82 protein-coding genes, 2 tRNA genes, 1 pseudogene and 2 riboswitches (1 of these 87 running past the window's edge) are annotated in these 115,343 nt (G+C 30.7%); of the genes and pseudogenes, 32 read left to right on the top strand and 53 right to left on the bottom strand.

The window, feature by feature from the left end; translation table 11 throughout:
- From CW731_RS13260 to CW731_RS13235, 6 genes and pseudogenes are all read left to right on the top strand, one after another.
- Positions 1-1,687: the 3' portion of a phosphoenolpyruvate carboxylase gene (locus CW731_RS13260; protein ID WP_100947173.1), read on the top strand. 893 nt of this gene lie to the left of the window's left edge; 1,687 of the gene's 2,580 nt are visible here — the last part of the coding sequence; the start codon falls outside the window, past its left edge; it ends in the stop codon at positions 1,685-1,687.
- A gap of 91 nt (positions 1,688-1,778) precedes the next feature.
- A pseudogene (locus CW731_RS13255) lies at positions 1,779-1,967 on the top strand (magnesium chelatase domain-containing protein); the annotation flags it as partial.
- A 540-nt stretch (positions 1,968-2,507) separates the two neighbouring features.
- Positions 2,508-2,795 carry a hypothetical protein gene (locus CW731_RS13250; protein ID WP_100947172.1) on the top strand — a complete coding sequence of 96 codons (288 nt, stop codon included), beginning with the start codon at positions 2,508-2,510 and terminating at the stop codon, positions 2,793-2,795.
- 72 nt (positions 2,796-2,867) lie between these two features.
- Complete coding sequence (locus CW731_RS13245) at positions 2,868-3,686, top strand: GLPGLI family protein (RefSeq protein WP_100947171.1); 819 nt, start codon at positions 2,868-2,870, stop codon at positions 3,684-3,686.
- A gap of 229 nt (positions 3,687-3,915) precedes the next feature.
- On the top strand, positions 3,916-6,390 hold the full coding sequence (locus CW731_RS13240) for a hypothetical protein (RefSeq protein WP_157812234.1): 2,475 nt from the start codon (positions 3,916-3,918) through the stop codon (positions 6,388-6,390).
- A gap of 217 nt (positions 6,391-6,607) precedes the next feature.
- Positions 6,608-8,143, top strand: a complete 1,536-nt coding sequence (locus tag CW731_RS13235; protein WP_100947169.1) for a YifB family Mg chelatase-like AAA ATPase — start codon at positions 6,608-6,610, stop codon at positions 8,141-8,143.
- A gap of 77 nt (positions 8,144-8,220) precedes the next feature.
- On the opposite strand, the gene CW731_RS13230 is transcribed toward CW731_RS13235, so the two are convergent.
- The 5 genes from CW731_RS13230 to CW731_RS13210 form a co-directional block, all read right to left on the bottom strand.
- Positions 8,221-10,059 (bottom strand): DUF3472 domain-containing protein, encoded by a 1,839-nt coding sequence (locus CW731_RS13230; protein WP_157812233.1) that lies wholly within the window; start codon positions 10,057-10,059, stop codon positions 8,221-8,223.
- Positions 10,060-10,067: 8 nt separating this feature from the next.
- Entirely contained in the window at positions 10,068-13,355 is a 3,288-nt protein-coding gene (locus CW731_RS13225; RefSeq protein WP_198519821.1) for a VCBS repeat-containing protein, read from the bottom strand.
- Between the two features lie 253 nt (positions 13,356-13,608).
- Complete coding sequence (locus CW731_RS13220) at positions 13,609-15,264, bottom strand: RagB/SusD family nutrient uptake outer membrane protein (RefSeq protein ID WP_100947167.1); 1,656 nt, start codon at positions 15,262-15,264, stop codon at positions 13,609-13,611.
- A 19-nt stretch (positions 15,265-15,283) separates the two neighbouring features.
- Positions 15,284-18,205 (bottom strand): SusC/RagA family TonB-linked outer membrane protein, encoded by a 2,922-nt coding sequence (locus tag CW731_RS13215; RefSeq protein WP_100947166.1) that lies wholly within the window; start codon positions 18,203-18,205, stop codon positions 15,284-15,286.
- Between the two features lie 27 nt (positions 18,206-18,232).
- Entirely contained in the window at positions 18,233-19,603 is a 1,371-nt protein-coding gene (locus tag CW731_RS13210) for a Gfo/Idh/MocA family protein (protein WP_100947165.1), read from the bottom strand.
- Between the two features lie 199 nt (positions 19,604-19,802).
- Between CW731_RS13210 and CW731_RS13205 the strand changes: the two genes are divergently transcribed.
- Complete coding sequence (locus CW731_RS13205) at positions 19,803-23,909, top strand: ATP-binding protein (RefSeq protein WP_100947164.1); 4,107 nt, start codon at positions 19,803-19,805, stop codon at positions 23,907-23,909.
- 49 nt (positions 23,910-23,958) lie between these two features.
- Here the strand turns inward: CW731_RS13205 and CW731_RS13200 are convergent, their stop codons facing one another.
- From CW731_RS13200 to CW731_RS13185, 4 genes are all read right to left on the bottom strand, one after another.
- Positions 23,959-24,627, bottom strand: a complete 669-nt coding sequence (locus CW731_RS13200) for a LytTR family DNA-binding domain-containing protein (protein WP_100947163.1) — start codon at positions 24,625-24,627, stop codon at positions 23,959-23,961.
- Positions 24,628-24,760: 133 nt separating this feature from the next.
- Entirely contained in the window at positions 24,761-25,429 is a 669-nt protein-coding gene (locus CW731_RS13195; RefSeq protein WP_100947162.1) for a LytTR family DNA-binding domain-containing protein, read from the bottom strand.
- 3 nt (positions 25,430-25,432) lie between these two features.
- Entirely contained in the window at positions 25,433-28,456 is a 3,024-nt protein-coding gene (locus CW731_RS13190; RefSeq protein ID WP_157812232.1) for a sensor histidine kinase, read from the bottom strand.
- Positions 28,457-28,651: 195 nt separating this feature from the next.
- The gene (locus CW731_RS13185; protein ID WP_100947715.1) at positions 28,652-31,966 is read right to left on the bottom strand and encodes a glycoside hydrolase family 2 TIM barrel-domain containing protein; all 3,315 of its coding nucleotides are present in this window, start codon (positions 31,964-31,966) and stop codon (positions 28,652-28,654) included.
- A 470-nt stretch (positions 31,967-32,436) separates the two neighbouring features.
- Here CW731_RS13185 and CW731_RS13180 point away from each other — a divergent pair, with 470 nt between their 5' ends.
- Together CW731_RS13180 and CW731_RS13175 are read left to right on the top strand one after the other, a co-directional pair.
- On the top strand, positions 32,437-34,134 hold the full coding sequence (locus CW731_RS13180) for a GMC oxidoreductase (RefSeq protein ID WP_100947160.1): 1,698 nt from the start codon (positions 32,437-32,439) through the stop codon (positions 34,132-34,134).
- A gap of 2 nt (positions 34,135-34,136) precedes the next feature.
- Positions 34,137-34,679, top strand: coding sequence for a gluconate 2-dehydrogenase subunit 3 family protein (locus tag CW731_RS13175; RefSeq protein WP_100947159.1), 543 nt, complete (start codon positions 34,137-34,139; stop codon positions 34,677-34,679).
- A 131-nt stretch (positions 34,680-34,810) separates the two neighbouring features.
- Here the strand turns inward: CW731_RS13175 and CW731_RS13170 are convergent.
- The 24 genes from CW731_RS13170 to CW731_RS13055 form a co-directional block, all read right to left on the bottom strand.
- Positions 34,811-34,884: transfer RNA gene (locus tag CW731_RS13170), tRNA-Asp, on the bottom strand.
- Between the two features lie 191 nt (positions 34,885-35,075).
- Positions 35,076-35,149: transfer RNA gene (locus CW731_RS13165), tRNA-Asp, on the bottom strand.
- 64 nt (positions 35,150-35,213) lie between these two features.
- A complete protein-coding gene (locus CW731_RS13160; RefSeq protein ID WP_100947158.1) occupies positions 35,214-36,134 on the bottom strand; it encodes a DUF58 domain-containing protein in 921 nt (306 codons plus the stop codon).
- Position 36,135: 1 nt separating this feature from the next.
- Entirely contained in the window at positions 36,136-38,694 is a 2,559-nt protein-coding gene (locus CW731_RS13155; RefSeq protein WP_100947157.1) for a M1 family aminopeptidase, read from the bottom strand.
- A gap of 140 nt (positions 38,695-38,834) precedes the next feature.
- A complete protein-coding gene (gene trxA, locus CW731_RS13150) occupies positions 38,835-39,152 on the bottom strand; it encodes a thioredoxin (protein ID WP_087521973.1) in 318 nt (105 codons plus the stop codon).
- Between the two features lie 233 nt (positions 39,153-39,385).
- Positions 39,386-40,342, bottom strand: coding sequence for a methylenetetrahydrofolate reductase [NAD(P)H] (gene metF / locus CW731_RS13145; RefSeq protein WP_100947156.1), 957 nt, complete (start codon positions 40,340-40,342; stop codon positions 39,386-39,388).
- A gap of 198 nt (positions 40,343-40,540) precedes the next feature.
- Positions 40,541-43,216 (bottom strand): methionine synthase, encoded by a 2,676-nt coding sequence (gene metH, locus CW731_RS13140; RefSeq protein ID WP_100947155.1) that lies wholly within the window; start codon positions 43,214-43,216, stop codon positions 40,541-40,543.
- A gap of 16 nt (positions 43,217-43,232) precedes the next feature.
- Positions 43,233-44,246 (bottom strand): homocysteine S-methyltransferase family protein, encoded by a 1,014-nt coding sequence (locus CW731_RS13135; RefSeq protein WP_100947154.1) that lies wholly within the window; start codon positions 44,244-44,246, stop codon positions 43,233-43,235.
- 47 nt (positions 44,247-44,293) lie between these two features.
- Positions 44,294-44,401: riboswitch (SAM riboswitch) on the bottom strand.
- A 198-nt stretch (positions 44,402-44,599) separates the two neighbouring features.
- Complete coding sequence (gene cysM / locus CW731_RS13130; protein WP_100947153.1) at positions 44,600-45,493, bottom strand: cysteine synthase CysM; 894 nt, start codon at positions 45,491-45,493, stop codon at positions 44,600-44,602.
- Positions 45,494-45,495: 2 nt separating this feature from the next.
- Positions 45,496-46,251, bottom strand: a complete 756-nt coding sequence (gene epsC / locus CW731_RS13125) for a serine O-acetyltransferase EpsC (RefSeq protein ID WP_100947152.1) — start codon at positions 46,249-46,251, stop codon at positions 45,496-45,498.
- A 2-nt stretch (positions 46,252-46,253) separates the two neighbouring features.
- Complete coding sequence (locus CW731_RS13120; protein ID WP_100947151.1) at positions 46,254-46,586, bottom strand: 2Fe-2S iron-sulfur cluster-binding protein; 333 nt, start codon at positions 46,584-46,586, stop codon at positions 46,254-46,256.
- 191 nt (positions 46,587-46,777) lie between these two features.
- On the bottom strand, positions 46,778-47,833 hold the full coding sequence (locus CW731_RS13115; RefSeq protein WP_100947714.1) for an NAD(P)/FAD-dependent oxidoreductase: 1,056 nt from the start codon (positions 47,831-47,833) through the stop codon (positions 46,778-46,780).
- 64 nt (positions 47,834-47,897) lie between these two features.
- Positions 47,898-48,473 (bottom strand): bifunctional precorrin-2 dehydrogenase/sirohydrochlorin ferrochelatase, encoded by a 576-nt coding sequence (locus CW731_RS13110; protein ID WP_100947150.1) that lies wholly within the window; start codon positions 48,471-48,473, stop codon positions 47,898-47,900.
- Between the two features lie 4 nt (positions 48,474-48,477).
- On the bottom strand, positions 48,478-49,245 hold the full coding sequence (gene cobA / locus CW731_RS13105; protein ID WP_198519891.1) for a uroporphyrinogen-III C-methyltransferase: 768 nt from the start codon (positions 49,243-49,245) through the stop codon (positions 48,478-48,480).
- Complete coding sequence (locus CW731_RS13100; RefSeq protein WP_100947149.1) at positions 49,238-51,343, bottom strand: HEPN domain-containing protein; 2,106 nt, start codon at positions 51,341-51,343, stop codon at positions 49,238-49,240. The genes cobA and CW731_RS13100 overlap by 8 nt, the downstream gene beginning before the upstream one ends.
- A gap of 38 nt (positions 51,344-51,381) precedes the next feature.
- On the bottom strand, positions 51,382-51,729 hold the full coding sequence (locus tag CW731_RS13095) for a 4Fe-4S dicluster domain-containing protein (protein WP_100947148.1): 348 nt from the start codon (positions 51,727-51,729) through the stop codon (positions 51,382-51,384).
- A gap of 11 nt (positions 51,730-51,740) precedes the next feature.
- On the bottom strand, positions 51,741-52,988 hold the full coding sequence (locus CW731_RS13090; RefSeq protein WP_100947147.1) for a sulfate adenylyltransferase subunit 1: 1,248 nt from the start codon (positions 52,986-52,988) through the stop codon (positions 51,741-51,743).
- A 194-nt stretch (positions 52,989-53,182) separates the two neighbouring features.
- Positions 53,183-54,088, bottom strand: a complete 906-nt coding sequence (cysD, locus tag CW731_RS13085; RefSeq protein ID WP_198519820.1) for a sulfate adenylyltransferase subunit CysD — start codon at positions 54,086-54,088, stop codon at positions 53,183-53,185.
- Between the two features lie 11 nt (positions 54,089-54,099).
- Positions 54,100-54,708: a phosphoadenosine phosphosulfate reductase family protein gene (locus CW731_RS13080; RefSeq protein WP_100947712.1), complete on the bottom strand. Its 609-nt coding sequence runs from the start codon at positions 54,706-54,708 to the stop codon at positions 54,100-54,102.
- A gap of 5 nt (positions 54,709-54,713) precedes the next feature.
- Positions 54,714-54,977, bottom strand: coding sequence for a DUF2061 domain-containing protein (locus CW731_RS13075; RefSeq protein ID WP_100947145.1), 264 nt, complete (start codon positions 54,975-54,977; stop codon positions 54,714-54,716).
- A 239-nt stretch (positions 54,978-55,216) separates the two neighbouring features.
- Positions 55,217-55,630 (bottom strand): Rrf2 family transcriptional regulator, encoded by a 414-nt coding sequence (locus tag CW731_RS13070; protein ID WP_100947144.1) that lies wholly within the window; start codon positions 55,628-55,630, stop codon positions 55,217-55,219.
- Between the two features lie 29 nt (positions 55,631-55,659).
- Positions 55,660-56,826 carry an O-succinylhomoserine sulfhydrylase gene (locus CW731_RS13065; RefSeq protein WP_100947143.1) on the bottom strand — a complete coding sequence of 389 codons (1,167 nt, stop codon included), beginning with the start codon at positions 56,824-56,826 and terminating at the stop codon, positions 55,660-55,662.
- 175 nt (positions 56,827-57,001) lie between these two features.
- Positions 57,002-60,403 (bottom strand): bifunctional aspartate kinase/homoserine dehydrogenase I, encoded by a 3,402-nt coding sequence (thrA, locus tag CW731_RS13060; RefSeq protein ID WP_100947142.1) that lies wholly within the window; start codon positions 60,401-60,403, stop codon positions 57,002-57,004.
- A gap of 57 nt (positions 60,404-60,460) precedes the next feature.
- Positions 60,461-61,735, bottom strand: coding sequence for an O-acetylhomoserine aminocarboxypropyltransferase/cysteine synthase family protein (locus tag CW731_RS13055; RefSeq protein WP_100947141.1), 1,275 nt, complete (start codon positions 61,733-61,735; stop codon positions 60,461-60,463).
- Positions 61,736-61,861: 126 nt separating this feature from the next.
- Positions 61,862-61,986: riboswitch (SAM riboswitch) on the bottom strand.
- Between the two features lie 467 nt (positions 61,987-62,453).
- Between CW731_RS13055 and metK the strand changes: the two genes are divergently transcribed.
- The 7 genes from metK (at position 62,454) to CW731_RS13015 (ending at position 70,289) form a co-directional block, all read left to right on the top strand.
- Entirely contained in the window at positions 62,454-63,710 is a 1,257-nt protein-coding gene (gene metK / locus CW731_RS13050) for a methionine adenosyltransferase (RefSeq protein WP_100947140.1), read from the top strand.
- Between the two features lie 235 nt (positions 63,711-63,945).
- Positions 63,946-66,420 carry a zinc-dependent metalloprotease gene (locus CW731_RS13045; RefSeq protein WP_100947139.1) on the top strand — a complete coding sequence of 825 codons (2,475 nt, stop codon included), beginning with the start codon at positions 63,946-63,948 and terminating at the stop codon, positions 66,418-66,420.
- A gap of 682 nt (positions 66,421-67,102) precedes the next feature.
- Entirely contained in the window at positions 67,103-67,582 is a 480-nt protein-coding gene (locus CW731_RS13035; protein ID WP_100947137.1) for a hypothetical protein, read from the top strand.
- A gap of 130 nt (positions 67,583-67,712) precedes the next feature.
- Positions 67,713-68,228, top strand: a complete 516-nt coding sequence (locus CW731_RS13030) for an RNA polymerase sigma factor (protein WP_100947136.1) — start codon at positions 67,713-67,715, stop codon at positions 68,226-68,228.
- Positions 68,209-68,637 (top strand): hypothetical protein, encoded by a 429-nt coding sequence (locus tag CW731_RS13025; protein ID WP_100947135.1) that lies wholly within the window; start codon positions 68,209-68,211, stop codon positions 68,635-68,637. Before CW731_RS13030 ends, CW731_RS13025 begins: the two co-directional genes overlap by 20 nt.
- Positions 68,638-68,685: 48 nt before the next feature.
- The gene (locus CW731_RS13020; RefSeq protein ID WP_100947134.1) at positions 68,686-69,174 is read left to right on the top strand and encodes a hypothetical protein; all 489 of its coding nucleotides are present in this window, start codon (positions 68,686-68,688) and stop codon (positions 69,172-69,174) included.
- 161 nt (positions 69,175-69,335) lie between these two features.
- Positions 69,336-70,289: a tRNA-dihydrouridine synthase gene (locus CW731_RS13015; protein ID WP_100947133.1), complete on the top strand. Its 954-nt coding sequence runs from the start codon at positions 69,336-69,338 to the stop codon at positions 70,287-70,289.
- 17 nt (positions 70,290-70,306) lie between these two features.
- Here the strand turns inward: CW731_RS13015 and CW731_RS13010 are convergent, their stop codons facing one another.
- Complete coding sequence (locus tag CW731_RS13010) at positions 70,307-71,953, bottom strand: mechanosensitive ion channel family protein (protein WP_100947132.1); 1,647 nt, start codon at positions 71,951-71,953, stop codon at positions 70,307-70,309.
- A 333-nt stretch (positions 71,954-72,286) separates the two neighbouring features.
- Here CW731_RS13010 and CW731_RS13005 point away from each other — a divergent pair, with 333 nt between their 5' ends.
- Complete coding sequence (locus CW731_RS13005) at positions 72,287-72,748, top strand: hypothetical protein (RefSeq protein WP_100947131.1); 462 nt, start codon at positions 72,287-72,289, stop codon at positions 72,746-72,748.
- Between the two features lie 194 nt (positions 72,749-72,942).
- Here the strand turns inward: CW731_RS13005 and CW731_RS13000 are convergent, their stop codons facing one another.
- The 4 genes from CW731_RS13000 to CW731_RS12985 form a co-directional block, all read right to left on the bottom strand.
- Positions 72,943-73,458, bottom strand: coding sequence for a gamma carbonic anhydrase family protein (locus CW731_RS13000; RefSeq protein ID WP_100947130.1), 516 nt, complete (start codon positions 73,456-73,458; stop codon positions 72,943-72,945).
- Positions 73,459-73,526: 68 nt separating this feature from the next.
- On the bottom strand, positions 73,527-74,378 hold the full coding sequence (locus tag CW731_RS12995; RefSeq protein ID WP_100947129.1) for a glucosaminidase domain-containing protein: 852 nt from the start codon (positions 74,376-74,378) through the stop codon (positions 73,527-73,529).
- Positions 74,375-75,316 (bottom strand): 1-aminocyclopropane-1-carboxylate deaminase/D-cysteine desulfhydrase, encoded by a 942-nt coding sequence (locus CW731_RS12990; RefSeq protein ID WP_100947128.1) that lies wholly within the window; start codon positions 75,314-75,316, stop codon positions 74,375-74,377. Before CW731_RS12990 ends, CW731_RS12995 begins: the two co-directional genes overlap by 4 nt.
- 90 nt (positions 75,317-75,406) lie before the next feature.
- Positions 75,407-77,326: an ABC-F family ATP-binding cassette domain-containing protein gene (locus CW731_RS12985; RefSeq protein WP_100947127.1), complete on the bottom strand. Its 1,920-nt coding sequence runs from the start codon at positions 77,324-77,326 to the stop codon at positions 75,407-75,409.
- Between the two features lie 53 nt (positions 77,327-77,379).
- Here CW731_RS12985 and CW731_RS15905 point away from each other — a divergent pair, with 53 nt between their 5' ends.
- Positions 77,380-77,754, top strand: coding sequence for a DUF983 domain-containing protein (locus tag CW731_RS15905; protein WP_100947126.1), 375 nt, complete (start codon positions 77,380-77,382; stop codon positions 77,752-77,754).
- Here CW731_RS15905 and CW731_RS12975 read toward each other — a convergent pair.
- The 9 genes from CW731_RS12975 to CW731_RS12935 all read right to left on the bottom strand — a co-directional run bounded on the left by CW731_RS12975 (position 77,747) and on the right by CW731_RS12935 (position 91,842).
- Positions 77,747-78,799 (bottom strand): FAD-binding oxidoreductase, encoded by a 1,053-nt coding sequence (locus CW731_RS12975; RefSeq protein ID WP_100947125.1) that lies wholly within the window; start codon positions 78,797-78,799, stop codon positions 77,747-77,749. The genes CW731_RS15905 and CW731_RS12975 overlap by 8 nt on opposite strands.
- A gap of 211 nt (positions 78,800-79,010) precedes the next feature.
- Positions 79,011-79,865 (bottom strand): gliding motility protein GldN, encoded by an 855-nt coding sequence (gene gldN, locus CW731_RS12970; RefSeq protein WP_100947124.1) that lies wholly within the window; start codon positions 79,863-79,865, stop codon positions 79,011-79,013.
- Positions 79,866-79,880: 15 nt separating this feature from the next.
- On the bottom strand, positions 79,881-81,413 hold the full coding sequence (gldM, locus tag CW731_RS12965) for a gliding motility protein GldM (protein ID WP_100947123.1): 1,533 nt from the start codon (positions 81,411-81,413) through the stop codon (positions 79,881-79,883).
- A gap of 46 nt (positions 81,414-81,459) precedes the next feature.
- On the bottom strand, positions 81,460-82,104 hold the full coding sequence (gldL, locus tag CW731_RS12960; RefSeq protein WP_100947122.1) for a gliding motility protein GldL: 645 nt from the start codon (positions 82,102-82,104) through the stop codon (positions 81,460-81,462).
- A 38-nt stretch (positions 82,105-82,142) separates the two neighbouring features.
- A complete protein-coding gene (gene gldK / locus CW731_RS12955) occupies positions 82,143-83,516 on the bottom strand; it encodes a gliding motility lipoprotein GldK (protein WP_100947711.1) in 1,374 nt (457 codons plus the stop codon).
- A gap of 105 nt (positions 83,517-83,621) precedes the next feature.
- Positions 83,622-84,782, bottom strand: coding sequence for a formimidoylglutamase (locus CW731_RS12950; RefSeq protein ID WP_100947121.1), 1,161 nt, complete (start codon positions 84,780-84,782; stop codon positions 83,622-83,624).
- A gap of 38 nt (positions 84,783-84,820) precedes the next feature.
- Positions 84,821-87,340 carry a type I DNA topoisomerase gene (gene topA / locus CW731_RS12945; protein WP_100947120.1) on the bottom strand — a complete coding sequence of 840 codons (2,520 nt, stop codon included), beginning with the start codon at positions 87,338-87,340 and terminating at the stop codon, positions 84,821-84,823.
- A 750-nt stretch (positions 87,341-88,090) separates the two neighbouring features.
- The gene (locus tag CW731_RS12940) at positions 88,091-89,917 is read right to left on the bottom strand and encodes a T9SS type A sorting domain-containing protein (protein WP_100947119.1); all 1,827 of its coding nucleotides are present in this window, start codon (positions 89,915-89,917) and stop codon (positions 88,091-88,093) included.
- 86 nt (positions 89,918-90,003) lie between these two features.
- Positions 90,004-91,842, bottom strand: coding sequence for a hypothetical protein (locus CW731_RS12935; RefSeq protein WP_100947118.1), 1,839 nt, complete (start codon positions 91,840-91,842; stop codon positions 90,004-90,006).
- A gap of 357 nt (positions 91,843-92,199) precedes the next feature.
- Between CW731_RS12935 and miaB the strand changes: the two genes are divergently transcribed.
- The 8 genes from miaB (at position 92,200) to CW731_RS12895 (ending at position 101,525) form a co-directional block, all read left to right on the top strand.
- Complete coding sequence (miaB, locus tag CW731_RS12930) at positions 92,200-93,654, top strand: tRNA (N6-isopentenyl adenosine(37)-C2)-methylthiotransferase MiaB (RefSeq protein ID WP_100947117.1); 1,455 nt, start codon at positions 92,200-92,202, stop codon at positions 93,652-93,654.
- Between the two features lie 203 nt (positions 93,655-93,857).
- Entirely contained in the window at positions 93,858-95,081 is a 1,224-nt protein-coding gene (locus CW731_RS12925) for a sigma 54-interacting transcriptional regulator (protein ID WP_100947116.1), read from the top strand.
- 4 nt (positions 95,082-95,085) lie between these two features.
- On the top strand, positions 95,086-95,592 hold the full coding sequence (locus tag CW731_RS12920; protein WP_100947115.1) for an LptE family protein: 507 nt from the start codon (positions 95,086-95,088) through the stop codon (positions 95,590-95,592).
- Positions 95,593-95,612: 20 nt separating this feature from the next.
- A complete protein-coding gene (locus tag CW731_RS12915; protein WP_100947710.1) occupies positions 95,613-96,377 on the top strand; it encodes a hypothetical protein in 765 nt (254 codons plus the stop codon).
- Entirely contained in the window at positions 96,374-96,703 is a 330-nt protein-coding gene (gene secG, locus CW731_RS12910) for a preprotein translocase subunit SecG (RefSeq protein WP_100947114.1), read from the top strand. Before CW731_RS12915 ends, secG begins: the two co-directional genes overlap by 4 nt.
- A 178-nt stretch (positions 96,704-96,881) precedes the next feature.
- The gene (gene groES, locus CW731_RS12905) at positions 96,882-97,157 is read left to right on the top strand and encodes a co-chaperone GroES (protein WP_100947113.1); all 276 of its coding nucleotides are present in this window, start codon (positions 96,882-96,884) and stop codon (positions 97,155-97,157) included.
- Positions 97,158-97,228: 71 nt separating this feature from the next.
- Positions 97,229-98,860, top strand: coding sequence for a chaperonin GroEL (gene groL, locus CW731_RS12900; RefSeq protein WP_100947112.1), 1,632 nt, complete (start codon positions 97,229-97,231; stop codon positions 98,858-98,860).
- Positions 98,861-99,560: 700 nt separating this feature from the next.
- Positions 99,561-101,525 carry a hypothetical protein gene (locus tag CW731_RS12895; protein ID WP_157812231.1) on the top strand — a complete coding sequence of 655 codons (1,965 nt, stop codon included), beginning with the start codon at positions 99,561-99,563 and terminating at the stop codon, positions 101,523-101,525.
- A gap of 111 nt (positions 101,526-101,636) precedes the next feature.
- On the opposite strand, the gene CW731_RS12890 is transcribed toward CW731_RS12895, so the two are convergent.
- Both CW731_RS12890 and CW731_RS12885 read right to left on the bottom strand, forming a co-directional pair.
- Positions 101,637-103,184, bottom strand: a complete 1,548-nt coding sequence (locus CW731_RS12890) for a glycine--tRNA ligase (RefSeq protein WP_100947110.1) — start codon at positions 103,182-103,184, stop codon at positions 101,637-101,639.
- A gap of 44 nt (positions 103,185-103,228) precedes the next feature.
- Positions 103,229-103,792 carry a class I SAM-dependent methyltransferase gene (locus tag CW731_RS12885; protein ID WP_100947109.1) on the bottom strand — a complete coding sequence of 188 codons (564 nt, stop codon included), beginning with the start codon at positions 103,790-103,792 and terminating at the stop codon, positions 103,229-103,231.
- Positions 103,793-103,959: 167 nt separating this feature from the next.
- On the opposite strand from CW731_RS12885, the gene CW731_RS12880 reads away from it, so the two are divergent.
- Both CW731_RS12880 and CW731_RS12875 read left to right on the top strand, forming a co-directional pair.
- Complete coding sequence (locus CW731_RS12880) at positions 103,960-104,529, top strand: ComF family protein (protein WP_232734675.1); 570 nt, start codon at positions 103,960-103,962, stop codon at positions 104,527-104,529.
- Between the two features lie 56 nt (positions 104,530-104,585).
- Positions 104,586-106,208, top strand: a complete 1,623-nt coding sequence (locus CW731_RS12875) for an Ig-like domain-containing protein (protein ID WP_100947107.1) — start codon at positions 104,586-104,588, stop codon at positions 106,206-106,208.
- A gap of 387 nt (positions 106,209-106,595) precedes the next feature.
- Here CW731_RS12875 and CW731_RS15695 read toward each other — a convergent pair whose 3' ends face one another.
- A complete protein-coding gene (locus tag CW731_RS15695; RefSeq protein WP_198519819.1) occupies positions 106,596-106,763 on the bottom strand; it encodes a hypothetical protein in 168 nt (55 codons plus the stop codon).
- 3 nt (positions 106,764-106,766) lie between these two features.
- The gene (locus CW731_RS12870) at positions 106,767-107,333 is read right to left on the bottom strand and encodes an RNA polymerase sigma factor (protein ID WP_232734674.1); all 567 of its coding nucleotides are present in this window, start codon (positions 107,331-107,333) and stop codon (positions 106,767-106,769) included.
- Positions 107,334-107,535: 202 nt separating this feature from the next.
- Here CW731_RS12870 and CW731_RS12865 point away from each other — a divergent pair, with 202 nt between their 5' ends.
- The 3 genes from CW731_RS12865 (at position 107,536) to CW731_RS12855 (ending at position 110,787) form a co-directional block, all read left to right on the top strand.
- On the top strand, positions 107,536-108,399 hold the full coding sequence (locus CW731_RS12865) for an RNA polymerase sigma factor RpoD/SigA (RefSeq protein ID WP_036827110.1): 864 nt from the start codon (positions 107,536-107,538) through the stop codon (positions 108,397-108,399).
- A gap of 381 nt (positions 108,400-108,780) precedes the next feature.
- Entirely contained in the window at positions 108,781-109,437 is a 657-nt protein-coding gene (gene rpe, locus CW731_RS12860; protein ID WP_100947106.1) for a ribulose-phosphate 3-epimerase, read from the top strand.
- On the top strand, positions 109,438-110,787 hold the full coding sequence (locus tag CW731_RS12855; protein ID WP_100947105.1) for an exonuclease domain-containing protein: 1,350 nt from the start codon (positions 109,438-109,440) through the stop codon (positions 110,785-110,787).
- Here CW731_RS12855 and CW731_RS12850 read toward each other — a convergent pair.
- Positions 110,784-111,497 carry a LytTR family DNA-binding domain-containing protein gene (locus CW731_RS12850; protein WP_100947104.1) on the bottom strand — a complete coding sequence of 238 codons (714 nt, stop codon included), beginning with the start codon at positions 111,495-111,497 and terminating at the stop codon, positions 110,784-110,786. The genes CW731_RS12855 and CW731_RS12850 overlap by 4 nt on opposite strands.
- Positions 111,498-111,500: 3 nt before the next feature.
- Positions 111,501-112,547 (bottom strand): sensor histidine kinase, encoded by a 1,047-nt coding sequence (locus CW731_RS12845; RefSeq protein ID WP_100947103.1) that lies wholly within the window; start codon positions 112,545-112,547, stop codon positions 111,501-111,503.
- 202 nt (positions 112,548-112,749) lie between these two features.
- On the opposite strand from CW731_RS12845, the gene CW731_RS12840 reads away from it, so the two are divergent.
- Entirely contained in the window at positions 112,750-115,152 is a 2,403-nt protein-coding gene (locus CW731_RS12840; RefSeq protein WP_100947102.1) for an outer membrane beta-barrel family protein, read from the top strand.
- Positions 115,153-115,343: the final 191 nt, after the last annotated feature.

Genomic DNA, 115,343 nt, shown 5'->3' with positions numbered 1-115,343 from the left:
ACTTTACAAACACGTTGTTAGAAGTTATAGTAAAGTCAACTTTTCTCAAAAAATATTATTAGAAGAACTCTCTAATGCTAGACAGATTGTAGCAGATAAACACCAATCTTTGTTTATCGAAGAGTTAGATGATTTTATAAATAAAGTAAGAATTTTCGGTTTTCACTTTGCAACATTAGATATTAGACAAGACAGTAGAGTGCATCACCAAGCATTTACACAAATTGTAAAAGACTTGCATACTATTGGTGACAGTACTTTTCCTAAAAATTACGAACATTTATCTGAAGAAGAACAAATAGAAATTTTAGCGGCCGCAAAAGGAAGCATCGATCCTAAAACCTTAACAGACGACACTTCTGTAAGCACCATAGAATCTATGTATGCTTTGAAACAGATTCAGAAAAGAAACGGAGAACGTGGTGCAAACCGTTACATTATTAGCAACAACCAAACGGCGTTAAATGTAATGGAAACTTTTGCGATGTTGAATCTATGTGGCTTTGAAAATGGGTTACCGGTAGATGTAATTCCGCTTTTTGAAACTGTAGAAGATTTGCAGAATGCAGAAGAAGTAATGAGAACCTTGTATTCAAATAGAACGTACAGATATCATTTAGAAAAAAGAAAAAACAAACAAACCATTATGCTAGGTTTCTCTGACGGGACAAAAGATGGTGGCTATTTAATGGCAAACTGGGGAATTTTTAAAGCAAAAGAGGCGCTTACAGAAGTTTCTAGAGAATTTGATATTGAAGTTATTTTCTTTGACGGACGTGGTGGACCACCTGCTCGTGGAGGTGGAAAAACACACCAATTTTATGCTTCTTTAGGACCTACAATTGAAGACAAAGAAATTCAATTAACTGTGCAAGGACAAACCATTAGCTCTAACTTCGGAACACAAAATTCTGCTCAATATAATTTAGAACAATTATTAAGTTCTGGTATTAAGAATGATATTTTCACAAAAGATCAATTAAATGATGACAATAGAAAATTGATTGAAGATATGGCTGAAACAAGCTATAAAACTTATGTTGATTTTAAAAATCATCCGCAGTTTTTACCGTATTTAGAAAAAATGAGTACGTTAAAATATTATGCTAAAACAAATATTGGTAGCAGACCAAGTAAGCGTTCTAGTTCTGCTACGTTAGATTTTTCTGCCTTAAGAGCCATCCCTTTTGTAGGAAGTTGGAGCCAATTAAAACAAAACGTTCCTGGTTTCTTTGGTGTAGGAACTGCACTTAAAAAATATGAAGATGCTGGTCGGTTTGATGAAATTGTAGAATTTTACAACGCTTCAGATTTCTTTAAAACGCTGCTAGAAAATAGTATGATGAGTTTGACCAAATCTTTCTTTGAATTGACTGCATACATGGCAGATGATGCTGAGTTTGGTGAATTTTGGAAACTGATTTTCGAAGAATACAAAACGACTAAGAGATTACTTTTAAAACTTACAGGACATAAAGTATTAATGGAAAACTTCCCTATTGGAAAAGCTTCCATTGAAATTAGAGAGCAAATTGTCTTACCTCTTTTAACCATTCAGCAATTTGCTTTAAAACAAATTCAAGAATTACAATCTTCAGACGAAAATGCAGCTAAGATTGAAGTTTATGAAAAAATGGTGATGCGTTCTTTATTCGGTAATATTAATGCAAGTAGAAACTCTGCTTAAAAATAGCTAAAAATATTTTATCCATAAAAAGCAACCAACATTTGGTTGCTTTTTTTATATTTTAATTTTCTTTACCTTTAAAGAAAAAAAAATGCTTGTAAAAGTTTATGGTTCAGCCGTTTTCGGTATTGAAGCAACAACCATTACCGTAGAAGTAAATATTGACAAAGGAATTGGCTATCATCTAGTAGGTTTGCCAGACAACGCAGTACGAGAAAGTTCTTATAGAATTTCTGCTGCTTTAAATAATAATTCCTACAAACTTCTTGGAAAAAAATTAAACTAGACAAAAGCACCTTATCTAATTTTGAAAAAGGTAAAACTGTAATATTAAGACTGAAGATTTGACTAAGATCTTTCTTGTTAAAAATAGCTGAAAACTATTTTTTTTTAAAAAAATTTTTAAAATAAGTTAGGGGGGGAGCAAATATTTTTATACATTTGAGTGCTATCCTATTACAAAATGAAAAAGAAAAAGTGAGTATAAAAATGCTTTCTTTTTCAAAAAAACATATTTATATTATCATTTACAGAAAGTTAAAATGATAATAAATTAAAAAAAACTCAAATTTTGAGTATGTCTTGTTATGTAAAAAAAACAAAACCTCTGCCTGAAAATTTAAGAGACAAAAATATTTCACATAATTGTTTAACTTAAACCTATTGCCTATGTAAATATACAATAACAAGAAGAGATCGTATTGCAAAAGTAAAGCTTTTTCTACAAGTTTCCTAAGAGTTGTCAACTTGTTTATTCACATACAATTCTTAAAAAAATTATAAAACAACTAACCTTTAAAAGGTTATAAATTTAAAAATTATGAAAAAAATTTTAATAGTATTTTTAATGTTTTTTGCTTTATCAAGTTTCGCAATTGATTCAGTAAACAAAAATAAAAACGAGCAAAGTGAGTTTGAATTAACAAAAAATGAATTCGAATTAACGAATACTGCAGATTTTGTAATTGTCGTATGTTCTGTTACTATTAGGAATACTGAGACAGGTGAAACAAGAAAAGTTTATGCTTATGGATATGATAGAAACTCATGTGCATCAAATGCATACGGGAACGCACACAAACTTGTGAAACAATTGAATGACGAATAATGAATTAATAAAAAATAATAATGGAGATTAATTTTTAATCTCCATTATTATTGAAATAAATCTACAAAAAAAATGCTGAAAAAAATCTTAGTTCTAACGTTTTCCTTAATTATTTATAGTACTTATTCTCAAAAAAAAACAATTAATGTTTATCAATTAGAATATCAGAGAAAATTAACTTTTGAAGATACCCCGACAAACCCCTTTATTTCTTCTTTTGAGTACATTAAATTTATAGAGTTAAATAAATCTATTTATAAAAAAATCAAGAAAAACAGAAACTCTAACATTTTAAAAAAAGATAAAAAACAAGGTACTGTTGTTGATTTTTATCCAACAGGAAAAAATATAAGTACAGTTTTTAAAAATTATAAAAAAAATGAATTTTACTCTAAACATGAAGTCGCATACAAATATTTTGTTGTTAAAGATAAATTAGATGTTTTTGACTGGAGTGTTTTGAATAATACAAAAGAAATATTAGGTTATAATTGTCAATTAGCTACCATGGATTATAGGGGAAGAAAATATGAAGCATGGTTTACAACAGACTTACCTGTTGGAGGCCCTTGGAAATATGATGGTCTACCAGGTATGATTTTAGAGATTAAATCAAAAGATAATTTTATAGCTTTTAAAGCTACCAGAATAAAGAATGCTGCAATAGAGTTAGACAATCTAAAGAATCCATTTAAACTTAAAAAAGCTATTACTTGGACTGAATTTAAAGCTTTGTATAAGAGAAAAGCTATGGAACTTATTAATTACAGACCGGATGAAAGTTTTATTGGGGTTGAATCTTCTAGAGGTGGTATTGAACTTTATATTAATAAAGATGACGAAGAATACAACAATGCATTAAAAAAATTACCTAAAACGCGTAAAAATTAATTAAGATATATAAGTGTTGAAAAAAATTAAAATTAGCATAATTAGATATAGTTTTATTTACTTATTTATTTTTTTTGTTATAAAATCAAATTATTCTCAGACATTACAAGGAAATATTAGTGATTCTAATGGAAATTACTTAACAGCAAAAATTCTTATTAAAAAATCTGATGGATCCGGTGTCGTCAATGAATTTATTTTAGTCCAAAACGGGAGATTTTCTTACGATTTGAAAAAAACATATTATGAAAAAGGTTTTTTTTTAGATGTTACTGCTACAGGATATAATTCACATATAGAATTAGTTAAACCATCTGAACTAAAAAAAACAATGAACTTCAATTTTATATTAAAAAAAGAAAAAATTGAAATCCTTGAAGAAATTATTATTAAAGGGAATAAAAGACCTCTTTCTATAAAAAAAGATACCGTAGTTTATAATGTTGAATCCTTTAAAGACGGTACAGAAAAAAAAGTAGAAGATTTATTAAAAAAACTTCCTGGTATTAGAGTAAATGAAGATACTGGTATCATAAAATATAAGGGTATTACTATTGAAACAGTTACTATTGAAGGAGATGATTTATTTGATTATAATTATACAATAGGTACAAAAAATATAAATATAGATTTAGTAAAGGAAATTGAAGCAATTGAAAATTATTCTGAAAATAAATTACTAAAGGGTATTGAAAAAAGCAACAAAGTTGCAATTAATTTAAAACTTAAAAATAATAAAACAGATTTATCTTTAAGTACAGACATTGGCATTGGTAATTATTCAGATTCAGATAATGTGCCAATAGATTTATCTATTAATTCTTTAGCAATAAATAAAATACAAAAATCATTTATTGTTTCAACTTACAACAATGTTGGTAAAAACACTTCTCCTTTTAACTACTTAGACAGTCAGATTAGTCTAGAAAAGATAAAAGAAGAAAAATTTTTAATAGAAAAAATAATTCCAGAATTATATTTACCAAAAGTTACAATAAATAATCTTTCAAACATTAATAATCAAATTTTTGGAAATTTAAATAGCATATTAAATATTTCAGATAAAACAAAAGTTAAATTAAATTTCTATTATTTATCTGATAATAATAAAAATAACCAAATTTCTGAAAGCAGAATTACTATTAATAATTCTGCTTTCAGTACTCTTGACGATATTCATGTCGAAAAAAAACCTTTACAATATCGTGGCGATTTTGAGTTAACGTTTAATACGTCTAAATCCTCATTATTAGAATACAAAATGAGTATAAGAGACGAGTATATTAATACTGAAACAACTATTTTTTCAAATCAAAACAATGATTTCTTATCCTCTCTGCAATCAAATAGTACTTTTCTAAAACAAGAGCTTTTGTACACAAAAAAAAAATCTGATAGAAAAGCTATTCAACTGGAAGCTATTGTAGCAACAAACAATTTAAATCAAACTTTTGTCATCAAGCCGTCAATTTTTGATAATACTAAGTTTAATCAAGACATTCAAGACAATAACTCTAAGAAACTAAACTCTTCTTTTAAAGCACTTTTTTTAGGTAGAACTATAAAAAATAATAAATATAGATTCTCTTTAGGTTATAACTATAATAAAGATTTATTTTATTCGGATTTATCAAGTATACAAAAGACTCAAGTATTGTTAGTACCTAACAGCAAAAACGCGTTAGATTATATTAACTCTGAAATTTATAACAAAGGTTCCTATAACTGGAGTATTGGAAAGTTTACTATATCTCCAAAATATTCTTTGAGATATTTAAATTTAAAACTTAAACAGGATAATATACATAATACTTCAAATTTTTTACTCTTTGAACCATCCCTTAATATAATCTATGAGATAGACAGAACTTCTTCTTTTGGTTTTGTTTCCAATTTTTATAATATCTCAACACCTTTGAGGTTTTTATATAGTAATCAAGTTTTGATAGACAATAGAGTGTTAAGAAGTAATAAACCAAAACTATCATTACAAAAGATTAAATCATTTAGTTTATCATTCTCAAAGAATGACCTTTTTAATCAATTTGAGATGTACTTAGGAGCCAATTATAGTATTAATAACGGAAATTTTTTTAGCAACTTATTTATAAATGAGAATTCATCAAGAGTTAGTATTTTTTTTCTACCTGAAAGTGTAGGAGATATTGCTTTTAACTTTAGTCTTTCAAAATTGATTTACCCACTAAAAACTACCTTTAGGATAAACTCCAATTATTCAATCGTTAATTTTAAAAACGTAGTAAATAATTCTGAATTAAGAAATAATAAAAGTAATTTTTCAGTTAACAGTATTTTTTTAAAAACATCTTTCAACCTACCTGTTAATATAGAAAATAAAACAACATATACCTTTCAGGAAACTAAAAGTATAAACACATTTAGTAATAAATCTATAGAAAATAATTTGAAACTGATTTTAAAACCTTTTAAAGGTTTTTCTGCTTCAATTACCCATAATTATATTATTCCTTCTTTTAAAAATAGTTCTAATAATTATTCTTTTTTAAGCTCTAAAATACGATATACTCCGAAAAAAAAAAGTTGGCAGTTGGAACTATCTGGAGTTAATCTATTAAATGAAAAATCATTTAGTAAAGAGAGTGCTACTGATATTTCTAATAACTCTCTTAGTGTAGATTTAATTGAAAGGTATATACTATTAAATTTTTCATACTCTTTTTAACCTCCATAAACTTAAAAATGTTACTTCAATAAGGATTGTATATCAATTAAATATATAAGAATGGTAAGTATGTTATTTCTTTTTGACTAATTCATATTCTGATATCAAAAAATGGATACTTTTAAATATCATTACGAGATTCTAAACTAGAAAATCAGATAATTTACAAACTATCTATTATCAATTTTTTCTCTACCTTTATCCAAAAGAAAAAAAAATGCTCGTAAAAGTTTATGGTTCAGCCGTTTTCGGTATTGAAGCAACAACCATTACCGTAGAAGTAAATATTGACAAAGGAATTGGCTACCATCTAGTAGGTTTGCCAGACAACGCAGTACGAGAAAGTTCTTATAGAATTTCTGCTGCTTTAAATAATAATTCCTACAAACTTCCTGGTAAGAAAATTATTATAAATATGGCGCCAGCTGATATTAGAAAAGAGGGTGCTGCTTATGATTTAACTTTAGCTGTTGGTATTCTTGCTGCTTCTAGTCAAATAAAATCCGAAACCATACACGAGTATATTATTATGGGTGAACTTTCTTTAGACGGAAGTTTACAACCAATAAGAGGTGCTTTACCAATAGCTATAAAAGCGAGAGAAGAAGGATTTAAGTATTTAATTCTTCCGAAGGCAAATGCAAAAGAAGCAGCTATTGTAGACAATGTCGAAATTTTAGGTGTAGACAATATTTTAGAAGTCATCAATCATTTTAATGGTGATAAAAAAATTGAACCCACTTTGGTTGATACAAGAGCAGAGTTTTATAAAAACATCGATTTCCTAGAATTCGATTTTTCTGATGTAAAAGGTCAAGAATCTATAAAACGTTGTATGGAAATTGCTGCTGCTGGCGGACATAATATTATTTTAATTGGGCCACCAGGATCTGGAAAAACCATGTTAGCAAAAAGATTACCATCTATTTTACCCCCCATGACTTTGCATGAAGCATTAGAAACCACAAAGATTCATTCTGTGGTTGGTAAAACTAAAAATGAAGGTTTATTATATCAACGTCCTTTTAGAAGTCCACATCACACAATTTCTAATGTTGCACTTGTTGGTGGCGGACAATACCCAAGACCTGGCGAAATCTCGTTGTCTCATAATGGTGTTTTATTTTTAGACGAATTACCAGAGTTTAAAAGAGATGTATTAGAAGTAATGCGTCAGCCTTTAGAAGATAGAGACGTTACAATTTCTAGGGCAAAATTTACGGTTACGTATCCTTGTAGTTTTATGTTGGTAGCGAGCATGAACCCGAGTCCGAGTGGATTTTTTAATGACCCAAACTCTCCAATGACTTCGTCTCCACAAGAAATGCAGCGCTATTTAAGTAAAATTTCGGGTCCTTTATTAGACAGAATTGATATTCATATTGAAGTAACTCCTGTACCTTTCGAAAAATTATCCGAAGAAAGAAAAGGAGAATCTTCTGTAGATATTAGAAAACGCGTTACAGCTTCTCGAGAAATACAATCAGAAAGATTTACGGAGTTTGAAAATGTGCATTACAATGCTCAAATGAATGTAAAACAGATTCGTAAATTTTGCAAACTATCCGAAGAAAGTAAACTACTTTTAAAAACCGCTATGGAGAAACTAAATCTGTCTGCCAGAGCTTATGACCGAATTTTGAAAGTCTCTAGAACGATTGCAGATTTAGCAGCTGTTGCAGATATTTCTCCAGATCATATTGCAGAAGCAATACAGTATAGGAGTTTAGATAGAGATGGCTGGTTGGGGTAAAATAAAAAAAGGAATAAAATCTAGAACTGCTTAAAGACTTTATTCCTATTTGCTTAATTCAAATAAAACAAAACTTACTATTTATACCCTTTAATTTCCCCTAAAGAAGCGAATCTATCTCCATCATGCGCCGAATTCATTGTAATTTTAATATATCTTGTTGTTTGTGATGAACCAAAATCTATATTTTGATCGTCTGATGATTGTGCTAAATTAAAACTACCTAATGAAGTCCAGTTTATATTATCTGCACTAACACTTACAGTTATATTACTTACTGATCTTGAAGTATTACTTCTTTGGTTAAATTGTAAACCAGCTATTTCTTTACTTGCTCCCATATCAATAGTTAAATGATGAGGATATGCAGCAGCACCACAGTCTCCATTCCAACAAGAATGCCAATAGGTTTCTTTATCTCCATCTAAAATATCTGAAGCTAAGCCATTACCTGCTCCACTTTCTCCTACCGCTTCCTCTGAACTAAAATCTACAATAGACCAATTTGTTCTATCAAGTAAAACTGCGTTTACAGGTGGCGTTGCAACTGGTAAAGCTGAAAAATCGATATTTGGTGCTGTTCCACTAGAAGCTCTTGTAAACATTGTTCCTGCTTGAACATCATTATTAAAAAACCCACAATTCTTTAAAAAGAATTTATTTCCATTTGAACCACCAGAAAAGTCTAAACGATCTCCTGCTGCTGCAGTAGCATCTACACTAAAGCTTGCGGTAGTAATTTCAGACCAAGTGTTATCTGTTGTGTATGCCCACTGATTCCCGTACTCTCCTTGTCTTGTTTTATACCCTGTACTTGGATTAAAATTTTCTAAGAAAGAATGAGGTCTTTTTAAATAAGTGTTTGTTTTGGGTCTTCTTAATGACGCTATTAATTCCCATTCATTTGTTTCAGGGTTAAAGAAATATCCTGTATAATCTGTAGATCCGGAAACTGATGCAGAAGGTTCACCTTTTAATAATAGCTTATAAGTAACACCTGCTTCCCACCCTATATTTTTAAAACTTTGTATTCCTGAACCTTCATTTCCAAAATCTTGCACGGTTACTCCTACTCCATGACCCAAGCTTGTTACTTTATAATCATCTGGAATTTGGTTTGGATCATCTGTAGTAAATGCACTCCAAATTGAAAATAAAACACGTCTTTCTGAATCTGAATTTACTTGCAAACCAAAATACCCTTGCGCATGTCCGTTTACCATAAAGAAAGAACCTAACTTATCTTGTCCAACAGGAACCGTAACTTCATTATAAAAATACTGTATATTTTTATCTGAAGGAACATTATAGCTTAAATGAACAGAAGGTCCTCTTCTACCAAAATGTTGATTGCTTTTTGGATTAAAATTTATTGTAGTACTAACGGCTGAACCTCCTAAAAGAAGATCATTAATATCTCCAATATAGTTTCCTGACTTAGAAAGTCCTTTAATTTCGATATAATTATATCCTGCAGGTACTGTAAAAGAACCAACATCAACAGTTCCATAATCTGTAGTTGAAAGTATAATTTCTTTATTAACACCACCTATAGTAACACTTATTTTTGAGGCTCCGTCTGGTGATTTTGCATTGAAACCAACTTCTAAAGTTCCGGCTCCTGTATTAACATATGTACGAATAATATCATTTGTTGAAGACCAATTGTGAACACCATCAACAGTAATTACGGAAGCATCTTGTGCCAAATCTCCAATTACCCAACTATTAGAGCCAATAGGCACTGTTTTTGAAAACGTTAAACTAGTTTCTGGGTCTGTATTTCCTGAATCTAAAGGTTCATCAACAGAATTACCGCTTTTAGAACATGAAGAGTATAAGAAAACCGTTAACACTATTGGTACAAAAAATAATATTTTTTTGTTAATTCTGAAGTCTTTTTTTATAAGTTTCATTGCTACTTTTATTTAATTTCATGATACATCTGGTGGTTGCCATTGTTATTAATTACTACAACACCTGTACCTTTATTTGTTTCTACTTTTTTTAATTCTCTAACATCTTTGTCTGCAAAAAAACCAGTTTTAGCATTTTGAATAAACTTAAACACACCTTGTTTTTCACCTTTTAAGAAAACGCCAATTCCACTGTCTGCTCGCGTAGTTTCAATTTCAGATAGGTAATTATTTCCTGCCATTAAAAGATCTTTAATCCCATCTCCATCAAAATCATCATAAAGAATACTATTTATAGGCGCTTTTTGTACTTCTATAGGAAATGCCTTAAAATTAAATTTCCCTGAGCCTTCATTTATAAAAATTCCTGATTGAAATTCTGTAACCTCGTAATGCAGCGATTCAGAAAAATTAGCTCCTATTACCCCGCCAATATCTTTATTGGCAAACTCATTGTACGTTTTTATTTTTTCTTTTAAGTAAGGCATCTGTTGTGTCGTACACCCTTTACCTCTTACTGGCACTTGTTTATTATTGTAATATTTAGCCAGCATAATATCTTCTGTTCCATTATTATCAAAATCATGAGTATATACATGAAATGGTTCTTCTTTAGAAGCATGGTATTTATAGTTTAAACCTAAGTTACCAGCAATAATATCTTTGTCTCCATCACCATCTATATCTTCAATTACAATCATATTCCACCAACCTTTGGTTGACGATAAAGTATCATAGGAAGTATTTTTAGATAATTTTCCATCTTCATTTACAAATACTTCAATTCCCATCCATTCTCCGGTTACAATTAAATCGAGATCTTCATCATTATCAATATCTGCCCACTGTGCATCTGTAACCATTCCAATATTTGCAAGCTCTGGAGAAAGTTTGGTCGTTTTATTTTTAAAAGCACCTTTTTCATTTATCATAAGATATGAATTAGGAGCATATGGATACTTGTCTGGAATTACTCTACTTCCAATAAACAGATCTACATCGCCATCATTATCATAATCGGAAGCTCGTACAACTGCACCAGCAGTTTTTATAGATGGAATTTTAGAGGTATTTCTTTTGAATTTAAAGTTTCCGTTATTGATATATAATCGATCTTCTAAAAGGTCTGAACCTTCTGGAAATTCATAACTCCCACTAACTACATACAAATCTTTATCTCCATCATTGTCAGCATCAAAAAAGCAAGCAGCAACATCTTCATATTTACTGTCTTTTTTAAAATCTGAAATGGTAATTGCTGTATAACCTCCGCTTTTTTTAGCAATTAGTAATTGTGCTTCTTGTTGATGAGCGCCTCCAATAAAAAGATCATCTAAACCATCATTATTAAGATCTGCTTTTGCCACCGATGGTCCTGTTTGAGATAACTTATGAGGTAACAATACTTGTTTGTCAAAATCGTTAAACGGAATTTCTGTGTGAGAAAAATTAAAAGATTCTTCTGAAAATATTTTTTTTGATGTTGTTTTTACTGTTTCATCAACTTCTGTACTTTCGGCATAATTAATTATTAACGTTTGATTCGCTTCTACATTCTCTAAAACTTGCGTTTTACCATTAAACCAAGTAACTTCTAATTTAGGAATCGTTGTATTTTCTCCTAACCCAAAACTTAAAGTATTAGACATGGAAGAAAGATAGCCTCTAGAATTTATGAGTTCTCTTGTAATTATTTCTCCATTGTTTTGAAATAATTGAACTTTTGTTCCTACACCAAATTTATTTTTATCTGTCCCTTTAAACTTAATTCTTAAATAGTTTTTATTGCTTGTTTCTCTTGTATTATTTTTTAAAATTGTTGCCTCCTCATCTAAATTATTGGTAACAATATCTAAATCGCCGTCATTATCTAAATCTACATAAACGGCTCCGTTAGAAAACGTTGGTGCTTCATTAGCCCAATCTTCTGTAACATCACTAAATTGTCCTTTTTGGTTATTCTTAAAAAAATAGTTCGTTAATTTTTGTTGCGGCAACTGCTGCGTAAATTTGTAGAAATCCTCTTCGCTAAGTTTCTCTTTATTTTCTTTTATATATGCATCTATTTCTTTGTTAGTATCTCTATCTACAACATCTCTGTAAACTCCATTTGTAACATAAATATCGTTATAACCATCTAGATCGAAATCTGCAAATAGCGTAGACCAACTCCAATCTGTACTTGCTACACCAGACATATTCGAAACTTCGCTATACGTATTATTACCATTATTTATTTGCAATACATTGTGCATATATTGATGATGATAATCTGTGTCTACCATTTCTTGAAAACGGTCTACAGACATCATAGACATAGTCGTTTTTGATCTAATGTAATCTTCCGGACTCATATCTAAAACCATTAAATCTGTTAGTCCGTCATTATTAACATCTGCAATGTCACTACCCATACTATAATAAGACATATGCTTAAATAAAGCGTTTCTACTTTCCGTAAAAGTGCCATCACCATTATTTAAATATGCAAAATCTGGTGTAATAAAATCGTTGGAAACATATACATCTTGCCAACCATCATTATTAAGGTCACCAACTTGTGCGTTTAATCCGAAGCCAATATCTGGTGCAATACCAGCTTTTATAGATACATCTGTAAAATGGCCTTTCCCATCATTTTGATACAATTTATCACTCCCCCTTAAGTTTTTAGTTTGTTGGCTTGTTTCAATTTTTTCTAAGTCGATAATTTTTCCCGTTAAACTAAAATCTGAAGGCGCATTTGCAATGTACACGTCTAAATCTCCATCTTTATCGTAGTCGAAAAAAGTAGAACTAATAGATTTATTGGTATCTGCTAACCCATATTCTGTTGCTTGTTCAGTAAAAGTAAGATCACCGTTATTTATGTATAGCATGTTGGCTAATTTTTCATCTCCTTTGTACCAACCTGCACGATTGATATAAATATCTAAAAAACCATCATTATTAACATCAGCTACAGAAACACCTACATCAAAACCTGGTCTTTTTACAATACCAGCTTTTAACGTAATGTCTTCAAATTTAAAATTGCCTTTGTTTAAGAATAATTTATTATGATATATATTTGAAGTGAAAAATAAATCTTCTAAACCATCATTATTAAAATCGGCAGCTGCAACACCACCTCCTATATAAATGTATTGATATTTATAATAATGTAATCTTTCTGATTCTAATATGTCGTTTCTAAAAGTTACACCCGTTATCTCTACGGGTACTTTTGTAAAAAGTTGATTACTATCTAAAGATTCAATATTCTTACCACAAGAAAATAAAAGGATGAATAACATTAATGCTGCAAAAAACCTAAAATTAAACATAACTTATTTAAATGTATTTAGTGTGAAAAATATTCTATTAAGATAAAAAACAAGTGAACAAAATTCATTCACTTGTTTTATAAAAAATAATTAACTCAAATTAAATTTGGTTTTATTCTGAAATGATTTACTTACTATAAATACCTCTTTTATAAATCACAACAATACCCAAACGTAAAAAATATAATTGTTTACAAAAAGAATAGCTTCTTTTTATTAATTTCTAATCATTCTGAATTAAACTTGGCTGGATTAATATCTGTTGTTCTGGAATAAATTCTATAATAACATTATTAGTAGCTTCTATTTCAAAAAACGGATTTGAGTTATTTAAGTGCGTACCAGGATATTTTCTGTTCATCGTATTCCCGTTTCTATACACATCAAATTTTCTATGTCCTTCAAACGCTAATTCTAATCTACGCTCTTCTAAAACAACATCTAAAACATCTTTACCATTTAAATTTGTTAATGTATAACTTGGTACCTGAGCTCTAGTTCTAAGCACATTCAACTCATTTAAAGCAAGTTGACCTGCATTATTCTTTGCCAATGCTTCTGCTTTATTAAGGTACATTTCTGCTAACCTAGATACTGTTGGAGACCAAAGATGTAAGTCTTCTTCTTGGTATGATGCTTTTAGAATAAAGAACTTAGGGTATCCATTACGCTTGTCCATATCAAAATCGAAAACAACATCTTGTCTTCCGCTTGCATCATTAAAATAATACTGCGTTTTTCCATTTACTGTTTCAGATTCTAACGTGTAAGTATTACCACCCTCTTCTAATGTAGTTGTTGCACCAGTAGTTGTTGTACGTCTAAATTTATACTTATAATTACTATCATCTACCCAATATACTGCCGGAATTTTTTGACCATTTCCATCTAATAAATATTGTGGTTCTATAAAACTTTTTCTTAAATCTCCGGGGTTTTTATCTATTAATTCTAGATACGTTTGAGATGCATACATTTCTCCCCAACCTACGCCATCTATATTTGCGTAAAAAGAACCAATTGTATACCAATCTTCTGTACCAGGAATGTCAATATCTTTTGTTAAAGTAATAGAGAAAATAGCTTCATCATTAGTGCTTGGCGCAAGTCTATTCATTTTTGAAAACCTATTGCTATCAAGCAAAGAATATTCGCCAGAGTTAATTACTTTATCTGCGTATTCAATAGCTTTGGCATTATCTTCCATATACAAATATACTCTAGATAATAATGCTTGTGCAGCTTCTTTTGAAGCAAATGACGGACCTCTATTGATGCTCATTAAAGCCTCTGCTTTTAGCAAATCTTTAATTACTTGCTCATATACTTCTCCTACGGTATTTCTATCTGGTAAATCTGTAATACTGGTTGTTAACTTTAATGGAATAGATAAGTTAGAAATACCTTGGTTGTAAGGTTTTCCAAAGACATTACCCATTTGAAAATAAACCAAAGCTCTAATGTAATAATTTTCACCTATTACTTGATCTGATTCTAAAGAAACACCTTCTTTTACACCTTCAATTACTTTGGTTGCACCTACAGTTGCTTTGTAAGATTTTGACCAGAACCTATCGCTTCTTGAGTTGTTTGGGGTTCTTTGGTAATTGTAAAAGAAAAATAAAGCATCGGTAGTACCTCCACTTATCATCACATTATCTCCAGAATATTCAGATATTCTGTGTAAATCATCAGACCATCCATCATACCCTTTGTCTCCTTTTAAAAACACATAGTTACCTAGTGTTGCTGCTTGAGCAGAACCAGGATCTGCAAACAATTCTTCTGCTGATATTTTGTTAAAAGGACTTCTATCTAAATCACACGAAGTAAATACAGCCGTGATTGTTAGTAGTGTTATGTATACTATTTTTTTCATGTTTAAGTTTTTTATTTAATTAAAACGTAATGTTAAGACCTAGTGCATATCTTCTAGGAATTGGGTAACCTAAACTTACAGAACCATTAGCACCACCAATAGTAGGATCTACTCCTGTGAAGTTGGTAAATGTAACTAAGTTATCTCCTGTTATATAGAAATTCATTCCGCTTAAGCCTAAACTTCCCAATACAGATTCTGACACATCATACGAAAACCTTACATTGTTAAGTCTTAAATAACTTCCGTCTTCTAAATAACGAGTAGATGTTTGATTACCACCTGGATACCCACCTACTACTGCTTTAGGATGTGTAGCAATATCACCTGGTTGTTGCCATCTAGATGATCCTTCTGGAAGTTTCATTTGATTAAATTGTAAATAGAAACCATCTGAATCAAACAAATTTCTTGAAGAATTATATAATTCTGAACCGTACGAATAACTCCAATTGGAACTTAATGTGAAGTTTTTATATCTAAAAGCTGTATTAAAACCACCTGTAAAATCTGCATTAGAAGTTCCAGAGATTTGATTAGTAGCATCATTATAAACATTTGTTGTAGTTCTCTCTCCTGTAGTAGCATCTACTACTTCGTATGAAGGCTCTCCGGTTGCAGGGTCTACTCCTAACCATTTTCTCATATAAAATGTACCTAACTCTTCACCTTCTCTAATAATAGTCGATCCTCCAATAATGTCTGTGCCTTCTGATAGTTTGTCCACTGTATTATCATTAAAACTCATATTAAGACCAGCACTAATACCAAAGTCTTTCTTGTTTACAATATCTGCAGCTAAAGAAAACTCTACCCCTTTGTTTGTAATAGACCCAATGTTTTGGTATCTTCCTCCAAAACCTGTTTGATCTGATAGTTTTCTAAAATAAAGTAATCCTGAATTTTCTTTGTTATAATAATCTACTGTTACATCTAAAACATTAAAAAGTCTAGTATCTATACCTATGTTGGTTTCAATAGATTTTTCCCAAGTTAAATTTTCGGTTGCTAATTGAAAAGGTTTTGCCGCTATAATACCTGCGTACTGAAATCTAACATCGTATAAATCTAAAAATCCAAATCCACCAGGTTGGTTACCAACGGCACCGTAACTAGCTCTTAATTTCAATTTATTAATTTGATCTATATTAAAGAAATCTTCTTTGTGAACATTCCATCCTGCTGCTATTGAGTAAAATTCACCATAACGATAGTCTTTAGCAAAAGCTGAAGCACCATCTACCCTTAAAGATCCTTTTACAAAATACAACCCATCATAATCATAATCTGCAGAGAACAAGAAAGATTGTTGTGCAGACTCATTTTCATTACCAACGACTGCTGCTGGCTTAATACCAACATCTTGTACTTGACCATTTACAAGTATATTTTCTGATCTTGCAGATATATTTTTAGAACTAGAATCATTATACTCATATGCCAATAAAGCATTTACAGTATGTTTTTCTCCATAAGAATTAGAGAATTTTAACATTTGATTTGTAAATCTGCTTAATCCTCTATAAGTATAATCACTTAAAGCCCCATTACTTGTTCTACCTCCATTAGATCTTGGGTCTGAATAACTAAATGATTCGTACGTGCCATATCTAAAATTATTCGTAGAAATATAAGTTAAGTTAGAGGTAATTTTATAATCAAAATCGAAACTTGCAAATAAGTCAAAAGATTCAGAATTACTGTAATTCCATTGTTGATCGAAAAAGTAGTTTCTCTTATCTCTTCCTAACCAATCATCTCCTTGTGCTGTATTTGCATTTACTACAGAACCATCTTTATTAAAAGGTAAATCCCAAGGCATATTTGTATACGCTTCATATAATGGCGCTTCTCTAGTGTTATCTCTATTATCGAAAACAAAATTAATTTTTGGTTTAATAGTTAACTTATCATTTATATTATAATCTAGGTTAGTTCTAAAAGTATATCTATTTAATTTATTCCCTTTAACAGTACCATCTTCTTCATAATACCCTGTAGATATAAATAGATTATGAGTCTCTGTTGCAGCTGTAAATGTTAATGAAGCATCTTTTACAAAAGCATCTTTTGTAGCTCCGTCTACCCAATCATAATCTCTACTAAGAAGATCTTCGTTAAACCAGCTAGATGTATTTCCTAGTTCTGTATGGTAATCATATAATTCTCTAGAGTTCATCAATTCAAATCCTCCTGGGTTAAATTGATTTACTGCCGTTTTAATAGAAACTTTTATTTGAGGTTTCGCTCCAATTTTCCCTCGTTTTGTAGTGACAATAATTACACCATTTGCACCTCTATTACCATATAAAGATGTTGCAGAAGCATCTTTTAATACAGAAATACTTGCTACATCATTAGGGTTTAATTTAGGGTCTGAATTCCCCACAATTACACCATCAATTACCCAAAGTGGTGAGTTTGTAGAGTTAATAGAAGATCTACCTCTAATAAGAATATTAGGCGATGATCCAGGAGAACCTCCACTAGGTAAAACTTGAACACCTGTTACCTTTCCTTGTAACATTGTAGCTACTTCTGGTGTAGTAACATCTGCTAGTTTATCTGAATCTATACTAACCACAGATGACGTTATTGTTTCTTTCTTTTGTGTACCATAAGCTACAACAACAATTTCCTCTAATTGACTAGAGCTTTCTTGTAACGATACTTTTATCTTTTTTTCATTTGAAATAGTTACCTCTTTAGGCATATAACCTAATGAAGAAATCACAACAATACTTCCCGAATTTGATTTGATCGTTACGACACCATCGAAATCTGTAGACCATCCTTTTGTTGTTTCTTTGACAATAACACTTGCCCCTGGTATTGGCGCTCCTGCACCATCTACCACTGTTACAACAATAGATTTTTCTTGAGCGAATAGTATCGCCGAAAAGAAAAGCATTGTTATAAAAATTGATATACTTTTTTTCATATAAAATTGGTTTTAGTTGATTTTTGATTAAAAATTGTTTTTCATCCAGTTATAAGGTTTTCTCTTAATCCATGTTCCTCTTGTAAAATCTGGAAAATCTTGTGGCTCTCCATTATTTTCTATTGACAGTTCAGATAACGGAGTTACTGCACTCCAAGCCGCAGCATCATATGCATCCATTGGAGGAGCAACATTTTCTTTTGCAGACTCTATAAAAGCATTTAGCACAAAGAAGTCGATACCTCCATGTCCTGCTTCTGTTGCAGATTCACCATATTTTTTCCATAAAGGATGATCATATTTCTCTAACCATGCATCCATACCATCCCAAACATGAGCTTGTGTTTTTCCTTCAATATGTATTCTCTGTGTATGATAATCGAATTCTGAAACTCCTTGACTTCCTTGTACTTCAAAACCTAAAGAGTAAGGCCTTGGTGAGTTTACATCATGTGTTACAATAATTGTTTCTCCGTTAGCCGTTTCTATGGTAGAGGTTATAATATCTCCTTGTTTCCATTTTAACTTTGCATTCGGGTGGTTTTCACCACCAACTTCCTTAATATATTTATTTAAACCAACCGCTTTTGTAGCATGCGATGTTAAAGACACCAAACGATTTCCTCTATTAATATCTGCCATAACCGCAACCGGCCCTAAACCATGAGTTGGGTATACATCTGCATTTCTTAAAAGTGAATGTTGTGTTCTCCAGGCGGCTTCAGAATTCCCTTTCTCACCAAACTCTGCTCCTTTACCATATGCGCTTTTTCCATCGTTAAATTTAACACCCCTTAAATCGTGTCTATAACCACATCTAAAGTGTAATAAATCTCCAAAAACGTTTTGCTTCACCATATTAAGCACCGCTAAAACATCTCTTCGATAATTAACGTTCTCTAAAATCATTAAATGTGAACCTGTTTCTTCGTGCGTGTTTACCAGATCCCAACATTCTTCTAATGTGTTTGCAGCAGAAACCTCTAAACCAGTATATTTACCTGCTTTCATAGAATCTACCGCCATTTTTGTATGCCACAACCATGGTGTTGCTATAATTACAGCATCAATTTCTTTTAATTCTAAAAGTTTTCTATAATCATAATCATTTTTACCAAAAACTTTTGGAGCTTTATGACCTGCTTTTTTTATTTTATCTAAAGCGAGGTCTATTCGCTTCTGATCTAAGTCGCAAATTGCAGTAACCTCTACATCTTTTCTTTGTAAAGCATTGTTTAAATGATTTGTTCCTCTTAATCCAACTCCAATAAAAGCTATTTTTAACTTCCCTTTATTTAAATTGAAGTCTGCCCCAAATGACAAATTAGGTAGTATGGAGAATCCTGCAGTAGCTGCAGCTGTTTTTTTTACAAAAGACCTTCTAGATTTTGATTTCATATATATATTATTGTATTTTAACTTTACAAATATGTTTTTTTTAATTGCATAACACCTATCTAGTTTCAGCCAAAAAAGGGCTTAATTGTAGTCAAAATAAACGTTTTGACTGATTAGTATCCTTTTATGAACAATATGAATCCCAATAATTTATAGTAGTTTAAAAAAAAAGTGATAAAATAAATAATACCTTTATACTATGTTTTATACTATAATCTTCAGTAAAATGGTTTTTAAAAAGAGGTGCTTTTTCTTTTTGGCTTTGTGTGTAATTGGCTTAGTTTTTAGCACCAATGCACAAAGTAATTTGAATATAAAACACCTTAGTCCATTACACAAGAACAAACAAATTGATATCAAACAAATTGCTCATGATTCTATAGGAAACATCTGGATGTCTAGTGGTTATGGTATCTTAAAGTACAATGGTTATTCTTATAATTTTATCGACATAAAGGAGGTTTTCGTAAACGCCATTCCTAATGATCAAATAAAACAGATTACTTCTGATAACAAAAATAATATTTGGATAAAATCTACCAAGGGGCTTTTAACGAAATATGATTCAAAAAGAGGTGTTTTTAATTCTATAGATCCCTTTATAAAAGAGCCTGTAGAAATTATAAAACCTATAAAAAAAGGGCTTTTGTTAGCAACAACTTCAGGTAAAATATATACGTATTCTAATAATAAAGCGAAGTATATCTGTACTATTCCAAACATAGCTAGTACAGAAAACCGCATTGCAAGTATAGATGCTTATATGGAAACAGAGTTTTTTATAAGCACACAAAAAGGTAAAGTCTACAACTATTCTTTAACAACAGAAAAAATACAAGAAATTGTTGCTGACTTTTCAAACTATCCAGGAGTTACCATTTTACAGGTAGATAATAATGATAAATTATGGATGGGAACTGAGGCTCATGGTTTATTTGTTTATGATATAAAACAAAAAAAACTGATACAAGACTCTTTCCTAAAAGGTAAAACTGAAGGAATTAAAAAGGAATTTTTTATTAGTTTTTATTATGATTCAAATGGTTTTGTTTGGTCTGGAACTGATGGTGGTGGTATCTATAAAATAAATAGTAAAACAGGGCAAATTGTAATCTATAAAAATAAGTTTCCGAATCTATTTTCAATTAGTAGTAATACAATAATTAATATTAGTAAAGATTTACAACAAAATATTTGGTTAGTTACCAATCATGGTAATGCTAATGTAATTCCAAAACCAAACAACAATATTAATTACCATAAAGGTTCTATAGCTGGCACACCAGTTAGAGTTTTAAGTATTTATAAGAGTACTAAAGAAACCTTATGGATTGGTACAGATGGTAATGGTTTAACTAGAATTGAAAAAAATAAAAAACCAAAAGAATATTTTAATAATATTGATAATAATTTTTACATTCAATCTATAACTGAAGACGATGACACTAATATTTGGTTAGGAACTTATAGAAATGGACTTTGGAAATTTGATTCTAAAACTGAAAAATTCTCTAAAATTACCGTTACAAATAAGTTAAATCAAGCAGCAAAAGATGTAAGAACAACATTTAAAGATTCTAAAGGAAGAATATGGGTAGGCTCTACAGTATCTCTAAATGTCTATTCTAAAAATGAAAAATTATTAGCTAGTTTTAATTATAATAAAGCAACTCTTAATGGTATTATTGTTGAAAGTATTATTGAAGATCAATCTAAAAACATATGGATTGGTCAACAAAATGGAGGTCTTTTTAAATTTAATGAAGATTTTAAGAACATAGAAAAATCTACATTTACACATTATTCTGAAGATCATAAAAATGCAGCTCCACGGATAATAGATATGTGTTTGGGAAAAGAGAATGAAATTTGGTTTATCAATCAAGATTTTGATTTAAATTTATTCAATTCAAAGACAGCAACTTTTCATAAATTTAAGCATTTGTTTCCGAACAAAAAACATAGTTTTACCGCTATAATTGCACAAGATTCAACTAATTTATGGTTAAGTTCTTATCAAGGAGTTCATCATTTTAATGTTGAAAAAAAAGAAATTACTTCTTATTACTCATCTGAAGGTTTTTTAGAAGAACCTTACATTATAAGAAGTAGCTTTAAAGATAAAGATGGACAAATTTATTTTGGAAGCGTAAAAGGGATTAACTTCTTTGACCCAACAAAAATAACAAAAACACATATTGAGGCACATTTGTTTATAACTAGTATAGATATATTAAATAAACCTGCAAAAGAAATTATTCCGGAGCAAATTAATTCTGCAATTTTTAATATCGATAAATTACATTTAAAATACAATCAATCTTCTTTTACTTTTAAATTTGCTGCAATTGGTAATGTTATAAATCCGAATTATAATTACTCTTACAGATTAAAAGGTTTTGAAAAAGAATGGAAATCTACCTATTCTGAAGGTTCTGCAACGTACACAAACATACCTTCTGGAGACTATGTTTTCGAAATTAAAGCGAACGAAATCAATCAACCTTTAAATATTTTAAAGAAGCAAATAAACCTTACAATATCTCCACCAATCTGGCAAAATTCTTATGCATATCTATTCTACTTATTAATTCTATTTATTTTAATATTTACCTTTTCTAAATGGTTTATAATAAGAAGAAAACTACTCATAAATAAAATTAGTAGAAGAAAAGAAAAAGAACTTCATAAAGAAAGAATAAATTTCTTTACAAAAATGTCTCATGAAATTCAGACTCCTATAACCCTTATTATTGGCCCTATAGATGACATGTTAAAAAGAGCAGAACGCAATGGAAACTTACTTCTTAAAGAGCGTTTAAATATAATATCTAACAACGCTAGTAGATTATCTAGAATTGCTAGAGATTTAACACTTGTTAGAAATAGAGATTTAAATAGATTGCAATTATCTGTAACTCAAAATAATTTAAAAGAAAATATACATAAAATCTGTCTGTCTTTTAAAGAATTAGCAAGAATAAAAAACATAGATTTTACTGTTAATTGTCCTAACAATATAGAAAACACTTGGTATGATAAGGATAAAATAGAACATATCTTATATAATATAATTGGTAACGCTTTTAAATACACACCTAAAGAAGGTAATATTCAATTAACAGTTAAGCCACTTAATAAAAAGGAAGTTTTAAAAATTTCTATCTCAGATTCTGGTGTAGGGATTCCGAAAGAAGAGCTTGAAGATATTTTTAAATTATTTTATAGATCTACCAATAAAAACGAGGCAAAAGGAACAGGAATAGGACTGGCGCTTACCAAAGAATTAATTAATTTACACAAAGGGAAAATTAAGGTTGATAGCTCAAGGGCTGAGGGAACAACGTTTACTATTAAATTACCCGTTTCTGAATCTTTTTATACCGATGATGAAAAAATTACTTCAAGTAGAAATGAGGTTCAGAAGAAAGTTTCGATAGATTCAATTACTTTAAAAGAAGCAACTGTAACAAACGATTTTAATACTACAAAAAAAACAGTTTTAATAGTTGAAGACAATTTTGAACTTCAAAAATTTCTTCAAGACTTATTATTAGAGCAATATAATGTTATACTCGCAGAGAATGGAAAAGAAGGCTATTACTTAGCGAAAAACAACCTCCCAGATTTAATAATTAGTGATGTAATGATGCCTGAAATGGATGGTATAGAAATGTGTGACATGCTTTCTAAAGACAATTTAACAAAGCACATTCCTATTATTTTACTTACTGCTAAAAACTCTACTCAAGCAAAAATTACGGGCTTAAAAACAGGTGCAATAGAGTATATAAACAAGCCTTTTAATTCTAATGAATTGTTACTGAAGACTCATAATATTATAGCAGCAAAAGAGTCAATTATTTCTAAATACAGAAAAGAGTTAATTAATAACCCTAAAATTAAAATAGAAAAATCGCAAGATGAACTCTTTTTAGAAAGTTTAAATAAAATAGTAAATGAACGCTTAAGTGATTCTAATTTTAAAGTAGATGAATTGGCAGACAAGTTAAATATGAGTCATTCTAGTTTGTATCGAAAATGTTCTTCTCTCACTGGTTTAAGTCTTATAGACTATATTCGCCAAACTCGTTTAAATAAAGCCGCCGTTCTATTAGCAAAATATGGGTATAATATTTCTGAGGTCGCTTATTTAGTTGGATTTAATAATCCTAAATATTTTTCAAAAAGCTTTAAATCGCAATTTAATTCTACGCCAAAAGGATTCAAAAACAAAGCGAATACTTCAAAAGATATGATGGCTTACCTAAAAGAAAACAACGTTGATATTATGGACTTTGAATGATTATTCAAAAATAGAATAATTTATATCTTTAAAAATGAACCTTGTTTTTTTAAGCCAATTCTTGGTAAACCTTTTCTAAGTACTTTTGAGAAATGGGAATTTTGTTTTTATCAATTCGAACTCCTTTAGAGTTAAATGCTGTAACGTAATTTTTGTTTACAACATAAGAACGATGTACTTGTAAAAAGGAGGAAGAGTTTACTTGTGTTAAAAATTCTTGTACACTAGAACGTATTAATTTTACAGACTCTTTTAAATATAGTGTTAGGTATTGATCTTCCTTTTTTGCAAACCAAATATCTTCTACTCTTATTTTTTCAAACCTATCTCTAACCTTAATTGTAATTTCTTTTTTTTCAGCAACAACACAAAGAGCTAACTCTAAAGCTATAAACAACTGTTTTATATTAAACGGTTTTACCAAATAACTAACTGGTTTAGTTTTAATTGCTTTTGTAATAGTTTTAGGGTCGCTAAAAGCTGTTAAATAAATAATAGGGATATCTAATTGATTTCCTAACCAAATACCAGTTTTATTACCTGCTACTCTAATATCTAAAAAGACAATATCTGGTTTAACCTCTTTAATTTCTAACAAAGCAAGTTCTGCATTTATTTGGGTGCCGCAAATATTATAATCTAATGTTTCTAGAGTTTCTTTTAATAATTGTTGAATAATAATTTCATCTTCTAGAATATATATTTTTACGGGTTCCATTTAAAAATTTCGAAGTTTGTATGTTCGAAATTAGTAAGATTAACTTATAAAATAAAAAAAAAGTCGTGAAATGAGCTGTTTTTGTCGTGAATGGATTATTTTATAGAATAAGCATACATTTATTATAATAAAATTAAGAAATTTCATCAAAAACATCTTTAAGGTATGTTTTTGATAAAGGAATTTTATGAGTATTTATTGTTATTTCTTTACTATTAAATGCAGAAACATGGTTTTTATTAACGGCGTAAGATCGATGTACTTGTATAAAATAACTAGAGTTAACCTGTTCTAAAAAATCTTTAATGCTTGCCCGAATTAATCTTTTAGATCCTACTAAGTTTAGCGCCAAGTAGTGATCTTCTTTTTTAACAAATAAGATATCTTCCTCTAAAATTTTAATATTTGTATCTCTGTCTTTAATTATAATCTGTGCCGTTTTTTTAATTTTACTAATTGCCAACTCTACTGCAATAAATAATTCATTATTATTAAACGGTTTTACTAAATAGCTGGCAGGCTTTGTTTTAATTGCTTTTTTTATAGTTTCTACATCATTAAAAGCAGTTAAATATATAAACGGAATTTCTAATTGATTCCCCAACCAAATACCCGTTTGTAATCCTTCTACTCTAATATCTAAAATAGCAATATCGGGTTGTAATTCTTCTATCTCTCTTAATGCAGTTTCTGCATTGGTTGCCATTCCACAAATTTTATATTCTAGTATTTCTAAAGTTTCCTTTAACAACTCTTGTGTTATTATCTCATCTTCTAAAATGTAAATTCTTATACTGTTCATGTATTAAAAATGCAACGTTAGTTTAAAGCCTTTAACCTCTTCAATATTCATATTTCCTTTTAGTTGTGTGTTCATCATGCCTATAATTCTCATTCCCATAGATTCTTTTTTTTCTTCATCTTTAGTAAAATTACCATTGTCAAAATACTCAAACGTATACTTATCTCCATTCTTCTTAAAATTGACATGAATCTGTGGTTTCTTTATTTTAGTAAAGGCATGCTTGTTAGAATTGTTAATCAATTCATTTAATAAAAGTGCAAACGGGGTTGCTTTATCCATATTTAAAACAACATCCTCTATATTTAAAGTGTAAGTTACTTCAATAGGAAATAAAGTTTTATAGTACGTTATAATATTTTCAACATTATTTTTAACAGAAATACTATTTTGATTATCAGAATTATACAACACATTATGAATACCTGCAATAGATTCTATTCTACCTTGACTATCTTGTAACTTTAATTTTAACTCTTCATTAGTACTATGCACCATTTGCAAACCTAATAAACCAGAAACAATTTGAAGGTTATTTTTAATTCGATGATGAATTTCTAACATCATAGCACTTTTTATTCTAGCCTCGTTTAGCGCAATTTCATTTTTCGAAAATAGCTTTTGTTTTAGTCTGTATTGATAAAATACATAAACAACAATGCCTAGAGCAACTATTATAAATAGCAACATAAAGCCCCATCTTTTGTAAAAAACTACTTCAGATACAACTTTTAACTCAAGTCTTTCTCCTATTTTACTTTTAGACGCACTTAAAGCTTCTATTTGCAAAGTATATGCTCCTGCTGCTAAATTTGCAAATAGAATTTCATTTCCAGAAAAGCTTGTAAACCACTCAAGGTTATTTTCTTCATCTAACAAACGATATCGATATCGAATCTCTTTAGCATCTATTTCTCCATACACAGAGACTGTTGCAGAAAAACGTTGGTACAAAGAAGGTAATGTTATTTTCTTTACATTTTTTAAAAAACTAGGTGAAGAATGCACTTTCCATCTATTTTCTTCAACATCAAAAAATGAAATTGAAGTGAATTTAGGTTGTACCTCTATACTCGTTTCTACTAAATTTTCTGGGTCAAAGAAGCTAAGCCCTTTATAACTTCCCATTAAAATATTTCCTTTAGCATCTTTGTAAGTACTAAATCTATTGCCTTCTAGTTCATAAACACCTTCTTGTCTGGTAAATCGAACTACTTTTTTTGTTGATGGATTTACGGAAACGATACCTGCATACGTATTTAGCCATAAATTGTTGTTGTTATCTGCAACCATACCAACAATAGAGGCATTTAATTCATCTTCATAAAAAAGATTTAATTTTTTATTTTTAAGGTCATATTTATAAATTTTCCCGAGTTTTGTAGAAACTAAAACCCCGTATTCCTCCTCATAGGTTATAGAAAGTAAGTTGTCTGACTTTTCATTTTCGAATTCATACGTATTAAAAGTACCGTTTTCATATTCAAAAACTCCATCAGAGGTTGTTGCAAATATTTTCCTACCGTCTGTCGCAAATTCCTTTATCACTATTGCATCTGTGTTTGCAATTTTCGTGTACGTTTTCCCTTTAATACTATATTTAAAAACTTTTCCTCTTTGATCGGCTGTAAAAATGGTATCTTTTAATTTAATTATTTCTTCACCAATAATTTTTGTACTTCGCTCTTTAATTACGTTATAATCGGAGTCTAAGGTGTATAAATTATGGGAATCATTAATAATAATCGTATTGTCTTTCTCCACATAAATATCTCTAGAAAAGTTAATTGCTATTTCTTTATGGTCTAATAAAAACTGAATCTTCTTTTCAGTATTCTTTTTAACATCAATAATATAAACACCTTCACTGTCTGTGGCTACAATATATTTAGACCCTTTCAGGTTTTTAACTGTACGGATACTTCTTCCTTTTAAAAATGTTTTGATTTTACTTTTATTAAAGGAGTAAGATTCTAATCTATTTCCGTTTAAAACGATTAAATCTTTACCAAACTCTTTGTAGCTTTTTTTAGAAAAATTCTTGATTTTAACTTTAGTGATCAATTCAGTTTCAAAATTATTAAAACTATAGAATTTAAAAAACTCATAATCTCCCACCACATCTTCTAGAAATGCTTTTTTATAATCTTTATCAAAGTTTAAGAATTTATTTATTTCATAATTAGCACTTGTATTGGGTATTTCTACAAACTTATTCTCTTGTTTTTCATATTTAAATACATTTTTATAAGCATCGAAGTAATAATAAAATGACTCCTTTACTTTAAAAACATTATGAATTCTATTTGGAAAAAAATGAGTTCCCTGTTTATCTATAAAATCATTTTTAGTAATTTTTTGAGTGATTTTTCCATCTTTATCTAAAAAACATCCTTCTTTTTCAAATAACAACTTTACAATTGAAAATTCGTCTGTTGTTCTTACCTGTGCCAAAAAAGGTTCAGCAATTGGTGTCTCAAAAGAAATGGAATCTATAAATTTTAAACTTAATCCTTGAAGTTCTGCACTGTAAAATTTATCTTTCGAAGTAAGAATCAACCTCGTTTTATCGTTTACATAATATTCTTCTGAAATTATATATTTTTCATTTAGCGTATTGTATTCTTCAACAATATCAATTGTTAATGTTTCTGTATTTATAAAAAAAAGTGCTGCTCTTGCAACTTTATAGTACAGTTTTAGATACAAGCCATTCTTCTTATGCCTAAAAAAATGTCCTTCTTTTATTTTTTTGTTGAAGGTATCCGGAATTTTCAATGTAAAAAAGTTAGCACCATCAAAACGCTGAATAATCACTTCTTTTTCTCCAATCACATGCTCACTCGAAAGTTTATTTTCTCCTAAAATCCAAAGCCAATCATTTGTATCATAAATAGAGTAATACGGATTAGATATTAAGTACCCTTCTCTAGATGAAAATGTATTTTTACTAGATAACATTGTATTTTCCTGCTGAGACCAAAGTGCTAAGTGAGAAAATAAAAATATAAAAAGGAGTTTCTTCAAAATTTAATTTTAAGAGATCGAAAGTAATCAAATGTAAAAAAACTATTTTAGTTTCAGTTACCGAATTCAAATATAAATATTCTATAAAATATATCAACAAAAAAGCACCTCATAAGAGATGCTTTTTATATTAATACTTACTTAAAGTATATAATATACTCGTTTTATTTCTAAGAATAGTAGCTGTAAATGGTATTATTTACCGCTATAAACCTTACTCTTTTTTATAAAATTGTCTTGTGTATTGTTTTCAAAAGGAATTAAAAAGAAACTATAATTATGCTTCTTATTTCCTTTAACTAAATACTTATCTTGTGGTTTAGAATACCAACTATCATCACCTGCAACACCACGTTGCTCTAAATCTATATTTAATTGAACCAAATTTTGTTCTTTAATATCTATGGTGTGTTTAGAGGAATTTATTTCTGGAATACCGTCTATTTGGTACGCTTTATCAACTTTAGAATTACCTCCATAAGACAATCCTGCTGTGGTATCAAAATCTTCATTTGGCATGTGTAAAGCACTAATACCTAAACCTTTTTTAATATCGCTTGCAACCACTAATAAACCAGCATTATTTGCATTTGCCAAGGCTACCCAACGAACGGCTGTTTTATAGCCGTTTTCTTGGGGTCTAATATAAGGCACATATTGGTTTTTTACTTTCGAATTGTAAACATCTACAAACGCGGCACTATTTCTGTCTTGGTAATTCTCCCAAGGACCTCTACCTAAAAAAGTCATGTTATCATACTCTTTTAAAAGTTGCATACGCATACCTATCTTTGGTATGTCTGCTACGTATTCTGTTGCATTTAAAGTATTATCTATTTTAACAACACCATCTCCGTAAATTGTGTAATTCGAAATAAATGTTGTTTTTACACCTGGTAATTCATAAACTACATTTAAAAATACACTTCCGTTTTCTAATGTTGAAGCCTCTAATTTTAATACTTTAGAGAACAAGGATGCTTTTTTCCATTCAATATTTTTCACGTGCATTTGGTTCCCAAAATCATTATCTGTAACAGCTCTCCAAAAGTTTGGTTTTGGTCCTTTGCCTTCTTTTAACAACTCTTTTCCTTTGTATTTATACGTTGTTATTCTTCCTTCTTCTTTATTAAAATACAAGTCGATATTGCTGTTAGAGACCTGAATTCCGTTTCCTTTTTTATCAATATTTAATGTTGTTGAATTTTTAATTTCTAAAACACTTTTTTTATACTTTCTGGTTAAGTTAAATTGCTCATGCGCTACTTCATAACCTTTTGGTAAAACACCCCATACATCTTTTGTTAAAGCACTTATTTCAAGAAAATACTCTGTATTTTCTTTGTATTCTACATCACTTAAATCTACTCTTACCAATTTACCAATGTGCGGTACTACGTCTATCGAATTGATTTTTATTGTTTTTAAAACCTTTCCATCCCCTTTAATTTCTGCAACAAAATCGAAGGCATTTAAATTCGTAAAATCATATAAGTTTTCTATAAAAACTCTTAACTGATCTTTTCTTGTATATCCGCTGTTTTTAAAATTGATAAATTCATGCGCCTTTTTAACTTCATATAAAGCAGGTTGAGGCGTTCTGTCTGGAAATACAATTCCGTTGTTTAAAAAAGAATTATCTGTTGGCATATTCTCACCGTAATCACCACCAAAAGCATAATACTTTTCGCCTTTGCTATTTGTTTTCCAAATAGATTGATCTACCCAATCCCAAATAAAACCTCCTTGTAAATTATCATATTGTTCGATAATGTCCCAATAATCCTGAAAATTACCAGTACTATTCCCCATTGCATGTGCATATTCACTTGGTATAAACGGACGGTCTGTTTTATGTTTTCCGATGTACTCGAAAGTTGCTGGAGACGGATATTGAGGTACAAGAATATCTGTATTCCAATCCATGTCTAAAATACTTCCATCTTCATCTTTATACGGACGCTCATATTGCACAGGTCTTTTTGAAGCATCATGTGCTTTTATCGCTTTATAACCAGCATAGAAATTAATACCGTTACCAGCTTCATTTCCCATAGACCAAATAATAACCGAAGCATGGTTCTTATCACGCTGTACCATTCTTACCATTCTATCTACATGAGAATTTTCCCAGTTTGCTTTTTTTGCTAAAGAATAATCACCATAATACATACCATGAGATTCTATATTCGCTTCATCTACAACATAAATTCCGTATTCATCACACAGCTCATAAAATCTTCTTTGTTGCGGATAATGGCTTAAACGAACTGCATTAATGTTATTCTCTTTCCAAAGTTGAATGTCTCTTAAAATTTGAGATTCTGGCACTACATGACCAGTTTCTGGGTTGTGTTCTTGCGTATTTACACCTTTTAAAGTAATTCTCTGACCATTTACTAAAAGCAATCCATTTTTAATTTCTACAGATCTAAAGCCTATTTTTTGCGGAATTACCTCTAATGTTTTGCCTCTTTTGTCTTTTAATTCAACCAGTAACGTGTACAAATTTGGGTGTTCTGCACTCCATTGTTTTGCATTCGGAATCAACCCCTTAAAGTTAACAACTGCTTTTTTATTGTTTAAAGCCGCTACTTTTACTTCTTTAGAAAGTACAACTTCACTCTTATCATTTAAAATTTTATAATGAACACTAACTTTCTGTTTTTTTGAAGTATGATTTTCTAAAGATACCGTTGCTTCAAAAACACCTGTTTCATAAGCATTGTCTAAAACCGACTTCACATCAATATCTTGAATACGAGTTTTAGGTTGCGCATACACATAAACACTACGTTCAATTCCGCTAATTCTCCAGAAATCTTGACATTCTAAATACGAACCATCCGTCCATCTAAAAATTTGTATTGCAATCGTATTTTTACCTGGTTTAATTGCTTCGGTTACATTAAATTCTGCAGGCAATTTACTTCCTTGAGAGTACCCAATATATGTACCATTTACCCAAACAAATCCACCAGATTTCATTGCACCTATATGTAAAAACATTTCTTTATCGCCCCAACTAGATGCAACATTAAAAGTTCTTCTATATGAACCAACCGGGTTGTAGTTATTAGGAACATCTCCAGGAGTTTTAGGATATATACGGTCTACAAATTCGATATCGTCTGCTATCGGTGCTTTATAATCTGCAAATTCATATTGATGATTTACATAAATAGGAACTCCAAAACCTTCAACTTCCCAATTAGAAGGTACCTTTATCGTTTCCCAATCTGCAACATTTTCATCTGGGTTCATAAATGTTATCGGTCTGTCTTTTGGGTCTTTTACCCATTTAAAATTCCAATCACCATCTAAACGCTGCGTATATGTTTCTGTATTTGATAATGCATTTTTTTCTGAAGTAAAAGAGGTAAAAGAACTGTGAGTATCTAATTTATTTTCTGAAACAATTTTCTCATTTTCTATGTACTTTTTGTAATCTTTAATTGGATCTAATTTTTGCCCCAAAATACTATTTCCAAATAATAGTAACATTGCCATGAAAAAGAAGCCTTTTAAATTCAAACATTTTAATGTGTTTTGGCTAATAATTAGTCCTTTTTTTAATATAATTCCCATATGCTATCTGCTGTATAAATTATTGCATTTATTGTTTCCATAGCAATTCTAAAGAAAAAAAATGTATAAATAACTAAAAAACGAATTATTCCACTATTCTGACGGAATTGTACCCTCTTCGACTACTTATCTTTGACGCTGTATTAAATTACAGCTTCCTTTACGAAAAAGGAAAAACTATTTTATGCTTGTTCAATGGTTCTAAAGCGAATGATATTCGAATCATCTTAGACCAAGAAACAGAAATTATAATTGATCAATTATTTAAGTTTGTTGCAAAAGCAAATTACAATTTTTAATGATGTTTTTTTTATTTCTAGGGATAAAAAAAGAGCCTATTTAAGTGCATAAAATGAAGTAGCCAAACTTTAGCTTAAAAACAAAGTAAGAATATGAGTAACAATAAAGATAGTTTTGATGCGATTGTAATAGGAACCGGCATTTCTGGTGGATGGGCAGCAAAAGAACTTTGTGAAGCAGGTTTAAAAACCTTGGTCTTAGAAAGAGGAAGAAATATAGAACATATAAAAGATTATAAAACTGCCAATAAAGAAACTTGGGAATTAGAATTTAGAGGCAAACCTTCTAATGAAGATTTTAAAAAACAAGGTAAACAGTCTAGAACAGGTTTTGTTACGAACCAAGCCTACAAACATTGGTTTGTAAACGATTTAAAACATCCGTATAACGAAACCAAAAGATTCGATTGGGTTCGAGGCTATCACGTTGGTGGACGCTCTCTAACTTGGGGAAGACAAACATTACGATTAAGCGATTTAGATTTTACCGCAAATAAAAAAGAAAACATCGCAGTAGATTGGCCTATTCGATATAAAGACATCGAACCATGGTACACACATGTAGAAAAATTTATTGGTGTAAGCGGAGAGTCTTTAAACTTACCACAATTACCAGATGGTCACTTTACGCCGCCAATGCTGCTGAATTGTGTGGAAAAAGAATTTAAAAATAAAATTGGTGAAATTTACGAGAATAGGTATTTAACCATGGGAAGATTTGCCAATATTACTGGCAAAAATATTTATAAAAACAGACATACTTGCGTACATAGAAATAAGTGCATGAGAGGTTGTCCTTTAGGCGGCTATTTTAGCAGCAACGCCTCTACATTACCAGCGGCTAATGAAACAGGGAATATGACATTAAGACCAAATTCCATTGCTTATGAAATTATATACGATGACGCTAAAAAGCAAGCAACCGGAGTTAAAATTATTGATACCATAACGAAAGAGAAACAAATTTTTTATGCAAAAATAATTTTCTGTTGTGCTTCTACAATTGCATCCACAAGTATTTTAATGCAATCTAAATCAGGTCGTTTTCCTAACGGATTAGGGAATGATTCTGGTGAATTAGGTCATAATTTAATGGATCATCATTTTAGAGTTGGCGCTTCGGCAATTTACAATGGTTTTAAAGACATCAATTTTGAAAATAACAGACCTACTAGTTTTCATATCGTCCGTTTTCAGAATTTAGGCGATAAAAAATCAGAAAAAAAATATACAAGAGGATACTCTTTTCAAGGATCTGCCAGCAGAAAAGATTGGCAACACAATATTAAAGAACTTAGTTTTGGTTTAGATTTAAAAGAAAAACTAAAGCAACAAGGTCCTTGGCGAATTGGCATTACCGGTTTTGGAGAATGTTTACCGTATCACGAAAATAAAATGGAGTTAGATTACAACAAGAAAGATGAATGGGGGCTTCCTACGATTACTTTTGATTGTGAGTTTAAGGAAAATGAAAAATTAATGAGAGCAGACATGAAAGCGGAAGCAATAGCAATGTTAACAAAAACTGGTTTTACCGATGTAAAAGGGTTTGAAGATTCATTTGTGCCAGGACATGCAATTCATGAAATGGGAACTGCAAGAATGGGACATGATTCAAAAACCGCTGTTTTAAATAAGAACAATCAAATTCATAATGTACCAAACGTATATGTAACAGATGGGGCTTGCATGACTTCTTCTGGCAATCAAAATCCTTCTTTAACATACATGGCTTTAACCGCAAGAGCCGCGCATCATGCTATAAAAATGTTGAAAAAACAAAACACATAGTTATGGACAGAAGGAAAGCTCTAAAAAACATTTCTCTTGCTATTGGTGGTATTGCAATTACGCCATCTGTACTAAGTATTTTAACTTCTTGTACTAATGAAAAGGTTGATGAAAATTATTTATTTTTAAATCAAAAGCAACAATATATTGTTCACCAATTAATGAATGTTATTTTACCTATTCCTAATTTTAAAGATAAAATAAACTACACGTTGTTTATTGATAAAATGTTCCATCATACAGTTTCTAAAGAGAATCAAGAATTATTTAATTTAGGATATCTAGAATTTGAAAAAAACTATCAAAATTCATTTAAAAAAGAAACATCGGAAGCGAACAAAAAAGATATTGAAAAAATCGTAAAAAATTATTTTTCTATTTCTAAACAAAAAGAAGAAGCTATTTTTAATCTATTAGCACAAGAGTTCTCTTTAATTGATAAAAAACTTCAACCAGAATATTTAAACTACACTTTTCTTACTAAAGTTAGATACTATGCGCTTTTAGGCTATTGTACTTCTGAATATTATAATAAGCCTCTGTAGTTCTTCTATTTTAAAAACTTAAGAAAAGAGACAATATCACTTTAAATAACGCTATTAATTGATAAAAAAATATTAGCCAAATTAAAAAAACTATAAACCAAAAAAACATCTCATAAATGAGATGTTTTTAGCGGTCTGGACGGGACTCGAACCCGCGACCCCCTGCGTGACAGGCAGGTATTCTAACCAACTGAACTACCAGACCGTTGCTTTAAGCGGCTGCAAATATAACACCAATTTTATTAAAAACATAGCGTTATTACTCTTTAGATTCTATAATTTTAAGACTTAACGCTAAAAGAACACAGGCTTAGCACTTTAACTTTTACTTTTTATAACTCCAATAAAAAAAAGTTTACAACAAAAAAAAAGCACCTCATAAATGAAGTGCTTTCGCGGTCTGGACGGGACTCGAACCCGCGACCCCCTGCGTGACAGGCAGGTATTCTAACCAACTGAACTACCAGACCGTTGCTTTAAGCGGTTGCAAATATAACATCTATTTTTAAATATGCAAACATAAAATGAAGAAAATTATTTATTTTTTTTTCTACTAATTAAAAAGGCAGTCAGAATCTCGTTATATCCTTTATGTATATCTACAGGAACATAATCAATTTTATACTGTAAACATTTACTTTTCAATTCTTTAAAATAATCACCAACTATTTCCTTGTATTTTTCTCGTACATTTTCTGCATAAATATTAATCTCTTCTCCAGTTTCAACATCCACAAACTTTTTTGGAGAATTATCAAAATTGAAGTTAAATTCTGTTTTCCCATCATATGTATGAAACAAAACAACCTCGTGTTTGTTAAATTTGAGATGTTTTAAAGCTTCAAAAAGAGAATCATTTTCTTTATTTGGTTGAAACATGTCTGTAAAAACAAAAATTAAAGAGCGTCTGTGTATTTTTTCTGCAATTTCATGCAAATACTTATAAGTATCTGTAGCTGCTTTCGATTCCGATACCATTACCTGCTCTAATTGATGCAATAACATCTTTCTATGACGCTCACTTCCTTTCTCTGGTGCGTAATATTCATACGTATCAGAATAAATACTTAAACCAACTGCATCTCTCTGTCTTTTTAAAATCTCCATTAAAGATGCTGCTGCAATAGCAGAAAAACCAACTTTATTCAAGTTGTCTAAAGTCTGTTTTTTCACAATAGGATAATGCATCGATGCAGAATTATCTATAATAATATGACAGCGCAAATTTGTTTCCTCTTCATACTTTTTAGTGTATAATTTCTCTGTCTTTGCAAATAATTTCCAATCTATATGACGTGTACTTTCGCCTTTATTATACAGTTTATGTTCAGAAAACTCTACTGAAAATCCATGAAACGGACTTTTATGCATTCCCGTGATAAAACCCTCTACTACTTGTTTTGCAAGAATATCTAGGTTTTTAATTTCTGATGATTTTACTTCAGATACATTCATGCTATTTTTTAATTTTTTGAGCTCTTGTTAAATTATCTGTTGTCTGCAATAACTTTTTTAGCAAAATAGGATTGTAATCGGGATTGTCATCTAAAAACTTATTCAAAATATCATCTGCTTCTTTTGAAGAATACAATCCAATAGAACTTGCCAACCATCCTTTAGGGAAAAAAATATCTCCTGTTAATTGTACTTCTTCTAACTTTTCTAAAACAGATTTTAAATATTTTGTTGCTGTTTCTTGTCTCAACGGATGATGTATATTACTTAAAGCTGCCTGAACCCAAGATTCTTTCTCTCTATTCTCTTTATGTAAAAGAGATTTCATAAATTCATTCCTAACACTTTCATCATTAGAAAGTGAAGGTAACAACCAATTAAAACGATCTAATCTATCTTTGTTAGCTATTCTGGTTTGTTGTTCGGTTATGATTTCAACTTCTTTCGGATGCTTAAAAACAACCAATTTCATTGCCAAAGAAGTAAAATCATTTTCATTTAAAAATAGCTTCTTAATTTTTTTATTTTGTTTCCAAATTTGATATAAATTTTCTTTCCCTTCTTTTGAAAATGCAATTGATTGATACAAGCCAAACAACGTTTTTTTAATGTTTGTAGGAAACTCATTTTTCAACAAATTAAAAACATCCTTTTCTGTTTTATTTTGAATGTTTTTTTGCTGTGTTTCCGTTAAGAAAGTCCAAAATATATTCTGAATTCTCCCAGACAAATAATTTGTAATCAACTCATTTTTTTCAACCTTAATCGCTTCTAAATACACTTCATATGTTTCTAAAGGCGTTACTTCTCCGTTTAGCATATTTTCATACAAGTTTATAAATTGATATCCTCTAGAAACCTCGTCGTTAATATCCTTATAAGAATTTAATTCTTTTTTATAAATAGGAAAAACGCCATAACCAAATCCGTTTGTGTTGTATAAAACTTGTCCTGGTTTAAAATCTTTTGTTGCAGAAGTTATGTCAAAAGATTTCCCCATATTTCTAATATTGATGTTTTTAACATATCCTCTTGCATCCTTTAATTGAATTTTAAAAGATTGTGTCCAAACTTTATCAGAACTGTCTTCTGCATTTTGATGAATGATAAATTTCGTCACATTCCCTTTTTCATTCAATTCAATTTCTTCTGTAAAAATGGGTCTCCCAGAAGAATTCACCCAAACATTAGACCAGTTTTTAATATTTCCTTCTGATTTTTTATCTAGAATTGAAACCAATTCATTCCAATCTGCATTTGAGTTTGCGTACGTTTTTATATATTCTTGAATGCCTTGTTGAAAAGCTTCTTCACCTAATAAATATTCTAACTGACGCATCATAATTGGCGCTTTATTATAAATAATTCTTCCGTATAAAGAACCTGCATTTTTTAGATTTCCTAAATATTGACGAATGGCATTTGTACCTTTTGTTCTATCCTCAGAATACGCACTTGGGTAATGCGACATCATAAAATTTAAGTCATGGTTTACTTCAGGAAAAACAGGATTCATAATTTTATCTGCCATAAAATTAGCAAATACTTCCTTCATCCAAACATCATTAAACCATTTCATGGTAACCAAGTCGCCAAACCACATGTGCGAAGTTTCGTGTGCAATTAATTTTGCTCTGCTCAATTTTCTATTTTGGGTGGCATTTTTATCTAAAAACAAAGAAGATTGCCTGTATTGAATTGCACCAACGTGCTCCATTCCTCCGTATTGAAAAGGCGGAATTGCTGCAAAATCCATTTTTTGAAACGGAAATTTTACTTGTGTATACGCTTCTAAAAAGTCTAAAGAATTTTGATGAATTTTAAACACCTCATCTACACTTTCATCAATCTTTTCTTTATTATTTTCTCTATACAAAAAGCGCATATCAAAAGCTCCTGGGTTCTTCGTTTCTTCAGTAAACTTACCAGCAACAAAAGAAAATAAGTATGTGCTCATTAAGTCTGAAGTTGCAAAAATATGTTTCGTAAAACCATCAACCTCTATCGTATTTTCTTCAAAAGCACCACACAATACCTTCCAATCTTTTGGCGCAGTTATTCTTAATTTATAGTTTGCTTTTATGTCTGGTTGATCGAAACAAGGGAACAACGTACTTGCCCTATCTGGCACCAATAAAGTATACAAAAACTCTTCGTTTCTATTCAGTGACTTTTCACCAGCATTAAAAATTATTTCTATAGAATTTTCTCCTACACTTAATAATTTTTTATTAATAATTAGATGTTCTTTTTGGTGATTAATTTCTGATGTTTCTCCATTTACTTTTATTAACTTTATTTTTGAAGCTTCTTCATTAAAGTCTAAAAAAACATTGTTTTTTAAATCGTTTATGATAAAATCTAAGACTAGTTTAGAAGAAATTTCTGTTGCTTTTTCTTTCGGTATTTTAAAATCTAACTGATAGAAAACATTAGAAATTTGTTGTTTTCTATATTTCGCCAATTCTAAGGAAATTCCATTTTCAAGTTTTAGTTTGTTTTCTTGTTTATTACAAGAAATAAAAAAAAACACGCACAAAACACAAATATAAAATCTCATTGAAATTCATTTAAAATTAAACACATAACCAAATAAACAATGTTTCTATCCGTTTAAAAGACGTGTTGTATAAACACCTAAAATAAAAAAAGGTTTGGCGTTAGCCAAACCTTTTTTTATTAAAACATGAATGCAACTAATTATATTGCAGCATCTATTTTACCTGTATATACATTCTTAGGCGCAACACCTACTTGCTTATCTACAACTTCTCCGTTTTTAAAGATTAAAACAGTTGGTATATTTCTTACGCCGTATTTTGCTGCAAATTCTTGGTTAGCATCAACATCAACCTTACCAACAATAGCTTTACCATCATACTCAGCATGAATTTCATCAACAATTGGCCCAACCATTCTACATGGTCCACACCAAGCTGCCCAAAAATCTACTAATACTGGTTTGTCAGATTTTAATACTAATTCTTCAAAGTTTGCGTCTGTAATTTCTAATGCCATTTTTTATATTTTTAAAATTGTTATTTTAGTTTCGAACTACAAAAGTAATCATTTTATTTACTTTCTAGTTTTCAAAAAAATTACTTTTTCTTATTTGTCTATCAATACTACTTATGCTTACAACCAAAGAATTCATTAAAAAAGCGATGAACATCAATTCTTTTTTAATGAATTCTTATTTGTTGTTTTTTATTTTAGGAAGAAGATAGTTTCCTTAAACCTTTGGTCTTCTTTTAAAATAACTCAGATGCTATTGCTTGTATATTATCACTTTTACCCATAGAATAATAGTGTAAAACAGGTACTCCAGCAGCTAATAACTCTTTAGATTGCTGAATTGCCCATTCAATTCCTACTAGACGAACCTCTTTATTTGTTTTACAGCTTTCGATGTCTGTAATTAAAGCTTCTGGTAAATCAATTTTAAAAACCTGAGGCAGTAATTGTAGATGGCGTCTAACAGCAATTGGTTTAATTCCTGGTATTATTGGTACATGTATTCCTGCATTTTTTGCTGCTGCTACAAATTCAAAATATTTCTGATTGTCAAAAAACATTTGTGTAACCACATAATCGGCACCAGCATCTACCTTTTCTTTTAAACGTTTTAAATCTGTTTGTAAAGATGGTGATTCTAAATGTTTTTCAGGATAACCAGCAACTCCTATGCAGAAGTCTGCTTTATTAGAAGCCTCTATAACATCATGCAAGTATTTACCACAATTTAAATCTTTAATTTGAGTCACCAAATCTTTTGCAAAATGATTTCCATTTTTACTGGGTTCAAAATATTTTTGATGACTCATCGCATCTCCTCTCAAAGCCATTACATTATTTATTCCTAAATAATGACAGTCTACCAAAAGATACTCGGTTTCTTCCTTGGTAAAACCTCCACACAAAACATGAGGTACCGTATCCACGTCGTACTTGTGCTTAATTGCTGCACAAATACCTAAGGTACCAGGACGCATTCTTGTTATTTTTCGATCTAATAAACCCTCACCTTTATCTATATAAACATACTCTTCTCTGGAAGTTGTTACGTCTATAAATGGTGGATTAAATTCCATTAATGGATCTATATTATTATATAAATCTTGAATATTATTTCCTTTTTTAGGTGGGATAATCTCAAATGAAAATAACGATTTTCCGTTTGCTTTTTTAATATGTTCTGTAATCTTCATTTAGCTGAATTTATTTCAGTAATTTTAGAAGAAATAAGCGGTTATTAATGCAGTAATAGTTAATGTTAAAAGCTTTAGAAAGAACGCTAACTCTAGTCTATATTTTTTCATCTTATTTATTTTTCTGCAAAAATCTTATTTCTACTTGTATTATTTGTTAGTTAAAATAAAATAAATTGTTAATTTATTGTATTATTTTTATTCTTCGGCAAGTGTTGGGTGCAACCACTTTCTTGCTTTTTCTTTTGTAATTCCTTTTCTTGTTGAAAAATCAGTTACTTGATCATCAGTAATTTTTCCTAAACCAAAATACTTTGCCTCTTTATTTGCAAAATAATACCCAGAAACGGCTGCTGCTGGCCACATTGCCAAACTTTCGGTAAGTATAACTCCAATGTTTTCTTCCACTTTTAATAAATCCCAAATCGTTTCTTTTTCTAGATGGTCTGGACATGCAGGATACCCTGGTGCAGGACGAATTCCTTTATAACTCTCTCTAATTAAATCGTCATTCGTTAACCCTTCATCAGCGTCATAACCCCAATGGTTTGTTCTTATTTGCTTGTGTAAATATTCTGCCATTGCTTCTGCAAAACGATCTGCAATTGCTTGCGCCATAATTGCATTGTAATCGTCTTCTTTTTCTTTATAACTATTTGCTAATTCTTGTGCGCCATAAATAGCCACACAGAAAGCCCCCATATAATCTGTTTTATTTGTTTCTTTTGGTGCAATAAAATCTGACAATGCGATATTAGGAATCCCTTCTCGCTTTTTTAATTGCTGACGTAAGGTTCTAAAAACAGCAATCTCTTTCCCTTTTTTCTGAATTGAAATGTCATCATCATTAATGGTATTTGCTTCAAACAAACCAAAAATTGCTTTTGGCTTTAGCAATTGCTTTGCAATAATTTCTTTAATCATTGCTTGGGCTTCTTCATACATTATAGTGGCTTGTTCACCCACAACTTTATCTGTTAAAATAGCTGGGAATTTGCCATGTAAATCCCAACTTCTAAAAAACGGACTCCAATCTATAAATGGCAATAATTCTTTTAGACTTAATTGCTCTAAAGTCTGAACTCCTAATACTCTTGGTTTTACAATTTCTGAAGTTTCCCAGTCAATTTTATATTTTCTCTTGCGTGCTTCTTTAATAGAAATGTATGATTTCTCTTTCCCTCGTTTTAAAAACTTGGTTCTAAACTCATCATAATCTTTCTTTAATTTCGCAGTATATAAATGGCTCGTTTTCTTGTTTAACAAATCGCCAACAACAGTTACTGCTCTAGACGCATCATTTACATGCACAACCGCATTTTTATATTGTGTATCTATCTTAACCGCAGTATGTGCTTTAGAAGTTGTTGCACCACCAATTAACAAAGGCAAAACAAAATTCTGACGTTGCATTTCTTTTGCTAAATACACCATTTCATCTAACGACGGCGTGATTAAACCAGACAACCCAATAGCATCTACACGTTCGCTAATAGCCATTTGAATGATCTTTTCTGGCGCAACCATTACTCCTAAATCTACAATTTCGTAGTTATTACATGCCAAAACAACACTCACAATATTTTTACCAATATCATGTACATCACCTTTTACGGTTGCCATTAAAATTTTACCAACAGGCTCTTGTTTATCACCTTTTTCTGCTTCTATAAACGGATTTAAATAACCTACTGCTTTTTTCATTACACGTGCAGACTTTACTACTTGTGGCAAAAACATTTTTCCTGCGCCAAATAAATCTCCAACCACATTCATACCAATCATTAAATTACCTTCAATAACATCAATTGGTTTTTCTGCTTCTTGTCTTGCTTGTTCTATATCTTCAATAATAAAAGCGTCAATTCCTTTTACCAAAGCATGTGTAATTCTCTCTTGAATTGGGTTTTCTCTCCAAGATAAATCGACGGTTTTTTCAGTTTTAGAACCTTTTACACTATCTGCAAAATCTAATAAACGTTCTGTTGCATCTTCTCTTCTATCTAGAATCACATTTTCTACACGTTCCAATAAATCTTTAGGAATATTATCATACACCTCTAACAATGCAGGATTTACAATTCCTATATTCATACCTGCTTGAATAGCATAATACAAGAAAACAGAATGCATTGCTTCACGTACTCCATCATTTCCTCTAAAAGAAAACGACACATTACTTACACCACCACTTACACTTGCATTGGTTAAATTTTGTCTTACCCAACGTGTCGCTTCAATAAAATCGATGGCATTTCTTCTGTGCTCATCCATCCCAGTAGCGACAGGAAATATATTTAAATCGAAAATAATATCTTCACTAGGAAAGCCAACTTCATCTACTAAAATATCATACGATTTTTTAGCAATTTCAATTCTACGATCATAATTGTCTGCTTGTCCTTGGGCATCAAAAGCCATTACAATTACTGCAGCACCATAGCGTTTTATTTGTTTTGCTTCCCAAATAAATTTCTCTTTTCCTTCTTTAAGCGAAATTGAATTTACAACACATTTTCCTTGTACAACTTGTAAACCTGCTTCTATGATTTCCCATTTAGAACTATCAATCATAATAGGCACTCTACAAATATCTGGTTCTGCAGCAATTAAATTTAGAAAGCGAACCATTGCTTGTTTTCCATCAATTAAACCATCATCAAAATTAATATCGATAATTTGCGCACCACCATCTACTTGGTGTCTTGCAATATCTAACGCTTCATCAAATTGCTCGTTTTTTATCAATCTTAAAAACTTACGAGAACCAGCAACATTAGTTCGTTCTCCAACATTAATGAAATTGCTGTTTTCATTCAAGATTAGAGGTTCTAAGCCTGATAAGCGCATATATTTTGTTTGTTTTATCTTCATCTTCCTTTCTTTCCTTCTAATGAGATTCTAAAATTATTTTAGAATGAACTCTTGGTTTGTATTTTGCAGCAATATTTGCAATCTCTCTAATATGCTCTGGTGATGTTCCGCAACAACCTCCAATAATATTAATTAAATCTTTTTTTAAATATTCTTCAATTTGTTCTCCCATTTCTTCTGGAGTTTCATCGTACTCGCCAAAAGCATTTGGCAAACCTGCATTTGGATGCGCAGAAATAGCAAAATCTGTTTTGTTAGCAATAGACTCTAAATGAGGTTGTAATAAATTGGCTCCTAAAGCACAATTGAATCCTACAGACAATAATGGAATATGAGAAACAGAAATTAAAAAAGCTTCTGCCGTTTGCCCAGATAATGTTCTACCAGAAGCATCTGTTATTGTGCCACTTAACATAATTGGAACCTCTATATTTCTTTCTTCTTTAACTTCTTCAATAGCGAATAAAGCTGCTTTTGCGTTTAAAGTATCAAACACAGTTTCTACAAGTAACAAATCTGCTCCACCATCTAGTAAAGCTTCGGTTTGTTGTTTGTATGCAATTCTCAATTCATTAAACGTAACTGCTCTGTAACCAGGATCATTTACATCTGGCGACATGCTTGCTGTTCTATTGGTTGGCCCAATTGAACCCGCTACAAAACGAGGTTTGTGTGGTTCTCTTGCTGTAAATTCATTTGCTACTTCTTTGGCAATTTTTGCAGATTGATAATTTAGTTCATATACCAAATCTTCCATTTGGTAATCTGCCATTGCTATCGTAGTTCCAGAAAATGTATTGGTTTCTATAATGTCTGCGCCTGCCTCAAAGTATTTACCATGAATGGTTTTAATAGCTTCTGGTTGCGTAAGTGATAACAAGTCGTTATTTCCTTGAAGTGGCGTTGGATAGTCTTTAAAGCGTTCTCCTCTAAAATCTTCTTCGGTGAATTTATAAGCTTGAAGCATGGTACCCATGGCGCCATCTAAAATTAAAATTCGTTCTTGTAAAGCTTTGTATATATTTGACATTTGTTGATTTTTCTATCAATATGTCATCAGGAAAGGTAATTTTTTCGCTGTTATCTGTCAAGTTAAAAACTTGTAGAATGTAGCACCTTTCTCAAAAAAATGAGAGGTTGCCAAGGCTTCAATGGGTCTAATCCCTCTGCCTTTCGTGATAACGTAATCAATAAGTTTATGAACTGAACTACAAATAAACGTATTATTTTTTTATTTGCAGAATTATTATATTAAAATTTTTAGACACAGATTTTACCGATTTACACAAATCTTACTATTAATAATGATTTAGTTATAATTCAATAATAAAAATCTTACAAATTTTCTAATTCGTTTTAATTTGTAAAACTAGTGCCTTTTTTTTATTCTTTCTCAAAAAGAGATGAAGATAAATATCTGTCTCCTCGATCGCAAATAATTGCAACAACAACACCTTTATCTAGCTTCTCTGCTACTTTTATAGCTGTTGCCACAGAACCTCCGCTGCTCATTCCCGCAAAAATGCCTTCTTCGGAAGCCAATCTTTGTGTCATTGCTTTTGATTCTTCTTCACTTACTTCGATTACTTGATCTACTTTTGAGCGGTTAAAAATTGCTGGTAAATATTCTTCTGGCCATTTTCTAATTCCTGGTATCTTAGCACCATCTGTAGGTTGCGCACCTACAATAGTAATGGCTGCATTTTGTTCTTTCAAAAAATCTGAAACCCCCATAATGGTTCCGGTTGTTCCCATTGCCGATACAAAATGAGTTACTTCTCCTTCTGTATCTCTCCAAATTTCTGGACCTGTAGTTTTGTAGTGTGCTTTAGAATTATCTGGATTATCAAACTGATTCAGTCTAAAATATCCTTTTTTATATTTTAATTTTAAAGCATAATCTCTAGAACCTTCAATTCCTAATTCTGACGACGTTAAAATAACTTTTGCGCCATAAGCACGCATAGTTTTCACTCTTTCTATGGTAGAATTTTCTGGCATTACTAACACCATATGTACACCTAAAACTTTCGCCATTAACGCTAAAGCAATACCTGTGTTTCCACTTGTTGCTTCAACTAAGGTATCTCCTTTTTTAATATTATTTCTTCTTAATGCTTCAGAAATCATATTGTAAGCAGCTCTATCTTTAACGCTTCCTCCAGGGTTATTTCCTTCTAACTTTAGTAATAAAGTAACTCCTTCTTTTTTAAAGATATGTTGTGCTTCCACCAAAGGTGTATTCCCTACAAAATCTATGATACTTTTTGTTTTCATCTCTAATTTCTTTGAAAAATTTTATTTTCTGACTGAACAGTAACTACCGAATTTGCTAATGTAGATTCTGTAATACAGACGTTTGCGCCAATAATAGAGTTTTCTCCAATAACAACATCTCCTCCTAAAATAGTAGCATTTGCATAAATAACAACATTACTTTCTATTGTTGGATGTCTTTTGGTGGATGCCAAACTCTTCTTCACTTGAATTCCGCCTAAAGTTACTCCTTGAAAAATAGTAACGTTATTTTTAATAATAGTAGTTTCTCCAATTACAATTCCTGTTGCATGATCTATAAAAAAAGAATCGCCAATTTCTGCTCCTGGATGAATATCTGTACCTGTTGTGCTATGTGCAAATTCACTCATCATTCTTGGTAAAACAGGAATTTCTTGTTTTAATAATTGATTGCTTAATCGATACACAGCAATGGCATAAAAACCAGGATATGCTAAATAAACCTCTTTTAAACTTTTTGCTGCAGGATCGCTATTTAAAGCAGCCAAAGCATCTAAGTCTAATTTTCTTCTTATTTCTGAAAAAGAACTTTCAAAATCTAACCAAAAACAATCTTCATTTTCAATTGATAATCGCTCTAAAATTCTAAAAAACTTATTTTTAGTAAGTTCGCCTTTTTCTTGCTGATACCTTTCATCAAACAAACAATTAATCAATTCTTTTGTAAAAACCTCTACAGCATCTCTTAAACACATGCTATAATTTTTAACTGTTTTTTTTGATGTTATTTCTTTCATATTTATGATTCTGGAGCCAATACTACTTCTAAACCATCAATTTCTGATGTCATTTGTATTTGACAACCCAATCTGCTATTATCTTCCACATGAAATGCTTCTGCTAACATCGCATCTTCATCATCTGACATTTCTGGCAATTCATGATCTGACTTCACATAACATTGGCAAGATGCGCACATTGCCATTCCGCCACAAATACCAATGGTTCCTTCTTCGGCTAATTCATAAGAACGAATAACTTCCATTAGATTCATTGCCATGTCTGTTGGTGCAACCACATCATGTGTTACGCCATTTCTATCTGTTATTTTTATGTTTATATCTAAACTCATTTTAATTTTTTATCAGAAGTCAAAAGTAAGAAATTTGATTGACTAGACCTCACATGTTTTAAAAACCCGTGAGGTCTCTTTCCTTATTGTATTGTCTATAAAATTACACAAACCTAACAATTATTAAACTACAAGATTTGAATAGTTTTTAGAAAACAATATCTACAACTTTTTGAAACTATGTGAGAAAATTACTGAATCGCTTTTACCACTGCTTTTGGCGCTTCTTTTCTTGTACCGTCAAAACCATCTACACCACCAACTGTTGTGTATTTCATTACATATTTTTTATCTGGAAAAATTCTTTTATAAGCACTCTGACACATTAAAGTTGCTTCGTGAAACCCACAAAGAATTAATTTTAATTTCCCTGGATACGTATTTACATCTCCAATTGCATATACTCCCGGAATGTTCGTTTGATAATCTAAGGCATTATTTACTTTAATAGCATTCTTCTCAATCTCTAATCCCCAGTTACCAATTGGCCCTAATTTTGGAGACAATCCAAATAACGGAATAAAATGATCTGCATCTACAATAAAAGCAGCCTCATCTTTCTTTTCTACGGCAACACCAGTAACCTTATCAGTTCCTAAAATTCCTTTTACTTCAGCAGGTGTAATTAATCTTATTTTTCCTAAGTTCTTTAATTCTTGTACTTTTTCGACAGAATCAAGCGCTCCTCTAAATTCGTTTCTTCTGTGAATTAAAGTTACTTCGGATGCTATATTAGACAAGAAAATTGCCCAATCTAAAGCAGAATCTCCACCACCAGAAATCACTACTTTTTTATCTCTGTAGATTTCGGGTTCTTTAATAATATACTCAACACCTTTATCTTCAAATTTGGCAATGTTTTCTATTAATGGTTTTCTTGGTTCAAAAGAACCTAAACCACCAGCAATTGCAACTATTTTAGCATGATGTTTTGTACCTTTATTTGTCCTTACAATAAAGGTGCCGTCTTCTTGTTTGTCTATAGTTTCTGCTCTTTCACCTAATGTAAAACCAGGTTTAAATTGCTTGGTTTGTTCTATCAATTTATCTGTTAAATCTCCTGCTAAAATTTCTGGATATGCAGGAATATCATAAATTGGTTTCTTAGGATAAATTTCTGAACACTGTCCACCTGGTTGTGGCAAAGCATCAATTAAATGACATTTTAACTTTAATAGACCTGCTTCAAAAACGGTAAATAAACCAGTGGGTCCTGCTCCAATAATTAATATATCTGTTGTAATCATTTTCTTTTGTTTTATCATACTTCAGATCTCACAGGTTTTTAAAACCTGTGAGGTCTTCTTGCTTTTATTTTTCAACCAAACTCTTCGTAAATTCGTTTAGCTTTTCTACTTTTTCTTCAAAGTTTCCTTTGATTGTTTTTCTGTATGCATTCAAGTTTTTAACCAAATCATCAATATTTTCTGGAAGTACATCTTCAAAAAATTGACGCAATCTTTTGGCTGTTGTTGGCGATTTACCGTTGGTAGAAATTGCTATTTTCACGTTTCCTTTGGTCACAATTCCGCCCATATAAAAATCGCAGTATGGCGGATTATCAGCAACATTTACCAAAATATTTTTTTCTTTACAGTCTTTGTAAACTTTAATATTTACTGCAACATTATCTGTGGTTGCAATTACAATATTTTTGTTTGATAAGTATACTTTTTGATACTCATCAACAAGCATTTGTATACCAAACTTATTTGCCAACTCTTGCGTTTCTTCTCTAAAAAAAGGGGAAACCATGGTGACTTTTGAATTCGGACTCGATTTTAACAAAAATGATAGTTTTTCTAATGCTACAAAACCTCCACCAACAATTAGTGTTTCTAGTTGTTGGGTTTTTAAAAATATGGGATATAATTCGTTCTGTTCCATAATTTTATGCAATTAATTCTTTGGAATATTCTTGTTGAACATTCGCCAAAATTGCTTTATGTTTTACAACTTCGCCCAAAATAATAATCGCAGGATTGCTCAATTCATTTTCTTTTACAATTGCTAGAATTGTATCAACGGTTCCAATTCCTACTTTTTCGTTACTTCTTGTCCCGTTTTGAATGATTGCAACTGGCAATTCATTTTTATTTTCTTGTTGAAACAACTTTACAATTTCCGTTAACTTTCCCATTCCCATTAAAACCACAACAGTTGCATTCGATTTTGCTGCCAATGCAACATCATCTGATAATTTATGTTCTTTTGTAGTTCCGGTAATTACCCAAAAACTTTCTGCGCTTCCTCGTTTTGTAACAGGAATATTTTGATATGCTGGAACCGCCAAGGAAGACGAAATACCAGGAACCATCGCTGTTTCTATTCCAAAACCAGCTGCATATTCCATTTCTTCTGCTCCACGTCCAAAAATAAATGGATCGCCACCTTTTAAGCGAACTACGTGACCGTGAGTTTTTGCTCTTTCAACAATCAAATCATTAATTTGTTCTTGTTGATATCTGTAACATCCTCTACGTTTTCCTACAAAAATCAACTCTGCTTCTGGATTGATAAAATCTAACAATTCTTCGTTTACCAAAGCATCATATAAAACAACATCCGCAGTTTTTAAAACTTTTATCGCTTTTAAGGTGATTAAATCTACATCTCCTGGTCCTGCGCCAACCACTGTTAATTTTGGATTTTTATACATGACTAACTTCTTGTTTTCTAAAAGCATCAATCTTTTTATAGAATGATCTTGCATCATTTAAATAACTTTTTGCAAATGCTTTTGTTGGTTTTTCATTTTTAATTTGATAGACTAGATCTTCAAAAGAACCCTCAATTTCAATTTTGCTTGTTGCTACAAAGTGCTCTTGAAAATCACTAATAATTACCGCTTGTGTATTCGTTTTAATATCTTCTGCAATTAATAATGCTTTTGCTGTATTTACGATAGCTGTATAAGAATGATAAATACTATCTGAATATTGATTCTCTTTAAACGCTTCTTCAGCATTTGTAATTTTTTCTTCACTTTCAAATAAAAGTGTTGCAATTAAATCGATCACAACTCCTGCGCATTCTCCTACTCCAATTGCTTTTACATACTTTTCAGAATGCCCCCAGTCAACAAAATCACTTGGTTCTAAATTACTTGTATCAGACAATCCTTTTAATAAATCGTAGAAATAAATTTTCCCTTGTCTATCGTAATATTCTAAAAAAGTTTCGTTTTCTTGTTGATTTTCTTCAATATCATCTAATAAAATACGCAAAGATTCTGGACCTCTTTTACTTGGTATTTTTACTAATTTATCTGAAAAACGACCATTTCCATCACCTAAAATTCCTCCGCCAATTAAAACTTGTAATGCTGGTGCTTGTAAATCACCTACTTTTAGAGACATCCCTTGAAAACCTATATGCGCCATATTATGTTGCCCACAAGCATTCATACAACCACTGATTTTTATAGCAATTTCTTTGTTATTTAAGTAGTTCGGATATTCTTCTTCTAACACTTTTTCTAACACTACTGCAATTCCTGTACTGCTAGAAATTCCTAAATTACAGGTATCTGTTCCAGGGCAAGCTGTAATATCTGCTGTAGAATTATAACCTGCGCTTGCAAAGCCTAACTTTTGTAATTCAACATAAAAGAAAGGCAACAACTCTTCTCTTATATGACGAATTAATATATTCTGACGCAACGTTAATCTGATTTCATTGGCTGCATACTTCTTTACCAAATCTGCTAACAAACGTGCTTTTGGTGTGTAAAAATCTCCTAAATGAACTTTTATTCCGATTGCAAATAAACCTTCTTGTTTTTGTTTGATAACATTCGTTTCTTTCCACTTATTGTAGGTCGTTTCATTTTCTATTTTTACTGAAGGAATTGCTTGCTCTTCGAAAGAAATTGGTTGCTCAAAAGCCGCTGTATCAATTTGAAATGTTTTGTTTTCTAACGCATTCACTTCATCTGAAACTAATTCTAAAAAAGCTTCAACACCTATTTCTTTTACTAAAAATTTTAATCTTGCTTTTGCTCTTTTTGCACGTTCACCAAAACGATCAAAAATTCTTAAAACTCCTTCAATTGTTGGTATTAATACATCTTCTTCTAGAAAATCATAAATAACATCTGCATGTCTTGGTTGTGATCCTAAACCACCACCTAATAAAACTTTGAATCCTTTTTTTGCAACTCCGTTTTCAACTTTTATTTTCGCAATAAAACCTAAATCGTGAATAAAACTAATAGCAGTATCGTCATCTGTTCCAGAAAAAGACATCTTAAACTTACGTCCCATTTCTTGACAAATTGGATTTCTTAAAAAGAATTGAAACGTAGCATCTGCATACGGAGACACATCAAAAGGCTCATCTACATCGATTCCTGCAGTTTCTGAAGCTGTAATATTTCTTACTGCATTTCCACAAGCTTCACGTAAGGTAATATCATCTTTTTCTAATTGTGCCCACAATTCTGGCGTTCTATCTAAACTTACATGGTGTATTTGAATATCTTGTCTTGTGGTAATGTGTAATCTTCCTCTAGAATACTCATCAGAAACATCAGCAATTCTATGTAACTGCTCACTCGTAACCCTACCAAAAGGTAGTTTTATACGAATCATTTGAACACCAAACTGGCGTTGTCCGTAAATTCCTCTAGCCAAACGTAAACTTCTAAAACGTTCTTCGTCTATTTTTCCTTCTTTAAAAAGGTGTATTTTACGTTCTAATTCTAGAATGTCTTTTTCTACTATCGGATTCTCTATTTCGGTTCTAAAACTTTGCATTATTCTGTTTCTTATAAGCTTATAAAAGCGTTAATTTTTTAATTATGTAAAAACTTTTGTTTCGCTAAAAGCTCTTCTTCAGTTTCTATATGTGCATCATCTGGCACACAACAATCTACTGGACACACCGCTGCACATTGTGGTTCTTCATGAAAGCCAATACATTCTGTACATTTATCTGGAGCAATAAAATAATACTCATCAGACACAGCTTCTTGAGTTTCTTCTGCATTTACTGTTACTCCGTTTTTTAATTCTACATCTCCTATTAACGAAGTTCCTTCACCATATTTCCAATCTTCAGCCCCTTCATAAATAGCCGTATTTGGGCATTCTGGTTCACATGCACCACAATTGATGCATTCGTCTGTTATTATAATTGCCATACTTTTTTAAATTAGCGAATAAAACCAACACCAACGGTATTGTTTGTTTTCGGATTGATTAAAATAAATGAACCATTCGATTTATTTTCATTGTACGCATCTACCAATAAAGGTTTGCTTAATTTCAATTGAATATCTCCTATCTGATTCAATTCTAATTCAGACGGATTGTCAATTTTTCCTGAAAAATCTGTTTTTATAATACTCGATAATTGTGTAATTTTTGCCTGCGCATCATTTACACCGTGTTTGATATAGTATTTCTGACTAGCTTTTAAAGGCTCCTTGTCCATCCAACAAATGGTTGCATTTAGTTCTTTTGTAATTTTTGGTTCTTCGGAAACTTTTACCAGCATATCTCCTCTGCTCACATTTACATTGTCTTCTAATGTAATGGTAACCGAACTTCCGTTTTTTGCTTTCGCAAACTCTTTATCAAAAAAATGAATGCTTTTTATTGTTGATTTTGTTAAAGATGGTAAAACAGATACAGCATCTCCAACTTCAAAATCTCCTCCATAAATTTTACCAGCATACCCTCTAAAATCATGATATTCATCTGTTTTTGGTCTGATTACTGTTTGCACAGGAAACCGAACTTGAGACACTTCATTGATAGCCGCTGCATCTAATTTTTCTAAATGATGCAATAATGTTTCGCCTTTATACCAAGGTGTGTTTTCAGATTTTGTTACCACATTATCTCCTTGTAAAGCAGACATTGGAATAAATGTTAAATTCTGATTTTTATATTCGCTTTTACTTGCTAGGTATTCAATTTCTCCTTTAATACTATTGTATTTTTCTTCGGAAAAATCTACCAAATCCATTTTATTAATGGCAATTACAACATCTTTAATTCTTAATAAATTATTGATAAAAAAATGACGATACGTTTGTTCTACTACTCCGTTTCTAGCATCAATTAAAACGATAGAAGCTTGTGCTGTAGAAGCACCAGTTACCATATTTCTTGTATATTCGATATGACCTGGTGTATCTGCAATGATGAAACTCTTTTTTCTAGTTGAAAAATAAATATGAGCAACATCTATGGTAATACCTTGTTCACGTTCTGCTACCAAGCCATCTGTTGCCAAAGAAAAATCTAAATAATCGAATCCTCTTTGTTTACTTTTTTCTTCTATTGCTTCTAGCTTGTCTTCTGTTAATGATTTTGTATCATATAAAATACGACCAATTAAGGTACTTTTACCATCATCTACACTTCCTGCTGTTGCTATTTTTAATACGTTCATTTCTTTTATGCTTTGGCGTTTTTTTTAACTATTCGCCTAATTCGTATTCTTTTTATTAATATTTACAAGCTTTTTGAAACTTGCAAAATGCTTTTTAATAGTTGCGTTAGGGATTGAACGGTTTGTTTGAGCTCTTTTTTCTTTTTTCAGAAAAAAAGCGAGTAGTGAAAGCCCGTTAAAACGCCCAAATAATTTTAAAAATAACCTTGTTGTTTTCTTTTCTCCATTGCTGCTTCCGAACGTTTGTCATCTATTCTTGCGCCCCTTTCTGAAATTGAAGAATCTCTAATTTCTTCTACAACTTTTGCAATGTCTACGGCGTCAGATAAAACTGCTGCTGTACAACTCATATCGCCAACAGTTCTAAAACGAACCATTCTTTCTACAACCTCTTCTTCTTCATCTCTAAAAACAACGGCATCATCTGCAGACCAAATCATGCCATCTCTTACGAATGTTTTTCTTTTGTGAGCGAAATAAATTGAAGGAATTTCGATGTCTTCTGCTTTTATATAAGACCAAACGTCTAATTCTGTCCAATTTGAAATTGGAAAAACACGTACATTTTGCCCTAAAGCTATTTTTCCATTCAACATATCGAACACCTCTGGACGCTGATTTTTCTCATCCCATTGCCCAAAATCATCTCTCACAGAAAAAATACGTTCTTTTGCTCTTGCTTTTTCTTCATCTCTTCTCGCACCGCCAATACAGGCATCAAAACCAAATTCTTCAATAGCATCTAACAGCGTTTCTGTTTGTAACATATTTCTACTTGCATATCTACCTGTTTCTTCTTTTACACGACCACTATCAATATTGTCTTGTACATCTCTTACAATTAGATCTACGCCCAATTCTTTCACCAAACGGTCTCTAAATTCAATCGTTTCAGGAAAATTATGACCTGTATCTATATGCATTAGTGGAAAAGGAATTTTTGCAGGAAAAAATGCTTTTTGAGCTAAACGAACTAACGTAATACTGTCTTTTCCGCCTGAAAATAATAAAACAGGTTTCTCAAACTGTGCTACTACTTCTCTAAAAATATAAATTGCTTCACTTTCTAAAGCATCTACTTGTATTGTTCTTTGATTCATAATCATGTCTTTTAGATATGTAAACCACATTCTCTATTACTTTCTACTTTTGTAGGATCGAAATATGTAAACTCGTTTGGTAAATTATATTGTTCTAAATACGTGTCTAAATCTTCATCTGACCAATGATAAAACGGACTCACTTTTAAAATACCCTCTTTACTTTTAGAAACAATATCGATACTATCTCTAAACGCAGTTTGTCCTTTTCTTAAGTTCGTAAACCAAACATCTGGCTCATGTTCTTTCATTGCTCTGGTAAATGGTTCTAATTTTACTTGCTTTGTAAATAATTTATGTTTTTCGTCTTCCACAGAAGGAACTCCTAAAACTACATTTCTATGAGCAACTGTTTGTTTTGGTACATATAACTGAATGTTTAAATTCAATTTTTCTATAATTTCTTCTGCATGTTTGTAGGTTTGAACAGTGTTATAACCTGTGTCACACCAGATAACTTTAATATCTTTTTTTACTTCTGAAACTGCATTTAAAATAGCAACTTCATAAGGTCTAAAGTTTGTGGTAACAACTGCTTTGTCTGCGATAGAAATTGCCCAAGAAATTATTTCTGATGGACTTTTATCTTCTAACTGCTTGTTTATTTCTTCTAAATTCATATTCACTATTTTCCCCATTTTATTTTGTTCCATATTCTTTCATGAAAGAAATACAACACTAATTTTGTGATAAAGTCTATGGATGCAATGGATGTTGCCAACCCAATTTCACCTGTCAAAAGATAAGACACAATTAAAGTATCTAATGTTCCAATAAGCCTCCAGCTCAATGCTTTTATAACACTTCGTAAAGGCTTCTCTGAAGTTTTATCTTCTTCAAAGCTTTTACCTTGTGTTTTTTTACTAAAAATGACTTGATTTAAAATCATATTAATTAACTAATTCAAATACCCTACTTATTTAATAGGACAATGCAAACCTACATCAAATTTTAAAAAATAAAAACTAAATGACATTAATTTTCACACAAACCCTATAGATTTAATAGATTAATGAAAAACAAGGAAAAACATTACGAATATGAAACCTCTATAAGGTTATCGTTAAAGAAAAATAAGAAGTAAAAATTAGGTTTTTTGTATTCAATTTAGCGGTTACAAAGATCTGCTTAGCGGTTACAAAGATCTGCTAAAGAAGTATTTCTAAAAATTTCTAAGGTATTATCTCTCACTTTGGTCATTAAACTATGTACAGAGCAAGCATTTTCGTCTGGGCAATCATCACACTTTTCATAAAAATTTAAGCTTACACAAGGTACCATAGAAATCGGGCCTTCCAGAATTCTCATAACAGTAGTCATTGGTATTTCTGTTGGTTCTTTTAGCAAATAATAACCGCCACCTTTGCCTTTTTTGGAACCTAAAATTCCATTTTTACGAAGTGTTAATAAAATACTTTCTAAAAATTTTAAAGAAATGTTTTCACTTTTGGAAATTGTCGCAATTGCAACAGGAGACTTTCCTTCTTGTTTTGCAAGAAAAGTAAGTGCTTTAATTCCGTATTTTGTCTTTTTAGAAAGCATAAAACAAAATTACGGAATTTTAAATTAGTTTATCCGTTTAAAGCTTGTTCTAAATCTGTAATTATATCTGCAACATTTTCTAAACCGACAGAAACCCTCACCAAACCTTTAGTTATACCAACTTCTAATCTATCTTCTTCAGATAATCTTCCGTGAGTAGTGGATGATGGATGCGTAACTATGGTTCTCGTATCTCCTAAATTTGCAGATAAAGAACACATTTTTATACGGTCTAAAAATTTTCTACCAGCTTCAATACCTCCTTTAATTTCAAAAGCCACAACATTACCGCCCAAACCCATTTGTTTTTTAGCTATTTCATATTGTGGATGCGATTTTAAAAATGGATACTTTACCAACTCAACATTGTTTTGCGTTTCTAAAAACTCAGCGACTTTTAATGCATTTTCTGCATGTTTTTCTACTCTAATTGCCAATGTTTCTAGACTTTTTGATAGCACCCAAGCGTTAAAAGGAGACATTGCTGGCCCAGTATTTCTTGCGAATAAATAAATTTCTCGCATTAATTCTTTATTTCCAACAGTAACACCACCTAAAACACGCCCTTGTCCGTCAATTAATTTTGTTGCAGAATGAATTACCAAATCTGCCCCAAACTGAATAGGTTGTTGTACATACGGAGTCGCAAAACAATTATCAACAATAAAAATAAGGTTGTGCTTTTTTGCTATTTTACCAATTAATTCTAAATCTAAAATATCTACTGCAGGGTTTGTAGGTGTTTCTATATATAAAATCTTGGTATTTGGTTGTATTAAGCTTTCTACCATATCTACCTCATCTACTTTAAAATAAGAAGTTTCGATGTTCCATTTAGGTAAAAACTTAGTAAACATACTATGCGTAGAGCCAAAAACTGAACGACAAGAAACCACATGATCGCCAGCATTTAACAAAGCTGCAAATGTTGAAAAAATTGCAGACATACCTGTTGCAAAAGCATAACCCGCTTCTGCACCTTCCATCTGCACAATTTTATCTGTAAATTCTGTTGTATTAGGGTTTGTAAATCTACTATATAAATTACGATGTTTTTCTTCTGCAAAAGAAGCGCGCATTTCTTCTGCATCATCAAAAACAAAACTAGACGTTAAATATAACGGTGTAGAATGTTCTTTAAATTGAGATCTATCTGTTTGATTTCTTATAGCTTCTGTTTCGAAATATTTGCTCATATTGTGTTATTTAGAACCAAGAAGCAAGACCAAACTTTATCGTTCTTCTCTTAATTCTTGTTTCTTTCCTCTTGTTTCTTTATTCTTTTTTATAAATCGGTTTTATTGACTGAATTACTGCTTACTGAAAACTGCTACTCTTTGATAATGAACAAGTTCAGCATAACACTTCGTGTCAATTATTATGTTTAGCTAATCTTAAAATATCACCAAAAACACCTCTAGCTGTTACTTTAGAACCTGCGCCTGCACCTTGAATTACAATCGGTTGTTCGCCATAAGATTCTGTATAAATTTCAAAAATTGCATCTGAACCTTTTAAAGCCCCTAAAGGAGAATTTTTAGAAACGGAGACCAGTTTTACATCTAAATTACCAGTATCTTGAGATAAATCTCCACTTAATTCACCAATATAACGCAAAACGTGGTTCTCTTTTTGCCCTTCTTTTAATTGTTGATATTCGCCGTTCATCAACTCTAAATTAGACAGAAAATCATCCGCAGAACCTTCTCTTAAATTTTCTGGAATTAAATTCTGAATATTTACATCGACAAACTCGTTTTCTAATTCTAATTCTCTTGCTAAAATTAATAATTTTCTAGCAACATCATTTCCACCCAAATCTTCTCTTGCATCTGGTTCTGTGAATCCTTTCTCGATTGCTTCTTGTAAAACTTCTGAAAAAGTTACCTTTTCATTAGAAAAAGTATTGAATAAATAACTTAAACTTCCAGAGAAAACACCTCTTATTTTGGTAATATTCTCTCCAGATTCATGCAACAATCTTATGGTATCTATTAATGGTAAACCTGCACCAACATTTGTTTCATACAAATATTGTTTTTTGTATTCTTTTAACTTTACCCTTAATTCTTTGTAAAAAGAAAAAGACAATGTATTGGCAATTTTATTACAAGAAACCAAATCGAAACCAGCTGCTACCAACGGAATATAATTGGCTACAAAAGGCACACTTGCAGTATTATCTACCGCAATTAAATTCTCTAAATGATGTGTTTTTGTAAACGCTATAATATCTGCTATCGAAACATTTTCTTCCCCAATTTCTTCTAAATCTTGTTCCCAATTTGTTGAAACCCCATTATTGCTTAGCAAAGTTTTCTTAGAATTAGCTACAGAAAAAATATTCAATTGAATTTTTCTTCGCTCTAAAACAGAAGCTGCATTTTCTAAAATTTGATGAATTAAAGTTCCGCCAACCAAACCTTTACCAAAAACAGCAATATTAATTTTCTTTGCAATACCAAAAACTTGTCCGTGAATTACATTTACAGCTTTGTGAAGTTCATCTTTTTTTACCACCAAACTCACATTTTTACCTGTAATTGTATTGTTGAATAAAAGTGGCACAATTTGATTTTTAATTAAGGAATTATAAGCATGATGAAATTCACTTAAATCTTGACCTATAATGGAGATTACTGCAACATTATCTACAATAGAAATCTGATGTACATCTTGTGAATAAAAATCGCTTTCAAACTCTTTTTCTAATGCTAAAACTGCTTCCGAAGCACTACTTGAAGCTATTATTAAGCCAATTCCTCTTTCTGAAGAGCCCTGTGAAACAATACTTACACTTATATTCTTATCACTTAATACTCTAAAAATTCGTGCATCTACACCTACTTTACCTAACAAGCCTCTTCCTTCAAAATTTAATAAAGAAACATTGTTAATAGTAGAAATCGATTTAATTCCTTTTTCGGAAGATTCTGCAGTAATTAAGGTCCCTTTGTCTTCTTTATTAAAGGTGTTTAAAATTCGTAAATTAATATTCTTTTCCAATAACGGAATGATGGTTTTTGCATGTAAAATTGTGGCACCAAAATTTGCCAATTCATTTGCTTCAGAAAAAGAAAGTTGTTCTATTTTTTTTGCATCTGCTACCAAATCTGGGTTTGCAGTAAAAATTCCGCTAACGTGTGTGTAGTTTTGCAGCTCTTCTGCGTCTAAGTAATTTGCTAATAAAGCTGCAGTATAATTGCTTCCGTTTCTGCCCAAAGTAGTTGTTTGTCCTTTCTTATTAGAAGAAATAAAACCAGTAACAATATTTATTTTATCAGCATTCTTTTTAAAATAAGCAATTACATTTTCTGAAGAAACAGCATTAATGGGTTGCGCATTTCCGAAGTTTTCATCCGTAATTATTAACTGTCTTGCATCTGTAACATTTGCCTCAATTCCATTTTTTAACAATAAACTAGCTACTAACTTTACAGATAACAATTCTCCTTGTGCTAAAACCTCATCTTTAATTTTAATACTATAATCTCCTAATAAAGAAACCCCTTCAAAAATAGTTTCTAAAGTTGAAAATTCTTTAGAAAAATCTACTTCGAAGTTTGGTTCTTGTTGATACTCTTTAAAATTTTCAAAATCAGATTTATATTCCTCTTTAGCAGCCGCTTTATCTAAAATATCCTCTAAATCGTCCGTAGTATTTCCTCTTGCAGATGCTACAACCGTAATTTTATCTCCGTTATGATGTTTATTAAGGATAATTTCTATTGCATTTTCAATCCCTTTCCCGTTTGCTAAAGATTTTCCTCCGAATTTTAATACTCTCATTTTTTTAGTTCTATACTCTTTATTAAAAATAGGTGCTATAATTTTTTGAAGCTGCTCATATTCCATTAAAAATGCATCATGACCGTGCACAGAATTTATTTCGTTGTACGTAACATTTTCTTTAGTTAATGCTAATTTTTTATGCGTCTCCCTGTTTTCTTCCGCAGTAAAAAACAAATCTGAATCCACACCAATAATGTGAATATTCGCTTCAATTTGATCTAGAAGATCTATCCTTTTTTCTTCATTTTTAGTAACATCTATACTTTTAAGTAATTGATTCATCAATTTATAAGAAGATAATTGATAACGTTCTTGCAACTTTTCACCATGATGCAACAACCAACTCTCTACATTAAAAATAGTAGAATCTTCTTTTTTAGAGCGATGAAAACGTTCTTTAAAAGACGCTGGTGTTCTATAACATAACATTGCATGCATTCTTGCATCGTGTACAGGGTTGCTAGAATTCACTAAAAATTGTTCTTGAATTTGACAATTACCAATTAACCAATCGGTAGATTTCCAGTCTGTTGCAATCGGTAAAAAGTGTTTGGCTATTTTGTTATCTAAAACCATTATTTCCCAAGCAATTCCGCCACCTAAAGAACCTCCAATTAGAGCAAATAAATGGGTTATTTCTAACTGCTGCAATCCTTCTAGAAAAATTCTCGCAATGTCTCTTGCTATGAAATCTTTGTAATTTTCAATTAAAAACCCATCAAAACCATTTCCTGGAATGTTGAAAGATAAAATAGTGTAAACAGTTGTATCTATTGCTTTTCCCTCTCCAACAATATCTCTCCACCAACCATTTTTACCAGCAACATCACTATTACCGGTTAATGCATGATTGATTAATATAATAGGAGAATTCCCTAATGTTTGACCAAAAACTTGGTAACTTAAATTCAGTTCAGGAACAAAAGCACCCAATTCTGTCGTAAAGTTTTTAATTTTGATATGTTGTAATTGATTTTCCACGTTGATGTTTTTAGACCTCACCGGTTTTTGAAACTTGTGAGGTCTTTTAATAAGTATTTATATTTCTGAAAAAGCGGCTGTTAAATCTGCTTTTAAGTCTTCTAAATCTTCAATACCCACAGACAATCTAATTAAATCTTGAGAAACACCTGCATTTGCTTGTGCTTGCTCATCTAATTGTTGGTGCGTAGTACTTGCTGGATGAATAATTAGCGATTTTGTATCTCCAATATTTGCCAATAAAGAGAATAACTTGGTGTTATCTGCAATTTTTTTAGCAGCTTCAAAACCTTTTTTAGGCCCGAATGTTACAATACCACTTTGTCCTTTTGGTAAGTATTTATCTGCTAAAGCCTTGTATTTACTACTTTCTAAACCAGGATAGTTTACCCAAGCAACTTCATCTTGTTGTTCTAACCATTTTGCTAATGCTAGTGCATTTATAGAATGTTGTTTTATTCTAACAGGTAAAGTTTCTAAACCTTGAATAATGTTGAACGCATTTGTTGGACTTAAAGCACCTCCAAAATCACGTAATCCTTCTAAAATTAATTTAAAAGTATAAGATGCTGCGCCTAAAGTTTCATAATATTTTAAACCATGATAACCTGCAGAAGGCTCTGTAAATTCAGGAAATTTACCGTTTGCCCAATTAAAAGTTCCGGCATCTACAATTGCACCTCCTAGAGAAGTTCCTTGTCCGCCGATATATTTTGTAAGTGAGTGAATTACTATATCTGCACCGTATTTAATAGGATTTAATAAAACAGGTGTTGCTACTGTATTATCAACAATAAAAGGCACTTCTGCCTGTTTTGCGTGTACAGAAATTGCTTCTAAATCTAAAACATCTAATTTCGGGTTTCCTAAAGATTCTACAAAAAATGCTCTTGTATTTTCTTGAACCGCTTCTCCAAAATTATCAGGATTTGATGCATCTACAAATGTAGTTGTAATGCCTAATCTTGGTAACGTAACACTTAATAAATTGTAGGTACCACCATACAAACTGCTCGAAGCAACAATATGATCTCCTGCTTTTAAAAGCGTTAATAAACCTGTAGCAATTGCTGCAGTTCCAGAAGCGAAAACCACGGCTCCGATTCCGCCTTCTACAGCCGCCAATCGATCTTGTAAAATTTGATTTGTTGGGTTGTTTAACCTTGTGTAGATAAACCCTAATTCTTTTAATGAAAAAAGATTTGCTGCATGTTCTGAATTGTTAAAAACATACGATGTTGTTTGATAAATAGGAACTGCTCTTGTACCTCCATTTTTAGTTACGTCGTGTCCTGCGTGCAACGCGTTGGTTGCTAATTTTAATGTACTCATTTTTCTATTTTTTTTTGAGTTAATAAATAAAACAAAAAGTCAAAAACATCAACAATTTGATGGATTTACCTTACTAGAAAAATGTTATTAAGAATTATACAACTACACGAACGTGTAATTGCTTTTGGGTTATCTATCCAATTTCAGATAAATGAATCTGAAATTAAGTAGAATTTAGCACCTTCTTTTCCTCACGAAAAGGGTTGCTAAGGCTTCACAGGGTCTAATCCCTCCGCCTTTCTTGATAACATTTCAATAAGTTATTGAACTTTGTGAGTGCAAATATATGCTTGTAAAAATTTAATATCCAAATAAAAAGTAAACTATTTTTTATTTAATATCAATTTCGCATTTTAATCTACTTGGTATTATTTATTCTTTAAAAACATTAACTTTAGATCTTTAAGATTGATTTATTGATGATGCCATCACAAATAATTATCGCTAAAAAAGTAGGCATTGTAATTTTATAGTGTACTTTTGCAGTCTAATTGAGAGGAAAATTTGAACTGATTGCAACCTCTTTTGTTGAAATGTTTTAGAAACTAAAACAAGCTCTTCAGAATAAAATGCTAAAGCAGTAATTATCTACTTCTTTTAGCGACTACGCAATCAATTTTTATTTTTATTGCTTTCTGTTTATTCAGAAACCTCAATTTAAAGGAAACCTAACTATTTACATTTAGGAATCATTTATTAACACAAAAAGAAGAATATTATGTCATATTTATTTACCTCAGAAAGTGTTTCTGAAGGACACCCAGACAAAATTGCAGATCAAATTTCTGATGCTTTAATTGATAATTTTTTAGCATTCGATAAAAATAGTAGAGTTGCTTGCGAAACCCTTGTAACTACTGGACAAGTTATTTTAGCAGGTGAAGTTAAATCTAAAACGTATTTAGACGTTCAACAAATTGCTAGAGACGTAATTAACAAAATTGGATATACCAAAAGTGCGTATATGTTCGATGGAAATTCTTGTGGCGTTTTATCTGCAATTCACGAACAATCACCAGATATTAACCGAGGAGTTGATAGAGAAAACCCAGAAGAACAAGGAGCTGGAGACCAAGGAATGATGTTTGGTTATGCAACTGATGAAACAGAAAACTACATGCCTTTGGCTTTAGAATTGTCTCACAGATTGTTAATTGAATTAGCAAATTTAAGAAGAGAAAACAAGGAAATTGATTACCTAAGACCAGATGCAAAATCTCAGGTGACCATCGAGTATTCAGATGATAATGTACCACAAAGAATTGATGCGATTGTTATTTCTACACAACATGATGATTTTGACAAATCTGATGATGTAATGTTAGCTAGAATAAAAAAAGATATTGTAGAGATTTTAATTCCTAGAGTAGTTGCAAACTTACCTGCTCAAAATAAAAAATTATTTACAGACAATATTACATACCACATTAACCCAACTGGAGTTTTTGTAATTGGTGGACCTCATGGAGATACTGGTTTAACAGGTCGTAAAATTATTGTTGATACTTATGGAGGAAAAGGCGCCCATGGTGGTGGTGCTTTCTCTGGAAAAGACCCTTCTAAAGTAGATAGATCTGGCGCATATGCAACAAGACATATTGCTAAAAACTTAGTTGCTGCAGGACTTTGTAAGGAAGTTTTAGTACAAGTTTCTTATGCCATTGGTGTAGCGAAACCAACAAGTATTAATGTTGAAACTTACGGAACAGCAACGGTAGATTTAACAGATGGAGAAATCAGTAAAAAAGTAGAAGCTATTTTTGATATGCGTCCTTATTTTATTGAGCAACGTTTAAAATTAAGAACGCCAATTTATTCTGAAACTGCGGCTTATGGTCACATGGGGAGAACACCAGAAATAAAAACAGTTACCTTTTCTAACCCTATGGGAGAAACAGTTTCTGAAGAAGTAGAAACATTTACTTGGGAAAAATTAGACTATGTAGCTACTGTTAAAGAAGCTTTTGGTTTGTAGTAAATAGTATTGTTTAGAGTACTAACGTCAAATGTTTTATAAAAAAGGTGTCAAATTTAACTTGATACCTTTTTTGTTGTTTTTAAATTAGAGAATGTTTTATTCTTTACAATAATGTGCTGTAAAACGACATTGCGTTTTTAACATATAAAGCCACTTCTCTTTAACATTTATTTAAGAAATTGTAAATTATTGTTTGTGTAATTTCGAAAACTATAATTTAATCAAATTTATCATGACAAAAAAAATACTTACAAGGTTACTACTAGTTGCTTTTGTATTAGGTTTTTCTACTGAATCTTCTGCTCAATTTTGGAAGAAAAAGAAAAAAGAAACCCCAAAAACGGCTTCAAAACCAAAATCTAAAAAAGACGGAATTCAACCGTATAGTAAAGTAGTAACAAAAGACCACACAACAGACGAAGGTTTGTTTAAGGTTCACACAAAAGACGATTCGTACTTATTTGAAATACCAGACTCTTTATTACAAAGAGAAATGTTAATGGTAACAAGAATTGCAAAAACTGCTAGCGGAATTGGCTTTGGTGGAGCGAAAGCAAACACGCAAGTATTGCGTTGGGAGAAAAAAAATAAACAAATTTTATTAAGAATTGTTTCTCATAACGTTGTTGCAGATACTGTTTTACCAGTGCATGAAGCTGTTGTAAACTCAAACTTAGAGCCTATATTATTTGCTTTTCCTATAAAAGCATTTAGTAAAGATTCTACTGCAACGGTAATTGATGCCACTTCTCTATTCTCTACAGATGTAAAACCTTTAGGTTTTCCTGGTTATTACAGAAAGATGTATCAAGCTACAAGAATGGATAAAACGCGTTCTTATGTAGATAGAGTAAGTAGTTACCCAGAGAATATAGAAGTAAGACATGTAAAAACATATTTAGCGAATAAAGCACCATCTAACAGTGCTGTTGGTTCTATTACTTTAGAAATGAGTAATTCTATGGTTTTATTACCTAAAGTACCTATGAAACGTAGATATTTTGATGAACGTGTTGGTTGGTTTGCTCGCGGGCAAACAGATTACGGTTTAACTGATCAAAAAAGTAAAACTGTAGCTTATTTAGATAGATACCGTCTAGAAGTTAAAGATGCAGATATCGAAAAGTTTAAAAGAGGTGAATTAGTTGAGCCTAAAAAACAAATTGTTTATTATGTAGATAGAGCTACACCTAAAGAATGGGTTCCTTTTATTATACAAGGCGTTAATGATTGGCAAGTGGCTTTTGAAGCTGCTGGTTTTAAAAATGCTATTGTTGGTAAAATGGCACCTACGGAAGCAGAAGACCCAGAATATAGCCCAGAAGATGTGCGTTATTCTGTGATTAGATATTTAGCTTCTCCTATTCCGAATGCTAACGGACCTCACGTAAGTGATCCACGTTCTGGTGAAATTTTAGAGTCTGATATTAACTGGTATCATAATGTAATGACTTTATTACATAACTGGTTTTTTATTCAAACGGCTGCCATCAACCCAGATGCGAGAGGTAATAATTTTAAGACGGAAACAATGGGACGTTTGATTCGTTTTGTTTCTTCTCATGAATTAGGACATACTTTAGGCTTACCACATAATATGGGAAGTTCTGCTGCTTATGCTGTAGATTCTTTACGTTCTGCTAGTTTTACTTCAAAATACGGAACAGCACCTTCTATTATGGATTATGCTCGTTTTAACTACGTGGCGCAACCAGAAGATAAAGGGGTTGCTTTAATGCCAAATATTGGTACTTATGACAAATACTCTATTAGCTGGGGTTATCGCCCTATTTTAGATAAAACGGCTGAAGAAGAAAAACCTGTTTTAGATTCTTGGATTTTAAAACATGCAGGAGATCCTAATTATCGTTTTGGTCGTCAACAATCTGGTGTTGTAGACCCTAGTTCACAAACAGAAGATTTAGGTGATGATGCTGTAAAAGCTAGCGAATACGGAATTAAAAACTTGAAGAGAATTTTACCTAGATTAGAAGAATGGACGTCTGAAAAAGGTGAAAACTATGATGATATGGCTACAATGTACGGTCAATTAGTTGGTCAGTTTGCAAGATACATGGGGCACGTTTCTTCTAACATTGGTGGTGTTTATGAAAACTACAAAACAACAGACCAAGAAGGTGCAGTTTACACTTACGTAGACAAAAAGCGCCAGAAAGAATCTTTAGATTTTGTAGTGAAGCAATTATTTGAAACACCTACTTGGATGTTAGATAAAGATCTATTCTCTAAAGTACAGTCTAGTGGTGCTTTAGAAAATATTAGATCTCTACAGGTAAGAACTTTAAATGGCGTTTTAAGTACTAGTAGAATGGCTCGTATGATTGAAAACGAAACATTAAACGGTACGAAAGCTTATAACTTAGTTTCTATGTTTTCTGATTTAAGAAAGGGTGTTTGGTCTGAGTTATACAATGGCAGAAGTATTGATACTTATAGAAGAAATTTACAGAAAGCTCATATAGAGCGTTTAGATTTCCTATTAAATAGTGCTGAAGACCAAAAAGGACGTTATGGTTCTGCTTCTGTAAATATTGGTCAGTCTGATATTAAATCTTTTGCAAGAGGAGAGTTAACAAGATTAAAGAGAGACGTTAAAAATGCATCAGCAAAGGCTTCTAACACAACTTCTCGTTATCACTTACAGGATGTTTTAGCAAGAATTGATGTTGCTTTAGATCCTAAATAATATTCTTAGTACACTATTATTAAATACAAAAAACCTCATCTTAATTGATGAGGTTTTTTTTGGTTTTAAATTACAATGAAAAATGATAATGCAATCTGTTCTACCTAAAAATAAAAAATAATTTAAGTAATTGAATCATCAAAAAAAAACTAAATTTGTAGGGTCTTATAAAAACAATAAGAATTTAAAAGTGAAACAATTTCATCATCCCTTTAAAATTTTATTATTTGTAGTAATTTATTGCTTTGGCATTTTTTCTTCTGTAAAAACGCTACCTACTGCAATTGCACAAACTACTGCGAAAAACAAGCAGCAGAAAGAATATACTACAACTGTATCTAAGGTTCTTTATACTCACATTCAGGAATCGGAGAACTTACTTTCTGAGTTTACATCATTTGAAACATCCAATTTTAATACATTCAGTAATAATTTTGAGCCTTTTTTATTCTCAAATGAATTCCTTTTTAGGACAAAGTTTAAACAGTATCAGAACTATTTTAGAAACTTACTGATACGAAATAGAAAATCTGATCTTATTTTCCCTTTTCATAATTTTTGGTAATACTTCTTGTTAAAAACTACACCTTTTTAAGTAGTTAAAATCAATCTTTTTTTACTGCGTTGTGTCTTTTCACTTCGCATATAAACTTCAGTATTAAAATTTAAAAAATTATAAAAAATGGATTTAGCAACAGCTTTAATTGGGCTTACTTGTATTCTTTTATGCACATTGCCTTTTGTATTAACAAGTCAAAATAAAAGAAAAAACGAAAAAAAATTATTACTATCTTTAAAAAGCTTAGCTGAACAGCAGCATGGTAAAATAACCCAACACGAAGTTTCTAGCAAATACGCTATTGGTATAGATGAAACTAAAAACTTTGTTTTCTTTCAATTAAAAGATGATGACGAATTGAAGCCAGAATTTATTGACCTTTCTACGGTGAAGAATTGTAAAATAGTAAACATTGGTATCTCTAATACCACTGCAGAAAGAGAAGTTGAACAATTAAATTTAGAATTTATACCTATTGATAAAAATAAAATCAATACAATCTTAAAATTTTATGATGCTACAATAAGTTTTCAGCTTAGTGGTGAATTTGAATCCATCGAAAAATGGAATGAATTGATCAATCATAACCTCAATAGTAAATAACACTTTATACATGCCTAGCAATTCGCTAGGCATTTTTTTTGTCCTGATTTTCAGCATACTTAAAGTAATTCTAAAATAAAATCGACTTTCTTTGTTATGAATACCTGTAATTTATCGTTATATACATAACATGAATAAGATCGATTTTAAGCTTAAAGTATTTTCATTGTCCGAACGCTTGTTTCCTTTGGTTGTGCGTATGCTTGGAAACAATGCAAATGCAGAAGATGCTATTCAAGAAATAATGATGAAACTATGGGTTAAACGCAAGAAAATTGCGAAGCATCCTAATATTACAGGTTTTGTTTTCTTAACAGCTAGAAATCATTGCATTGATTTATTAAGGAAAAAAAAGTTGGTATTAGATGATTCTACGATTCCTCTTAAAATTTTAGCCTCTAAAAATGAGCATATAGAACTTGAGTGGAAAGAACTAAATAGTATTATTGAAGAAGTACTTAAAAAGTTACCCCAACAGCAGAAAGAAGTTTTTATAATGAGAGATATTGACGGTTATGAGTTTACCGAAATAGCTTCTGCACTGCAACTTAAAGTAGAGAATATAAGAGTTTTATTATCACGTGCAAGAAAGCAAGTACGTACCGAATTAGAAAAAACATATAGCTATGAAAAAGGAACTTATTAAAACCTTGATAGAAAAGTATGAAGCAGGAACAAGTACTTTAGAAGAGGAACAATTTTTATTTGAGAATGCAGACAACTCAGAGGCTACATTGCAAACTTGGGCAGCTTTTGTGACACGTAATAAAATAGCCGTTCCAGATAATTTGAACACTACATTATGGGATTCTTTTCAAAAGAAAAAGAATAAAACCCGAAGAATTCAAATAGGAATAATATCTGCTGCCGCATCGGTATTACTGCTAATTTCACTTTTTATATATACACCAGATCAAAAAAAACTCAGTTATCATGAGAAAGAGATCTTATTGAATAAAGCTTTAAACATGATTGCAGACACAACGCCAATACAATCGAAACAGCGTATTCTTTATGAAGATGATTTGATCACTATTTATTCAAGCAACGATTAACTTACTCCATCAAACATTAAAACTATAATCAATTAAATATTTAAAATTATGAAAAACGTATTCCTTACTACATTTTTATTATTATCAATTTCACTAACGCAAGCACAACAAAATAATAAGAAAAATGGTAAAAATCAGAAACAAGAAAAAATTGTTATAAAAGTAAAAGAGAATGGTAAACCCGATGTTTATGTTGATGGGAAGAAATTCGATTTTCCAATAGAAATTATAGATCAAAGTAAAATTGAATCTGTATCTGTACTTAAAGATAAACTTGCAATAAAAGAATACAATGCTCCGAATGGTGTCATCTTAATTAAAACGAAGAAGAAAAAAGAGCCGGCTACTTCTAAGATTAGCGGAATTAAGGAGAATCCCATGATTATTATCGATGGAAAAGTGTCTGACAAAAAGGTTTTAGAAAAACTATCTCCACGTTATATCGAAAGTATCAATATTATTAAAGATAAGCAAGCAATGATAAAGTACAACGCAACTAACGGCGTCATCATTGTAACTACTAAAAAGAAGAGTTAATCTAATTTTACGGATAATAAAGTGTTGTACAACTGTAATTTTTAATATGAATTACAGTTGTACTATTAGAATATAAACTGCACGCTATTTAGATTTATTTGCATCAGCATATGTATCAAATGCTTTAAAAAGTATCCTATCTTTGCAGCATAATATTTTTTATGAGTAACACATTACTATCATCTCCTTTACAAGGTTTTACAGATTATAAATTTCGAAATGCATTTAATCATTTCTTCGGCGGAATAGATACTTTTTATTCGCCCTATATTAGATTAAATGGTAAGCTTGTTATTAAGAACTCGTATCAAAAAGACATTTTACTAGAGAATAATACCGAGTTAGAAGTAATTCCGCAAATAATTACCAATGATGTAGATGAATTTCTATTTGTTTCTAAATACGTACAAGAATTAGGCTACAAAGAGTTGAATTGGAATTTAGGTTGCCCGTATCCGATGGTTACAAAACGAGGAATGGGTTCTGGATTAATTAGTGATGCTGAAAAAATAAACAGTATTCTGCATAAAGTGCATAATGAATCTGATATTTTGGTTTCTATGAAAATGAGAATGGGCTATGAAAACCCTGAAGAAATATTAGCTGTTTTACCCATTTTAGATACCTATCCTCTTAAAAACATTGCCATTCATGCAAGAATAGGCAAGCAATTGTATAAAGGAGGAACAAATTTAGAAGCGTTTCAGAAATGTTTAGACAATAGCAAACATAAAATGTATTACAATGGTGATATTACTTCTGTTGCTGCATTTAAAAAACTACAAGAACGTTTTACTACCATAGACCATTGGATGATTGGACGCGGCTTAATTGCAGACCCTTTTTTACCAAGCATGATTAAGAATGATACCACCGAATATCCAAAAAATAGATTCGATATTTTTCATGAATTTCACGATCGTATTCATGAAGAATATGATGCAGCGCTTTCAGGTCCGACACCAATTAAAATGAAAATGCTTGGTTTTTGGGAGTACTTTTCTCAGAGTTTTGCAAATCCACAGAAGACGTACAAAAAAATTAAAAAAGCACAAAGTCCAAAGAATTATGCAATTGCTGTAAATGAAATTTTTAAGGAAGCGAAAAATAGTTAATTCACTTCCTTTAAAAATTAAGTGTCGTTTCTCTTCATTTCCGAATTAGGGTGTTCATTTTTAAACTCCTCTAAAACCTTTGTAATTGAAGCGCTAATTCGTTCTTTATTGATATCATATTTAGGATTCATTCCTTTTTTCTCTGGAAAATTCTCTATAGTAACTGTAGTAGAAGGAAATGCAAAATCTACTCCTAATTCTTTCGCTAACTTCACAATTGCAATGTGCAACCTGTGTTTAGAAGATTGCTCGACTCCCCAAGCCAAACTTTTAAAATAGACATTTACCATCACTAATAAAGCTGAATCACCAAAACCTGTAAATTCGACATTGTAAGAATCTGAACGCGTTTCTGGGTGCTCAATAATTATCTCTCTTACTCCTTTTACAAAAGCCTCAATTAATTCTGGTGGCGTGTCATAACGCAAACCTAAATTAGTATTGTAACGTCTAAACAAACGCAAACCTTTGTTATTGATAACAATTTCCGACAGCCTGCTATTTGGTATTTGATATACAGAAGTATCTGCTGCTCTAACCGTTGTAGATCTAAAACCAACTTTCTCTACAGTTCCTGCAAAATCTCCAGCTTCTATCCAATCTTCTATGTGAAAAGGTTTGTCTAGAAAAATCATAATCGTTCCTATCAAGTTTTTCACGGTATCTTGAGAAGCCAAAGCAACTGCCAAACCACCAATAGTTGCACCAGCTAAAATAGTGGTCGTATCTACACCAAAAAGTGATATTAACTTTAAAACACCACCAATAATAACCAAACCTGTAAAGAAATTATGTAGTATTGGCGATAATTGATCATCTAACCTGTTGTGCGTTTTCTCGGTAAAAACACTGTAAAACTTCATTAAAATATGTACAATGTTCAAAAAAACATAGGTCCAAAAAACAACTGCAGCAATATCCATAAACAAGAACACCCATGTATTGGTTTCTAAACTGAATTGAAGTGAAGGAAATACTTTGTCTATGAAACCGATAACTAATAATAAACTGATAGGTCTTGCTATTTTTTTTAAGGATTTCTTAAAAGTGATGTCTGTAGTTTTTGTAATTCTCTGTTGAATTATATTTAAGAGGTAAAAGGTAATTCTCTTAAAAAAGTAAAATAACAATACCGATATTAGAATGAATATAAAAGCAGTAAATAGCTGCCAATATTCAATTCCTAAGATTTTTTTATGTCCAAATTCTGGTATAATATTTTGAATTTTTTGAACGTACCAGGGGAAAACAGCACTATACAAAACATCTATTTTTGCTACCGTTTCTGAAGAGTAATACCAATTATCACCTACTTTTTCTACAGATATTTGTGGCATTTTTTGTGGAAAAGGGGTGTACTTTTGATAAGATGAATACCTAATAGTATCTTTAAAATTAGGATCTTTAGGAACAATCTCGAAATCTACAAACAAACCTTTACCGTCTAGAATTTTTTTAATTCTAATAACTTTTTTAACAGCTTCTTTTTCTGGTAAACCTAAAATTGTTTTTGCTGCTTTTTTAGGTTGATAAGAATCTGATTGTAAAAAATATAAATGTGTGTATAAAGTAGCATGAGGACTACTTAAATCTACATGTATAGAATCCTTTTGTGCATTTGTTATAAATGAAACTAAAAATAATAACCAAAATAATTTACGCATTACAAATATGTTAAATTGCTGTTAATCGAAATGCAAATTTAAACCTTTTGCTTTTTTAAGAGTCAAAGAAGTATAAATAATAAAGAATGAAAAACACTTTAACAAAAATAACAGTTTTTTAAACTTCTATAAAAGCATTAATAAATTTACAGTAACTAGTTTTTTTTGGTTGATTAACTAGTTTATTGACAAGGCTTAGATTCTTCTTTGAATCTGAGCTTTTTTTACACTTTAAAATACTTAAAATATTGTTAATTAATTACTTACAATTAAACCTTTGTTGTTTCTAAAAGTCTTAGTAGTATAAAAAATAACATTTAAAAAATCATAAAAATGAAAAAATTAGCAACTATTTTAGTATTCGTATTGGCTTTTACTCTTAGTACACAAGCACAGAAAAAAAGAGGTCATAAAAGACCACAACTCACTACTGAACAACAAACAGATTTAACAGTAAAGAGGATGACTTTAGCCTTGGATTTGTCCGAAAGGCAACAAAACCAAATGAAACCTATTATTACATCGAAAGTAGTAGAAAAAAAAGCTTTGATGGAAAAGAGGAAAGAAGCTAGAAAAAATGACAAAAGACCATCTTCAGATGAAATTTATGCAATGAAAAGTAAAATGCTAGACAATCGAATTGCTATGAAAAACAGCATGAAAGACATCTTAAATAAAGAGCAATTTGAGAAGTTTGAAAAAATGCATAAAAAAAGAGCAGCAAAAGATAAGCAGATGATGAAAAAGAAAAGTAAAAATAACAGCAAAAGAAATAAAAAAAGAGCTGATAAATAGTTTGGTTAGTTAGTTCATAAAACCCGATTTCTAAATTGAAATCGGGTTTTTGATTATATAACAAATTTGTATTCGCGTTAGGGATTGAACGGTTTGTTTGAGCTCTTTTTTGTTTTTACAAAAAAAGCGAGTAGTGAAAGCCCGACTTTATGCTGAAGAATGAAGTGTAAAGTAACGCCCAAAATAACAAACCTCTATTCTTTAAACCAACCTGAATATTTTACATAATTGTCTGCAATTCTATTAATTTCACCTGAAATTAATTCTTGTGAAATATCTTTTACTTTTTTAGCTGGAACACCTGCATAAATACTACCACTTTCTACGTGTGTATTCTTGGTAATAACTGCACCTGCTGCAATAATAGAATTCGATTCTATGATACAATCGTCCATAATAATACTTCCCATACCCACTAAAACATTGTCTTTAATGGTACAACCATGTACAATTGCATTGTGCCCAATGGAAACATTATTACCAATAATTGTAGGAGATTTTAGATATGTTGCATGAATTACTGCGCCATCTTGGATATTAACTTTATTTCCAATTTTAATGTAATGTACGTCTCCACGAATTACGGCATTAAACCAAATTGAACATTCTTTTCCTAGAGAAACATCACCAACAATTGTAGCGTTTTCGGCAACATAACAATCTTCTGGTATCTGTGGGTGTTTTCCGTTTACTGGTTTTATTACTGCCATACTGCTATTGGTTTAGAATTATTTAAATTAAAAATAAAATGCACTTAAATGAGGTCTTGTTGTTATTGTTATTTCTTAACCAATAATTTCTGACCAACAGAAATTATATTGTCGTTCAAATTATTAATAGCTTTTAAATTAGCTACAGAAATTTTAAACATTCTAGAAATCGAGTATAAAGTATCTCCTTTTTGCACTTCGTAGAAATTGCCTTCTACTTTTTCTATTACAACAGGTTTTTCAAAAGTTTCACCATCATTTAATTCTTTAACTTCTTCGGTGTACCTTACTTTTTTAACTTTATCAAACTCATAAAGTTGATAATCTTTAATGATTCTTAAAAGCTTTGCAGGATATTTTCTATCTGTTGCATAACCTGCTTTTCTTAAACCATAAGCCCATTTTTTGTAGTTTCTAATATTATAATCAAACAAAAAAGCATAGCGCTTTCTTTGTGTTAAAAATAACGAATGATCATTATAAGATGTTTCTGGATACACGTACTTCCTAAAACACTCACCTCTTTCATCGTCATCATGATATACACGTTCGCCTGTCCATTGTCTGTGGCACTTTATTCCGAAATGATTGTTAGATTTTAATGCCAACTCACTTTTTCCTTTGCCAGATTCTAAAATTCCTTGCGCTAAGGTAATGCTTGCAGGAATTTTATATTCGTGCATTTCTTTTACTGCAATTGGTGCATATTTTCTAATATAAGCAAGTGTTTCTTTATTTAGTCTAGAATTATTTTTAGCAAGTTTTTTTGTTAATTCAACCTCATTTACAGAAGGCAAATTAAACGGTGCTGGTTCTACAATTACAACGCCAGGGTTTTTCTTGTTAATGACTTTCTTTTTAGAGCCACAACTAGATAAAACTAATAAAAACAAACAACTAAAAACAATTTTTAACTTCATTCTACATTTATAGTTTGTTCATTTTTCTTAATTAGCTCTTGGTTAAACCCTGCTATTCCTTGAATTCCTCCTGTATGAATTGCTAAAATTTTGGTTCCTTCTTCAAAAGTATCTTTTTTGATTAAATCTATAATTCCGAAGACCATTTTACCCGTATAAATAGGGTCTAGCAAAATACCTGTTTCTTGTTTAAAATTATTAATAAAATCAATCAACTCTGGGTTAGATTTTGCATAACCGCCAAAATGATATCCTTTTTGTAATTTCCAACTATCATTTTTAATCGTATACTTTTTAATCTCTTCAGATAAAAAATTTCCTTTTAAAGCAGGAAATCCTAAGACTTTTTGACGCCTTTTTAGTGATTTTATTAAACCAGCAAGCGTTCCTCCAGTTCCAACAGCTGCGCAAATATAATTAAATTCAGCATCTTCTTTTGTTAAAATTTCTTGACAACCGTCTACAGCTAAGAAATTTGTTCCACCTTCTGGAATTAAATAAAAATCTCCCCATTTATTCTTCATCTTTTCAATAAAACCAAACGAAGTTTTTTGGCGGTATTCTTCTCTCGTAACAAAATGAAACTTCATTCCATGGTTTTGAGCTTCTCTTAAAGTTGGGTTGCCTTCTATTGTTTCTGCAATATTCTTACCTAATTCATCTCCTCTAATAATACCAAAAGTTTTAAGACCTGCTAATTTACCAGCCACTGCGGTTGCTAAAATATGATTCGAATAAGCGCCACCAAAAGTAAGTATCGATTTTTTCTTAAGCTTTGTTGCTTCTTGTAAATTGTATTTTAATTTTCTAAATTTATTACCAGAAACAAAAGGGTGAATTAAATCTTCTCTTTTTATAAAAAGTTTTACCTTTTTTTCTTCCAAAATAGGTAGAAAAACTTGTTGATTTTCAGTTTCTTTTATTGAGTTAAAGTCCATCGTTTATTATTCCTGTAAAAACAGGAATTTATAATTTAATTATTTTAAGTTTTTTGCTCCCGAAGTTTCGGGACTAGAAATTATAGAAAGTTATGAAAAATTAGAAACTTCTGCTTCAATTTTTTCCCATTTTTCCATTACAACGTCTAATTTTGCTTTTTTAGCTTTGTATTTTTCAAAGAAATTTGGTCTATTAGAAACTTCATCGTAGTTCTTTGCCAATTCTAAATCTACCTTTTCAATTTCCTTTTCTAAGTCTGCTATTTCGGTTTCTACATTAGAAAGCTTATTCTTTAGCTTTTTAAGTTGCTTTTCTTGCTCTCTAGATAGTTGTTCTGATTCTTTTTTAGAAGTATCTTTGGTCGCTTTTACAACCGTTCTTTTTTCTGCTTCTCTAAGATTTTCGATCTTGTGTTGGTCTAAGAAATAATCGATATCTCCTAAATACTCTTTAATCTCTTTGTCTTTAAAACCGTAAACAGTAGATGTTAATCCTTGTAGAAAATCTCTATCGTGAGAAACCAAAATTAAGGTTCCATTAAAATTATGCAACGCTTCTTTTAATACATTTTTAGATGCAATATCTAAGTGATTTGTTGGCTCATCCATTATTAACACGTTAAAAGGTGATAATAATAATTTACACAACGCCAATCTATTTCTTTCTCCTCCAGAAAGTACTTTTGCTTTTTTATCTGCTGCGTCTCCACCAAATAAGAATGAACCTAACATATCTCTAACTCTTGCTCTGTTAGAATCTGAGGCTGCATCTTCCATAATTTGTAACACCGTTTTTTCTGGCGGTAGATGTTCAGATTGATTTTGAGCAAAATACCCAACCTCTACATTATGACCTAGTTTTAAATGTCCTTCAAAAGGAATTTCACCAACCATCATTTTTGCTAAAGTAGATTTTCCTTGTCCGTTTTGACCAACAAAAGCAATTTTACTATTTCTTTCAATTAATAAATCTACACCTTCTAAAACGTGTTTATCGCCGTAACTTTTGCTTAGGTTTTCAGCTTCAACAATAATTTTACCAGGTTCTTTAGAAATGTTAAAACGAACATTCATGGCTTGGTTATCATCTTGGTCTACCTCAATTAACTCAACTTTATCTAGTTGCTTCATTAAAGATTGCGCCATAGAAGCTTTACTCGCTTTTGCCTTAAACTTGTTTATTAAGTGCTGTTTTTGTTTTATCTCTTTCTCTTGGTTCTTCTGAGCTTGTAATTGCTTTTCTTTAATTTCTCCTCTTAATAGTAAGAATTCTGAATACGGTTTTTTATAATCGTAGATTTGCCCTAAAGAAATTTCTATAGTTCTGTTGGTTACGTTATCTAAAAACATTTTATCATGCGAAACTAAGACAATGGCACCAGAATAGCCTTTTAAGAAGTTTTCTAACCAAATAATAGATTCGATATCTAAGTGATTGGTTGGCTCATCTAATAATAGGATATCATTATTCTGAAGTAATAATTTTGCCAACTCAATACGCATTCTCCAACCTCCAGAAAAAGTATCTGTTAGTTTGTCGAAATCTTCTCTTTGAAAACCTAAACCTTGTAAAATCTTTTCTGTATCTCCTTGGTAATTATAACCTCCTAAGAGTTCATAACGTTCGGTTTTTTCTGTTAGATCGATAATTAGCTGACTGTATTCTTCACTTTCATAGTCTGTTCTAGTTGCTAATTGTTCATTAATTTCATCTAACTGAAGTTCTATTTCTTTAATTTCTTCGAAAGCTTGGTATGCTTCTTCTAGAATAGTTCTTCCTTCAACAAAATCGATATCTTGTCTTAAGAATCCCATTTGCACATCTTTATCAAAAGCCATGGTTCCGCCACTACTTTCGATGTCTCTAGAAAGCACTTTTAATAAAGTCGATTTTCCTGCTCCATTTTTTCCAATCAGTCCAATTCTATCTCCTTTGTTCAATTTAAAAGTGATGCCAGAAAACAATTCAGTTCCCATAAAGGAAACCGTTAAATTATGTACGTTTAACATGAAATTATTGTAAATTTGTAAGGCGCAAAGCTACTTAAAAAAATAGAGTTATTATGTTTAAAAAAGGTACAAAAATATACAGTGTTACAAACAGTAAGTGCCCTCGATGTCATGAAGGTGATTTTTTTAAATATAAATTCACACTTAATCCATCGAAAATTACACAATTACATGATAATTGCCCAAAATGTGATTTAAGATATATGATGGAACCTTCTTTCTTTTTTGGTGCTATGTATGTAAATTACGGACTTACAGTTGCTATTTCTATTGCTACTTTCTTAATTGCTACGCTACTTTTCTCACTAACGCTATTGCAATCTTTTGCCGCAATAATTATTGCTTTACTTGTTTTAACACCCTTAAATCTGCGCTTATCTAGAATAATCTGGATAAATATGTTTGTTAGTTATAAAAAATCTATTTAATTTTTTTATTAAACCTCTTAATATCTATTTCTAAATCTAAAATCTCTCCTTTTTCTAAGTGATTAAAAAGGCTTTTAGCAACCGTTGGTCCAATCATTACGCCTCGAGTTCCTAAACCGTTTAAAACAATTAATTTAGGGTAATTTGGATGCACACCAACCAAAGGTCTTCTTCCTGCAACCGTTGGCCTTATTCCTGCTGATTGAGAAACAATTGTATAAGGAACATTTATTACTTTCTTCAATTTTTCTACCAATTCTTCTTTTCCTTCTTCAGACGGATTCGATGTTTTGTCTGTCCAATTAAAGGTTGCACCAACTTTATAGTTGTTGTCTCCCATTGGTAAGATAAAAAGAGTGGATTTTAATAAAAAATCGATATTTAATTCTGGGGAGTGAATGGTTAACAACTCTCCTTTTGCTTCATTTAATGGCAAATAATTAAAATACGGATTTTGTTTGATTCCAAATCCTTCACAAAAAACTACTTTCGAAGCAGTAACATCTTTGTAGGTTACAAATTGCTCATTAAGTTTTAATTCTTGATATTCAAAATTCTCAAAACGGATAAATCCACTTTCATTAAGATAGCTTCTATAAGACTCTACTAATTTCTTGGTATCAATTCTACCTGTTTCATTTACATTTCCGAAACTGAAATCTGAGATAACTCCATTATAATTATCGGAATCTAATTTAGGATCTAAATAATCTATTAACTTCGGTTTATCTATAGCTTCAAACCAATTATTCTGATCTTCTATAGATTTAAAAGCTTTTTTTATAACGATTTTTTTATCGATACTTATATTCAGTTTCTCTTCAATTTTTTGGTATAAAGGAAGCGCAACTTCTAACTGCTCTTTTGCGTTCCATACAGGTGTAAACCTTTTTAAAATTACAGGGTTATAAACGCCACCAGCAACTAAAGAAGATGTTTGGGAATCATCTTCGAAAACTAAAAACGTTTTATTTGCATTTAACAATTCTTCGGCAAATGCTAAACCTGCCAATCCTAAGCCAACAATAATATAGTCTACCTTCATAATTTAAAATTTAATTTGGCATAAATAACCGTCATTGCGAAGCACAAAGCAATCTCTTTATAGGTCTGTAATTGCTTTCAGTTTACAAAGAGCAAACTGCTCAGTGGCAAAAAAATGTACTTATCAGCAGACAGTTTTAGTGAAAAAAAATAGCTTCAAATAAAAAAACGCTTGCTTTCACAAACGTTTTATATTTTAATTTAATTGTGAATTAGTAATTCCACATATCTATTTCTCTATTTCTAATATCTTCTTTAATCTTGTTTGCTTCTAACATTTGGAATAAAGAATTACCACGAACATAGTCTTCAATAGCTCTATTGCCATAAATATTTTCTTCTCTAACAATCGTAGAACTAAATCTTCTAGCATTTAACAAGTGATCAAAAGAAATTGGTTGTGCTGCGTTTTTAGGGTTAAAAACTTTAGCGTCATGCAATACTTCTCTTGCAGATGGAAAGAAAATCCAAAACAATTCATATAGTTTATCATCTTCAATTTCTTGAACCCCTAAAGTTTGTACATCTTTACCCATGGGTGCTAAAGCCAATAATCTGTATTTTAACTCTCCTTGACGTTTGTCAAAATACCACATTCCTTTAATCATGTAACCAGCAACATCCTCTGTCTGAATCCTGTAAGTATCTGTATACCCATTTTCTTCACGAACGTTTACTAAACGTCTTTCTATTTCATCTTCTGTTATTCTAGTTGTAAAAAAAGAATCATCATACACTTCATTAATTTTACCTTGTTTCATTCCTTTTATAAGGGTGTGAAATAAAGATCTTCTCTCTGAAGCGATGTTTGTTGTGTCTATTGGAAAATAGTATGGTAAATTTATTTTTTGATTTAAATCTATAAATTCCCAAACCACTTTAGACCATAGCACATCTCTATCGTCTACATAACCATAAGGAAGTGGTCCATCATTATCTGCTGCTAATTGTTGCTCACTTTTTACACCTATCTGATCTACATCTTTTGCATTTAGTAAGTTTGCTTGCGCATTTACCAAACCTGTAGTTAGAATAACGAAAAATACTATTAGACAATTTCTAATCATAACTATGTTTTTTTTCTAGTTTGTTAACTCTATATTAACGGGTAATACTTTCTTTAATTTATAAGAGTTATTTTTTATTACTGCCTTAATATCATATATTGTAATAATATCACCCCTTCTAGCTTTAGACAAAGCTTTCTTTGCAGACGCATTAAATTTAGTTCCGCTTACAATAATTGCTAATTGACCAGGTACTTTTACCTTAAAACTTGTTACCTGTAAATCTAAGTCAAATAAGAAATCTGGTAACCCCGCACCTACTGGAGTGTTTGCTAGACCTGATTTAGGCATTCGTACTGTACCATATTGCCCTCTTACAGTTCCCATTGCTGCAGGAATATCTTTAATTCTAAAAGGTGTATTTGTACTTACATTTTTACCATCTGCTAATTTGGCTGAAACACTAATATTTACAGTATTTCCAGCTTTAGGGTTCATAATATATTTACCCGAACCCGTTTTCTGTAAACCTGGTGCACTTGCTCTTACATCTTTATCCGGAACTCCTGGTAATGAAATTGAGATAGGATTTGGTAAACCTCTATACACTACATTCATTTTATCTGCAGAAACTACAGGTGCATTTGGTTTAGAAATTACAGAATAAGAACTCTTAAATGGTACAGGAACTTCCTCTCCGTTTTCCATAAAATAAATAGTTCCTTTAATGTCTTTCTCACCAACACTTCCTGCGTTTAAATCTAAAATTACGCTACCATCTTTAAAGTTATCGTATTTTTTTCCGTTTAACTCTACTCTACTAGGCTTTAAACTAGGATCATATCTACCTAAAACAACACTACCTGTTACTTTATCTCCAGGATAAAAAGCATTTTTATCTAGTTGTACCACTCCGTTATAGTTAGACATAGAAACTTCACTCTCTAATTGCCCTCCTAATAAATCTGAAATAATATCACTTTCCGTGTTTTTAATATCCGCTTGTATTTGCGTAAAGTTTGTTAATGAGGCAATCATAGGGAAACCTTCATATCTAGCTCTTAAAAAAGGTACAGATTTATCAGTTTCATCATCGATAACATCTGAAGTAGAAAACCTACTATTTAAAACTGGTACAAATTTACTATCAGATCCTAAAACCTTAATTACATTCGTTCTATAATTATTAATTTTATCTAAAAATTCTTGACCTTCCGCTGTGTAATTATCTCCTTTAAAGAAATAAGCATCTAACCAATCTGTTTTATCCATTGTTTCATAATCATCTTTAACCTCTATTTTTTCAGTCATGCTTGTTTTTAAGCCTGCTAAAAATTGATAAAAATCTAAAGAATGTTCTTTTACTTTGTCTGCTTTTTCTTTTAAAGGACCAAATTTTTCTGGTTGTTCAGATGCTTTGGTTCTTAAATTTTCATAAGCTAAAGCATTTTTTTCTGTCGTAGAAGTATTGTTTTCTACTAGTTTCTCGTTCATGAAGCCAAAAGCTGATAAAACTTCTTTGCTCATATTTAGTGCTAACATTGCAATAAACACAAGATACATTAAGTTAATCATCTTCTGTCTTGCGGACATTTTTCCTCCTGCCATTATAATTAGTTTTTTAAGTTGTTATAAATTTAGTTTTAACTAATTATTATTTGCTAGACATTGCAGAAAGCATGTTTCCATAAACGCCGTTTAAAGAAGACAAGTTATTTGCCAATGCTTTCATTTGCTCATGTAATCTTTCTGTGTTTTCTACAACAGAAGTATTTAACTCTGCTTGTTTACTTGTGTTTTCTACCTGTACTTTATATAAGTTATTTAAAGACTCCATTTGTAATGCAGCTTTAGACATTTCTTCATTGTATTTATTTGTTGAAGCTACAGAACCTGATGCTGCAGATAAACCTTCTGCTGCATTTTGAAAATTCTTCATACTAGAACCTAAACTAGCCATTAGAGTAGAATCTATCTTAGCTTCTTGTAATAGATTATCTAATTTTTGAGACAACATACCATCTGCACCCAACTTCTTATCCTCTCTTTGAGAAGACAAACCACCATCTGCCAACTCAGGGTAAACTTTAGCCCAATCTAGATCATCTTCTGGTGTATCAAAAGCAGAAATTAAAAACACTATTGCTTCAGCAACTAAACCAATAGTTAACATCATTCCTCCAGTTATTCCGAAAAGTTCAATATGTTGGATTTTAAATAATGCTCCAATAATTACTACTGCTGCTCCAATTCCGTAAACGAAATTCATTGTTTTTTTGTACGCTCTTGACTGTGCCATAATTTTTTATTTGTTAGGGGTTTTATTTATTTATTATTTTATTTAATATCTGTTCCTATATAATTTTGTACGGTTCTAAAACCAATGTAACTTCTCGCAGTATCTGCATATTCATAATCTCTAGAACTTACCTCTAAAAAATATGCAACATCTTTCCAAGAACCTCCACGTACAATTTTTCTTTTATTTTTTCTGTCTTCTACATTCGGGTTCATAGTAGAAGCCATGTAGTAAGAAGATAAGTTATAAGCAGTATTTGTCCATTCAGAAACATTACCAGCCATATTATACAAACCATAATCATTTGCATTAAAAGACCTAGCTTCCATTGTATACAAAGCACCATCTACAGCATAATTACCTCTTACTGGTTTAAAGTTTGCTAAGAAACAACCTCTATCACTAGTTGTACTTCCTGTTCCCCAAGGATAGGTTGCAAACTCTAAACCGCCTCTTGCAGCATACTCCCATTCTGCTTCTGTAGGCAATCTAAAATCAGGTACTTGAGTTGCGTTTTTTCTTCCTTTTAAATAATCATTTTTCTTTTTAGTTCTCCAATTACAAAAAGCATTTGCTTGCTCCCAAGTAATCCCTACAACAGGGTAATCTCCATAAGATTGGTGATAAAAGTAATCTTGATGCATTGGATCATTATAAGAATAATTAAAATCTTTTACCCAAGCAGTTGTGTCTGGATAAATATTTAAAACCTCTGTTTGTACAAAATCTTTTCTATTTCCACCTTTTCTAGCAGCGTTGTCTCTGTCGAACCAAGAATATCTATATTTTAAAAATTTTGTATTAAATGTTCTAATTCCATCTACAGCCTCGTCTCTGCTAATGTAAAGAGAGTCCATAACTTCTACATAATCTACATCTGGGTATTCTTCTGTTTTCCAAAACAATTCAGATCGCCAGTTTAATGGTTTAATAGAATCAATTCCGTCTCCTAGACTCCAGTAATTCTCATACATGTATTTTTGATAAGGAGTTGCATCTATCGTATCTACTGTTGCAAAGGCGTATTCATGAATTCCTCCAGAAAGAGGTGTTCCATCTGCATTTGGTGTCCCACCCATTGCAGCAAATTCTGCTTGATACCCCAACCTTGTTCTTACAACAGAATCTCTAACCCAATGTACAAATTCTTTGTACTCATTGTTAGTTACTTCTGTTTCATCCATGTAATAAGGTCTAACAGTAACTGTTTTTGTTGGTGCATTCATAGTACCAATAATGTCTTGATCTTGCTTACCCATGGTAAAAGAACCTCCTGGTATTAAAGCCATTCCATAAGGTTTTTCTGAAAACCACTTCTTTTTAACCTTAACACCTACCAGTTCTCCTCTATCATTAGAGCCACAACTGTAAAATACCGTTATTAAAAGTGCAAATATTGCTGCTTTCTTCATATGCTGATTATATCTTATCTTTAAAGTTCGTAAACCTATTATTTTTTTTGCTAAAAAGCAATACTGAAATTGCATTTAACGTACTGATTTTTCATTTCTCAACAATTACACCATTTTTTTCATTGCCTTATACCATTTCTCTGGTATAATTTGCTGTGTTGCGTCTGTGTAATCTTTATATGTACATGGTATTAACGCATGTCTTTTGTATTTATTATTTGATAAAATGTTTATTTCTATCCACCATCTTCCAGACTTATTGCTTTTGTAAAATGTTAGCGGTTCATCATCTTCTAACAAGACCGTAAATCTTTGATAATTTTCTTTACCAGAAAATGGATAATCCTTTACCCTAAAATTAACACCTTCAATAAAGTACCAAATTATTTGCGCAATTAAATGTGCTGTTTGATGGTTATTGTCGTGTTTCGAATTGTACTCATAAATACCAAAAGAAGAAACTTTATCACTAATACCTGCATATCTTGCGATTGCACAAATTTCTTCACCATAAAAACCATTTGGTGAAGCATTATTATTTGCTGGTGCCTCACTTTGCCTAACAGCACCAATATCTATAGAAACAATATCTGCATTTCTAAACGCAGGTTCTATATTTTCTAATTCTTTTGCTTTACCTAATCGATGTGCATCAAAGAATAAATTATCTAATAAACTTATTTCTTCTTGCGAATTAAAATAGGTTTGATAGCCTACGTTACAATAATTAAACAAGTTATTTGGTTCTTGCATAATTATTTTACTAAGGTAAGATTGTGATGTTAAATCCTCTTCTAAACTACCTAAATCGAATCGACTATCTACTGCAGTAATATTTACAGACTGCTCTAAAGCATCATAAGCCCGATAATTAACGTAGGTAATATCCTGTCCTCCACCAATAATTACTGGAATAATATTTTTCTTCAGCAATGAGGTTATTATTTCTCTAACTGCAAAATAAGTATCTGAAACTTGATTACCTTTTTCAATATCCCCTAAATCGGCAATATTTGTGTGCCAATTACCAGGAAACAACTGGTAAAATTTTCTTCGTATAAGGTACAAATCTTCTCCGCAACCAAAATTGTCTTGCGAGTTCCTATCTTCTTGCACTCCGAAAATAGCGATTTGAACATTTTCTAGATCAGGAAAACCTTCTTCTGTAGAATGTATTTGAATACTATGGCCCAAGCAAGACGCAGACTGTAATGCCAAGTAGGCAACAACCGAATCTTTTATAGGGATTAAAAAATCTTGGTTCATCAATTTTTTTTCAATAAAGCATGCAAGATACTAACTAATTATTTCTTTTCCACTGTTTTTTTTGTAGTTGTTTTCTTTTTTGCAGCAGGCTTCTTTTTTGCCACCTTTTTCTTTGGGGTTTTCTTGTCAATCATCTTTACAGCCTCTTCCTTAGAAAGCTTCTCTATATCTGTAGTTTTAGGCAATTCTATCTTAATTTTTCCTTTTATCACATTGAAACGACCCCAACGTGCTTTTTCTACGCGAATAGCAACATCTTCCCAGTTATGAATAACTTTATCTATTTCTTTCTGTTTTTTAACTTCAATTAACTCAATAATATCATCATCAGAAAGGTTATCAAAATCGTATTTTTTACTTACGTTGATAAATATAGAATTCCATTTTAAGAAAGGCCCAAAACGTCCAACTCCTTTTTGCACAGGCAACTCTTCATAATAATAAATTGGTGCATCTGCTTTTTGCTTCGCAACAATTAATTCTTCTGCCCTTGGTAAATCTACTTCCATCGGGTTTTCGCCTTTATCTAAAGAAACGAACATAGTTCCGAATTTTATATATGGACCAAAACGACCATTGGAAACAATTACTTCTTCATCTTCATAAGAACCCAATGTTTTCGGAAGCAAGAACAATTCCAATGCCTCTTCCATTGTTATAGTTCCTAAATTTTGGTCTTTATTTAAGCTAGCAAACACCTTTTCTTCATCTTCTGGCGCTCCTATTTGTGCAATTGGACCGAATTTACCTAGACGAACTAAAACAGTTTTTCCAGATTCTGGATGTTTTCCTAGAATACGTTCTCCGCTTTCTCTTTCTGCATTTTCCTTAACATCTTCTACGTTGTCATGAAACTTCGTATAGAAACCTTTTATCATTTCTATCCAATCTGCATCTCCTTCAGAAATATCATCAAAAGAGCTTTCTACTCTTGCTGTAAAACCAAAATCTAAAATATTTGAAAAATTGTTTACTAAGAAATCGTTTACAATATTCCCAATATCTGTGGGTACTAATTTATTTTTATCTGAACCTGTCTTCTCTGTTAAAGCTTCCCCTTTTACAGTTCCGTTAGATAAAATTAATTGTTGATATTCTCTTTCGATTCCTTCATTTTGTCCTTTTTCTACATATCCTCTTTTTTGAACGGTAGAGATTGTTGGTGCATATGTAGATGGTCTACCAATACCTAGTTCTTCTAACTGCTTTACTAAAGATGCTTCTGTAAATCTGTATGGCGGACTCGTAAAACGTTGTGTTGCGTTTATAAAAGTGTAATCCAATTTGTCTTTCACTTTTAAGTTTGGCAACATTCCTGCTTGCTCTTCGCCTTCATCATCATCGTTTCCTTCTAAATATACTTTTAAGAAACCTTCAAACCTTATCATCTCTCCATTTGCAGTGAAGATTTTTGAATTCTCAGAGTTCTCAATTTTCACGTTGGTACGTTCTAATTGTGCATCACTCATTTGAGAAGCCAAGGTTCTTTTCCATATTAAATCATACAATCTCGTTTGATCATATTCTGTATCAATAGCATGCATTTTCATGTTTGTAGGACGAATTGCCTCATGCGCTTCTTGAGCTCCTTTTGCTTTCGTTTTAAAAACACGCTGCTTGCTATATTCTGCTCCGTAATAATTAGTAATTTCTTCTTCGGCTGCATTTCTTGCATCTACAGATAAGTTTAAACTATCTGTTCTCATGTAGGTTATTAAACCGGCTTCATACAAACGTTGTGCAACTTGCATTGTCTTACCAACCGGAAAACCTAACTTTCTAGATGCTTCTTGTTGTAATGTTGATGTTGTAAATGGTGCTGCTGGAGATTTCTTTGCTGGTTTCTTTGTTAAATCTGCTATAGAAAAATCTGCATTTGCGCAAGAATTTAAGAAATTTTCTGCTGTTTTTTTGGTATCAAAATTCTTTGGAATAGTTGCTTTAAAGGTTTTTCCTTCGTTATTTGAAAATTGAGCAACTACTTTATAATGAGTTTCTGCGTTAAAATCTAAAATGCTGCGTTCTCTTTCTACAATTAAACGCACTGCAACAGATTGTACTCTACCCGCAGACAAACCTCCTTTTACTTTTCGCCATAAAACGGGCGATAATTCATACCCAACAAGTCTATCTAAAACTCTACGTGCTTGTTGTGCATTTACCATATTATAGTCGATATCTCTGGGGTTTTCGACTGCTTTTAAAATGGCATTTTTTGTAATTTCATGAAAAACAATACGTTTTGTTTTTTCATCTTTTAACTCTAATTGTTCTTTTAAATGCCACGCAATTGCCTCACCCTCTCGATCCTCATCACTTGCTAACCAAACAGTATCTGCTTTTTTAGCTAAAGCTCTTAACTTCTTAACTACTGGTTTTTTATCGTCTGAGACTATATATTTAGGACTAAAATCTCCATCTACATCTATTCCTAATTCTTTAGAAGGTAGGTCTGCAATATGCCCATAACTAGATTCTACTTGAAAATCTTTTCCAAGAAATTTTTCTATAGTTTTTGCTTTTGCTGGTGACTCTACAATTACTAAGTTCTTTGCCATGTATCTTTCTATTTTCGTAATTAGCGCAATCGAAATTACGTATTTTCAGACTGCAAAAGTATGTAGTTTTTTTTTATTAATTTTTTTTAAAAGCTTTTTTACTTCAATTTTAATAGAAATAATTATTCTACAGTAATTTTTTGTTTCATTTCTGTTGCTGAATTTCCTCCTACAAAAAGATGAAACTCACCTGTTTCTACTTCTCATTTTCTATGAATTATATAAAACTGAAGCACCTCTTTATCAATATTAAAAGAAACTTTTTTTGTTTCTCCTGCTTTAATCAATAGTTTTTAAATTCTTTTACGGGGTTAAACCTATATCTTCCTAATCTATAGTCTTTGTATTTTTGCATCAAAAAAAGTGTAATTTAATCTTTGGATAACATTTTTTCTTTACAACATCTATACTATCAAAGGATAAATTAATTTAAATCAACCCAAAATCAAAAGAAAATAAAGATGCTTTTTCATGAATAGAATAGATATAACCAGAATACATCATATAGGCATCATTAAAAGATCTGAATTATTTTTCTGATTGTAGTACAATGATTCTCTACCAATATCTCTCGAAAAAAAACAGACAATCATTTTTTAATTGTACATATCTTTTGCCTTGCACATTTACAGAAGACAAAAAACATAGTTAAACCTCTACCTAATATACTGTAACGTCTACCTTATCTTCTCTTTTAGAGAACATCTATACATAGACAGAATTAAAAAATAGAATCGAGTGATAAGGCTATTATTTTATAACAATTTTTTTAGAAATTTTTTCTTTTTTAGTGGCTATTTTAACTAAATAAATTCCGGCAGAAAGATGAGAAAGATTTATTTTTTTATCATTTACGATATGTGTTCTTTCTTCAAAAACTTTCTTTCCTAACATATCGAATAACTTAATGTTCGTTTTTTCTGAACTTACATTTTTAATGTATAGTTTATTATCGTTAGCAAACGCAACTATTTTAGAAGTAAAAGGTAAATCTTCTAAATTCAGTGTTTTTGATGTTGTGTGTAAATAAAATCTTCCTGTTTCATTTACACCTTTAGATAAGGCTACTTTATAAGCCTTGTTTTCTGTATCTAAAAGCGTAAAAACATTTTCTTGTCTATCTTCTAAATATACTTTTACTCCTTTTGGAAGGCTTTTATTTTTACTACTAAACACAACCTGTTCATTGGCATTTGCTTTTAAACCAAGAGGTATTACCATATCTGCATATTTATTTTGCGGTAAAGATTGTATTGTGTAATTTTTATCTTGATTATTTTCTAATAAATATGAAAAAACATCTAACCCATTAGAGGTAAAGTTTTCAATATCATAGCCTACATCAAACCCTTGTGTTGCATTTGCATAATACAAAACATCTGTATTTACCTTAACCCCATTACTTTCTACAAACAATTGAATATACGAAGTTGTACTTGCTCCTTTATTAAAAACAGTTCCTTCTAAGGGTAAAATAGCTCTTTTATTTTCTAAAAAATGAAGTGCACTTACGCCAGTTTTTGCTTTCACAAAAAAACCTTGTCCTGGTGTAAAAAAACGCTGGGGTGAAGTTAATAAATTAGTAATTGCTGCATATTTACTTTGACTATTATCCCATAAATAAACGGCTTGATTCTCACTATCTAAATCCGTTAAACTATCATCTAAAAAGCTACTCCCTCCATTTTTATTTGCAGGATAATATGTTGTAAAAGGATTTCCGATTGCACTCCATTTATTTTCTACTACAGCTCCAGATACGTCAGTAGTAACAACACTTCCAGTAAATGTAAGGTCGCCGTCAGACACTCTAGAAACAGCATATCCTTTTGCATTTAAAAAACTTTCACTTCCTATTGTTGTATCATAATACTCCCACTTATTTCCTATAACATTGACTTCGTTGTAGGTTCCAATTGCATATCTATTTGGACTAACTGCTGTATTTATTCTAATTTGATTCGCTGCATTCTCTACAAAAGATTTTATAGATTGATTTGTAACTGGCGCACTAACTAAACTCCATTTATTAGCTAACAAACCACCACGTTTATAACTCACATTACCCGTAAAATTTTCTTTCACTAACAAAACACCGCTTTGTAAAACTTCAGATTCGACAATTACTTCTCCATAATTGCTCCCGTTTTCCAATAAAACTAAAGAATTGCCAGGACTAATTTTTAATAGAGAATTAGCTCTTAATTCTAAACTTTTTATAGAATCTAAAGCAACATTAAAAACAGGATCATTAACTACATCTAAAATAATAACATGATCTTTTTTTGAAGGTAAGATCGCTCCATCCCAATTATTTGCTTCGTTCCAAAGTGTATTTACAGCACCATTCCAATAAATACCAGAAAGTGTAAATCCTGAATGGAAACCATTAGATAAAGTTGTATTACTATCTGTTTCAATCCCAACAATAGCTTCACCAACAGTAAAATTAAGCGTAGCACCTCCAACTGTTTGAGTTCCGCCAATGCTTCCTATTACACTTTTCTCTATAGATTGTGCGTAACTGCTACATAGTATTAATAAAAATAAAAACTTTAAATACTTTAAATACTTCATGTTTATAAATTTTATATTGACAGACAACTCCCAACTGCGCCAAGAATTATATTATTTTTTTTAGAATGATTGATAAATTTCAGGCTTTATTTCTTCCTTTTAATCATTTTCACTAAATCTTCTACCGTCTTTTTAAGACTTTCTACTTCTTTTTTTAGTGATGTAATTTGTTCTTTTTGCTTACCAGCAGATTTTGCAAGCGCTCCTGATAAGTTTCCTGTCAATTTATCTGCAGTTTTAGCGTGCAATGCATATGGCACACTTATTAACTGTGTGGTTCCAAAATCTAAATACGTAGTTCCACCAGTAACATCTGCTTCAACCTTTAAAAAATACTCATCTTCTGCCCAATTTACAGCAGAAAAATCACCACTTACAACGGTTCCGTTTCCTACTTTAAAACTAGTTAAACCTTTACCTGTAGTAGTAACAATATGTGTTTCTTCGTACACTAAAGTACCCGCAGCTGTAGTTTTTATAATGCTAATTTTAAAGCTTACACTTTGGTTTTTTATAGGCTCCCCATTCGTGTTAACCAAAGAAGTTTGATAATTAAATTTTTGTGGGGTTTTATCTGAAACCGCGGCTTGAGCAGCAGTTTCTAAATTTGCAACTCTTGTTTCTAAATTACCAAGTGTAGAAGAAGTCCAAGCGGTACCATTCCAAACATATAAAACTTTATCATCTGTATCATATACCATTAAACCGATATCTTCAACAACTAATGTACCTTCTAATGTAGTTTTTTGTGCATTGGTTACTCTATTAATTAAAAACCCCTTATCTGTATCTGCCAAATCTAAACTTGCTTTTATATTAGGTGCGTTTGTACCAATACCAACAGTAACTCTATTTGTAGTTGTATTACCACCCAATACCATTGTATTATTTGTACTAGTACTAGAGCCAGCACCTATTGCTACTGCATAACCTGCATCTACCTTTGCATTTGCTCCAATAATAACCGTATTATTTTTATTAGTTCCAACCTCAACCTCATAACCTATAGCTACATTGTAATTATTACTTGTTGTATTAGAACTGTTTCCTACAGATTCAAAATCTGTTCTAGACCCCAAAAGCACGTTATAACTACCAGACCTATTTTTATGTCCAGCTCTATACCCTAAATAAGTGTTTTCGTGTCCTTGATTTGCATTATTGTATCTTCCATTGTCCCAACCAGCTCTAACACCAATAAATGTATTTCTACTTCCTGCTTCAGTTGCAGCTCCTGCAGCTTGCCCTATAAAAGTATTATAAGCTCCTTTACCCACATCTATACCCGTAGAATCTCCCACGAAAGTATTGTAACTACCATAATTACTCGAAATTACAGTAGAAGGACTCACAGAGTTAGTCCCCAAATCATAACCAGCTTCACTACCAATAGCAGTATTTCTAAAACCCGTTGTATTAGAACGTCCTGCTGCACTACCTATAAATGTATTATCATTAGCTGTTGTATTATTATAACCTGCATCTTCCCCAATAAATGTGTTATCATCTCCATCGATATTATTAATACCTGCTTCTTCACCTACAAATGTATTATCACGACCAATTGTATTATTAAACCCAGATTTTGTACCTATAAACACATTGTCTGTTGCAGTATTAAATTTACCTGCTTCTGAACCTACGAAGACATTATCTTGTCCAGAAGTATTAGAAAACCCCGATGAATACCCTATAAAAACATTTTCTCCTCCAGAAAAAACATTGAATCCTGCTCGTTTACCAATAAATATTCCGTATGAAGCAGAAGTTAATTTAGCAGCAGCAGAATCACCTACCATTACATTGTAGTCTCCAGTTGTTATATCTTTTCCTGCGCCATCTCCTAATTTCACATTACCTGTTTGCCCAAAAGTCGAAAAAGTTATTATAAGAAAAAAGATAAAAAGAGAATAGTGTAATTTCATAATATGTAATTTTAATTTCTATTAAGAATGAAGTGTAAAAATAAATAGAAAATAAAAAAACATCACTATTTTTGACACACAAGACCTCAAAAACAGGTATTTATACCTGTTTTAAAAACAATTTCGACTACATCATATAAATTATTTGTATAAATTTAAACTTTAAAAAACTACTTCAATTAAAATACATTTATAAAAACTATAAATTATTACCTCATATAATTTTCACAAAATAACAAGGTTCTTAAAAATTGATTTATTTTTTAACAACTCTTTTATATTGATTTAACAATACTTTCTGCCAACTTGTCACTCATTTTCATTTTTGGTTGTATATTTGCATTTCATTTTTTGAATATGGAACCAATCGAAAAAGTTATTGACGAGAAAATACAAGGGAAAGCTCTTGTAACTAAAAATAAAGCAGAAAACACAAAGAAGCTATTCATAGAAAGCTACGGCTGTCAAATGAATATGAATGACAGTGAAATTGTTGCTTCAATTTTAGACAAAGAAGGGTATAATACCACTCAGATACTAGAAGAAGCAGATTTAGTTTTAGTAAATACTTGCTCTATTAGAGAAAAAGCAGAAACTTCTGTTAGAAGACGTTTGCAAAAATACAATGCTGTAAAAAAAGTAAATCCTAAAATGAAAGTTGGGGTTTTGGGTTGTATGGCAGAACGCTTGAAAGAGAAATTTTTAGAGGAAGAAAAAATTGTTGATTTGGTTGTAGGACCAGACGCATACAAAGATTTACCAAATCTATTAAGCGAAGTTAGCGAAGGTAGAAATGCTGTAAATGTTATCTTATCTAAAGATGAAACCTATGGAGATATTTCTCCGGTTCGTTTAAACACAAACGGGGTTACAGCATTTGTTTCTATTACAAGAGGTTGTGATAATATGTGTACTTTCTGTGTAGTTCCTTTTACTAGAGGACGCGAAAGAAGTAGAGATCCTAAGAGTATTTTAGAAGAAGTTCAATCTATGGTAGACCAAAACTTTAAAGAAATTACATTGCTTGGGCAAAACGTAGATAGTTTCTTATGGTTTGGTGGTGGTTTGAAAAAAGACTTTAAAAAAGCGACTGAAATGGCGCAAGCAACTGCGGTAGGTTTTGCAGAATTATTAGACATGTGTGCTACAAAATTCCCAAAAACACGTTTTCGCTTTTCAACTTCAAATCCGCAAGACATGAGTTTAGATGTTATTCATGTAATGGCAAAACATAGAAATATTTGTAAATATTTACATTTACCTGTTCAAAGTGGAAGTAACGCGATGTTGAAAGCCATGAATAGACAACATACTCGTGAAGAATATATGACGTTGGTAGATAATATTTTTAAGATTATTCCAGAAATGTCATTATCTCAAGATATGATTGTTGGTTTCTGCGGAGAAACAGAAGAAGACCATAAAGATACTTTAGAATTGATGAAATATGTAAAATACGACTTCGGTTTTATGTTTACATATTCAGAAAGACCAGGAACTTTGGCTGGTAACAAGATGGAAGATGACGTACCACAAGAAACAAAAAAACGAAGGTTACAAGAAATAATCGATTTACAGCAAGAACACGCTTTATATAGAACAGAGCAACATTTAGGTAAAACGGAAGAGTTTTTAATTGAAGGTACTTCTAAGAAAAACCCGAATGAATGGAAAGGTAGAAATACACAAAATACCGTAGCTGTTTTTGCAAAAGACGACTATAAGTTAGGCGATTTTGTAATGGTAAAAGTAGAAGATTGTACTTCTGCAACCTTAAAAGGTACTGTGGTTGGCTATTCTGATAATAATTAGAAGCTATTTCCTGCTTTCCGTTATATCTTTTTATGAAAAATAAAAAGGATGTCACTTCAATCAGGGCTAAGTATATTTATAAAAAACATAGCATCAGAAAATTAAATTTCTTTTCTATATACAATTGTTAAAAAAAATCAAGAGGCAAGAAACAAGACGTCTTAAACCTTGAATTAAAATAATCCTGCTTCAAAAAAGAAAATATGGAAAACTTACAAGCATTAAAACAACGTTTTGGAATTATTGGTAACGATATACATTTAAACCGTGCTTTAGAAAAAGCGGTTAGAGTTGCGCCTACTGATATTTCTGTTTTAGTTACAGGAGAAAGTGGTGTTGGTAAAGAAAGTATTCCTAAAATAATACACTCTTTATCACATCGAAAACACGCAAAATACATTGCGGTAAATTGTGGTGCAATTCCAGAAGGAACCATAGATAGTGAATTATTCGGACATGAAAAAGGTTCTTTTACAGGTGCAACACAAGACAGAAAAGGATATTTTGAAGTTGCAGATGGTGGAACCATTTTTTTAGATGAAGTTGGTGAATTGCCATTAACAACTCAAGTACGGTTGTTACGTGTTTTAGAAAACGGAGAGTTTATAAAAGTAGGGTCCTCAAAAACACAAAAAACAAATGTTAGAATTGTAGCTGCAACTAATGTTAACATGCACTCTGCTATTCAAAATGAAAAATTTAGAGAAGACTTATATTATAGACTAAGTACTGTCGAAATTGATCTACCTCCACTAAGGGAGCGTAATGAAGATATTCATTTGCTATTCAGAAAATTTGCAGCAGATTTTGCACAGAAATATAGAATGCCTTCTATAAGATTAGATGAAGATGCAGTTACTATTTTACTTAACTATCGTTTTCCTGGAAATATTCGTCAATTAAAAAATTTAGCAGAACAAATTTCTGTAATTGAAGAAAGTAGAATGATTACTGCTGCTAAACTTCAGTATTACCTACCTAATAACAAAGGGAATTTACCTGCTGTAATTGGAGGTAAAAAAGAGAATGATTTTTCTTCGGAAAGAGATATTATGTATAAAATTTTATTTGATATGCGTAATGACATCAACGATTTAAAGAAGTTGACACTCGATTTAATGAAAACAGGAGACATTGAGGAAGTAGAAGAAAGAAATCATCAATTAATAGAAAAGATATATGCAGATCAAGAAAGAAAAGAGCATAATATCGAAGTAATGAATATTCCACAAAACTCTTCTAAAGAAAAAGAGTACGACTTTATTGAGACTATTGAAGAAGATGAATCTTTATCTTTACAAGACAAAGAAATAGAGATGATTAAAAAATCGCTCGAAAAAAACAACAATAAACGAAAATTAGCAGCAAAAGAATTGGGTATTTCTGAAAGAACGCTGTATCGAAAAATTAAACAATACGACTTATAAAGACATGAAAAAATCACTTTATATTGCTTTATTTACAATAAGTACCTTCTTTTTTGTAGGGTGCGGAATTTACGGTTTTACAGGAGGAGATGTAGGAAACGCAAAAACGATTCAGATAGATTTCTTCCCGAATCAAGCACAATTAATAGAACCAGCCTTAAGTCAGCAATTTACGCTAGAATTACAAGATTTGTTTACACGTCAAACAAACTTAACTTTAGTTTCTACAAATGGAGATTTGCACTTTAGTGGAGAAATAACGAGTTATAGAATTGCACCGATGAGTGCTACTTCTCAGCAAACATCTGCACAAAACAGACTTACCATTACAGTAAATGTTAGATATATAAACAATACAGATGAAAAGAAAGATTTTGAGCAATCTTTTTCTTTTTATTCAGATTATCCTGCAACTTCGCAGTTAACGGGTAGCGTTTTAGAAGCTGCATTTGATGAAATTATAGATAGAATTACACAAGATATATTTAACGCTTCTGTTGGTAAGTGGTAATATTAGTTGAAAATAAGAATTTGAAAACAAATACTTTTATAAATTTATTAGATATTAAAACTGAAATTCAGCAATTAGAAACTGCCGAATTAAAAGCTGTTGTAGAAGAATTTCCTTATTTTCAAGCGGCAAGAGTTTTATACTTAAAAGGGTTAAAAAATCAAAATAGTTTTAAATACAATAATGAGTTAAAAGTAACTGCAGCATACACAACAGACAGAACCGTTTTATTTAATTACATTACTTCTTTTAAGACTGATATTAAAAATGATGAGAATATTCATCAACAAATATCAGAAAGACTTTCTTCAGAAAAACCAATAGCAATTTCTTCAACAACAACTACAGAAATAACACCTAAAATTGAAGAAACTGTAAACGTTGAAGAAAACTTAGAAATAGGAAAGCCTTTATCTTTTTCTTCCGCAGAAAACCACTCATTTAATCAATGGTTACAACTATCCACAAAAGAACCCATTGCTAGAAAGGAAGAAAAAACAATTAAAAAAGTTGTAGGAAAAGAAGATTTAATTGATAAATTTATTCAAAATAATCCTAAAATTATCCCTTTAGAAAAAGGAAAAGAATTCGCTGTTCCTGTAAGTAAAAATAGACAAGACGCAGCTTTAATGACAGAAACTTTGGCAAAAGTTTATTTAGAGCAAAAGAAGTACGAAAATGCAATGCAAGCTTATAGAATTTTAAGTTTGAAATATCCAGAAAAAAGTGGTTTCTTTGCAGACCAAATTAAAAGAATACAAATTTTACAAAAAAATAAATCATGAGTTACACGGCGTTTTTAGTTTTAATTTTGATTGTAGCCATTGCATTAATCTTAATAGTGATGGTACAAAATCCTAAAGGTGGAGGATTATCTTCTTCTTTTGGAGGTGGTGGAGCACAATCTTTAGGTGGTGTGCAAAACACAAACAACTTTTTAGACAGAACAACTTGGACTTTAGCTATCGCTATGTTTGCTTTAATTTTATTATCAAATTTTGCTATTCCTAGAGCAGGAGATAATAATTTTGAATTAAAAAATACTTTAGACGGTGTAGAAACAACAACTCCTGCAGTTCCAACAACAAATACTAACGATAGTATACAATAAATATCTGTTAGATATAACTTAAAATGCCAATGTGGATGACACGTTGGCATTTTTTTTGTGCTAATTTTTACTTCAATATTAATTATTTGAAAAAAATGTCAGGTTTAATATAGTGGCATAATTTCTGACTACTTTTATAGTGTAAAACTTAATTTAATTAATAATAAAAATATAAAAAATGGGATTAAACATTAGACCTTTAGCAGACAGAGTTCTTGTAGAACCTGCACCTGCAGAAACAAAAACAGCTTCTGGATTAATCATTCCAGACAACGCTAAAGAAAAACCACAACAAGGAACTGTTGTTGCTATTGGAAACGGAAAAGTTGATGAGCCTTTAACGGTAAAAGTTGGTGATACTGTTTTATATAGTAAATACGGTGGAACTGATTTAAAATTAGAAGGAAAAGATTATTTAATGATGCGTGAAAGCGACATTTTAGCGATTATATAAGTTTACAGTTGCAGTATTAAGTAGCAACAATTAAGCGAATAAACAGTTAAACGAATAAACAACTAAAGAAAATGGCAAAAAATATAAAATTTGATATAGAAGCAAGAGACGGATTAAAACGTGGAGTTGATGCTTTAGCAAATGCAGTAAAAGTAACATTAGGACCAAAAGGAAGAAACGTAATTATTTCTAAATCTTTTGGTGCACCAACGGTAACTAAAGATGGTGTTTCTGTTGCAAAAGAGATTGAATTACAAGATGAGCTTGAAAACATGGGAGCTCAAATGGTTAAGGAAGTTGCTTCTAAAACCAACGATTTAGCTGGTGATGGTACAACTACCGCAACTGTTCTTGCACAAGCAATTGTAAAAGAAGGTTTAAAAAATGTTGCTGCAGGTGCAAACCCTATGGATTTGAAACGTGGAATAGATAAAGCTGTTGCTGCAATTGTTGCTGACTTAGAAAAACAAACTCAAAAAGTTGGTAATTCTTCAGAAAAAATAAAACAAGTTGCTTCAATTTCTGCAAATAATGATAACACAATTGGCGAATTAATTGCTACAGCTTTTTCTAAAGTTGGTAAAGAAGGTGTTATTACTGTTGAAGAAGCAAAAGGAATGGAAACATATGTAGATGTTGTTGAAGGTATGCAATTTGACAGAGGTTATTTATCTCCTTATTTTGTTACAGATGCAGATAGAATGATTGCAGATTTAGAAAATCCTTATGTTTTATTATTCGATAAAAAGATTTCTAACTTACAAGAAATTCTTCCAATTTTAGAACCTGTTTCTCAATCTGGTAGACCTTTATTAATTATTGCTGAAGATGTAGACGGACAAGCGTTGGCAACTTTAGTTGTTAATAAACTACGTGGTGGATTAAAAATTGCTGCAGTTAAAGCACCTGGTTTTGGAGACAGAAGAAAAGCAATGTTAGAAGACATCGCTATTTTAACTGGTGGAACTGTAATTTCTGAAGAGAGAGGGTTTTCTTTAGAAAATGCAACTTTAGACTTATTAGGTACAGCAGAAACAATTACTGTAGACAAAGACAATACTACAATTGTTAATGGGGCAGGAAATGCAGAAGCTATAAAAACTAGAGTTAACCAGATTAAAGCGCAAATTGAAACAACAACTTCAGATTACGATAAAGAAAAACTACAAGAACGTTTAGCTAAGTTAGCTGGTGGTGTTGCCGTTTTATATGTTGGAGCTGCTTCTGAAGTAGAAATGAAAGAAAAGAAAGACAGAGTTGATGATGCTTTACACGCAACAAGAGCTGCTGTTGAAGAAGGTATTGTTGCCGGTGGAGGTGTTGCTTTAGTACGCGCTAAAAGAGTTTTAGAAAAAATTACAACAGATAATTTAGACGAAACTACAGGGGTACAAATCATTAACAAAGCCATTGAAGCTCCGTTAAGAATTATTGTAGAAAATGCTGGTGGTGAAGGTTCTGTTGTTTTAAACAAAGTCTTAGAAGGTAAAAAAGACTTTGGTTATGACGCTAAAAACGATATCTATGTAGATATGTTAGAAGCTGGAATTATAGACCCTAAGAAAGTAACACGTGTTGCATTAGAAAACGCAGCCTCTGTTGCTGGTATGATTCTTACAACAGAATGTGCTTTGGTAGATATTAAAGAAGATGCTCCTGCAGGAATGCCTCCAATGGGTGGCGGAATGCCAGGAATGATGTAGTGATTAACTCTCATAAATAGGGTATTCTACAGAAACGTCAAGTAATTATAAAGCCAGTAATCTAAGATTACTGGCTTTCTTTATTTAAAAAAAAACAACAATAACTTGCCCCCCTTTTGTCAGTATGAACACATCAGGTACTTACAACAACACCTTAATAAATACTATTAAATTAAAAAATATTTTATATAGAAAATCATCTTTTAATTTAAATTTCTAATCATCAAATAATGCTCTATAGGAAAATGACAATTGCATGAAACTAGGCAGATAGTTTTTACACAAAAACCCTTACTAAATTGAAAATTTTGATTACATTTAAAAAAAAATAATGAAAACCAAAATAACATTAATACTATTCTTTTTAATTTTCAACAACACTTCCTCTCAAGAAAAAAAAAACGTAGATCTTAATTACAAAAAATATTTTTCTCTAGAAAAAGAAACACCCTATTTACACCTTAATAAAACAACTTTTATTCCTGGTGAAGAACTTTGGTTTAAATCATACATCTATAATTTAAATTCTAAAAAATTAAACAAAAATACAGAGAATCTTTATGTCTCTATCTACGATAGTATTGGAAACTTAAAAACAAAAAAACTTATATATATTCAAGAAGGTATTGGAACAGGAAATATTAAAATAGATTCAACTTTTAAGGATAGGTTTTATTATGTAAAAGCCAATACTAATTGGATGAAAAACTTTAAAGAAGATGAGTCTTATTTTCAAAAAATAGAAATAATACAAGCTAGTTCTAAAAAAAAGAAAGAGGAAAAAGAAGTTTCAAAGAACATATATGACATACAGTTTCTTCCTGAAAGTGGCCACATAATTGAATCTATAGAAAACACGATAGGTATTATTGTTAAAAATAAGAATAGCAATGGCGTTAACATAAAAGAAGGTCAGGTTTTTGATAGTAAGAAAAATTTAATAGCAAAATTTAACACCAATTTATTAGGGATTGGTAGTTTTGATTTCATTTATAAATCTAATGAAGAATATACTGCCGAAATTACCTTCTTTGATAAAACAAAAATTATAAAAAAAATACCTAGAGCAGAAAAAAAAGGAACAACCTTATCTATTTTTAACCCAAATACAACTTTCATAAGTATATTTGTAAAAACAAACTCATTAACCTTAAAAGACTTAATTGGAAAAGAATATACCCTCTATATCCATAATACTAATAAAACATTAAAGCAGACTTTTATATTCAATGAAGGTGCTACAGAATATAATATCAATTTAAATTCTAAAAAATTAGCCCCAGGTATAAATATAGTTACACTTCTAAGTGAAAATAACACTCCTCTTGCTGAAAGAATCTTTTTTAATTATAACAAAAATCTATTCGACAAACCAACTATTTCATTAATTAAGAAGAATTCAGATTCTTTATCTATTAACATATATAAAAATAAGAAGGAAACATATTATCTAAGCGCTTCTATTTTACCAGAATCTACAAAAAGCTACAATCCTAAAAATAATATTATATCTAGTTTTCTTATTAAGCCTTATATTAATGGAAAAATAGAAAGTCCATCATATTATTTTAACCATATAAATAGGAACAAACTAAGAGATTTGGATTTATTACTATTAACTCAAGGTTGGAGTAAATATAAGTGGCATAATATTTTTAACAACCCACCCGTTACAAATTTTGAGTTTGAAAGAGGAATATCTATTGATGGTACAATTAATTCCAACAAAGAGTCAAAAACAGTTTTTTTAATATCACCTGAGAATAATTTAATATTATCTGCTCCTATAGAAAATAACAAATTTAAATTTGAACATTTAAATTTAAAACAAAACACAAAAATCAGCTTATCAACTAAACAAAAAAAGAAGATAAAAGCAGAAAAAATTTATCTTCAATTTTCTCCGTTAAAAACTGATGATAAAATGAGTTCTACAAAAATTGAAAAAACTTTTAATATTTCTACTAAAGAAGTAAGCTACAATAATTTCATAGGCGAAAGGACTAAATTAGATGAATTCACAATAAAGTCAAGAACTAAAAAGGTTAAAAAAAATAACTCACTCGTCATTGGCCCTTCCCGGTCTTATAAGATTGACGAAAATTTCCCCCTTAAGCTACGTGTTTTAACTTTTATTAAAACAAAACGTTTTAACGTAAAAGAATCAATCGATGGAGTATCCATTTTTAGCGCTAGAGGAGCTACAATTAGCTTATTAACTGTTAAGCCCACGAAGGTTTATTTGGATAACAACTTAATTCAAGACGAAAGCGGTTACAGTTCTTTAGACCAATTGCTATTTACAACTCTAAGCGATATTAAAGAAATTATAATTTCCCAAACAGGTTTTGGTGAAATACATATTTTTTCCAATGATAATTTTAAAAATGGTAATAAAAAGAAATCATTTTCAAAAAACGAAGTTTCATTTGGTTATGCTATTGAAAAAGAATACTACCAACCATCATACGTATCCTTTCATACTGACTTTTATAAAAAATATGGAGCTATTTTTTGGAAACCGAGAATTAAGATCGATGATGTTGAAAATAGTTCTTCTTTCAAAATACCTAACACAAATCAAAAGTATATGAAGATATTTCTTGAAGGAATTACCTCTACTGGAAAAATAATTTATGAAGAACAACTGATAGAAGTTAAATAATCAAAAAAAGACCTCACAGATTTTAAAATCTGTGAGGTCTGCTTATTTTATCAAAAATCTATATTTTAAGCATACCTACAAGATTTTAAAAGTCCTAGATATGATATAAATTTAAGCTTCTATTTTCTGTAGCCAAGTTTTTACAGCAACTTCAGCTTTAATAATTTCTTTTAAATCAGAAATTTTTACACGTTTTTGCTCCATAGTATCTCTGTGACGAATGGTAACTGAATTGTCTTCTAAAGATTCATGATCTACAGTGATACAAAACGGAGTTCCGGCAGCATCTTGTCTTCTATAACGTTTACCAACGGCATCTTTTTCGTCATAAAAAACGTTAAAATCCCATTTTAAATCGTCCATAATTTTACGAGCAACTTCTGGTAAACCATCTTTTTTAACTAACGGAAAAATAGCCGCTTTAAATGGTGCCAATACAGCTGGTAATTTTAAGACCGTTCTTGTAGTTCCGTTTTCTAGTTCTTCTTCTTGTAAAGAATTAGAAAAAACAGCTAAAAACATTCTATCTAAACCAATAGAAGTTTCTACGACATAAGGTGTATAGCTCTTATTTTCTTCGTGATCGAAATATTGTAACTTCTTACCAGAGTGCTCTTCGTGTGCCTTTAAATCGAAATCTGTACGAGAATGAATTCCTTCTAACTCTTTAAATCCGAATGGAAATTTAAACTCAATATCTGCTGCTGCATCTGCGTAATGCGCTAATTTATCATGGTCATGAAAACGGTAATTCTCTGCTCCCATTCCTAAAGATAAATGCCATTTTAAACGCGTTTCTTTCCATTGATCATACCATTCTTTTTGCGTTCCTGGTTTTACAAAAAATTGCATTTCCATTTGTTCAAACTCACGCATTCTAAAAATAAACTGTCTTGCAACAATTTCATTTCTAAATGCTTTACCAGTTTGTGCAATTCCGAAAGGAATTTTCATTCTACCCGTTTTCTGTACATTTAAGAAATTTACAAAAATTCCTTGTGCTGTTTCTGGGCGTAAGTATAAATCCATTGCAGTTTCTGCAGAAGCACCTAATTTAGTACCAAACATTAAATTGAACTGCTTTACATCTGTCCAATTTCTAGAACCTGTTAAAGGATCTGCAATTTCTAGCTCTTCAATTAACAACTTTACATCTGCTAAATCTTCATTTTCTAAAGATTTCCCCATTCTTGCAAGAATGGTATTTATTTTTTCTTGATAGCCAACAACTCTTCCGTTTGTAGAGATAAATTCCTCTTTATCAAAAGATTCTCCGAAACGTTTTGCAGCTTTGGCAACTTCTTTTTCTATTTTACCTTCAATTTTAGCACAGTAGTCTTCAATTAAAACATCTGCTCTGTAGCGTTTTTTAGAATCTTTATTATCAATTAAAGGATCATTAAAAGCATCTACATGCCCAGAAGCTTTCCAAGTTTTTGGATGCATTAAAATTGAAGCATCAATACCTACAATGTTTTCGTGCATTTGCACCATTGCTTTCCACCAATAATCTCTAATATTTTTCTTTAACTCAACTCCGTTTTGAGCGTAATCGTACACCGCGCTTAAACCGTCATAAATTTCAGATGATTGAAATACATAACCGTATTCTTTTGCGTGCGATAATACTTTTTTAAAGTGATCTTCTTGTTTTGCCATAATGCTACAAAGATAAACGTTTGTAAAGATTTTTCAAGAAAAAGTTAATCGACTTTTTTACATCGATAAACAAAGGCTGGAGGTATGTTTAATGGTTCGAAATCTAAAGTAATAAATGTATTAAAAACTTTTTTAAGTTTTTTAAAATAAGACAAACTATATTGAAATTGGATGTAAGTACCCCCATTTTCTAAAACATCAAATGAACTATTTAAAATTTCTTTTGAAATTTTATCGGGAATAATTGTTAAAGGCAAGCTAGATACAATATGGTTTGTTTTGTCAAAACCTAACAAACTTAGTTCTTCCTTTATTTTTTCGGCAGAAGACTTAACTACAACTAATTGCGGATGCTTAAGTTCTAATAATTGTTTGTAAAAACAATTATTAATTTCAAAACAAATTAAGATTGCATTAGGTGGTAACCTGTTTAAAATATGTTTTGTAATTGCTCCATTACCAGGCCCTAGTTCAACCAAAACATTTACTTTAGAAAAATCTATTTCTTTGAGCATTCTATTCGCCAAAAAACGCGAACTTGGTACTACTGTGCCTACTATTTTTAGGTTTTTTACTGCTTCCTTAAAAAAATTTATTTTACTTGTCAATTGTAATTCTATGTTTATTATTTATCTTTCTCAAAAAACGCCTTGTAAAGATGCAATATTTAAAAGATTTCTTCCAACTTTTTTATCCTAAAATTTGTGCGAATTGTAATGAACAATTATTACAAAATGAAAAAGTAATCTGTACATTTTGTAGACATGATTTGCCCTTGACTAATTTTAAAAGCTATACAGATAATAAACTTTCAAAGATTTTCTTCGGAAGAGTAACGGTAGAAAAAGCCTATTCTTTATTATTTTTCAGAAAGGAAAGCATCACTAAGAATCTCATTCATGAGTTAAAATACAAAGGAAATGAAGAAGTTGGTGTTTTCTTTGGCAACTGGCTCGGAGAAATCCTCAATCAAAACAAGGAGTTTTCGACAGTTGATTATATTGTTCCTGTACCAATTCACTCTAAAAAAAAGAAAATTAGAGGTTATAATCAGGTTACTAAATTTGGCAAATGTTTAAGTAATCATTTAAATATTCCTTTTATTGAAGGAGTTTTAGTGAGAAAGTCATCAACAAAAACACAAACGCTAAAGACACGTTTTGAAAGATTTAATGATTTGGAATCAAAATTCTTTTTAACAAATACAGCTACATTTAAAAATAAACACGTTTTAATTATTGATGACGTAATTACAACCGGCGCAACTTTAGAAGCCTGTGCAATGGAACTTTTAAAAACTTCTGGAATAACAATTAGTATTTTAACAATGGCGTATACAGAATAAACTTTGTGACTTTAATATGAAAAATAAATTGTTAATTTGTAGAAAATTTACTGTTTGTGAAATTCCTTTATAAAACGCTTTTTTTATTAGTTTCTATCGCATTTATTTTTAGTTGTGCAAAAACGGGAAGACCAGATGGTGGCCCAAAAGATGAAGATGCTCCTTTATTTGTGGTTTCTAAACCACCTTATAAAACCATTAATTTTAAAAGTAAAGAGGTCGAATTAACATTTAATGAATTTATTAAATTAAAAGACCTAAACAAGCAACTGGTTGTTTCCCCTCCTTTAAAAAACCCTTTATTAGTAACACCACAAGGAACTGCAAGTAAATTTTTAAAAATTAAAATTTTAGATACCTTAGCATTAAATACTACCTATATTTTTAATTTCGGAAATGCCATTGAAGATAATAATGAGAGCAACAAATTAGAAGGTTTTAAATATATTTTCTCTACAGGAACTTATATAGATTCTCTAAAAACTTCTGGTACCGTTATAGATGCTTTCTTTAACAAAAAACCTAAAAAAACAAACATCGTCTTATATAGAATAGACAGTACATTTACAGATTCTATTATTTACAACAAAAAACCAAATTACGTAACTACAGCTTTAGACACAACTAAATTTGAATTCACAAATTTAAAAGAAGGAAAGTATCTTTTATTAGCACTAGAGGAGCGTTCTAGCGACTATATTTTTAATCCAAAAGTAGATAAAATTGGTTTTTATGCAGATACAATTACGCTACCTAAAGATAGCGTAATTACAAAACCAATTAAGCTATTTAAAGAAATTCAGCCGTATCGTTTTAATAGAGCAAAAGAAGTCTCTAAAGGTAAAATTCAGTTTGGTTATGAAGGTGAGATAAAAAACCTAAAAGTTGAATTATTATCTAAAGTTACTGATAGTTTTAAAAGTGCATCAAGGTTTGAAATGGATAAAGACACTTTAAATTATTGGTATACTCCTATTGCTGTAGATTCTTTAAACTTTGTTGTTTCAAATGATATTTTTCTAGATACAGTGACTGTGAAATTCCGAAAAAACAAGTTAGATTCTCTAAAATTATCACCTTCTACAAGCGGAACTTTACATTTAAGAGATACTTTTTTTATTAAGAGTAACAACCCAATTGTAAAAATAGACACTAGCAAGATCATTTTTGTAAATAAAGACACTTTAAGAGTTAAATACTCAAATTATATTTCAATAAAGGAAAATAAGATCGGTTTCCTTTTTGATAAAAATCAGAAAGAAAATTACAATTTAAAAGCTTTTCCTGGGGGTTTTACTGATATTTATAATATTAAAAATGACTCTATAAATTACAATTTTAAAACGGTAGAACTAGAAGACTATGGACGAATTACTCTTAATGTAATAAATACAACTTCTAAAAATATAATTATTGATTTGTTATCTGGTAAAGAAAATAAGGAAATTATTGAACGAAAATATGTTAACACTTCAGAAACACTTGTTTTTAATTTATTAGAGCCAAAAACATATACTATAAGAGCAATTGTAGACGATAACAATAATAGAATATGGGACACAGGTAACTACCTCCTTAAAAAATTGCCTGAAACCATAATTTATTACAAAGAAGAATTAAAGGTTAGAGCAAACTACTTTTTAGAAGGAAATACATTCACTATTAAAAAATCTGATTAAATTTCGTGCTTCCAAATATTTTAATATTTATTTGGTTTTTTACTTTAACCACCTAAATCGAGAAAGCCCTTTAACAATTATTTTTTGTAATTGTTTTATTCTAGAAATTAAGGCCCAACATTACACTCATGCCATTGGTGGTTTTGTTGGTTCTACTAGTTTACAAACAGATTACGATAGGAGAAGTCACTTCGAAAGTGAATTAAAAAACAAAGGATGTTATTTTTCGTGGCACAGTTTAACTACATGTATTTCTTTTCTGATAAAATAGACATCTTAAAAGCAGAAGTATTTGAAAACAAAAAGAATGAATGGTCTTAAATATGCAATTCTAAATCGTATATGACCTTAACTTTAACACACCTTTGTTTTATTAAAATTGCACTATTATTTAGAATTAATAAAGAAATTAGTAAGTGTTTTAGGGAATTTTAAAACATAAAGATCTGCAACCTCAATAGTGTGTTTTATCATTTTAGCATCTAAAAGCACCTTTTGTTTTACAGTTGGTGAAACCTTGTGCTTTGGTAGCATTTTTTTAAAGGGGTTACTCATTTTTTATAACTCTTCGTACAATTTAATAACTTTTGCTTTTGCTCTTTTTATTCTCATTTTAACAGCACTCTCACCAATATTCAAAATTTCTTTTATTTCTTTAATACTCATTTCTTCTTGGTATTTCATTAATAAAATCATTTTCTCTGAAGGATCTATTAAAGTTAACACCTTTGCTAATTTTTTAGATTTTAATTCTAATAAATTTGCCTCTTCAACTTCCTCAAAAGAGTCATTCTCTTTAATTTGATCTGTTACAACAGTTACTTTTTCTTTCTTTTTGTAACTATTTCTTTGTACATAATTCACACAAAAATTATATGTAAACGAATATAACCATGTAGAAAACTTAGAGGTTCCTTTAAATGTTTTTAGTTTAACAAATAATCTAACAAAAACATCGTGTACTAAATCTTCGGCTTCTTCTTTGCTTTTAGAAAAACTGTAACACTTATTGTAGACAACTGTAGAAAAACGATCATATAAGGTTGCAAATAATTCTGTATTATTAGTTCTAACTATTTCAAAAACTAAATCTTCATCGGTAATTTTTTCTACTATTGTATTCACTTTGGTTGTATTTATGACACTAAATAAATAAATAGGTCACACTTAAAAATTTAAAAAAGTTAAAACGTATTTTTTTCTCGGTGAATGGTCGAAAACTATCTTTTTAAAAAAAAGATAGTTTTTTTGTAACATAAATTACATCTCTTACGTATAAGTAGATGTAGCAAGAGTATTAATCCTTAAAACGTCACAGAGAATTTAAATGAGACAACTTAAAATTACCAAGCAGGTTACTAATAGAGAAACCGCATCGTTAGACAAGTATTTACAAGAGATTGGAAAAGTAGATTTAATTACTGCTGATGAAGAAGTAGAATTAGCGCAGCTTATTAAAGCAGGTGATCAAAGAGCTTTAGAGAAATTAACCAAAGCCAATTTAAGATTTGTTGTATCTGTAGCGAAACAATACCAAAATCAAGGATTAACTTTACCAGATTTAATAAACGAAGGAAATTTAGGTTTAATTAAAGCAGCAAAACGTTTTGATGAAACTAGAGGGTTTAAATTTATATCTTATGCCGTTTGGTGGATTCGTCAATCGATATTACAAGCATTAGCAGAACAATCTAGAATTGTACGTTTACCGTTAAATAAAATTGGCTCTATCAATAAAATTAACAAAATGTACGCTTTCTTAGAGCAAGAAAATGAGCGCCCACCAAGTGCTGAAGAAATTGCTAAGAAACTAGACATGACTGTTAATGACGTAAAAGAATCTATGAAGAATTCTGGTCGTCACGTATCTATGGATGCGCCTTTAATTGAAGGGGAAGATTCTAATTTATATGATGTATTAAACTCTGGAGAATCTCCAAATCCTGATAGAAAATTATTACATGAATCTCTAAGAATAGAAATTAATAGAGCTTTAGAAACATTAACCCCACGTGAGGCAGATGTTGTAAAATTATATTTTGGTTTAGGTGAACACCAACCAATGACTTTAGAAGAAATTGGCGAAACGTTCGATTTAACTCGTGAGCGTGTACGTCAAATTAAAGAAAAAGCAATTAGAAGATTAAAACATACTTCTAGATCTAAAATTTTAATGACTTATCTTGGATAATCATTATCAAAAATAAAAAACTAAAACTCTCGAATTCTTTTCGGGAGTTTTTTTTATTTGAAGCTATTTCCTGCTTTCACTACTCGCTTTTTTTATCCTAAAAAGGAATAAAAAAGAGCTCAAACAAACCGTTCAATCAGGGCTAAAACTATTTGCATATTTTAGAAAACTCTATTTAAGAAACAAATAGCATTCGTAGCAACTTTCCCTCAACTTTCACATAGGTCTATAGGACAGATAACGCTATCTGTTCTATAGACCTATTTATTAAATTAATAAAAATGTAAACTAAGACGGAATAAAAAATTACCCTCTCATTCTTTCTTACCATAACGAATTAATTATCTTTGCAAAATAAAATCACAACACAACAACAAACAAATGAGTAATTTAATTGCACCTTCAATTTTAGCAGCAGATTTTGCTAACTTACAAAGAGACATCGAAATGGTAAACAATAGTGAAGCAGATTGGTTTCATATTGATATTATGGATGGCGTTTTTGTACCTAACATTTCTTTTGGAATGCCAGTTTTAAAAGCGATATCTAAACATGCTAAAAAAACAATTGATGTACATTTAATGATTGTAAACCCAGATCAATACATTCAAACATTTGCAGATTTAGGAGCGAACATTTTAACGGTACATTATGAAGCTTGTACACATTTGCATGGAACAATACAGGCAATAAAAGCTACTGGCATGAAAGCCGGAGTTGCTTTAAACCCGCATACACCAATTGCCGTTTTAGAAGATGTTATTAAAGATTTAGATTTAGTTTGTATAATGAGTGTAAATCCTGGTTTTGGTGGACAATCTTTTATAGAAAACACCTATAAAAAAGTAAGTCAATTAAGACATTTAATCGATTTTACTGAATCTGGTTGCCAAATAGAAATTGATGGTGGTGTTACAGATAAAAATGCAAATGCATTAATTGAAGCTGGTGCAAATGTACTAGTTGCAGGAAGTTATGTTTTTGGTTCTGAAGATCCAACAGCAACTATTGCAGATTTAAAAAATATAATAGAGTAATTGTTATACACAGTTGTCGACATAGAAACTACAGGAAATGGATATAAAGGTTCTAAAATAACCGAAATATCCATTTTTGTTTTTGATGGGAAAGTAGTTGTAGATGAGTTTACTTCGCTTGTAAATCCCGAACAAAACATTCCTGCTTTTATTACCAATCTTACAGGTATTACAAATGCAATGGTAAGAACTGCACCCAAGTTTTATGAAATTGCCAAAAAGGTAGAAGAAATTACAAAAGACACTATTTTTGTAGCACATAATGTAAACTTCGATTACAACATTATTCATGAAGAATTTAAAAATTTAGGTTTTGCTTTTAAGCGAAAAAAATTATGTACAGTTCGTTTATCGAGAAAGTTAATTCCTGGTTTAAGTTCTTACAGTTTAGGTAATATTTGTACTTCAGAAAACATTCCTATAAACGGAAGACACAGAGCAAAAGGAGATGCAGAAGCAACAACAGAATTATTTAGAAGATTAATAGAAAGAGATGATAATTTCACCATCAATTCTTTTTTGAATCCAAAATCTAGACAAGCAACCTTACCTCCTCTTTTAGATAAAAAAATAGTTGACAATTTACCCGAAAAACATGGCGTTTATTATTTTAAAAATTCAGATAAAGAAGTTATTTATGTTGGTAAGGCAAATAATATAAAGCAACGTGTTATCAGTCATTTTTATGATAAAAAGAAAAAAGAGCAAACCATGTGTTTGGAAACTGCAGATATTTCTTTTACAAAAACAGGTAGCGAATTACTTGCGCTGTTGCACGAATCTGCAGAAATAAAACACATTTATCCGAAATTTAACAGAGCACAACGAAGAGCTGGTGAAGCTGTTGGTTTGTTTTCTTATGAAGATCAAAAAGGCATTATTCATTTAGCTTATAACCGATTGAAACTAGCTCCAAACCCTATGATGAAATATTATACTATTTCTGAAGCTAGAAACCATTTGGAACTACTATGTAAGGAGTTTGAATTGTGCCCAAAATACTGTCATTTACAAACCAATATTTCTAGCTGTTTTCATTATCAACTAAAAGAATGTAAAGGTATTTGTTGTGATAAAGAAACTGTAGCAAATTATAACAAGCGTGTAAAAGAAGCAATAAAATCGGTAGGAATTGGAGCAGAAAATTTAGTCATTAAAGAAAAAGGAAGAACCAAAAATGAAGTTGGTTTTGTACTAATTTTAGACGGAATTTATCAAGGTTTTGGCTATGTAGATGTACTTCAATCTGAACAATTAGAAAACCCTGAAGATTATCAATTTTTTGTGGAACCTAAAAAAGACAATAGAGATATTCAGAGAATTATTGCTGCATATTTAAAGAAAAATTAAAGTTTAAGCTTTTGAACTCTTTCAAAAAAGTCTTTTTTATAGGTATCTCCAATTGGCAAAGCTTTATTATTAACATAAACTGAAATCGAATCGGTTTTATGAATGTGCTCCATAGATACAATATAGGATTTATGCGTTTTTACAAACTGTTCCTTTGGTAAATATTCTTCAATATTCTTAAGTGTGTTGTGCGTAATAATTTGATTTTCTTTTAAATGAATTGCCACATAATTCTTTAAACCTTCTATGTAGCAAATGTCTTTAACATACACTTTTTCGAAGTTATTTTTACCATCGGTTTTAACAAACAAATAGGAATCAGATTGTGGTTTTATTTGTTTTTCAACAGAAATATTTTCATCTTTTGCTTTTAAAACGGCTTGATAAAAACGCTCAAATTCAAAAGGTTTTAACAAATAATCGATAGCGTTTAATTCATAACTTTCTAACGCAAATTGCGGGTAGGCCGTTGTAAAAATTATCTTGGTTTTACCTTTTACAATCTTAGATAATTGAATTCCTGTAAGTTCTGGCATTTGAATATCTAAAAACACCAAATCAACACCTCCTTTGTCAATTAAACCGAGTGCTTCTAACGGACTTACAGTAGAAGTTACCAATTCTAAAAAAGATACTTTGCTTACATATTTTTCTAACAACCTTATTGCTGGCGGCTCGTCATCAACAATAATACATCTTATCGTATTCATAAATTATTTATTAAAAGGTATTTTTAAAAAGGCCTTAAATGTTTGATTCTCTTCATTAAAATTCAATTCATAATCATCTTTATAAATAGCCTTTAAACGTCGTACTAAATTTTCTTTTCCAATTCCTTTATTACTATACTTCTCTGAGGAAGACACTTTATTTTCCGTAGTAATAGAAATATCATTATTGGTGATTTGAATAACTATTTTAGCCGGAGTTTCCTTTTTATTTGTAACACCATGTTTAAAAATGTTTTCAATAAAATGAATTAAAACTAATGATGGCATCTTCTGGTCAGCAACAATCCCTTCAATATTATACTCTAAAAATAAATAATTTTCAAAGCGTTTTCTATAGAAATAAATATAGTCTTCAATAAACTTTACTTCTTTGTTTAAAGGCATAAAATCTTGTTGTGCTTCGTACGTTACATAGCGCAGTAATTCTGACAAGCGATGTATATCTTTTGCTGCTTTTGGTTGTGTATCTACTAAATCTGTGTAAAAGGAATTCAAGGTATTAAACAAAAAATGAGGTTCTAATTGAGATTTCAAAAAACTTAACTCAGCCTTTTTATGTTCTAGTTGTAGTTGATTAATTCGATCTTGATTTTCGATATATTCAAAAAATAAATACAATGCAGTACTAAATAAAATTGCTTTTAATGCAAAATAAGTATTATCAAATGTATAGTATAAAAAGTTTCGTCCTGCTTCATAATAATTATGGTTTCCTGTTAATTGAAATAAAATTACTTCCTCTAATAAAAATCTAATAAAAGCGAAACCAAAGAATAAAATTAAGATACTTACAACATAAGATCCTATTCGTTTTTTAGACAAAGTCTTCGGACAAACAATAAAATAATTGATTACATAAATTGTATAAAAAGACACATAAAACATAATTTTACTATAAGCAAAAGACAGTTTAAAATTCTCCATAAAGCCCTCCATTCCTTTATACACATAATCTCCAAAAAAATCCATTATTAATATTACTACTGCTAATAATAAATGGTATTTCCAGTGTTGTTTCTTTAAATCCATACTACGAAAATAACCGTTTTATTATTACAAATTTTAAATTTAGGACGAAACCACTATTTCTTTACACAAACCCTTAAGAATGATCTTGAAATCTAAAAACTTTCGTTTTCCATGTTTCGTGGAATAAAATAGCAGGTTGATGTATTTTGAAGTTTTACGATTGACTATCAAACTAATTTAGCTTCAAATTAAAACAATAATCATGAAAAACCTAATCGTTACAATCGTATTCACTTTATGTTTAAGCTTTATTAATGCTCAAGAAATTACAATTAATGGTAAAATAACTTCAAAAGAAACAAACGAAGTTTTGCCTTACACAGCAGTTGCTACGTTTAACGCTACAACTAATAAATATATAAATTATGGTTATACAGATGAAAACGGATTTTATTCAATTTCATTAACCAAAACTGATTTTTACCTTAAAGCAGAGTTATTAGGTTACGAAAGTTTTAAATCTGAAGTTATTCAATATTCAAAAAACACAATAACGAGAAATATTGTTTTAAAAGAAGATGCTTCTGAATTAGATGAGATTGTTATTTTATCTAAAAAACGATTGATTAGAATGACTGGTGATAAAATGATTGTAGATATCGATAAATCTGGTTTAGGAAATGGAAATGATGGTTTAGAAACCCTAAGTAAATTACCAGGAATGCAACTTGATAAAGATGAAAATATCGTTTTTAGAGGAAATGCAAACTTGCAAATTATGATTGATGGAAAACCTGCATTATTAAAGGGTGATGAGTTAAAACAATTCTTAAAAACTTTAGATGGTTCTAATATAAAAACAGTAGAAATTATAGCAAATCCTTCTGCTAAATATGATGCTTCTGGAACTGGTGGAATTTTAAACATCAGACTTAAAAAATCTCCAAATACAGGGTTAACAGGAAACATCTATTCATCTGTAGGTTATGCTGAATTTATTAAAAATAGAAACGGAATTAACCTATACAATAACACCCAAAAATGGAATATGAATGCTGGTTTATACTATGGTTATAACGAATCTGTAAATCATAGAAAAATTATTCAAACCATAAAAGAACCAAATCAAACAACTGTTTTAGAACAACTTAATGATTGGTTTCCGAAAGGAGATAGTTACACTGCAAAATTTGGTGTTTCGAACAAAATATCCGAAAATGTAAATATTGGTACTTCTTGGAACTACAATATTTATAAAAGTGATGAACTTACAGAAGGTAGAACCAATCAATTTTACAATGACATTTACAAGCGTTATACATTGTTAAATACAACCCAACTGGGTAAAAACAAAACCATTACAGGAAATGTTTATTACAGTTTTGTTTCTGATAGTTTAGATACAAAATTAGACATTCAATTAAACTATGCAAATTATAATAACACAGAAGATCGATTAACAACAAACACTTATTTAAATACAGATGAGAACTCGTCTTTTAAAGAACAAGAAGCTATAAAGAATAGCAACCCAACTACCTATAACATCTTTAGTACAAAAATAGATTTTGAAAAAAAACTGAGTACATATATTAATTTAGAAACAGGTTTAAAATATAGTTATGTAGACAATAATTACAATATCATACTTAAAAATAGAGATTTAAATGGAGATTTTATTATAGATACAAATAGAAGTAATCATCTATTATATAAAGAATCTATTACTGCTGGTTATGCAATTGCAAATTTTTCTACCCAGAAATGGAATTTCCAAACAGGTTTAAGAGCAGAATACATAAATTATGAAGCTACTTCTGCAACAACAAACACATCTAACGCAGATAATTACTTATCATTTTTTCCTTCATTTAGTGTTAATGGAAATTTTGATGCCAATCAATACAAGTTTTCATACAGCAAAAGAATACAAAGACCACGTTACTTATATTTAAACCCTTTTTTCGAATATATAGACACTTATAATGTTTCTGTAGGAAACCCTAATTTAAAACCAGAATTTACAAATGCTTTCGAAGTTACTTGGGTTAGAAAATATAAAACTGCGCTTTCATTATTCGCAAACTTTACCAATAGCGGAATCTTTTATATTATTGATTATGATGAAAACACACAAATTACAACTACTTACTATGATAATATTGGGAAATCTACAAATATTGGAACTTCATTTAACACATCTATTGAGTTTACTAAATGGTGGGAAATCGTACTTTATGCAGATCTTTCTTATAATCAAGCAAAATCAGAAATAGAAAACTATCAATTTAATGATAGTAGCCTTAGTTGGAATGGAAGCATTAATCAATTATTCACTTTCAAAGATCATTTAAGTTTAAACTGGAATAGTTTTTATAGTTCTGGTGGAACGTACGGTAATAGCATATCTAAACCATCTTATGATATGTCTTTTGGTTTAAAAAAAGAGTTATTCAACAAAAAATTGCGTGTAAATTTAAAAGCTGATAACGTATTAAAGAAAAGTATGTATAGAAGTGTTACAACACAAGATAATATTTCAACTAATTGGACCAACCAATGGGAAACAAGAAAATTCACACTATCATTAACTTATAATTTTGGAAGTGGAAAGGAAAAATCTGTTAGAAACACTGATTTACAAGATGAAAAAAGTCGTTTATAATAGTGTTCTCATTTATTAACTTTTAAGCATCTCGATATAAATATTGAGATGCTTTTTTATTTACAGTCCTAAAAAAACTCTAATCAATAATCTACAAGACCACTATAAAGCTACATTCAGTTAAAATATCAAGTAAAAACTACCTTAAACTTTAAAGAATTAACATTCCTCATACTCTTAAAAGCTATTTA

Origin of the sequence: Polaribacter sp. ALD11, assembly GCF_002831685.1 — a bacterium.
In the GTDB taxonomy this organism is placed as follows: domain Bacteria; phylum Bacteroidota; class Bacteroidia; order Flavobacteriales; family Flavobacteriaceae; genus Polaribacter.
This window is presented reverse-complemented; position numbering and strand designations above follow the sequence as displayed.

What these genes read in the sequence shown, in the direction of transcription:
- CW731_RS13250 (WP_100947172.1), top strand. Translation starts at nt 2,508, where the DNA reads ATGAAAAAAATTTTAATAGTATTTTTAATGTTTTTTGCTTTATCAAGT.
- CW731_RS13245 (WP_100947171.1), top strand. Translation starts at nt 2,868, where the DNA reads ATGCTGAAAAAAATCTTAGTTCTAACGTTTTCCTTAATTATTTATAGT.
- CW731_RS13235 (WP_100947169.1), top strand. Translation starts at nt 6,608, where the DNA reads ATGCTCGTAAAAGTTTATGGTTCAGCCGTTTTCGGTATTGAAGCAACA.
- CW731_RS13230 (WP_157812233.1), bottom strand. Translation starts at nt 10,059, where the DNA reads ATGAAACTTATAAAAAAAGACTTCAGAATTAACAAAAAAATATTATTT.
- CW731_RS13225 (WP_198519821.1), bottom strand. Translation starts at nt 13,355, where the DNA reads ATGTTATTCATCCTTTTATTTTCTTGTGGTAAGAATATTGAATCTTTA.
- CW731_RS13220 (WP_100947167.1), bottom strand. Translation starts at nt 15,264, where the DNA reads ATGAAAAAAATAGTATACATAACACTACTAACAATCACGGCTGTATTT.
- CW731_RS13215 (WP_100947166.1), bottom strand. Translation starts at nt 18,205, where the DNA reads ATGAAAAAAAGTATATCAATTTTTATAACAATGCTTTTCTTTTCGGCG.
- CW731_RS13210 (WP_100947165.1), bottom strand. Translation starts at nt 19,603, where the DNA reads ATGAAATCAAAATCTAGAAGGTCTTTTGTAAAAAAAACAGCTGCAGCT.
- CW731_RS13205 (WP_100947164.1), top strand. Translation starts at nt 19,803, where the DNA reads ATGTTTTATACTATAATCTTCAGTAAAATGGTTTTTAAAAAGAGGTGC.
- CW731_RS13200 (WP_100947163.1), bottom strand. Translation starts at nt 24,627, where the DNA reads ATGGAACCCGTAAAAATATATATTCTAGAAGATGAAATTATTATTCAA.
- CW731_RS13195 (WP_100947162.1), bottom strand. Translation starts at nt 25,429, where the DNA reads ATGAACAGTATAAGAATTTACATTTTAGAAGATGAGATAATAACACAA.
- CW731_RS13185 (WP_100947715.1), bottom strand. Translation starts at nt 31,966, where the DNA reads ATGGCAATGTTACTATTATTTGGAAATAGTATTTTGGGGCAAAAATTA.
- CW731_RS13180 (WP_100947160.1), top strand. Translation starts at nt 32,437, where the DNA reads ATGAGTAACAATAAAGATAGTTTTGATGCGATTGTAATAGGAACCGGC.
- CW731_RS13175 (WP_100947159.1), top strand. Translation starts at nt 34,137, where the DNA reads ATGGACAGAAGGAAAGCTCTAAAAAACATTTCTCTTGCTATTGGTGGT.
- CW731_RS13160 (WP_100947158.1), bottom strand. Translation starts at nt 36,134, where the DNA reads ATGAATGTATCTGAAGTAAAATCATCAGAAATTAAAAACCTAGATATT.
- CW731_RS13155 (WP_100947157.1), bottom strand. Translation starts at nt 38,694, where the DNA reads ATGAGATTTTATATTTGTGTTTTGTGCGTGTTTTTTTTTATTTCTTGT.
- trxA (WP_087521973.1), bottom strand. Translation starts at nt 39,152, where the DNA reads ATGGCATTAGAAATTACAGACGCAAACTTTGAAGAATTAGTATTAAAA.
- metF (WP_100947156.1), bottom strand. Translation starts at nt 40,342, where the DNA reads ATGAAGATTACAGAACATATTAAAAAAGCAAACGGAAAATCGTTATTT.
- metH (WP_100947155.1), bottom strand. Translation starts at nt 43,216, where the DNA reads ATGAAGATAAAACAAACAAAATATATGCGCTTATCAGGCTTAGAACCT.
- CW731_RS13135 (WP_100947154.1), bottom strand. Translation starts at nt 44,246, where the DNA reads ATGTCAAATATATACAAAGCTTTACAAGAACGAATTTTAATTTTAGAT.
- cysM (WP_100947153.1), bottom strand. Translation starts at nt 45,493, where the DNA reads ATGAAAACAAAAAGTATCATAGATTTTGTAGGGAATACACCTTTGGTG.
- epsC (WP_100947152.1), bottom strand. Translation starts at nt 46,251, where the DNA reads ATGAAAGAAATAACATCAAAAAAAACAGTTAAAAATTATAGCATGTGT.
- CW731_RS13120 (WP_100947151.1), bottom strand. Translation starts at nt 46,586, where the DNA reads ATGAGTTTAGATATAAACATAAAAATAACAGATAGAAATGGCGTAACA.
- CW731_RS13115 (WP_100947714.1), bottom strand. Translation starts at nt 47,833, where the DNA reads ATGATTACAACAGATATATTAATTATTGGAGCAGGACCCACTGGTTTA.
- CW731_RS13110 (WP_100947150.1), bottom strand. Translation starts at nt 48,473, where the DNA reads ATGGAACAGAACGAATTATATCCCATATTTTTAAAAACCCAACAACTA.
- cobA (WP_198519891.1), bottom strand. Translation starts at nt 49,245, where the DNA reads ATGTATAAAAATCCAAAATTAACAGTGGTTGGCGCAGGACCAGGAGAT.
- CW731_RS13100 (WP_100947149.1), bottom strand. Translation starts at nt 51,343, where the DNA reads ATGCAAAGTTTTAGAACCGAAATAGAGAATCCGATAGTAGAAAAAGAC.
- CW731_RS13095 (WP_100947148.1), bottom strand. Translation starts at nt 51,729, where the DNA reads ATGGCAATTATAATAACAGACGAATGCATCAATTGTGGTGCATGTGAA.
- CW731_RS13090 (WP_100947147.1), bottom strand. Translation starts at nt 52,988, where the DNA reads ATGAACGTATTAAAAATAGCAACAGCAGGAAGTGTAGATGATGGTAAA.
- cysD (WP_198519820.1), bottom strand. Translation starts at nt 54,088, where the DNA reads ATGAATCAAAGAACAATACAAGTAGATGCTTTAGAAAGTGAAGCAATT.
- CW731_RS13080 (WP_100947712.1), bottom strand. Translation starts at nt 54,708, where the DNA reads ATGAATTTAGAAGAAATAAACAAGCAGTTAGAAGATAAAAGTCCATCA.
- CW731_RS13075 (WP_100947145.1), bottom strand. Translation starts at nt 54,977, where the DNA reads ATGATTTTAAATCAAGTCATTTTTAGTAAAAAAACACAAGGTAAAAGC.
- CW731_RS13070 (WP_100947144.1), bottom strand. Translation starts at nt 55,630, where the DNA reads ATGCTTTCTAAAAAGACAAAATACGGAATTAAAGCACTTACTTTTCTT.
- CW731_RS13065 (WP_100947143.1), bottom strand. Translation starts at nt 56,826, where the DNA reads ATGAGCAAATATTTCGAAACAGAAGCTATAAGAAATCAAACAGATAGA.
- CW731_RS13055 (WP_100947141.1), bottom strand. Translation starts at nt 61,735, where the DNA reads ATGAGTACATTAAAATTAGCAACCAACGCGTTGCACGCAGGACACGAC.
- metK (WP_100947140.1), top strand. Translation starts at nt 62,454, where the DNA reads ATGTCATATTTATTTACCTCAGAAAGTGTTTCTGAAGGACACCCAGAC.
- CW731_RS13045 (WP_100947139.1), top strand. Translation starts at nt 63,946, where the DNA reads ATGACAAAAAAAATACTTACAAGGTTACTACTAGTTGCTTTTGTATTA.
- CW731_RS13035 (WP_100947137.1), top strand. Translation starts at nt 67,103, where the DNA reads ATGGATTTAGCAACAGCTTTAATTGGGCTTACTTGTATTCTTTTATGC.
- CW731_RS13030 (WP_100947136.1), top strand. Translation starts at nt 67,713, where the DNA reads ATGAATAAGATCGATTTTAAGCTTAAAGTATTTTCATTGTCCGAACGC.
- CW731_RS13025 (WP_100947135.1), top strand. Translation starts at nt 68,209, where the DNA reads ATGAAAAAGGAACTTATTAAAACCTTGATAGAAAAGTATGAAGCAGGA.
- CW731_RS13020 (WP_100947134.1), top strand. Translation starts at nt 68,686, where the DNA reads ATGAAAAACGTATTCCTTACTACATTTTTATTATTATCAATTTCACTA.
- CW731_RS13015 (WP_100947133.1), top strand. Translation starts at nt 69,336, where the DNA reads ATGAGTAACACATTACTATCATCTCCTTTACAAGGTTTTACAGATTAT.
- CW731_RS13010 (WP_100947132.1), bottom strand. Translation starts at nt 71,953, where the DNA reads ATGCGTAAATTATTTTGGTTATTATTTTTAGTTTCATTTATAACAAAT.
- CW731_RS13005 (WP_100947131.1), top strand. Translation starts at nt 72,287, where the DNA reads ATGAAAAAATTAGCAACTATTTTAGTATTCGTATTGGCTTTTACTCTT.
- CW731_RS13000 (WP_100947130.1), bottom strand. Translation starts at nt 73,458, where the DNA reads ATGGCAGTAATAAAACCAGTAAACGGAAAACACCCACAGATACCAGAA.
- CW731_RS12995 (WP_100947129.1), bottom strand. Translation starts at nt 74,378, where the DNA reads ATGAAGTTAAAAATTGTTTTTAGTTGTTTGTTTTTATTAGTTTTATCT.
- CW731_RS12990 (WP_100947128.1), bottom strand. Translation starts at nt 75,316, where the DNA reads ATGGACTTTAACTCAATAAAAGAAACTGAAAATCAACAAGTTTTTCTA.
- CW731_RS12985 (WP_100947127.1), bottom strand. Translation starts at nt 77,326, where the DNA reads ATGTTAAACGTACATAATTTAACGGTTTCCTTTATGGGAACTGAATTG.
- CW731_RS15905 (WP_100947126.1), top strand. Translation starts at nt 77,380, where the DNA reads ATGTTTAAAAAAGGTACAAAAATATACAGTGTTACAAACAGTAAGTGC.
- CW731_RS12975 (WP_100947125.1), bottom strand. Translation starts at nt 78,799, where the DNA reads ATGAAGGTAGACTATATTATTGTTGGCTTAGGATTGGCAGGTTTAGCA.
- gldN (WP_100947124.1), bottom strand. Translation starts at nt 79,865, where the DNA reads ATGATTAGAAATTGTCTAATAGTATTTTTCGTTATTCTAACTACAGGT.
- gldM (WP_100947123.1), bottom strand. Translation starts at nt 81,413, where the DNA reads ATGGCAGGAGGAAAAATGTCCGCAAGACAGAAGATGATTAACTTAATG.
- gldL (WP_100947122.1), bottom strand. Translation starts at nt 82,104, where the DNA reads ATGGCACAGTCAAGAGCGTACAAAAAAACAATGAATTTCGTTTACGGA.
- gldK (WP_100947711.1), bottom strand. Translation starts at nt 83,516, where the DNA reads ATGAAGAAAGCAGCAATATTTGCACTTTTAATAACGGTATTTTACAGT.
- CW731_RS12950 (WP_100947121.1), bottom strand. Translation starts at nt 84,782, where the DNA reads ATGAACCAAGATTTTTTAATCCCTATAAAAGATTCGGTTGTTGCCTAC.
- topA (WP_100947120.1), bottom strand. Translation starts at nt 87,340, where the DNA reads ATGGCAAAGAACTTAGTAATTGTAGAGTCACCAGCAAAAGCAAAAACT.
- CW731_RS12940 (WP_100947119.1), bottom strand. Translation starts at nt 89,917, where the DNA reads ATGAAGTATTTAAAGTATTTAAAGTTTTTATTTTTATTAATACTATGT.
- CW731_RS12935 (WP_100947118.1), bottom strand. Translation starts at nt 91,842, where the DNA reads ATGAAATTACACTATTCTCTTTTTATCTTTTTTCTTATAATAACTTTT.
- miaB (WP_100947117.1), top strand. Translation starts at nt 92,200, where the DNA reads ATGGAACCAATCGAAAAAGTTATTGACGAGAAAATACAAGGGAAAGCT.
- CW731_RS12925 (WP_100947116.1), top strand. Translation starts at nt 93,858, where the DNA reads ATGGAAAACTTACAAGCATTAAAACAACGTTTTGGAATTATTGGTAAC.
- CW731_RS12920 (WP_100947115.1), top strand. Translation starts at nt 95,086, where the DNA reads ATGAAAAAATCACTTTATATTGCTTTATTTACAATAAGTACCTTCTTT.
- secG (WP_100947114.1), top strand. Translation starts at nt 96,374, where the DNA reads ATGAGTTACACGGCGTTTTTAGTTTTAATTTTGATTGTAGCCATTGCA.
- groES (WP_100947113.1), top strand. Translation starts at nt 96,882, where the DNA reads ATGGGATTAAACATTAGACCTTTAGCAGACAGAGTTCTTGTAGAACCT.
- groL (WP_100947112.1), top strand. Translation starts at nt 97,229, where the DNA reads ATGGCAAAAAATATAAAATTTGATATAGAAGCAAGAGACGGATTAAAA.
- CW731_RS12895 (WP_157812231.1), top strand. Translation starts at nt 99,561, where the DNA reads ATGAAAAACTTTAAAGAAGATGAGTCTTATTTTCAAAAAATAGAAATA.
- CW731_RS12890 (WP_100947110.1), bottom strand. Translation starts at nt 103,184, where the DNA reads ATGGCAAAACAAGAAGATCACTTTAAAAAAGTATTATCGCACGCAAAA.
- CW731_RS15695 (WP_198519819.1), bottom strand. Translation starts at nt 106,763, where the DNA reads ATGAGTAACCCCTTTAAAAAAATGCTACCAAAGCACAAGGTTTCACCA.
- CW731_RS12865 (WP_036827110.1), top strand. Translation starts at nt 107,536, where the DNA reads ATGAGACAACTTAAAATTACCAAGCAGGTTACTAATAGAGAAACCGCA.
- rpe (WP_100947106.1), top strand. Translation starts at nt 108,781, where the DNA reads ATGAGTAATTTAATTGCACCTTCAATTTTAGCAGCAGATTTTGCTAAC.
- CW731_RS12850 (WP_100947104.1), bottom strand. Translation starts at nt 111,497, where the DNA reads ATGAATACGATAAGATGTATTATTGTTGATGACGAGCCGCCAGCAATA.
- CW731_RS12845 (WP_100947103.1), bottom strand. Translation starts at nt 112,547, where the DNA reads ATGGATTTAAAGAAACAACACTGGAAATACCATTTATTATTAGCAGTA.
- CW731_RS12840 (WP_100947102.1), top strand. Translation starts at nt 112,750, where the DNA reads ATGAAAAACCTAATCGTTACAATCGTATTCACTTTATGTTTAAGCTTT.